General features: G+C 45.6%; 110 protein-coding genes, 2 tRNA genes and 1 pseudogene (1 of these 113 running past the window's edge). 41 read left to right on the forward strand and 72 right to left on the reverse strand.

Annotation, left to right across the window (positions count from 1 at the left end; genetic code table 11):
- The first annotated feature begins 112 nt into the window (after positions 1 to 112).
- On the forward strand, positions 113 to 718 hold the full coding sequence (locus V7051_RS01900; RefSeq protein WP_333873375.1) for a hypothetical protein: 606 nt from the start codon (positions 113 to 115) through the stop codon (positions 716 to 718).
- Here the strand turns inward: V7051_RS01900 and V7051_RS01905 are convergent.
- The 3 genes from V7051_RS01905 to V7051_RS01915 form a co-directional block, all read right to left on the reverse strand.
- The gene (locus tag V7051_RS01905; protein ID WP_333873374.1) at positions 715 to 1,578 is read right to left on the reverse strand and encodes an ATP-binding protein; all 864 of its coding nucleotides are present in this window, start codon (positions 1,576 to 1,578) and stop codon (positions 715 to 717) included. The two genes, V7051_RS01900 and V7051_RS01905, sit on opposite strands and share 4 nt — an antisense overlap.
- Entirely contained in the window at positions 1,568 to 3,847 is a 2,280-nt protein-coding gene (locus tag V7051_RS01910; RefSeq protein WP_333873373.1) for a sigma-70 family RNA polymerase sigma factor, read from the reverse strand. Before V7051_RS01910 ends, V7051_RS01905 begins: the two co-directional genes overlap by 11 nt.
- A 66-nt stretch (positions 3,848 to 3,913) precedes the next feature.
- Positions 3,914 to 4,537, reverse strand: a complete 624-nt coding sequence (locus tag V7051_RS01915; protein WP_333873372.1) for a DUF4007 family protein — start codon at positions 4,535 to 4,537, stop codon at positions 3,914 to 3,916.
- A 245-nt stretch (positions 4,538 to 4,782) separates the two neighbouring features.
- Here V7051_RS01915 and V7051_RS01920 point away from each other — a divergent pair.
- The 13 genes and pseudogenes from V7051_RS01920 (at position 4,783) to V7051_RS01980 (ending at position 16,760) form a co-directional block, all read left to right on the forward strand.
- A pseudogene (locus V7051_RS01920) lies at positions 4,783 to 5,315 on the forward strand (DUF3313 domain-containing protein).
- Between the two features lie 228 nt (positions 5,316 to 5,543).
- Positions 5,544 to 5,981, forward strand: a complete 438-nt coding sequence (locus V7051_RS01925; RefSeq protein ID WP_333873369.1) for a glutaredoxin domain-containing protein — start codon at positions 5,544 to 5,546, stop codon at positions 5,979 to 5,981.
- Positions 5,982 to 5,997: 16 nt separating this feature from the next.
- Positions 5,998 to 6,585, forward strand: a complete 588-nt coding sequence (locus V7051_RS01930; RefSeq protein WP_333873368.1) for a DUF2238 domain-containing protein — start codon at positions 5,998 to 6,000, stop codon at positions 6,583 to 6,585.
- A 601-nt stretch (positions 6,586 to 7,186) separates the two neighbouring features.
- Entirely contained in the window at positions 7,187 to 9,316 is a 2,130-nt protein-coding gene (locus tag V7051_RS01935; RefSeq protein WP_334181113.1) for a S8 family peptidase, read from the forward strand.
- 123 nt (positions 9,317 to 9,439) lie between these two features.
- Positions 9,440 to 10,078: a hypothetical protein gene (locus V7051_RS01940; RefSeq protein WP_333873366.1), complete on the forward strand. Its 639-nt coding sequence runs from the start codon at positions 9,440 to 9,442 to the stop codon at positions 10,076 to 10,078.
- Between the two features lie 249 nt (positions 10,079 to 10,327).
- Positions 10,328 to 10,936, forward strand: coding sequence for a hypothetical protein (locus tag V7051_RS01945; RefSeq protein WP_333873365.1), 609 nt, complete (start codon positions 10,328 to 10,330; stop codon positions 10,934 to 10,936).
- A gap of 259 nt (positions 10,937 to 11,195) precedes the next feature.
- Positions 11,196 to 12,080, forward strand: coding sequence for a carbon-nitrogen hydrolase (locus V7051_RS01950; RefSeq protein WP_333873364.1), 885 nt, complete (start codon positions 11,196 to 11,198; stop codon positions 12,078 to 12,080).
- 56 nt (positions 12,081 to 12,136) lie between these two features.
- Positions 12,137 to 13,072 carry a hypothetical protein gene (locus V7051_RS01955; protein WP_333873363.1) on the forward strand — a complete coding sequence of 312 codons (936 nt, stop codon included), beginning with the start codon at positions 12,137 to 12,139 and terminating at the stop codon, positions 13,070 to 13,072.
- Between the two features lie 3 nt (positions 13,073 to 13,075).
- A complete protein-coding gene (locus V7051_RS01960) occupies positions 13,076 to 13,579 on the forward strand; it encodes a M48 metallopeptidase family protein (RefSeq protein WP_333873362.1) in 504 nt (167 codons plus the stop codon).
- A gap of 9 nt (positions 13,580 to 13,588) precedes the next feature.
- Positions 13,589 to 14,467: a fructosamine kinase family protein gene (locus tag V7051_RS01965; protein ID WP_333873361.1), complete on the forward strand. Its 879-nt coding sequence runs from the start codon at positions 13,589 to 13,591 to the stop codon at positions 14,465 to 14,467.
- Between the two features lie 167 nt (positions 14,468 to 14,634).
- Positions 14,635 to 15,645, forward strand: coding sequence for a GGDEF domain-containing protein (locus V7051_RS01970; RefSeq protein WP_333873360.1), 1,011 nt, complete (start codon positions 14,635 to 14,637; stop codon positions 15,643 to 15,645).
- Between the two features lie 116 nt (positions 15,646 to 15,761).
- On the forward strand, positions 15,762 to 16,451 hold the full coding sequence (locus tag V7051_RS01975) for an O-methyltransferase (RefSeq protein ID WP_333873359.1): 690 nt from the start codon (positions 15,762 to 15,764) through the stop codon (positions 16,449 to 16,451).
- Between the two features lie 72 nt (positions 16,452 to 16,523).
- A complete protein-coding gene (locus tag V7051_RS01980; protein ID WP_333873358.1) occupies positions 16,524 to 16,760 on the forward strand; it encodes a TIGR02647 family protein in 237 nt (78 codons plus the stop codon).
- Between the two features lie 118 nt (positions 16,761 to 16,878).
- On the opposite strand, the gene rpoH is transcribed toward V7051_RS01980, so the two are convergent.
- The 6 genes from rpoH to V7051_RS02010 all read right to left on the reverse strand — a co-directional run bounded on the left by rpoH (position 16,879) and on the right by V7051_RS02010 (position 22,777).
- On the reverse strand, positions 16,879 to 17,736 hold the full coding sequence (gene rpoH, locus V7051_RS01985; RefSeq protein ID WP_333873357.1) for an RNA polymerase sigma factor RpoH: 858 nt from the start codon (positions 17,734 to 17,736) through the stop codon (positions 16,879 to 16,881).
- 67 nt (positions 17,737 to 17,803) lie between these two features.
- Positions 17,804 to 18,802 (reverse strand): permease-like cell division protein FtsX, encoded by a 999-nt coding sequence (ftsX, locus tag V7051_RS01990; protein WP_333873356.1) that lies wholly within the window; start codon positions 18,800 to 18,802, stop codon positions 17,804 to 17,806.
- The gene (gene ftsE, locus V7051_RS01995; protein ID WP_333873355.1) at positions 18,803 to 19,459 is read right to left on the reverse strand and encodes a cell division ATP-binding protein FtsE; all 657 of its coding nucleotides are present in this window, start codon (positions 19,457 to 19,459) and stop codon (positions 18,803 to 18,805) included. It abuts the gene before it with no gap.
- Between the two features lie 8 nt (positions 19,460 to 19,467).
- On the reverse strand, positions 19,468 to 21,465 hold the full coding sequence (gene ftsY / locus V7051_RS02000; protein ID WP_333873354.1) for a signal recognition particle-docking protein FtsY: 1,998 nt from the start codon (positions 21,463 to 21,465) through the stop codon (positions 19,468 to 19,470).
- Positions 21,466 to 21,477: 12 nt separating this feature from the next.
- A complete protein-coding gene (locus V7051_RS02005) occupies positions 21,478 to 22,074 on the reverse strand; it encodes a hypothetical protein (RefSeq protein WP_333873380.1) in 597 nt (198 codons plus the stop codon).
- Entirely contained in the window at positions 22,055 to 22,777 is a 723-nt protein-coding gene (locus V7051_RS02010; protein ID WP_333873353.1) for an SURF1 family protein, read from the reverse strand. The genes V7051_RS02005 and V7051_RS02010 overlap by 20 nt, the downstream gene beginning before the upstream one ends.
- Before the next feature lie 104 nt (positions 22,778 to 22,881).
- Here V7051_RS02010 and V7051_RS02015 point away from each other — a divergent pair, with 104 nt between their 5' ends.
- Positions 22,882 to 23,130 carry a twin transmembrane helix small protein gene (locus tag V7051_RS02015; protein WP_333873352.1) on the forward strand — a complete coding sequence of 83 codons (249 nt, stop codon included), beginning with the start codon at positions 22,882 to 22,884 and terminating at the stop codon, positions 23,128 to 23,130.
- Between the two features lie 71 nt (positions 23,131 to 23,201).
- Here V7051_RS02015 and V7051_RS02020 read toward each other — a convergent pair whose 3' ends face one another.
- From V7051_RS02020 to bioB, 11 genes are all read right to left on the reverse strand, one after another.
- Entirely contained in the window at positions 23,202 to 24,065 is an 864-nt protein-coding gene (locus V7051_RS02020; protein ID WP_333873351.1) for a cytochrome c oxidase subunit 3, read from the reverse strand.
- A 12-nt stretch (positions 24,066 to 24,077) separates the two neighbouring features.
- Positions 24,078 to 24,620 (reverse strand): cytochrome c oxidase assembly protein, encoded by a 543-nt coding sequence (locus V7051_RS02025; RefSeq protein WP_333873350.1) that lies wholly within the window; start codon positions 24,618 to 24,620, stop codon positions 24,078 to 24,080.
- Between the two features lie 155 nt (positions 24,621 to 24,775).
- Positions 24,776 to 26,392, reverse strand: coding sequence for a cytochrome c oxidase subunit I (ctaD, locus tag V7051_RS02030; protein ID WP_333873349.1), 1,617 nt, complete (start codon positions 26,390 to 26,392; stop codon positions 24,776 to 24,778).
- Positions 26,393 to 26,446: 54 nt separating this feature from the next.
- A complete protein-coding gene (coxB, locus tag V7051_RS02035; protein ID WP_333873348.1) occupies positions 26,447 to 27,601 on the reverse strand; it encodes a cytochrome c oxidase subunit II in 1,155 nt (384 codons plus the stop codon).
- 241 nt (positions 27,602 to 27,842) lie between these two features.
- Entirely contained in the window at positions 27,843 to 28,241 is a 399-nt protein-coding gene (locus tag V7051_RS02040; RefSeq protein WP_333873347.1) for a bacteriohemerythrin, read from the reverse strand.
- Positions 28,242 to 28,406: 165 nt separating this feature from the next.
- Positions 28,407 to 30,248, reverse strand: a complete 1,842-nt coding sequence (locus V7051_RS02045) for a hypothetical protein (RefSeq protein ID WP_333873346.1) — start codon at positions 30,246 to 30,248, stop codon at positions 28,407 to 28,409.
- Between the two features lie 210 nt (positions 30,249 to 30,458).
- Positions 30,459 to 31,118 (reverse strand): dethiobiotin synthase, encoded by a 660-nt coding sequence (bioD, locus tag V7051_RS02050; protein WP_333873345.1) that lies wholly within the window; start codon positions 31,116 to 31,118, stop codon positions 30,459 to 30,461.
- Complete coding sequence (bioC, locus tag V7051_RS02055) at positions 31,118 to 31,891, reverse strand: malonyl-ACP O-methyltransferase BioC (protein WP_333873344.1); 774 nt, start codon at positions 31,889 to 31,891, stop codon at positions 31,118 to 31,120. The genes bioD and bioC overlap by 1 nt, the downstream gene beginning before the upstream one ends.
- Positions 31,882 to 32,688, reverse strand: a complete 807-nt coding sequence (bioH, locus tag V7051_RS02060) for a pimeloyl-ACP methyl ester esterase BioH (protein ID WP_333873343.1) — start codon at positions 32,686 to 32,688, stop codon at positions 31,882 to 31,884. The genes bioC and bioH overlap by 10 nt, the downstream gene beginning before the upstream one ends.
- On the reverse strand, positions 32,685 to 33,854 hold the full coding sequence (gene bioF, locus V7051_RS02065; protein WP_333873342.1) for an 8-amino-7-oxononanoate synthase: 1,170 nt from the start codon (positions 33,852 to 33,854) through the stop codon (positions 32,685 to 32,687). Before bioF ends, bioH begins: the two co-directional genes overlap by 4 nt.
- A 217-nt stretch (positions 33,855 to 34,071) precedes the next feature.
- The gene (gene bioB / locus V7051_RS02070) at positions 34,072 to 35,040 is read right to left on the reverse strand and encodes a biotin synthase BioB (RefSeq protein ID WP_333873341.1); all 969 of its coding nucleotides are present in this window, start codon (positions 35,038 to 35,040) and stop codon (positions 34,072 to 34,074) included.
- Positions 35,041 to 35,123: 83 nt separating this feature from the next.
- On the opposite strand from bioB, the gene V7051_RS02075 reads away from it, so the two are divergent.
- Positions 35,124 to 35,825: a ComF family protein gene (locus V7051_RS02075; RefSeq protein ID WP_333873340.1), complete on the forward strand. Its 702-nt coding sequence runs from the start codon at positions 35,124 to 35,126 to the stop codon at positions 35,823 to 35,825.
- 356 nt (positions 35,826 to 36,181) lie between these two features.
- Here the strand turns inward: V7051_RS02075 and V7051_RS02080 are convergent, their stop codons facing one another.
- From V7051_RS02080 to V7051_RS02120, 9 genes are all read right to left on the reverse strand, one after another.
- Positions 36,182 to 36,514 carry a hypothetical protein gene (locus tag V7051_RS02080; protein ID WP_333873339.1) on the reverse strand — a complete coding sequence of 111 codons (333 nt, stop codon included), beginning with the start codon at positions 36,512 to 36,514 and terminating at the stop codon, positions 36,182 to 36,184.
- A gap of 592 nt (positions 36,515 to 37,106) precedes the next feature.
- Positions 37,107 to 37,180 (reverse strand) — tRNA-Cys (locus V7051_RS02085).
- Between the two features lie 52 nt (positions 37,181 to 37,232).
- Positions 37,233 to 37,307, reverse strand: a tRNA-Gly gene (locus tag V7051_RS02090).
- A gap of 49 nt (positions 37,308 to 37,356) precedes the next feature.
- Entirely contained in the window at positions 37,357 to 37,842 is a 486-nt protein-coding gene (locus tag V7051_RS02095) for a hypothetical protein (protein ID WP_333873338.1), read from the reverse strand.
- A 253-nt stretch (positions 37,843 to 38,095) separates the two neighbouring features.
- Positions 38,096 to 39,682 carry a hypothetical protein gene (locus V7051_RS02100; protein ID WP_333873337.1) on the reverse strand — a complete coding sequence of 529 codons (1,587 nt, stop codon included), beginning with the start codon at positions 39,680 to 39,682 and terminating at the stop codon, positions 38,096 to 38,098.
- An 84-nt stretch (positions 39,683 to 39,766) separates the two neighbouring features.
- Positions 39,767 to 40,570, reverse strand: coding sequence for an ABC transporter permease (locus V7051_RS02105; protein WP_333873336.1), 804 nt, complete (start codon positions 40,568 to 40,570; stop codon positions 39,767 to 39,769).
- The gene (locus tag V7051_RS02110; protein ID WP_333873335.1) at positions 40,567 to 41,307 is read right to left on the reverse strand and encodes an ABC transporter ATP-binding protein; all 741 of its coding nucleotides are present in this window, start codon (positions 41,305 to 41,307) and stop codon (positions 40,567 to 40,569) included. Before V7051_RS02110 ends, V7051_RS02105 begins: the two co-directional genes overlap by 4 nt.
- On the reverse strand, positions 41,304 to 42,266 hold the full coding sequence (locus V7051_RS02115) for a PQQ-dependent catabolism-associated beta-propeller protein (protein WP_333873379.1): 963 nt from the start codon (positions 42,264 to 42,266) through the stop codon (positions 41,304 to 41,306). Before V7051_RS02115 ends, V7051_RS02110 begins: the two co-directional genes overlap by 4 nt.
- Positions 42,266 to 43,459, reverse strand: coding sequence for an ABC transporter substrate-binding protein (locus V7051_RS02120; protein WP_333873378.1), 1,194 nt, complete (start codon positions 43,457 to 43,459; stop codon positions 42,266 to 42,268). The genes V7051_RS02115 and V7051_RS02120 overlap by 1 nt, the downstream gene beginning before the upstream one ends.
- 320 nt (positions 43,460 to 43,779) lie before the next feature.
- Between V7051_RS02120 and V7051_RS02125 the strand changes: the two genes are divergently transcribed.
- The 3 genes from V7051_RS02125 to nhaD all read left to right on the forward strand — a co-directional run bounded on the left by V7051_RS02125 (position 43,780) and on the right by nhaD (position 46,888).
- The gene (locus tag V7051_RS02125; protein ID WP_333873334.1) at positions 43,780 to 44,130 is read left to right on the forward strand and encodes a hypothetical protein; all 351 of its coding nucleotides are present in this window, start codon (positions 43,780 to 43,782) and stop codon (positions 44,128 to 44,130) included.
- Between the two features lie 11 nt (positions 44,131 to 44,141).
- Positions 44,142 to 44,966, forward strand: a complete 825-nt coding sequence (locus V7051_RS02130) for an MOSC domain-containing protein (RefSeq protein ID WP_333873333.1) — start codon at positions 44,142 to 44,144, stop codon at positions 44,964 to 44,966.
- A gap of 428 nt (positions 44,967 to 45,394) precedes the next feature.
- Complete coding sequence (gene nhaD, locus V7051_RS02135) at positions 45,395 to 46,888, forward strand: sodium:proton antiporter NhaD (protein ID WP_442919618.1); 1,494 nt, start codon at positions 45,395 to 45,397, stop codon at positions 46,886 to 46,888.
- Positions 46,889 to 46,981: 93 nt separating this feature from the next.
- Here nhaD and V7051_RS02140 read toward each other — a convergent pair whose 3' ends face one another.
- Positions 46,982 to 47,701, reverse strand: coding sequence for a M48 family metallopeptidase (locus tag V7051_RS02140; RefSeq protein ID WP_334168717.1), 720 nt, complete (start codon positions 47,699 to 47,701; stop codon positions 46,982 to 46,984).
- Between the two features lie 44 nt (positions 47,702 to 47,745).
- A complete protein-coding gene (locus V7051_RS02145) occupies positions 47,746 to 48,141 on the reverse strand; it encodes a group II truncated hemoglobin (protein WP_333873331.1) in 396 nt (131 codons plus the stop codon).
- A gap of 138 nt (positions 48,142 to 48,279) precedes the next feature.
- On the opposite strand from V7051_RS02145, the gene V7051_RS02150 reads away from it, so the two are divergent.
- The gene (locus tag V7051_RS02150) at positions 48,280 to 48,948 is read left to right on the forward strand and encodes a Bax inhibitor-1/YccA family protein (protein WP_333873330.1); all 669 of its coding nucleotides are present in this window, start codon (positions 48,280 to 48,282) and stop codon (positions 48,946 to 48,948) included.
- Between the two features lie 75 nt (positions 48,949 to 49,023).
- Here the strand turns inward: V7051_RS02150 and V7051_RS02155 are convergent, their stop codons facing one another.
- The 16 genes from V7051_RS02155 to V7051_RS02230 form a co-directional block, all read right to left on the reverse strand.
- Complete coding sequence (locus V7051_RS02155; protein ID WP_333873329.1) at positions 49,024 to 49,443, reverse strand: DUF2802 domain-containing protein; 420 nt, start codon at positions 49,441 to 49,443, stop codon at positions 49,024 to 49,026.
- Complete coding sequence (locus V7051_RS02160; protein WP_333873328.1) at positions 49,443 to 49,601, reverse strand: hypothetical protein; 159 nt, start codon at positions 49,599 to 49,601, stop codon at positions 49,443 to 49,445. The genes V7051_RS02155 and V7051_RS02160 overlap by 1 nt, the downstream gene beginning before the upstream one ends.
- A gap of 81 nt (positions 49,602 to 49,682) precedes the next feature.
- Positions 49,683 to 50,534, reverse strand: coding sequence for a flagellar motor protein MotD (gene motD / locus V7051_RS02165; protein WP_333873327.1), 852 nt, complete (start codon positions 50,532 to 50,534; stop codon positions 49,683 to 49,685).
- A 2-nt stretch (positions 50,535 to 50,536) separates the two neighbouring features.
- Complete coding sequence (locus tag V7051_RS02170) at positions 50,537 to 51,292, reverse strand: flagellar motor protein (RefSeq protein ID WP_333873326.1); 756 nt, start codon at positions 51,290 to 51,292, stop codon at positions 50,537 to 50,539.
- Between the two features lie 31 nt (positions 51,293 to 51,323).
- A complete protein-coding gene (locus V7051_RS02175; protein WP_333873325.1) occupies positions 51,324 to 52,052 on the reverse strand; it encodes an RNA polymerase sigma factor FliA in 729 nt (242 codons plus the stop codon).
- Positions 52,049 to 52,882, reverse strand: coding sequence for a MinD/ParA family protein (locus V7051_RS02180; protein ID WP_333873324.1), 834 nt, complete (start codon positions 52,880 to 52,882; stop codon positions 52,049 to 52,051). Before V7051_RS02180 ends, V7051_RS02175 begins: the two co-directional genes overlap by 4 nt.
- 31 nt (positions 52,883 to 52,913) lie before the next feature.
- Entirely contained in the window at positions 52,914 to 54,371 is a 1,458-nt protein-coding gene (gene flhF / locus V7051_RS02185) for a flagellar biosynthesis protein FlhF (RefSeq protein WP_333873323.1), read from the reverse strand.
- Between the two features lie 16 nt (positions 54,372 to 54,387).
- Positions 54,388 to 56,487: a flagellar biosynthesis protein FlhA gene (flhA, locus tag V7051_RS02190; protein WP_333873322.1), complete on the reverse strand. Its 2,100-nt coding sequence runs from the start codon at positions 56,485 to 56,487 to the stop codon at positions 54,388 to 54,390.
- 6 nt (positions 56,488 to 56,493) lie between these two features.
- Positions 56,494 to 57,624 carry a flagellar biosynthesis protein FlhB gene (flhB, locus tag V7051_RS02195; RefSeq protein WP_333873321.1) on the reverse strand — a complete coding sequence of 377 codons (1,131 nt, stop codon included), beginning with the start codon at positions 57,622 to 57,624 and terminating at the stop codon, positions 56,494 to 56,496.
- A 3-nt stretch (positions 57,625 to 57,627) separates the two neighbouring features.
- Positions 57,628 to 58,401: a flagellar biosynthetic protein FliR gene (gene fliR / locus V7051_RS02200; protein WP_333873320.1), complete on the reverse strand. Its 774-nt coding sequence runs from the start codon at positions 58,399 to 58,401 to the stop codon at positions 57,628 to 57,630.
- Between the two features lie 3 nt (positions 58,402 to 58,404).
- Positions 58,405 to 58,674 carry a flagellar biosynthesis protein FliQ gene (gene fliQ / locus V7051_RS02205; RefSeq protein ID WP_305270667.1) on the reverse strand — a complete coding sequence of 90 codons (270 nt, stop codon included), beginning with the start codon at positions 58,672 to 58,674 and terminating at the stop codon, positions 58,405 to 58,407.
- Between the two features lie 19 nt (positions 58,675 to 58,693).
- Positions 58,694 to 59,452: a flagellar type III secretion system pore protein FliP gene (fliP, locus tag V7051_RS02210; protein WP_333873319.1), complete on the reverse strand. Its 759-nt coding sequence runs from the start codon at positions 59,450 to 59,452 to the stop codon at positions 58,694 to 58,696.
- Complete coding sequence (gene fliO, locus V7051_RS02215) at positions 59,445 to 59,888, reverse strand: flagellar biosynthetic protein FliO (RefSeq protein WP_333873318.1); 444 nt, start codon at positions 59,886 to 59,888, stop codon at positions 59,445 to 59,447. Before fliO ends, fliP begins: the two co-directional genes overlap by 8 nt.
- A complete protein-coding gene (fliN, locus tag V7051_RS02220) occupies positions 59,888 to 60,268 on the reverse strand; it encodes a flagellar motor switch protein FliN (protein ID WP_333873317.1) in 381 nt (126 codons plus the stop codon). Before fliN ends, fliO begins: the two co-directional genes overlap by 1 nt.
- A gap of 55 nt (positions 60,269 to 60,323) precedes the next feature.
- Positions 60,324 to 61,319: a flagellar motor switch protein FliM gene (gene fliM, locus V7051_RS02225; RefSeq protein ID WP_333873316.1), complete on the reverse strand. Its 996-nt coding sequence runs from the start codon at positions 61,317 to 61,319 to the stop codon at positions 60,324 to 60,326.
- Position 61,320: 1 nt separating this feature from the next.
- Positions 61,321 to 61,821, reverse strand: a complete 501-nt coding sequence (locus tag V7051_RS02230) for a flagellar basal body-associated FliL family protein (RefSeq protein WP_333873315.1) — start codon at positions 61,819 to 61,821, stop codon at positions 61,321 to 61,323.
- Between the two features lie 427 nt (positions 61,822 to 62,248).
- Between V7051_RS02230 and V7051_RS02235 the strand changes: the two genes are divergently transcribed.
- Positions 62,249 to 63,043, forward strand: a complete 795-nt coding sequence (locus V7051_RS02235; protein WP_333873314.1) for an Hpt domain-containing protein — start codon at positions 62,249 to 62,251, stop codon at positions 63,041 to 63,043.
- 52 nt (positions 63,044 to 63,095) lie between these two features.
- On the opposite strand, the gene V7051_RS02240 is transcribed toward V7051_RS02235, so the two are convergent.
- From V7051_RS02240 to adk, 3 genes are all read right to left on the reverse strand, one after another.
- The gene (locus V7051_RS02240) at positions 63,096 to 66,812 is read right to left on the reverse strand and encodes a FimV/HubP family polar landmark protein (protein ID WP_334181115.1); all 3,717 of its coding nucleotides are present in this window, start codon (positions 66,810 to 66,812) and stop codon (positions 63,096 to 63,098) included.
- A 54-nt stretch (positions 66,813 to 66,866) separates the two neighbouring features.
- Positions 66,867 to 67,889, reverse strand: a complete 1,023-nt coding sequence (locus V7051_RS02245; protein WP_333873311.1) for an aspartate-semialdehyde dehydrogenase — start codon at positions 67,887 to 67,889, stop codon at positions 66,867 to 66,869.
- 198 nt (positions 67,890 to 68,087) lie between these two features.
- Complete coding sequence (gene adk, locus V7051_RS02250) at positions 68,088 to 68,726, reverse strand: adenylate kinase (RefSeq protein WP_333873310.1); 639 nt, start codon at positions 68,724 to 68,726, stop codon at positions 68,088 to 68,090.
- A 196-nt stretch (positions 68,727 to 68,922) separates the two neighbouring features.
- Between adk and V7051_RS02255 the strand changes: the two genes are divergently transcribed.
- Both V7051_RS02255 and V7051_RS02260 read left to right on the forward strand, forming a co-directional pair.
- Positions 68,923 to 69,399 carry a CBS domain-containing protein gene (locus V7051_RS02255; protein ID WP_333873309.1) on the forward strand — a complete coding sequence of 159 codons (477 nt, stop codon included), beginning with the start codon at positions 68,923 to 68,925 and terminating at the stop codon, positions 69,397 to 69,399.
- A 69-nt stretch (positions 69,400 to 69,468) separates the two neighbouring features.
- The gene (locus tag V7051_RS02260) at positions 69,469 to 70,035 is read left to right on the forward strand and encodes a DUF1415 domain-containing protein (RefSeq protein ID WP_333873308.1); all 567 of its coding nucleotides are present in this window, start codon (positions 69,469 to 69,471) and stop codon (positions 70,033 to 70,035) included.
- Between the two features lie 20 nt (positions 70,036 to 70,055).
- Here V7051_RS02260 and V7051_RS02265 read toward each other — a convergent pair whose 3' ends face one another.
- A complete protein-coding gene (locus tag V7051_RS02265) occupies positions 70,056 to 70,934 on the reverse strand; it encodes a TPR end-of-group domain-containing protein (RefSeq protein WP_333873307.1) in 879 nt (292 codons plus the stop codon).
- A gap of 120 nt (positions 70,935 to 71,054) precedes the next feature.
- Here V7051_RS02265 and V7051_RS02270 point away from each other — a divergent pair, with 120 nt between their 5' ends.
- Positions 71,055 to 71,354, forward strand: a complete 300-nt coding sequence (locus V7051_RS02270) for a DUF2288 domain-containing protein (protein ID WP_333873306.1) — start codon at positions 71,055 to 71,057, stop codon at positions 71,352 to 71,354.
- A 27-nt stretch (positions 71,355 to 71,381) separates the two neighbouring features.
- Here V7051_RS02270 and V7051_RS02275 read toward each other — a convergent pair whose 3' ends face one another.
- Together V7051_RS02275 and moaA are read right to left on the reverse strand one after the other, a co-directional pair.
- Positions 71,382 to 72,707 carry a DEAD/DEAH box helicase gene (locus tag V7051_RS02275; protein WP_333873305.1) on the reverse strand — a complete coding sequence of 442 codons (1,326 nt, stop codon included), beginning with the start codon at positions 72,705 to 72,707 and terminating at the stop codon, positions 71,382 to 71,384.
- 178 nt (positions 72,708 to 72,885) lie between these two features.
- On the reverse strand, positions 72,886 to 73,890 hold the full coding sequence (moaA, locus tag V7051_RS02280) for a GTP 3',8-cyclase MoaA (protein ID WP_333873304.1): 1,005 nt from the start codon (positions 73,888 to 73,890) through the stop codon (positions 72,886 to 72,888).
- Positions 73,891 to 74,088: 198 nt separating this feature from the next.
- On the opposite strand from moaA, the gene V7051_RS02285 reads away from it, so the two are divergent.
- The 3 genes from V7051_RS02285 (at position 74,089) to V7051_RS02295 (ending at position 75,291) form a co-directional block, all read left to right on the forward strand.
- Complete coding sequence (locus V7051_RS02285; protein ID WP_333873303.1) at positions 74,089 to 74,379, forward strand: nucleotidyltransferase family protein; 291 nt, start codon at positions 74,089 to 74,091, stop codon at positions 74,377 to 74,379.
- Positions 74,372 to 74,731, forward strand: coding sequence for a HepT-like ribonuclease domain-containing protein (locus V7051_RS02290; RefSeq protein WP_333873302.1), 360 nt, complete (start codon positions 74,372 to 74,374; stop codon positions 74,729 to 74,731). The genes V7051_RS02285 and V7051_RS02290 overlap by 8 nt, the downstream gene beginning before the upstream one ends.
- 260 nt (positions 74,732 to 74,991) lie before the next feature.
- Positions 74,992 to 75,291, forward strand: a complete 300-nt coding sequence (locus tag V7051_RS02295) for a hypothetical protein (protein WP_333873301.1) — start codon at positions 74,992 to 74,994, stop codon at positions 75,289 to 75,291.
- Positions 75,292 to 76,097: 806 nt separating this feature from the next.
- Here the strand turns inward: V7051_RS02295 and V7051_RS02300 are convergent.
- Positions 76,098 to 76,493: a DUF1398 domain-containing protein gene (locus tag V7051_RS02300; RefSeq protein ID WP_333873300.1), complete on the reverse strand. Its 396-nt coding sequence runs from the start codon at positions 76,491 to 76,493 to the stop codon at positions 76,098 to 76,100.
- 19 nt (positions 76,494 to 76,512) lie between these two features.
- Positions 76,513 to 76,980 carry a MarR family winged helix-turn-helix transcriptional regulator gene (locus V7051_RS02305; RefSeq protein WP_333873299.1) on the reverse strand — a complete coding sequence of 156 codons (468 nt, stop codon included), beginning with the start codon at positions 76,978 to 76,980 and terminating at the stop codon, positions 76,513 to 76,515.
- Between the two features lie 243 nt (positions 76,981 to 77,223).
- Between V7051_RS02305 and V7051_RS02310 the strand changes: the two genes are divergently transcribed.
- A complete protein-coding gene (locus V7051_RS02310; protein ID WP_333873298.1) occupies positions 77,224 to 78,162 on the forward strand; it encodes an ornithine cyclodeaminase family protein in 939 nt (312 codons plus the stop codon).
- A gap of 111 nt (positions 78,163 to 78,273) precedes the next feature.
- Here V7051_RS02310 and V7051_RS02315 read toward each other — a convergent pair whose 3' ends face one another.
- The 7 genes from V7051_RS02315 to V7051_RS02345 all read right to left on the reverse strand — a co-directional run bounded on the left by V7051_RS02315 (position 78,274) and on the right by V7051_RS02345 (position 84,266).
- Positions 78,274 to 78,723, reverse strand: a complete 450-nt coding sequence (locus tag V7051_RS02315) for an REP-associated tyrosine transposase (RefSeq protein ID WP_333873297.1) — start codon at positions 78,721 to 78,723, stop codon at positions 78,274 to 78,276.
- 2 nt (positions 78,724 to 78,725) lie between these two features.
- Positions 78,726 to 79,700: a Nudix family hydrolase gene (locus V7051_RS02320; protein WP_333873296.1), complete on the reverse strand. Its 975-nt coding sequence runs from the start codon at positions 79,698 to 79,700 to the stop codon at positions 78,726 to 78,728.
- A gap of 126 nt (positions 79,701 to 79,826) precedes the next feature.
- Complete coding sequence (gene argJ / locus V7051_RS02325; protein ID WP_333873295.1) at positions 79,827 to 81,041, reverse strand: bifunctional glutamate N-acetyltransferase/amino-acid acetyltransferase ArgJ; 1,215 nt, start codon at positions 81,039 to 81,041, stop codon at positions 79,827 to 79,829.
- A gap of 3 nt (positions 81,042 to 81,044) precedes the next feature.
- Positions 81,045 to 81,812, reverse strand: a complete 768-nt coding sequence (locus V7051_RS02330; protein ID WP_333873294.1) for a nucleotidyltransferase domain-containing protein — start codon at positions 81,810 to 81,812, stop codon at positions 81,045 to 81,047.
- A gap of 38 nt (positions 81,813 to 81,850) precedes the next feature.
- Entirely contained in the window at positions 81,851 to 82,996 is a 1,146-nt protein-coding gene (locus tag V7051_RS02335; protein WP_333873293.1) for a cation diffusion facilitator family transporter, read from the reverse strand.
- Complete coding sequence (locus V7051_RS02340) at positions 82,996 to 83,223, reverse strand: sulfurtransferase TusA family protein (protein ID WP_333873292.1); 228 nt, start codon at positions 83,221 to 83,223, stop codon at positions 82,996 to 82,998. Before V7051_RS02340 ends, V7051_RS02335 begins: the two co-directional genes overlap by 1 nt.
- Positions 83,220 to 84,266, reverse strand: coding sequence for a tRNA (5-methylaminomethyl-2-thiouridylate)-methyltransferase (locus V7051_RS02345; RefSeq protein ID WP_333873291.1), 1,047 nt, complete (start codon positions 84,264 to 84,266; stop codon positions 83,220 to 83,222). Before V7051_RS02345 ends, V7051_RS02340 begins: the two co-directional genes overlap by 4 nt.
- A 482-nt stretch (positions 84,267 to 84,748) precedes the next feature.
- On the opposite strand from V7051_RS02345, the gene V7051_RS02350 reads away from it, so the two are divergent.
- Together V7051_RS02350 and V7051_RS02355 are read left to right on the forward strand one after the other, a co-directional pair.
- Positions 84,749 to 84,886 carry a hypothetical protein gene (locus V7051_RS02350; protein ID WP_333873290.1) on the forward strand — a complete coding sequence of 46 codons (138 nt, stop codon included), beginning with the start codon at positions 84,749 to 84,751 and terminating at the stop codon, positions 84,884 to 84,886.
- A 289-nt stretch (positions 84,887 to 85,175) separates the two neighbouring features.
- The gene (locus tag V7051_RS02355; protein WP_333873289.1) at positions 85,176 to 86,690 is read left to right on the forward strand and encodes a hypothetical protein; all 1,515 of its coding nucleotides are present in this window, start codon (positions 85,176 to 85,178) and stop codon (positions 86,688 to 86,690) included.
- Between the two features lie 81 nt (positions 86,691 to 86,771).
- Here the strand turns inward: V7051_RS02355 and V7051_RS02360 are convergent, their stop codons facing one another.
- The 3 genes from V7051_RS02360 to V7051_RS02370 all read right to left on the reverse strand — a co-directional run bounded on the left by V7051_RS02360 (position 86,772) and on the right by V7051_RS02370 (position 91,634).
- Entirely contained in the window at positions 86,772 to 88,196 is a 1,425-nt protein-coding gene (locus V7051_RS02360) for a PilT/PilU family type 4a pilus ATPase (RefSeq protein ID WP_333873288.1), read from the reverse strand.
- A 71-nt stretch (positions 88,197 to 88,267) separates the two neighbouring features.
- Positions 88,268 to 89,407 carry a PilT/PilU family type 4a pilus ATPase gene (locus tag V7051_RS02365; protein WP_333873287.1) on the reverse strand — a complete coding sequence of 380 codons (1,140 nt, stop codon included), beginning with the start codon at positions 89,405 to 89,407 and terminating at the stop codon, positions 88,268 to 88,270.
- Between the two features lie 118 nt (positions 89,408 to 89,525).
- Positions 89,526 to 91,634, reverse strand: coding sequence for a hypothetical protein (locus V7051_RS02370; protein WP_333873286.1), 2,109 nt, complete (start codon positions 91,632 to 91,634; stop codon positions 89,526 to 89,528).
- A gap of 268 nt (positions 91,635 to 91,902) precedes the next feature.
- On the opposite strand from V7051_RS02370, the gene V7051_RS02375 reads away from it, so the two are divergent.
- Together V7051_RS02375 and msrA are read left to right on the forward strand one after the other, a co-directional pair.
- A complete protein-coding gene (locus tag V7051_RS02375; RefSeq protein WP_333873285.1) occupies positions 91,903 to 92,853 on the forward strand; it encodes a cyclic nucleotide-binding domain-containing protein in 951 nt (316 codons plus the stop codon).
- 81 nt (positions 92,854 to 92,934) lie between these two features.
- Complete coding sequence (gene msrA / locus V7051_RS02380) at positions 92,935 to 93,558, forward strand: peptide-methionine (S)-S-oxide reductase MsrA (protein WP_333873284.1); 624 nt, start codon at positions 92,935 to 92,937, stop codon at positions 93,556 to 93,558.
- Between the two features lie 75 nt (positions 93,559 to 93,633).
- Here msrA and V7051_RS02385 read toward each other — a convergent pair whose 3' ends face one another.
- The 5 genes from V7051_RS02385 to V7051_RS02405 all read right to left on the reverse strand — a co-directional run bounded on the left by V7051_RS02385 (position 93,634) and on the right by V7051_RS02405 (position 98,665).
- Positions 93,634 to 94,635, reverse strand: a complete 1,002-nt coding sequence (locus V7051_RS02385) for a sterol desaturase family protein (protein ID WP_333873283.1) — start codon at positions 94,633 to 94,635, stop codon at positions 93,634 to 93,636.
- Between the two features lie 323 nt (positions 94,636 to 94,958).
- On the reverse strand, positions 94,959 to 96,479 hold the full coding sequence (gene exaC, locus V7051_RS02390) for an acetaldehyde dehydrogenase ExaC (protein WP_333873282.1): 1,521 nt from the start codon (positions 96,477 to 96,479) through the stop codon (positions 94,959 to 94,961).
- A gap of 103 nt (positions 96,480 to 96,582) precedes the next feature.
- Complete coding sequence (locus V7051_RS02395) at positions 96,583 to 97,008, reverse strand: YqaA family protein (RefSeq protein WP_333873281.1); 426 nt, start codon at positions 97,006 to 97,008, stop codon at positions 96,583 to 96,585.
- Positions 97,005 to 97,688 (reverse strand): gamma-glutamyl-gamma-aminobutyrate hydrolase family protein, encoded by a 684-nt coding sequence (locus V7051_RS02400; RefSeq protein ID WP_333873280.1) that lies wholly within the window; start codon positions 97,686 to 97,688, stop codon positions 97,005 to 97,007. Before V7051_RS02400 ends, V7051_RS02395 begins: the two co-directional genes overlap by 4 nt.
- On the reverse strand, positions 97,661 to 98,665 hold the full coding sequence (locus tag V7051_RS02405; protein WP_333873279.1) for an amidoligase family protein: 1,005 nt from the start codon (positions 98,663 to 98,665) through the stop codon (positions 97,661 to 97,663). Before V7051_RS02405 ends, V7051_RS02400 begins: the two co-directional genes overlap by 28 nt.
- Positions 98,666 to 99,131: 466 nt before the next feature.
- Between V7051_RS02405 and V7051_RS02410 the strand changes: the two genes are divergently transcribed.
- The 4 genes from V7051_RS02410 to V7051_RS02425 all read left to right on the forward strand — a co-directional run bounded on the left by V7051_RS02410 (position 99,132) and on the right by V7051_RS02425 (position 105,481).
- The gene (locus V7051_RS02410; protein ID WP_333873278.1) at positions 99,132 to 101,702 is read left to right on the forward strand and encodes a chemotaxis protein CheW; all 2,571 of its coding nucleotides are present in this window, start codon (positions 99,132 to 99,134) and stop codon (positions 101,700 to 101,702) included.
- Positions 101,703 to 102,222: 520 nt separating this feature from the next.
- Positions 102,223 to 102,669: a hypothetical protein gene (locus V7051_RS02415; protein ID WP_333873277.1), complete on the forward strand. Its 447-nt coding sequence runs from the start codon at positions 102,223 to 102,225 to the stop codon at positions 102,667 to 102,669.
- Complete coding sequence (locus V7051_RS02420; RefSeq protein ID WP_333873276.1) at positions 102,666 to 104,009, forward strand: ParA family protein; 1,344 nt, start codon at positions 102,666 to 102,668, stop codon at positions 104,007 to 104,009. The genes V7051_RS02415 and V7051_RS02420 overlap by 4 nt, the downstream gene beginning before the upstream one ends.
- Complete coding sequence (locus V7051_RS02425) at positions 104,006 to 105,481, forward strand: hypothetical protein (RefSeq protein ID WP_333873275.1); 1,476 nt, start codon at positions 104,006 to 104,008, stop codon at positions 105,479 to 105,481. The genes V7051_RS02420 and V7051_RS02425 overlap by 4 nt, the downstream gene beginning before the upstream one ends.
- 80 nt (positions 105,482 to 105,561) lie before the next feature.
- Here the strand turns inward: V7051_RS02425 and tsaB are convergent, their stop codons facing one another.
- Entirely contained in the window at positions 105,562 to 106,245 is a 684-nt protein-coding gene (tsaB, locus tag V7051_RS02430) for a tRNA (adenosine(37)-N6)-threonylcarbamoyltransferase complex dimerization subunit type 1 TsaB (RefSeq protein ID WP_333873274.1), read from the reverse strand.
- 154 nt (positions 106,246 to 106,399) lie between these two features.
- Entirely contained in the window at positions 106,400 to 108,235 is a 1,836-nt protein-coding gene (locus V7051_RS02435) for an ATP-dependent DNA helicase (protein WP_442919617.1), read from the reverse strand.
- Between the two features lie 567 nt (positions 108,236 to 108,802).
- Here V7051_RS02435 and V7051_RS02440 point away from each other — a divergent pair.
- The 5 genes from V7051_RS02440 to V7051_RS02460 all read left to right on the forward strand — a co-directional run.
- Positions 108,803 to 109,771: a GGDEF domain-containing protein gene (locus V7051_RS02440; RefSeq protein WP_333873272.1), complete on the forward strand. Its 969-nt coding sequence runs from the start codon at positions 108,803 to 108,805 to the stop codon at positions 109,769 to 109,771.
- A 44-nt stretch (positions 109,772 to 109,815) separates the two neighbouring features.
- Complete coding sequence (locus V7051_RS02445; protein WP_333873271.1) at positions 109,816 to 110,250, forward strand: hypothetical protein; 435 nt, start codon at positions 109,816 to 109,818, stop codon at positions 110,248 to 110,250.
- 253 nt (positions 110,251 to 110,503) lie between these two features.
- A complete protein-coding gene (locus tag V7051_RS02450; protein WP_333873270.1) occupies positions 110,504 to 112,150 on the forward strand; it encodes a multicopper oxidase family protein in 1,647 nt (548 codons plus the stop codon).
- 567 nt (positions 112,151 to 112,717) lie between these two features.
- Positions 112,718 to 114,817 (forward strand): eCIS core domain-containing protein, encoded by a 2,100-nt coding sequence (locus V7051_RS02455; protein ID WP_333873269.1) that lies wholly within the window; start codon positions 112,718 to 112,720, stop codon positions 114,815 to 114,817.
- A gap of 302 nt (positions 114,818 to 115,119) precedes the next feature.
- On the forward strand, positions 115,120 to 115,343 hold the start of the coding sequence (locus V7051_RS02460; RefSeq protein ID WP_333873268.1) for an eCIS core domain-containing protein. It continues 2,011 nt past the right edge of the window; the window shows 224 of its 2,235 coding nt (coding positions 1-224); it begins with the start codon at positions 115,120 to 115,122; the stop codon falls past the right edge of the window.

The raw sequence follows: 115,343 nt of genomic DNA on the forward strand, positions 1-115,343 counted from the left end.
CTAAGGATCGATCATTCCGGGCATTTAACATAGGTGGGGAAAGCGGACGCTTACCATTAATGAAGCCCTTCTGTTTATAGAGGACGGGTTAATCTACCGCTTACCCTGGGGCTTGGAGGCAATAAGAGTTCGTGCTCAAGCCAATAAAGATGTAATAGCCGATGGAGCGACGATAGATGATTATGAGGTCGGACTGGTTGTTCCAGCTATTGAAAATGGTACTTTAAATCGAAGTGCGGCACTATTAATGCAGGCGGGATTCAATTCTAGAAAGGCTGCCATACAAGCTGTTAGTTCAACAAATGCTACCTTCACAAATAGTCGTCAATTTAAGAGATGGTTGACTTCTAATGAGGTTTTTAACCTGGCGATTCGATTTGATTGGCCAACACCTGAAACATCCACATTATGGTGGAAATTTGTAGAGGAGTATCAGCCCGCATCTGAATCTACTTGGAATTTAGTTAGCGAATACATTCCTGTAGTTTGGCTTTCAGAATATATTCCACAACCTGGTTCATTTGTAAAAATAATAAACCACGCTACTGGCAGAACCCAAGTATTACGGTCCGACGGGGAGAAAGTTGGGCTGCTACAGTTACGTTATGACCTAATAAAAACAGGTATTTATTATTCAGTAATCGCCGGCAATATTGATTATTTGGATGTTAAGTTTTGGGGGGCAGGAAACGACCCATTTAAAGATTCAAATTCTTAGATTGTAATATCTAAAACATAGAAGCCCTGTTGAGCCGTCCAGCCTTCAGGGCCGGCGGCTGATTGAAATTCCGATTCAGTCAGCTTGTCCTTGTGAGGCAATACATGGCATTCCATCACCACGCCATCAACAGATGGGAAAACAACTTCTGGCGAACTCCATGATTTTGCTGGATGTCCAATAAGAAACGGATTCCATGGGTTCACTGGTTTGTTGTTAATATAAATTTTTAATCTGGAGCTGTTGTTGCCTTCAAGAAGACGGTGAAAAACCATCGCCAAATGTTGTTCAACTCTGTCAATCAAATCCAGAAAATCCTGTTCAGCAAATCCAGGCGTGATTATCCGATCCAGTACCTCCCAAAGAACAAGACTGCCTGTGTCATAACCATTGAGTGGGAATAACAGCTTTTCGGATTCTTCGTGCGCACCTTCCAGAAGGTACCAACCATCATCCTTGCTGGTAGCGATAACATCGAGATCCCAGCGCAAACAATTCATTTCTCCACTTTTCCGGCTGGCGACGGTTAGTCGTCGACATTGGGAAAAAGATGCCGTTTTTAATCCAAGACCAAAACGACCAAGATCATTGTTTTTTCGGGTTTCGAGAGGGTTTATTTCCCCCAAGCGCATTCCCTTGTCCAGCTCTCTTTCGGTCATGCCATTACCATTGTCAAGTATCGAAATGATGCTTCCGGTACCAAGCCAGATAAAGGTTATATCAAGTCTGTCGGCACACGCCGCGATACTGTTATCAATAATGTCGGCAAGGGCTGTTGCCGTTGTATAGCCGAGTCCACGTAGGGATTCAATCATCGCGCAGGCTTTGGGAGGCGCATGCCGAAATACGCTAGAAGCCATTATCCGGCTCCTGTTTTTCTTTTAAACCACTAACTATCATAAAATCTTGAAGTAGTTTTACTCGACTGGGAAGACGCAATTTATCAAGGGCTTTTGCTTCCACCTGTCTAATACGCTCCCGTGTAAGATTATAAATACTCCCAATTTCCTCAAGCGTGAGTTCGTCAGATTTGGCATTCAACCCAAATCTCAACCGAAGTATTTTAGCTTCTTTGGGTTTTAAGGTTTCCAATGCATTATCCAGTGCCTTTCTCATGGATTCCTGTAATAAAATTTCTTCAGGGTTTGACGATGGCTCAATTAACGCGTCGATTATTTCAGCACCGGGCTGTTCGCCATGTTGATCGAATGGCAGGATTTCAGCTGTTGCTTTAAGGGCTTTTTTTACTGAGTCTTCCGACATTTGGGATATAGAGGCAATATCGGCAATCTGCGCAATTCGCCCCGACTTCAATTCCAGTTCATTTCGAATCCGGTCTAATTTGTTGATGGTTTCAACCATATGCACTGGAACTCGGATGAGGCGCAACTGATCCGCAATCGCTCTGGTAATGGATTGCTTTATCCACCAGGTTGCATAAGTGGAAAATCTGTTCCCCAAACGGTAATCGAATTTATCCACTGCTTTTATCAAGCCAATATTCCCTTCCTGAAGGAGGTCAGTGAGCGGTAATCCTGACCGACTGTATTTGATGGCAATGGAATACACCAGCCTCAAATTTGCCCGAATCATCCGCCACCTTGCCTTGTTTATCTTGACCGTAGCCGATGCAAATTTGTTTCTAACCTCCGGATCAATATCTTTAACGGACATTTTTTCCAGCAGGGCATCAAGAAACGACGGCGACAAGGAAAGCTTGTTTAGAACATCAAGAATTGAGTCATGTGTTTCGGAGGATGATCGCTGGAAAGTTTGCCGCAGATTACTGATCCTTTCATGCAAATATGGCGGTAGTTCCGAATTGTTAAATCTTTCTTCATTGCTACTTTCAGTTTCGTACTCGCATATGTCAAACTCCTGATTATCGTCATCTTCATCGTTATTTTTTCCGTAATTCAATACCCCTTCCCTAGTAATTAGTGCGCTTATTGGCAACTCCCCGCTCTCAATCGCATTTGCAGTCAAAAATAATTCATTAAGGGCAAAAGGAGATTGCGCAATGGCCTCGTTGACTTCAATTCGTCCTTCAGCCAGATTCTTTCCAAGAAATTCTTCATCTTCTTTCGACAACAGATTTTCGCTTCCCATTTGTTTCATATATGCCATCAGTGGATTATCATTTTGTCGCAACTTTTGGGATAGAAATAAAACAGCTTCCTCAATCAACGGGTCTTCTGCATCCTCAGAAAGTACATTTGCATTAAAAGACAAGGGGGTATCTTGACGGTTGTCAACTGCAATCCCCATATCTCCAAAAATAGGCAAAAGATGTCTTAGAAATTCCCGGTTCGTTTCAGTACCATTACCCAAAGCAATCTCGTTCAGCTGATCATATGTAATCGAATTTGGTTTGCTGATACGCCGTGATTTTCCAAGATACCGCAAATATGCTGTAAGGTCGTCTTCCTGTGTGTGGAACAAACTGTATTCCGCACAAATATCGAGAAGCCACTCATAAGGAACGAAACCATCACTGTGTCCATAGGAAAATAGGGAATTTATGATTAAACGCAGATCGTCGTTAAATGCCTTCTTGCGACTATGCCATCCTTGAATATCAGGCAAATCAATTTCCACATCCAGCCAGTCATGAGCAGTGTCAATAGGAGCGTGGTTTGAAATTCGCTGCTGGATTTCCGAGAGGGTTAGCAAGCACTTTTCATCTTTCGGGGGTAGAGGCGAATCGGCATCCTCTTCCCAGATGGATAAGTCGATGCTGGAAGAGTCATCATCCAAAGTATTCGATAGTTCTTGAACGCCACTTTTCTGTTGATCATATGAATCAAGCAGCTGATTGGAAAAATATTTCCGTAACAATTCCATTACATTGGAATGCCCATATTCTTTGGCGATATCAATGGCATTTCTATCTTCATCATCTTGAAGCAAAGGATCTGCTCCAGAATTAATAAGTTGTTCGCAGATACCGACATAACCTTTTGAGGCTGCGAGCATCAGCGAAGTTCGCCCCTTTTCATCACGCGCATCCAAATCGTGGCCCCGTTCAATATGTGATTGAACTGCTACCGAAGAACCATGTAAAACTGCAACTTTAAGCAGAGGGTTGATTGGCTTTCGTAAGGATTGAGAAATATTAAGATCATCCAAGGTTTTGGCTCCATATGCCATTTGAGAATATTCAATCCGATCAAAGACGATAAAGTCTAGGAGAAACTACAAACAGCTAACCCAAGAACAACGATACCAGATTGAGATATTAAAAAACCAGAAAGAGATGGCGAAGTTGCTGGGTGTATCAAAATCAGCCAGTGCTTCGGATGCTTCCTCACTGGTAAATTCCGATTTATGAAAACAGTTAAAAAACCAATACCAAGCGCTGGCTAATTCGCAATTGCTTACCAAAAGCCAGTGGATCAACCAAAGGGTCGCTTCGTCTTCAAGATAGGGATCCCAGCCGCCTTCGGAAAAAATGGCTTTGCCTATCGGCGTTGCCTCCAAACCTTCTGATGAATCTTTGAGCATTATGGTGGCTCGTAGCCAATATTTGATGGCATTGACCATGTTTTTGCCAACGCCTAGTTCAATGGTGGATTTATCTGATGAAAAAACAGCCTTGTCGCCATGGAAAGCTTGAAAGCCCTTGGTTAGCCATGAGTAGCGCAAGGCGAAGGTTTCGTGGCGACCGAATGAGGCGTTTTTTTTATTGAAAAATTTGAGCGAACTTTCCATGTTTCGAGTTTTAATAAGTAGGTTGCTAAGCATTTTTGGCATTAAAGTTTTAAATTGGTATATATAGTCATTATAGAAACTACGTATATATGTATAACTATGAAGCAAAAAACGCCCAATGTATGCAAGCCAAAGCTTACACCCCCATATATCTCCAGAATTCCGGAAAAATAATTCTCAAATTAATTTATTAGGTTTATGATATTTTTAATATTTTAGATACTAAAAACAGAATTAAATTTTTTCAAAATTTACTCTAAACATGTAAAGTCGGTTTTTCCCGGTTTTGGAGTTATCCACCATACGAAGTAATTGAAGTTTTTATGAATCTCAAAAATCAGTCCAGCGTCTTCATGCCGACCATTAACCGTATTATCGTGATTGTCTTTGTCCTGCTCAGTATCGGTTGCGCGAGAACCTATCAGGCCAGATATGTTGAAACATCGCACTTTCTGGACGATTATTCTCTGCTTAAAGACGGAGAAGATGGCGATGCTTTATTAAGTTTCTGGAAAGACGGCACTAACTGGGCCGCTTATAAAAAAATCATTTTAGACCCGTCATTACCAGCAAGCTCCCTGATTCCGATCTCAATGACATGACCTACGCCAAGAACCACAGGCTTAAAGAACTGTTTGAATACCGGATGCTGGAAGCCTTGAAGAAGAATTTCAAACTGGTAGCCCATTCCGGCCCCGATACGTTACGCGTTCAATTTGCGATTACCGATGCCGAATCATCGATACTGCTGCTGGATTTATATACGGCAGTCTACCCTTCGGCTCGCGCCTTATCATTACTTAAAATGTTGGCGACAGGGACTGAATCTTATGTCAGCCAAGCCATTGTCGAGGGAAAAATCACCAATTCGCAAACGGGGGAATGACTGATGGCTTTAGCGGACCGCCGGGCAAGCGGGAAAACCTTACTGGATTCTTTCGACAGCTGGGATGATGTTGAGTAAGCCTACCAATACTGGGTGAGTCCATTAAACTAGCAGCTTTTAAACTAGCAGCTTTGTACAAAATAGGGACATACTGATTGCCTGGAACCCGACTAAATTGAGTCGTCAAAACACACCTCGCCCCGTATTTCTAACCGGAACCAACACACCATGATCATTAATCAACCGCTTATTCTCTTGTTTGCACTGATTGTCACATTACCTGCCCAGGCCGAAGTGATATGGGTCGACGCAGACGGAGACTCGCATTTCATTGAATCAGAATCCGATAATAATCCAGCATCTATAGAAAACCGGATAACCCCGGCGCAACCGAATCGAGCTAATAGCAAAAACCAACTCGCGCCCAAAGTCGATCTTTATGTCACCAGCTGGTGTCCTTATTGCAAAAAAGCCATTGCCTTTATGCATAAGAATAATATTGCTTTTCATGAATACGATATTGAACAGGATCTTGATGCCGCCGCGCGTAAAGAATCACTTGATCCGGGTTATAGCGGCATTCCGTTAGCGGTCATTAATGGCACTATTATTCGCGGCTTTAGCGAAGCCAAATATCAAAAAGCGTTAGTAAAAAAATCAAACTAATTGTCAAAGGCTATCAATGAATAAAACCTGGATCGGAATATTTTTTTCGGTGCTGCTTTGGTCGGGCATTTACCCTAAAGACTATCTGACCTGGATACTTGAAACAGCGCCCGCGATGATTGCCTTTGCCGTATTGATAGCGACGCGCCGTAAATTTCGCTTAACCGGTTTAGCTTATAACTTGATCCTGGCCCACAGTCTTATTTTAATGATAGGCGGACATTACACTTACGCGGAAGTCCCGCTTTTCGACTGGCTAAAGGAGATATTTAATTTAGACCGCAATAATTACGATAAAGTCGGCCATTTTGTCCAAGGCTTTGTTCCTGCAATTATCGCCAGGGAAATCCTGATCAGGAATCACGTGCTGAAAAACATCAACTGGCTTAATTTCCTGGTCATCTGCATCTGTCTTGCGATCAGCGCTTGTTATGAGCTGTGCGAATGGGGCGTTGCGCTATTAAGCAAGGAAGCCGCCGACGCATTTCTAGGCACTCAAGGCTACATTTGGGATACGCAATCCGATATGGCTTATGCGCTGGTTGGCGCGATAACGGCACTAGCACTGTTAAGTCGTATTCATGATCGGCAGATTGATAGATAGATTGATTGATGGCGGGATCGGCTCGAACATCGTCTTAGCGTCAGGAGTGCAAGCTTTGCTTGCACAAAAAGCAGGCAAAGCCTGCACTGCAGTTTGGAAACATTTGCCCGGCAAGGCATTCACCTATTTGTAACGTTTTGTTCGCATCATCTGACAAAGTTTGCAATGAATGCCATGTATACACCTACAAACCTTTGGACCACGCCGGTTCGCTCAGAACCATCATTTCCGGGAACAAGCCTCTGAGATAAACCTTAACTCCAGCTACACAATTTAGATCGCTCACGAACTTAGGCTTACAAAAATTTCAGCTTTGGCTGACATACGTCGACATTTTTTTGCTACATAATACTTCTATCGTCAAATCGCCAAGCTAAGATCATCATTCTGTATCATGCAGAGTTTCTAACACAATATGATGATTTAAGCCTTACCTCGCTCTCAAGCTTAGGAATAAAAGCAATAACGGGCAGCGCCGTCCCGCTGCATATCAAAAGTTCCCTTCTTAAATTAGATACATACCTCATCAACTGAGAAGGGACACTATTAGGAGTTAAAATGGTTCCAATTACTTTTCCACCCTGCGTTGAGCCTCTAAATTTTGAAAAAAATCAGAGGCTTCTGCATTATCGAATATTCAACTGCACTGCGCTGTCCATGGCTGTGTGTTTTACTACCCCGATTGCCTTCGGCGCGCAAGTTGAGCCGAACGACTATGGAAGATTGCTCAAAGAAGCCACCTCGACGGGTACCGTCCGTGTCGATTGACGATACGCTCACATTGGAGACTATAAGCAAGAACCCGGCAGCGGTGCGTGCCGCTATGGAACAGCGGGCAAAACCCGTTCTTGCCGAACTCGGCCCGGACGTATTGGAAGCCGGCTATTGGAATAATGGAATGGGACAAATTGGCATTTATGTAACTCCAAATGGCCTGAAGATTTTGACCGATAGCTCCAATGCCAAATCATTCATGCCCGACGCCACCAGCAAATCACGCTTTCGAGTACATGACAGTGACGGCAGTATTGATGCCATCGAAGCCGCCATCAATACCAAGGGCTTTGCCGATGTTGAAGTTTTTCTTAATATCGATAAAGGCGACTACGATATTGGCAAGGATGGCAAAACTACATTCATACCTTCACCGGAACTGTCAAACCAGATCATGACGCGGTTAGCCAGTATCAATGCAACAAGATTTGCACCAGGTTTCAAGAATTTTGACAAAAGCCCATCCGAGGCAGCTATACCCAGCCCCAGCTTTCGGATAAGTATCGACAAGGACGCGTTCTATGGATTACGGGAAAGTGACGACGTAAGGGCAATCAGACCAATTGACTTTGTTGACGCACGTCCAGCTCAATGGCCGAATGACGTACTCGAAAAAGCGCAGGCCAATGGTTCGGTTGAAGTTGGCATCGCGCTTCGCGGAGGGGCGATCTATTCGCCGAAAACAGGCTATATGTCGGCCACCGCATTGAAAGCCCAAGCTGACGCCAACCGGCGTGCTTTTAATGATATTCTATCCAGCGCAGGCGTATCGCTGTCATCTGCGTCCGCTGCAACCCATTTCGGCCTTGGTAGTCTTTATATACGTCTCCCGTACTCGGCCTTGGTACAGCTATACAAAAATGCCGACCCCAGAATCCTGAGTATCGGCCTGAACCGGCCTGCCGCCAAACCGGCGTTGACCAATAGTACGGTGCTATTGAATATGCAGCCTACTTGGAGTCTCGGGTATCGAGCTGCGGGTCAAAACATAGTGATCATCGATACCGGAGTGCGAAAAGACCACGAACTATTCAAGATCAATGGCGCGACCAAGGTCACCTATGAAGCTTGCTTCGGAACCAATGACGGCAACTTTCAGTCAATCTGCCCCAACCAGAATGCCTATGGCGACAGCCCATTAGGACAACCAGACTCCGGACAGCCGTTTAGTAATTTGACAGAATGTGCAAGACTCACCGCAAGATATGGCGATCTTTGCTCGCATGGCACACATGTGGCAGGCATCGCCGCCGGCCATAGTAGCCCCAACGTTTCGCCATCAACTCTTCAAGGGATTGCGCCCGACGCCAATCTAATTTCTGTTCAAGTAGGTTCATATGACGCAATAACTCCTTACATGGATGCATTCGACGAGGACATTTACCAAGCTCTGCTGGCCCTCGATTCGGCCACCATTCCCGGCACGAACAACCCATTCGTGGTCAACATGAGTATTGGCGAAAGTCCGCAGTCTGGCAATTGCAGCAATTATTTTCCGACGATTACACCTGTTATCGAGCACTTGACTTCTCGCGGGATTCCGGTTGTAGCAGCCACCGGGAACGATTATCGCAAAAATCAGATAAGTTGGCCCGCTTGTGTTCCTCATGCTATCAAGGTAAGTTCGGTTTTCAACGATGCAACAGGCATAGGCCTCTCTGGTTTCGCGAACATTGGCGCACCAGCAAGCTTCACCGGACCGATTCTACTGGCTCCGGGTGACGGCATTAACTCCGCAAGCTCTGCGTCAACTACTGCAACCCAGCAGATGATGGGAACATCCATGGCGTCACCGCACGCGGCTGGCGTATATGCCGCGATCAAAGCCGCCGTTCCCGGTATTAGCGTCGCGGACGCAACGGCTTGGATCGTGACGTCGGGCAGTATTCCTGTCACTTATACCTTGCCGGCTCCTGTTAACACCCAGACTTATCGTCGGCTTCGCATGCCATTCTAATTAAGCCTGAGTTGCCATAAGCTGGAATTTTCAATCGCATAGCCGGAAATCTCTGTTCTCCATTTTCGCTTGAACAGGGGTTTCCAATTTAAAACCCAACAACTTCTTTTAAATGGAACCGTTATGAAACCATTTCCCCAACGATCAATGTTACACCATGTGCTTGTCCTGCCCTGCCTATTGAGCGTCGCCGTTGCCCAAGCTGCCGTCACTACCACGGACTTCACGGCGCCAACGGAATACTGTTTTGAGCAAACGGTATTACGAGGAGAATTAAGCAAAACCACGCTTGAGCATAATCTGCTCATAGCCGCAGCCGACTATTACAAAAACGGAAACGTATTTGTCGGCTTTCGCCGGAGAAGTCAGCCTGACGCTCTGTGGTTACTAAACGGTAATTCGTGGTCGGCGTATGATAGCGGCAATCCAATAGATGTTTACCCCGACTCTTACTCTTATCAACTTACCACGCCCGGAGTTCTACAACCGGTAATGCATTTACCCATTATTTACGTACCGCTGGATTTGACTGCGTTCTCAGGAGATGGCGAAATATGGGTCGGTTATGGTTTAAGAAATAGCGCGGAGGCAACGGTAAAAGAGGCCTATCAGGATATGATAACCAATCAACGCTATTCCAGGATTTGGTCAATAGGAGGTGACGCACCAATTAGTGTACGCATTTGTCTGACCACAACCCAAATGAGACTGTTTGGAGTCAAGGGCAGCAATTTTGTGGATTTCCCATCTTCGCAGCAATAGGCGAAACAAAAAATAAAGCGGGCAGCCCCCTGAGGTATCCAATGGGACACCTCGAACAAAGTTAGCAATATCAACGGTGGGCAAAACCGCCGGCCCACCGCCCTACCACTCACAATAAACAACATTGGGCCTGAGTTGCCTTAAAGCGGGAATTTTCAACCATATAGCCGGAAACTTCTGTTCTCCATTTACACTTGAACAGCGGTTTCCGCGATTTAAAACACAACAAGTTCTTTTAATGGAGCCGTTATGAAACCATTTCTCCAACGATTGGCGTTGCACCATGTGCTTGCCCTGTCCTGCCTGTTGACCACCGCCGTTGCTCAAGCTGTCACTACCACGGAATTCACGGCGCCAACGGGATACTGTTTTCAGCAAACGGTATTACGAGGAGCGCCAGACAAAACCACGCTTGAGCATAATCTGATTATAGCCACGGCCGACCATTTCAAAAACGGAAACGTATTTGTCGGCTTTCGCCGGAGAAGTCAGCCTGACGCACTGTGGTTATTAAACAATAATTTGAAATGGTCGGCATATGATAGCGGCAATCCAATAGACTTTGACCCCTATCAACTTACCACGACCGGACTACAACCGGTAATGCCTGTACCCATTATCCCATTACCGCTGGATTTGACCGCGTTCTCAGGGGATGGGGAGCTACTGGTAGGCTATGGCTTGGGGACTAATGCAGCGGATTCATTTCAAGACATGGTAAATAATCAGCGCTATTCGGTGGTTTGGATAATAGGAGGAGGTGACCCGATTAGTAAACTCATCTGCCTGACCGCAACCGAAATGAGAGTGTATGATCCGACTTCTTCTTTTTTGGCTTCTCCATCTTCGCAGCAATAAGTGGAACAGCATTGCCCCCATCGCCAAGGAAACGCCTGTTCCTCGCTTGCGCCTGGACAGGCGTTTCTGATCTGAAAAACAACAACAAGTTCTTTAAATAGAGCCGTTATGAAATTATTTCTCCAACGATTGACGTTGCACCATGTGCTTGCCCTACCCTGCCTGTTGAGCACCGCCGTTGCTCAACAGGCTTCACTACCTTCCCATCCTTAAATCGTTATAAAATAAAGCCTATCAAAAACCACCACACACGATCATAATGAAATCGACATTAACCGTTAGCGCTGTTCAACAACCCTGCGATGAAGACAGACAAACCAATCTTGATTTTTCCATAGCAAAAATCCATGAAGCCGCCGCCGCAGATGCCGACTTGGTCGTATTGCCCGAGCTGCATCTGGGGCCGTATTTTTGCCAAAACGAAGATTATAATAACTTCGATCTTGCCCAACCTATTCCCGGCCCGACCACGGCAATTTTATCGGATGTGGCTAAAGAGCTCGGCATCGTCATCGTCTCGACGATCTTCGAAAAACGGGCGCCGGGGCTTTATCACAACACCGCTGTTGTTTTCGACAAGGATGGCAGTATTGCCGGTAAATACCGGAAAATGCATATCCCCGATGATCCCGGATTTTATGAAAAATATTATTTTACGCCCGGCGATTTAGGTTTTAAGCCTATCGAAACGTCTATCGGCAAACTGGGCGTATTGGTTTGCTGGGATCAATGGTACCCGGAAGCCGCCAGATTAATGGCTTTGGCCGGTGCGGAGCTGTTAATTTACCCGACCGCAATAGGCTGGGACCCGGAAGATACGCCCGCAGAACAACAACGCCAACTGGATGCCTGGATTACTATTCAGCGCTCGCACGCTGTCGCCAACGGCATTCCGGTCATTTCCTGTAACCGTATCGGCTTTGAGCTGGCGCCGAATTCGGCGACGGGCATTAATTTCTGGGGCAATAGCTTTATAGCCGGCCCGCAAGGAGACATCATCACCAGTGCTAACGATTCGGAAACCAAAGTCCTGAGCTGCACGATTGATAGAGCAAAAGCCGAGCGCGTCAGGCGAATATGGCCGTTCCTACGCGACCGTCGTATTGATGAATATGGTAATTTGACCAAACGTTTTATTGATTAAACCCTACTGCCGTAAAACGCTAGTTGACCAAATCTGGATTTAACCGTTGAGGCATTATGAGTATATCAAGCAGTTCGGATGTTTTTAACCAAATACACATTGATGTTGCACGCAATGCAACGGATGATTTCAATTTGTTTCACGATAGGAACCGGTGGCTGCGCATTAATCACAATCCGTTCCAGGGGCCTATTGCACTCGGGTTTCAACTGGAATCGTTGCTTGAACACAAAATTTTTCTTTATCGCCAGCTGCATAATGAACACGCACTGATTAGCGATAACAACCTGCGTTTTAGCAACTACCAGTTTTCGTTTGTTAATGCGGTCAAACCCGGACAAGTGGTATCGGTCGATATAAAAAAATCGCAATTTACCGAAGAGCCCGAGACAGTTCTGAGCAACAGAATTACTGTTAAGTCCGGTGGCGCATTGGCTTTGCTCGGCTACAAGAAAGAATCCAAGTTTGCATTGTTTTTGCCCAACCCTGATATTCCACGGTGCGGGGTGCTTAATCAGCACCCCGACCGGTCTTTCATATTCGGTAGTTGTTTTTTCCTGAAACGAAAATATATTACCACCAGCAATGCAAAGAATTTTTTGTGCGGTTCCCTGGTCGATCAGGATGTTTTTTTCGATCCCTTCAAAAATAAAGCCGTCTTCCCGGAAATATTCCCATGCAGCCTTATATCCAGTGCGTTATTGGAAAAAGCGGTTATAGAAAAGCATGATTTCGAACGTAATCCATTGGTGTATATGTCCCATAAAATCAGCATTGATCGCACTTATCTTGCCAAGCTGAAATCCGGTGATGCACTTTACATACTGATCAAGCAAATACCGCCGGAAGCTAAAAAAGAAGGCATCGGCCACGCCATAAACTCGCCCTATCATTACGAATGCTACGGTCTGATGGAAGATAAAACGATCCTTTACCGAGCCCTGATCTCTCTTGCTCCGTTGGAGCAAATACTGAAATCGCTGAAACAATAAGCCATGCCGGAACTGAAATACTTAATCGGCTACCCGGAACACGTAACCAGCCAAGTGCGCCTGCTGATCAGTAAAGATAAACTCGGCGAAACGCTGTTGAAAAGATACCCGGTTAGCCATGTGATCAGGACGGACAAAACGCTTTATGCTTATACCGTCGACATCAAGAATGCTTTGCTCAAGCAGTCCCAACCGCTTAGCAAGGTGATTTATGATGATAAAATTAAAGATCTTCATCATGCCTTGGGCCTGCATACCTTTATCTCCAGGGTTCAGGGCGGCAAGCACAAGGCAAAAAACGAAATCCGCGTGGCCTCTCTGTTCAAAAATGTGCCGTTGGAATTTTTAAGAATGATCGTCGTGCACGAGTTGGCGCATTTAAAGGAAAAAGACCATAACAAGGCGTTTTACAAGCTCTGTGAGTACATGGAACCGGCTTATCACCAGTTCGAGCTGGATATGAGGCTGTACCTGACGCATCTGGATTTATTCGGCAAGCTCTACTAAAACATGCAGATGAATTGGCAAGCCATTATTGAACATATTGAGTCGGCAACCGGGCAGCCTTTCAAGTTGCTTAAAGCCCAGCCGCTGGTAGGCGGCGATATTAATATGGCCTATCGGTTACAGGGTGAAAATATCAGCTTTTTCGTCAAGCTGAACACGCCTGAACGGATTGCTATGTTCGAGGCGGAATCATTAGGCTTGCAAGCTTTGGCGCAAACCCAGGCTATCCGGGTGCCAAAATGGATTGCTTGCGGCCAAACAACCGACCATGCCTTTTTAGTGCTTGAATATATCGGTTTACATAACCTGAATCGCCATTCCGAGCAGTTGCTGGGACAACAGCTTGCTAAGCTGCATCTGCAAAAACAGGCCTATTTCGGTTGGCACTGCGACAACACCATCGGCAGCACGATACAAGTCAACGGCCGCTATGACGACTGGATTACATTCTGGCAAGAGCAGCGTTTAGGCTGCCAACTGACTTTGGCTGCCGACAAAGGCTATCGCGGCAACTTACAAATGCTGGGTGAAAAACTCTGTAACAATTTAGAGTCGTTTTTTTCCGGCTACCGGCCGCAACCGGCTTTGCTTCATGGCGATTTATGGGGTGGCAATGTCGCGGCGGATGAACAAGGCAATCCGGTTATTTATGATCCGGCCTGCTACTTTGGCGACCGGGAAACGGATATAGCAATGACCGAATTGTTCGGCGGTTTCGGTTCAGTATTTTATCAGGCTTATCAAGCTACTTACCCGTTAGATCCGGGTTATGCACGCAGGAAAACGCTGTATAACTTATACCATATACTCAATCACTTGAACTTGTTCGGACGAAGCTATCTGCATCAGGCAGAAAATATGATTAATCAATTGCTTGCTGATCGATAAAATCAATTCATTCAATAGCACAATAAAAACAACTTACCCTGAAAACTAGCCTAACTCTTTAAATGTTCTATCTTTTTTTAAAGAAACCGTCATAATTTATCGAGCAGGATATCTTGTTTGTCATATAAAAGTCTCATAATTAAATTTTATATTGCGCCTAAATATCGATGAGCCCCAATCTAACAGTACAGCAAATTCTTTCCTGGACTCTACAGTTATCTGCACAGCCGGACTATCAAGCATTAACACATGAGTTTTTAAATATTCTTGCAGGAATTCCGTGGATTGATAATGCAGCGGCTTATGAAATCTATAATCACGAAAGAAAAATATCGGGAGAGTCAGGTACTAGTCGTGAATTATTAATCAGACGGTTTCCTTTGGATTTCACCAGAAATGATGAAGAAAACCATACCCCCCTACTTGCTAAACTTGATCATACGACTGACTTGAATCTAAGTGCTAAAGATGAATCCGATCTATATGCGTGGGCGGTTTATTCGGTAAAGGGAAGCGGCGGCCCTGAGCGCGCCATCCATTTGGAAGGCGCATTTGACTGGGAGATGCTGGATTTACTAGGCAATCTGCGAGGGATTTATCGAAACTTGGTAATATTGCACGATGCCAAAGAACGGGACGTATTAACCAAATTGCCAAACCGGCAGTCTTTGGATATTCGTTTATTGCAAGTTTGTGAGTATTACAACGATTACCAAGTTATTGATGTTACAGAGGAGAAAAGCTCATGGATTGCAATACTGGATATTGACCATTTCAAACGCGTTAATGATAATTTCGGCCATTTATATGGGGATGAAGTGTTGCTGATTTTTAGTCAACTAATGGAAAAATGCTTTCGTTATAATGATTTTCTATTTCGCTTTGGCGGCGAAGAATTTGTTGTCATTCTTAATTTGGTCAATCAAGAAGCGGCTATAGCCGTCTTTAACCGTTTTCGGGAAGAGGTTGCCAATTATAATTTTCCTACAGTTGGTCGAGTCACTGTCAGTATTGGCTTAACGCATGTTGACGGTGTGTCCATGCCAACCACACAATTGGATCATGCCGATAAAGCACTTTATTATGCCAAAGACAACGGTAGAAACAGGGTAGTTTTATATGAAGACATCTCTGTTCTTGATCAAGATAATGATCCAAGTGAAATTGAGTTATTTTAAACCGGTTACCCTATTCAGCCATTATCAAGTTAAAATCTCCCGCAATATTTCATCATCTAATACCAGCGTAACGACGGTCAACTACACACATCACCATCATTCATGAGGAAAAGCTAATGGCTGATATAAAATCCCCAACCGTTGCAAATCCAGGCGTGTTGATTCCTGTCAACCCGGCTATTGAAAATTACATGCATGGTCTGCTGCATAATACTGATCATCCGGTGCTGACAGAAATGGAAGTGCTCGCGCAGAAAAATAACTTTCCTATCATTGGGCGTTTGGTGGGAGCATTTATTGAAGCGCAGGCCAAAATGATCAATGCCGAGCGGGTGTTTGAGTTCGGCAGCGGCTATGGTTATTCTGCCTATTGGTTTGCCAGAGCGGTAAGCCCGAAAGGCCAAGTAATTTGCACTGATGCCGACTTTCTCAATCAGGAAAAAGCCGAGCAATATCTCAATGCCGCAGGCTTATGGGATCGGATCGACTTTCGCTCAGGCATGGCTCAAGATGTTTTTGCCCAGACGGAAGGACTGTTCGACATCTGCTATAACGATGTCGATAAAGGCGATTATCCTGCCATTTGGCTGATGGCTAAAGACAGGATTCGCCCCGGCGGGCTTTATATTGCCGATAATGTGCTTTGGCGCGGCAGGGTGGCTGTGGAAAATCCTACCGATATTTTCCCCGGCTGGACTGAAGCGATTATTGAACATAATCAACTTATTTTTAATGATCCTGAATTTGACACTTTCATCAACCCTACCCGTGACGGCGTGATTGTCGCTAGAAAAAAGACAGCGTAAAAAAAGATACTTCTTCTTTATAAATAGCATTATGCTAGATGTTTTAAATCAATTAGTCATGAGGATCTACTAATGCCCTACACTAAAGATATTGTAGAAGAACTGAACGTTCTTGTTCGCTACAACCTGTCGACCACTCAAGAAGGGATCAAGGTACACAAAACTGCTTCACCGGAAACTATTGCCGCCACTCACCGGCTATTCCAAAAAGGTCTGGTATCGCAAGACGACGGAGGCTACTTGACCAATCTCGGTCTTGAAACTGCAAAACAAGCTCAAATGGTTCTGGATATACTCACGCCGGCTTAAAATCGTTTTGCAAACCTGTTACGGTTATCTCAAAACCGTAAGCAATAAAAAAGGCTTAGCGATGTAATCGCTAAGCCTTTTTTGGTTCTTCAATACGCTCAGAACGAGCAGTCTTTAATCAAGCGGCAAGTTCAACGGCTGCTTTCAGCTTTTTCATTGCGTTTTGTTCTAATTGCCTAATCCTTTCAGCAGACACATTGTAACGTTCGGCAAGCTCATGTAATGTGGCTTTTTTGTCCACCAACCAACGGCTTGAGAGAATATCTTGACTGCGTTCGTCCAATTCCGCCATCGCATCCGCCAATAAATCCTGCTCATGGCCTTCCCAATCTGAATTCTCAAGCAGTACCGCAGGGTCAGTGCCATGCTGATGAAGATAGCTGGCCGGAGCAACATAGCTTTCTTCAGCTGATTCATCGACCGGCATATCAAACGACATGTCCCTGCTGCCCAAACGTTTTTCCATTTCGTAAACGGCCTTCACATCAACGTCCAGATCATTGGCAATCGCCACCGCTTCGTCATTGGACAACCAGCCTAAATCCTGTTTGGATTTACGCAAATTGAAAAAAAGTTTGCGTTGCGCTTTGGTTGTGGCAATTTTTACAATGCCCCAGTTCTTAATCACATACTCGTGAATTTCGGCTTTAATCCAGTGCACGGCGAAAGAAACCAAACGTACGCCTATGTCAGGATCAAAACGTTTAACGGCTTTCATCAAACCGATATTTCCTTCCTGAATGATATCCGGCATAGACAATCCATATCCACTGTAGCCTCTGGCAACATGGACCACAAAGCGCAAATTGGTCATAACCAATTCTCGTGCGGCTTCCAAGTCGCCATTGTCTCGGAACTTTATAGCTAATTCACGTTCCTGTTCTACTGTCAATTTAGGCATTTGCCTAACAACATTTAGATAAGCATCAAATGTTCCGACCGATAAATTAATAGGTAAAGCTAATGCGTTACTCATTTGGACTCCCATGTAAAAAACTTTTTCTGAATTCTAGCACTCTCAAAGAAAGAGTGCTAATAATTTTCTACTCAGGTTTTAATTGCCGCAGTTGGAAATGAAGTACTATCCATGATCCGACTACACCCAGCACAGATGAGATGAACAACAGCGCCAAGGTTTCAGTGAAACCAAAGAACAGTACATGGAAACCGTCATCATAAAGCATGGAAAGATTTTCGACGGGGTGTTTTAAAATCAGCATGATTATGGTGACAATAAACCATGCTGTTACGCCGGAAAAAAAGCCAATCCAAAAACCACTGTATAAAAATGGTCTATGTATAAAGCCGTTGGTCGCACCAACCAGTTTGGCGATAACGACTTCATCACGACGGGTATGCAATTCCAAGCGTATGGTATTTGCAGTAATAAACAGTACGCCGGCCCCCAGCAACAAACTCAATAAGATAACGCCACGCCGTGCCACTTCCATAATAGATTGCAGGCGTTTAACCCATTGCATATCTATCTGGGCAAAATCAACTTCCGCCGAGCGCTTAAAACCATCAAGTAAAACCTCAAGCGCCTGCTCGTTTTCCAATGAATTTTTAGGCAACACCTGAATAACAATCGGCAGCGGGTTTCTTTCCAAAGCTTTTACTGCTTCACCGAATCCGCTGTATGACTGAAACTCTTCCAGCGCCTTCTCCTTGGTTATTAATTTAACTTCCTGAATGTCGGGATTTTGCCTGATGCTACTGGCAAATTTGTTGGCTCTTGCCTCTGAAATTTCATCTTTAAGAAATAAAGAGATTTGGTTGCTGGCTTCCAAATTGCCTGCCAACTGTTGAAGGTTCGCTACCAGAATATAAAATCCACTGGCTAGCGAAATGGCAATCGCCAAAACAATGATCGTCATTGCAGAAGAGAATCGTGACGCGACTAATCGACCAAGACTTGAAAATAACGCATGCGCATGAAGATTCCGATAAGCATGACATTTATCGACAAAATTACCGCCGGAAATTTTGGTTTGCCAACGCGGCTCCTGTTTAAGCGGCTTTTTATTAACGTGTTTCATCATTTAACTTGCAACCAGCTGACCGTGATCCAACTTTAAGATCCGATGGTTCATTTGAGCAATCAGTGAAATATCATGCGAGGCAATCAATATGGTGACGCCAACCTGTTGAAACTGCTCAAACAAATGCATTATTTCGGCGGATAGATCAGGATCGAGATTTCCGGTTGGCTCATCAGCCACAATCAACGGCGGTTTATTAACCACTGCACGGGCAATCCCAACTCGTTGCTGCTCACCGCCGGATAAGACTACCGGGTATTTTTTTTCTTTGCCTAATAAGCCGACTTTATCCAAAGATGCCCTCACCCTCCGGGAAACTTCATGGTGTCCGTAACCCGCTATCACTAACGGCAAGGCCACATTATCGAAAACCGTTCTATCCTGTAATAGCTTGTAATCCTGAAAGATCAACCCTACTTTCCTGCGTATGAAAGGAACTTGCCTATCCTTAGCCTGATTAAGGTCTTGACCATCCAATAAAACCCGGCCACGACTGCAACGTTCAATAACCGCAATCAATTTCAATAATGTGCTTTTTCCTGCCCCTGAATGCCCTGTCAGAAAAGCCATTTCACCACGTTGCAGATGAAAACTGACATTACGCAACACATCGCCCGCTTCAGGGTATCTCATGCTGACATTATCAAACTTTAACATAGGCCTCTTTAGTCTTTAACAAACAACGCATTTACAAAAGCATCTGCATCAAAATCCTGCAGATCATCAATACCTTCGCCAATTCCTATAAAACGAATCGGAATGCCAAACTGTTTGGCCAGCGCAAAAATAATACCGCCTTTTGCCGTACCATCGAGTTTGGTTAGAGCCAAGCCTGTCAATGCAACCGTTTCATTAAACAGTCTTGCTTGCGACAAAGCATTTTGCCCTGTGCCGGCATCCAATACCAGTAACACTTCATGAGGTGCTGTATCATCCAGTTTACTGATAATTCGTTTTACTTTTTTCAATTCGTCCATCAGGTTGGATTTTGTATGCAAACGCCCGGCCGTATCGGCTATCAGAACATCTATGCCTTTGGCTTGCGCAGATTGTACGCCATCATAAATGACGGATGCGGAATCAGCGCCGGTATGCTGGGCGACCACATGGATATTATTACGCTCACCCCAGGTTTGTAATTGCTCAACAGCTGCGGCTCTAAATGTATCCCCGGCCGCTAACATCACGCTATGGCCTTGTGTCTGCAAGCGTTTCGCCAGTTTGCCGATGGTTGTGGTTTTACCCGCGCCATTAACGCCGACAACCAGAATAACAAAAGGTTTATCCTGTTTTGGAATATGTAATTTTTTGCTGCAAGGCAGGAGCATGCTCAGCAGCTCCTGCTTTAATGCGGCTGATAATGCTTCACCATCATTAAGCTGATGGCGTTCAACACTTTCAGTCAAACGCTTGATTATTTCCGTTGTCGCATCAACGCCTATATCAGCCATTAACAAGCTGGCTTCAATTTCTTCCAGTAAATCTTCATCAATTTCTTGCCGACCGAGAGGAATATGCGCCAAAACTCCGCTAAGCCCGGAACGGGTTCGCTTTAATTGTATTTTAAGGCGTAAATATAACGACTCTGGCTCTGCTGCTACCGGATAGGCTTCCTCCACTGAAGGAACAACTATGGCTTCCCGTCCCGGCTCAATTTCTACCGCAGGCTTTAGCTCTTCAACATAAGCATGTCGGCTATAAAAACTGATAGCAATCAACGGCAACATTAACAATGCGGCAAAAGCATTATGAACGACTACAGTCCATAGAGGTTCCCCAAGTTTGACGCCAATAATACCCGAACCGATTTGTATCAACAGCAACACACTCAGCCATAAACCCGCTCTTTTCACCGGCTTTGAATGATGCGCCGATGTTGCACTCAGCATTAACAGCGTGAGCACGACAAAGCAAATCAGAGCTCCAATCCTGTGCAGCCAGTTTGCGGCAACCTGCGCATCGAATGCGATGACACCGGTGTAGCCTGAGTTTAACCCGCTAAATAAATCCAGTGCCGTTTGATAATCGGCTTTGGGCCACCATGAACCATTGCACTGAGGAAAGCCAGAACAGGCTAAGGCGGCATAGTTAGCACTAACCCAGCCGCCTAAAACTATCTCTAAAAATAAGACCAGCATTGCAAGGCAGGCAAACACGACTAAACCATTGCTGCGCACAGCTAATGCCGACACTTTTGGATCAATCCGTAGATACAGCCAGTACAGCAGCCAAAAAGTCATCATTCCCAGCAACAAATGCCCTGCTACAACAATTGGCATAACATGAAATTTTACGGCCCACATGCCTAAAAATGCTTGCAAGCCTACCAGTGCCACCAGAACTAATGCAGCCGTAATGATCGCCAGACGGTTCTGTTTTTGGCACCACGAAAGCAATGCCAACAACAAGACTGACACGCCTAAGATTGCCGCCAGATAACGGTGACTCATTTCCTTCAAAGCTTTTGCAATATCAGGCGTCTGGCCTGGAAATACTTCCGCCGCATGCGCTTTAAAATCGGCTTGGTCGCTAACAATGGCTTGCCCATAGCATCCGGGCCAATCAGGACAGCCCAACCCTGCCCCAGATAATCGAACGTATGAACCTACTACGATAACTATTAAAGCTAAAACAACGCTAAAGAGAGTTATTTTTCTAAACATTTTATTTTTCCACTATCCGATTTGTGAGATTCGCAAAAGGTGCATAAGATCGCTTTTTACATTGTAAGGATCGAAGCCCGGCTCGTACTGCATCATTAAATTACCCAACGGATCCATTAACAAAAGCATTCCATCAGGTATATTATCTCGCCTTAGCGTAGAAATTTTCTTAGCAAGCGCATCATTGAGCTTAACTCTTAATAAAGTCCCGTCATCTTGCCACCATTTACTCGCGGTTTCCGGAGCAACATCTTTTAAGACCATAACGATTCGGCGTGTACGGGTCAGTTCTTTATTCAACATTAACCGCAACTGCTTGGTTTTATGAATGGCTTCAATACATGACTCATTACAATCGCCATTTGGAATAATATTTACCAACAGCCAATGCCCGGAAAGCTCAGACATATTGTCCGCTGAAAACCGGTCGAAGCCACTCAGGTCGGTGCGTTCGGTTGTCAGTGGCGGCGCTATCAGCTGTCCATGATTGGTTTGCCCATTTAATAGCTGCGGATGCTCTTTTAAACCCCAAGCGATTAAAAAAGGAATAACCGACATCCCAAAGATAACCAGAATTAATATATGATTTTTATTCTTTTGATTTTGCATCATTCTTTTTAAAGCTGTACCAAATAAATAGTATCGTTAGTGTCAATGCCAATGCAAACCACTGAACTGCATAGGCTGTATGTTGTTCGGGCTGCATGATCGTTGATGCGTGCCATTCCCGCTTATAGCCATCAGGTAAATCTTTTGCCAGCTCAATCTGGAATTGAAATAATGAATAGCCTAACTTTTTGGCTAAAACATCACTGTCAACCACCTGTACTACCGATGGCCAACCCTCTGTTGGAATTTCCGCTCCGGCTAATTTTATACCAACGCTTGGAAAATTATTAATCCGCCCGACAATCATTGCTTCCGGCCGTTTAATCTGTAAATCAGGAAGAAGCGATCGATCCCGATTTGAAGGAATCCAGCCTCTGTTTACCAAAACAGCCTTCGCTTCTCCGGCCAATATAAAGGGTGTCAAAACAAAGTAACCTACCTTCCCCTCACTGATTTGATTATCTATTAAAAACTGATGCTTTACGTCGTAACGACCTGTAACCTCGACATTTCTATATCTCAGTGTTTCTGTATTATTTTCAATAGCCATCGACAAATGCAGCGTTTCAGATGAGGCTGCTTGTTCTTGCTCTTTAAGAAATACCCGTTTCTGTTCTGAGCGGTCTAATTGCCACATTCCCAGCCCAATCAAGACCGGTAACAAGCACAAATAAACTAATGTTGGAATGAGTTTAAACTTCATTGATATATCCTTGAAATCATGCTTTTTTCTTTATCCTATTGGCACAGGTCGCTAAATAACCGAGAATACAAAAACCTTATTCATTAACGAACATAACTAGACTCATGATTATAAAAAGCATCGTTATTATCGCCTTTATCCTGATAATTATCAGCTTGGGTTCAGCACTATTCCATCTGGTTAAACACAAGACTCAGGAACAATCCGAGAAAACAGTCAAAGCACTGACTTTTCGCATTACACTTTCAATTGTATTATTTATTTTCATTTTCATAGCTTTTGCAACAGGTATGTTCACACCTCACGGTCTGGGTGCCCGGATGCACCAAGCGCCCGTCGCTCCTGTTAAATAAAGCGACTCAACCATTCCGACAAAAAAAAAGCGCTGCCTAACGACAGCGCTTTTTTGGTAGGGCTGTTTAAACTAAATTACATAAACGAATATAAACAATCCTAACCATACCACGTCAACAAAATGCCAGTACCAAGCTGCGGCCTCAAAAGCGAAATGATTTTCCGGTTTGAAGTGACCTTTCCAGCTACGGAACAAGACAACGCTCAGAATAATAGCCCCTATGCAAACATGAAAACCGTGAAAACCGGTCAGCATGAAAAAGGTAGACCCATAAATACCCGAACCCAACGTTAAGCCCATTTCTGTATACGCTTCGTGATATTCGAACGCTTGGAATGACACGAACAATAGCCCTAAACCTACAGTAGCCGCCAACCCTTTAATTAGCTGATCGCGGTTTTTTGCCAACAAACCGTGATGTGCCCATGTGCAGGTCACACCGCTCGTCAACAGCATCAAGGTATTCAAAAAAGGTAAACCCCATGCTCCCATTGGCTCAAATTCGCCGCCGACTTTACCGGGTCCATTGGTGGGCCAAACTGCTTCAAAAGAAGGCCACAATAGCTCTTTGGTTGCAGCCCTAGCGCCTTCACCGCCCAGCCATGGCACCGATAAATTACGCGTATACCAAAGTGTACCGAAGAAAACGGCAAAAAACATGATTTCCGAAAAGATAAACCACATCATGCCCATACGATAGGAAATGCCTACCTGCGTACTATACATGCCTGATTCACTTTCTCCCGACTGCAATGTAAACCACCCGGCAAGCATAACAATAAATACTGTTAGCCCCAACAACATCCAGGTCGAACCGGCTGCCGAACCATTTAAATAATTTGCAAATCCAGCCAGCATCATTACCAAACCGGCAGTTCCAATGACCGGCCAGGTAGCTTTATGCGGAATGTAATACTCGTTACTTGTAGACATGACCTTCCTCTCTCATTTCACTGATGTTTCAGTATTATCAAAAAATGTATATGCAAGTGTAATCGTTTTATATTTCTCGGGTAATTCAGGGTTAACAACAAAACGCACCGGCATAGTCCTGCCTTCTCGCGCTTTGAATGTCTGTTCTGAAAAACAAAAACACTCTGTTTTTTTAAAAAATTCAGCAACCGCTCCGGGTGAAATACTTGGAATCGCCCGAGCAATCATTACCTTATCGGTCTTATTTTCCGCATAAAAGTTCACCGTATAATATTCTCCGGGATGAACTTTTAATTTTTTCGTCTCTGAACGAAACAACATCGGTGTTGCCTCATTCAGCGCAGTCATAAATTCTACGGTGATCTCTCTGTTTTTATCAACTTCGTAGCTAACTTCCTTGATAGCAGACGATTCAACTTTTCCATTGAGTCCTGTTACTTCACACAAAACATCATAAAGCGGAACCAGAGCATAACCAAAACCAAACATTCCCAATACAACAAACACCAATGTCCGAACCAACTTGATATTTTTTTGAGAAACGCTTTCCTTCATTGAGAAACTGCTCTTATCACTGCAAAAACATAAATAATGACTGCAACTGTGACCAAAACCACTGCTGTCAAAATATTTTTTTGTTTGGTATTCATTATTTCACCTGATACGTTATCTAAGCAGGTTGCTTTTAAAAGCAACCTGAATGCAATGCCCTAGATATGCTCAGTCGGTATAACTGTAGGTGGCGTAGTAAATGAATGATACGGCGGCGGTGACGGCAAGGTCCACTCCAAGCTATGCTTGGCAGCGTCTTCCCACACTTCATCCGTTACTTTTTCGCCGGTTCCGCCTTTGATTGTATCGATAACAATGTACAGGAACAGCAGTTGGCTGGCACCGAATATAAAACCGCCAATACTGGAAATCATATTCCAATCCGCAAATTGCACGGCATAATCAGGAATTCTCCGCGGCATCCCGGCAAGCCCCAAGAAATGCTGAGGGAAAAACAGGATATTTACTGATACTACGGACAACCAAAAGTGTAACCGGCCAATTCTTTCGTCATACATATGGCCGGTCCATTTAGGCAACCAAAAATAGCCGGCAGCCATCAATATGAAGACGGAAGCAGGAACCAGTGTGTAATGGAAATGCGCGACAATAAAATAAGTGTCATGGTATTGAAAATCGGAGGGCGCAATAGACATCATCAAGCCGGTGAATCCACCCATCGTAAACAAAACGACGAAAGCAATCGAAAACAACATAGGTGTTTCAAAAGTCATCGAACCTTTCCACATGGTCGCAGTCCAGTTAAAAACTTTAACTCCGGTAGGAATTGCAATTAACATCGTTGCATACATGAAATACAACTCGCCTGCTATTGGCATACCGACCGTAAACATATGGTGAGCCCAGACGATAAATGACAAAAATGCAATGGAAGCGGTCGCATAAACCATTGAGCTATAGCCAAACAAAGGCTTGCGAGCAAATACCGGTATGATCGTAGAAGCCACACCGAAAGTAGGCAGAATCATTACATATACTTCAGGATGCCCAAAGAACCAGAAAATGTGTTGATAAAGAACCGGGTCACCACCACCAGCAGCGTCAAAAAAACTGGTATTAAAGAATTTGTCTGTTAACAGCATGGTCACCGCGCCCGCAAAAACCGGCATGATAGCGATTAACAGGAAAGCAGTAATCAACCAAGTCCAAACAAACATCGGCATTTTCATCAATGTCATGCCGGGGGCACGCATATTGAAAATAGTTGCAATGATGTTAATTGCCCCCATGATTGACGAGATACCCAGCAAATGCACCGAGAAAATCGCGAAAGGCAATGCCTTACCGGTTTGCAATACTAACGGTGGATACAAAGTCCAACCGCTGGCAGGCGCGCCGCCTTCCATAAACAAGGTGCTTGCCAGCAGTAAAACACCGGCAACCAACAACCAGAAGCTCATGTTATTCATACGCGGCAATGCCATATCCGGAGCGCCAATCATCATTGGAATCATCCAGTTGGCCAAACCCACGAATGCAGGCATAACTGCACCGAATACCATGACCAAGGCGTGCATAGTGGTCATCGAATTAAAGAACTGGGGATTGACAAACTGCATACCCGGTTCAAATAATTCGGCGCGAATAATCATTGCCATTGTGCCGCCGACAAAAAACATCGCCAGCGCAAACAACAAATATAATGTACCGATATCTTTATGATTGGTGGTAATAACCCATCTTAATAGCCCCTTGGCAGGACCATGCTCGTGATGCTCGTGATGATCATCATGTTCAGCGACTACAGCAGACATATTTCATACCTCTTGAATATATAAAAAAGATTAGATCGATAAGAACGCAATGACTTATTCATTTTTACCTGCTGCCGGTGTAGCCGATTGCAGAGTCTGGATAGCAGAGGGCTGAATAGAATCACCCACTGAGTTACCCAAACCATTACGGGTATATGTTACGACTGCCGCGAAATCAACTGGGCTTAATATTTTTCCGAAGGCAGGCATCATGCCTTTTCCATCCAACATCAGCTTAACTTGAGCATTAATATCGCCGGTTACCACTTTACTTGCCGTTATAGCGGGAAAAGTGCCTGGTAAACCTGCGCCATCGGCCATATGACAGGATGAACAGTTCGTGTCGTAAACGGATTTACCTTTAGCGATCAATTCTTCATTAGTCCACTGCTTGCTTGCCGATCCGGCTTCAGCGGCTATCGCCACTTTTTGCTGCTCTACCCAGGCATTGTAGTCAGGTTCGTTCATCGCGATTACAACAATCGGCATAAACCCATGATCCTTACCGCAAAGCTCGGTACATTGACCACGATAAGTACCCGGCTCGTCTACAGAAGTCCATGATTCGTTGATAAAACCAGGATTCGTATCTTTTTTCCACCCCAGGTCCGGCACCCACCATGAATGGATTACATCTGCCGAGGTAAACACAAAACGAATTTTTTTCTTAGTTGGAATCACTAAGGGTTTATCGACATTCAACAAATAATTAGGAACCGACCGAGGATCTAGCCCCGAACCTACCTGACGTACTTTATTACTGGCTTCATCCAGGCTGCTGAAAAAGTGAATCCCATTATCAAGATATTCATATTCCCACTTCCATTGATGCCCGGTTACCTTAATAGACATTTCGGATTCTTGCACATCATCCAGCTCTATCATGGCTTTCGTGGCTGGAATAGCCATGCCGATCAAAATCAAGGTCGGGATAATAGTCCAAATAACTTCAACCGTCGTATTTTCATGAAACTGCTCCGCTTTATGTCCTCTTGATTTACGATGATGGTAAATCGAATAGAACATAGTTCCGAACACACCGATACCTATGAATACACAAATCCATAGAATCAGCATGTGCAGGTCATAAATGTCATTACTGACCTTTGTAACCCCTTTCATTAAATTGAGCGTATATTCCGCCTGCGCTGTCCCTAGGCCAAAAGCCATTAAGATCAGACCTGCGAACAGTTGCTTTGTTTTCTTCACGGAGCAGCCTCCTCGTTAGTAGTTATAAACTCTTGTATGCGTTATATCGTTTCGTAATTTCAGACATAGCAACGCTATCTCTTCTCCCCTTTACGAAAGAATTATCACAAATATTATCTTTTGATTTTAACCTATGAAGGCAATCTACACCAGCTGTCCTTTCCTTGATGTTATTTGACGCAATAAAAAGGCTTGTGAATCAATGCAACTCACAAGCCTTGTTTTTAAATCTGAAACAGGATTAGCTATTTAATGCATCCGCATAAGCCATATCAAAGTTAGGTATATGGCTATCTAGCCAGCCCTTAACCAGTTGACCGACACCTTCGTCAACTTCCGCCTCACCTGCATGAAATTTTGCTTGCAGCCCGCCACAAATACCTACCAAAGCATCATGCTCTTCCTTATGACGATCGTAGCCGGCATAACCTTTTGCCTGCATTTCTCTTTCTTCATGAGCAAAATGGTCAACGACATATGAAATCAAGTCATCCAATTGCGCACCTATTGCAGAGCGCTCCGCTCCACCTGTTGCCAAGTCATACAGCTTATTCAATTTACCAAACAAGATTTGATGCTCTTCGTCTGCAAAGCCAACATTTGTGCCGTATTGACCAGCTGTCCAAGTAATTAAAGCCATAACGTCTCTCCTGATATTTTTTATATTATTGATTATTTACCGCATAAATATTATGGATTATATCTACCTATAAATCCATATTTAATTTATGGTATAAATCAACTTATTCCCGCTCTGTTTTGTTAGTTTCCAGGACGCGAGAGCTATATCAGAACAATATTCAAATTAGTGTATTTTTGCCAGAAAAGAAGGGTCAATTCGGCACCCTCCAATTTCGGGGCGATCCAACAGATCCTGCTCAAAATCCCGATAGGTGGATAACTGAAAAGCAATGCGTGTAATCTTGCCGCCGGAAAATTCAAACTCCATCGCGCCGCCTTTAACACGAGGACCACCCTCTTTAGTGGAGAACAATAAAAGCCCTGCATTGCCCACCGATTTTCCCAATCCGTCAGGAACCGGGCGCGCACAACTCAACTCATTTATCGACAGCCCTGAAAAAACTTGTGCCAATTGACGCGCACTAACAATAACTCCCTCGCCGGGAATGGACACCAATGCAGGAGGAGCAATCTGGGCAGCTGAAGCATCCGCAGGAGCCAGCACTACGGGAGGATTCAGCAATGATTCCAATCCAAAGTCGCCTAAATGATTTTGCAGTAATACGCTGCCGTCGCCATTTTTTGACGTATTTAGCAAAGGAAACAGCTGTCGCTCCATCTCCACCTTGTTTGGGTTTTTCAGCACTGCAACTAACTGCCTCTCAATCGACTTCAGCGGCGTAAAAAATTGCTCTTTTTTGTGGCTCGCCTCGCCCATCTGATCCCAGTCTGACTGCGTATTAACAGACAAACCCATCGATTTCATAACCGTATAATCATCAGATGCCAAACAATTAGCAAAATCTTTGCTACGGTAATTTTCCAGTACTTTAGGCCGCATTTCTTCACTCAGAGTTCTTTGCCGAGTGATATTGTAGTTATTCCAATCTCCATTTTTAGCCAGGAAATAGTAGATGACTGCATTGCGGTCAAACTTATTGAAACCCAAATCCTTCATCACCAACTTCAATTTCCGACAATTACTCTCCACTTCCTGGTAATTATTCCAGTCAGGCTTTAAATTCGGTTTTGCCGGATGCTTCGATTGCTCAATCAATTGCTGAAGATTGATTTCCCCAGTCGCTGACTTTATTGGTGAATAGCCTATTTCTTCGAACGACAAATCGCGCGCATCGGGAATACCGTCAACCGTCGTTTTTAATAATAATGAAGGTAGAATTTCCGGAAAAATCTTTAGCTCACCTAACTGATTAGTGTCCGAACTAAACAGATTAAATCCACCTTCCGCCACATCATAAACCTTAAACGTCGTCTGATTAAGCGTTCCTGTCTTACCGGAAAAAGTCGTGACCGCTGGTAATGAATGCGACTCCGAACTATGCTTGGCTGATTGATGAGCAGCAGGAGTTGTTACAACCGCTTGCTGATTACCCTTTACCCATTGGCCTGCAACCTGCCCTATGATGGCAACCCCCATACCGACACCTGTTAACGACAGCAAATTGCCGGCCGTATTCACATCACCGACCAAACTTGATACGTCCACATCGCTATTCGCGTTAGTGTAAAAATTATAATCGACCATGGTTTCCTTACCTGAATCCAGCCTTATCCACGGCGTCAGATAGAGTTTTTTAGCATCGAAAGTAAAATTGCACTTGCCTGTCGTCGCCTGATATAAAAAACCAGTGGCTTCACGGCTGAATTTAAGCGCCTCGTTACGCACACTGTAAATAAGAGCTGCCGATAAATCGCCTTTTTCATAAGACGGCGCCATATTTGTACAGCCGCTTTTTAAGACATTGTCCCCTTTAAAATCAAACTCCGAAATCAACCGCACATAATAATCATCGCCATCAATGGATTGAAAACCTTGTAAAGGTTGAAACTGGTTCGCCTGCGTTGATGGGTGATCAACTACAATTTGCCGGGTCGTTGTACATCCGGATAATAACGTACCGGCTATTAAAATTAATTTTACTGATGAGATAGTTCGAATCGACATGCATTAACCTTGTGCCGTAAGTTAAACGGCGAATCTAACTGGATGAAAATGAAAATAATAGGGCTTTCTCGGAGACTTTGTCATATTTTATTTTACCAAGCTATCCTTAAAAGGCATTCGGCAACTGCTCCATACGCCATTCTACCGCCCTAGCTTTGGCATCTTACTTCACGAATCCATACCATCGTAAAGATACCGTATTAATGACGGTTATATCTTCACTTGTTCAGAGAAAAAATCGAAATCAGCGACTTTCCTATAGGGCAATACACCCAGCAAAGGCATATCCAAAGCTTGTTTTATGGTTTGTATATTCTCGTCCCTGCTTAACAATTCCGGGTCTGTACAGACCGCGACCCAACCGGCACAACTTATGCCTGACTGCTTTATCGCCTGATAAGTCAATCTTGCGTGATTAATACAGCCCAGCCTGATAGCGACGACCATAATGACCGGCAACGCCAGCAACTTCGCCAAATCGTCGATCGCTTCACGCTCGTTTAAAGGAGTATACCAACCTCCCGCACCCTCGACGACAACGATGTCAGCCAAGGTTTTCAACTGCTCGAACCTAGACTCCAGTAGATCCAGCCTGACTGGATTTCTTACTCCCGCAATATGAGGTGAAACCGGCTGCTCATAGGCGTAAGGATTGATCAAGTCATAATCAAGTTGCACTGAAGCATTCTCTTGTATCAGCAACGCATCTTCATTTTTCAATTGCCCGTCTTGTGTTAAACAACCGGATGCAACGGGCTTCATACCGACAACTGATTTTCCCCGGCTTTTAAAGTAACGCATCAGCGCAACCGTCGCCCAGGTCTTGCCGACGTTAGTATCCGTGCCTGTAATAAAGTAGCCCTTTTCCATTAACTTGCCTTAACCGTAATAACCTCGAAAGTGGCAGGAATCCGGTTACCGGTCCGATGCTGCTCATAAGCCGCAATCATGCGCTGCATCTGGGCTCTGGTCGTAATATTCATGTTACGCCCGGTAATCACGTTATGAGCGCCGATGTACTTTAACTCTTTCATCAGCGCCAAAACCGAGTCGTAATCCGATATATAGCGTTTAGTTTCAATCACTATCTCGCTAAAACCTGCCAGCTGAAGAAAATGCATCAGCTGCTGCTCGCTGTAAAAGTCGTTAACGTGGCTGTAATCATCAACTTCCATCCACGCAGCCTTTAATTCCTGTAATGTTTGCGGACCGAATGTTGAAAAAACCAGCCGCGCACCCGGTTTCATTACCCGTTTAATATCAGTAAAAACAGCATTAATATTAACGCACCATTGCAATGCGAGATTGGAAAATACGCCATCAATGATTTTTTCAGCAAGCGGAAGCTGTTCGGCATCGGCGCAGATATAGCTGACATTAGTCGCGCCAGCCAGTTTCTTTCGCGTTACCTGCAACATCGGCAATGCAATATCCAACGCAATAATAGGCTGCGCATGCCTCAACAGTTCGGAAGTTAAAAAACCGGTACCGCAACCCAAATCCAACAAAGTTCCAGCCAGGCTTTCGGTACCGATAATACTCAGCAGTGCTTTACCGACAGTGCGCTGTAATTCGGCAACACCATCATAAGTAACCGAAGCCGCCGCAAACGACTGCTTGATTTTGGCTTTATCTAAATACATTGCTTATCCATAAATCGGGAAATAATCGCCAGCGTTTCCCGGCTGTGCGATAAAAACGGCACATGCCCTGCTCTGTCGATTACATTTAATTCCAGATTAGGCAATAACTGCTGCATTTTCTGACCTACAGCCACAGGAACCAAAGTGTCCAAGCCACCCAAAATGGCCGAGACGGGAAGATCCAATCCCGATAGCACCGGCCTCAAGTCTGCCTGTTTTAATATATCCAAACCGCCTTGCAAGGTGTTTTTATCCGGCGCATCGCATTCAAACACGGCTGCTTTAAGTTTTTTAAGAAGGTTTTTTGGGTCGGGCAAAGCGTTTACCTGCAAGGATAGAAATCGCAGCAAAGTCGCCTGACAATTTTTATTCAAGTGCTCGGCAAAGTCATCCAGCAAACGGACATCCATGCCGGGCCATTTTTGCGTTCCCAAGCCGGAACATGTGAACGATGGATTTCCCGCAAGCAATATCAGTGAAGATACCCGCTCAGGATAACGGCTGGCTATATCAAGCACTACATTAGCGCCCAAAGACCAACCCAACCAGCAAATCCCCTCCCCCTTTGAAAAACAGGGGAGAGAGGTTATTTTAATCAACTCAGCGCTAATCCGTTCCATCGTAAACGGATCGATTTTTTCGCTATGTCCGTGCCCCGGTAAATCGATACAAGTGACCTGATAGTTGAGCGCCAACTGCTGGGCAAATTCACGCCAGATACCGGAATGCATTGCCCAGCCATGAACCAGCACAATAGATTTGCCTTTGCCGAATGTTTCCAGGTGAATTTTTGTCACTGCTGGCCTACGATAATTTTAGCCAGCGTATCCAATAACCGATCGACATGTTGCTCCTGATGCAGCGCTGAAAAAGTCACTCGCAGCCGCGCACTGCCTTGAGGTACTGTCGGCGGCCGAATCGCGCTAACCAGGAACCCGGCATTCAATAAAGCCTTGCTGATGTCTACGGCTGTTTGACTGTCGCCGACCAGGATGGGCTGAATAGCTGACGATGACGGCATCACCTGCAACCCGACTTGCTCGGCGCCCACGCTGAAACGCTCCGACAGTTGCCTAAGCTTGTTCCTGCGCCAGCCTTCACTAATAGCAATTTTTAAACTTGCCCGCGTCGCCTCGGCAACCGTCGCAGGGAACGCAGTGGTATATATATAAGTACGGGCTTTCTGCAGCAAGGTTTCAATCAATACTTCGGAACCGGCAATGAAAGCGCCAAATGTACCCAAACCTTTACCCAAAGTTCCCATTAATATCGGCACATCATCTTGATTCAAACCATAATGCTCCAAGATACCGCCTCCGTGTTCGCCGATTACAGCCAAGCCGTGCGCATCGTCAACCATCAGCCAGGCATCATGTTTTTTTGCCGCAACCGCCAATTTATCCAATGGTGCAAAATCGCCATCCATGCTGAATACACCATCGGTAACAATTAGCTTGTTGCCTGCGACATTGACCAGCTTCGCTCCAAGATCAGCCGCATCGGCATGGATATAGCGCTTAAACTTTGCGCTCGACAACAGGCCGCCGTCCAATAAAGACGCATGATTCAACCGGTCTTCAAACACCGCATCACCGCGCCCCAGCAAAGCCGAGATCACACCGATGTTTGCCATGTAACCCGTAGAAAACAATAACGCCCGATCCCGACCGGTGAACGCCGCAAGTTCTTCTTCCAACGCATGGTGAGCCGAACTATGCCCGCAAATCAAATGCGCCGAACCACTACCGACGCCGTATTGATCCGCACCGTTTTTAAATGCCTTGACTACTTCCGGATGATTAGCCAGCCCCAAATAATCATTACTGCAAAAATTGACGATATTTCTGCCGTCAATTTTCAGGTTAATGCCTTGCGGAGACTCTATGACTCGCCTTGCTCGGTATAAGCCTTGCCGGGCAATATCATCGAGGTCAGTTGCTAAGTTCGAGAATGGAAGCGTCATAAAAGTCAGTAATATTTACCACGAAGGACACGAAGTTTTATATAGTTGTCTGGAAAAATTTTGTTCTCTCGCAGCTGTTCCCATCATAAGAATATTCGCTGCAGGGCCGGCTGAACGCGCTTTCGCGCCTTATATTTTAAGCATCGACCACAAAAAGCACGAAATGAATCATTTTGAATATTGTCGTGTTTTTGTGGACTAATTGATCTATTAAGCATCAAGCGTAACTTGAACCGCCTGAATGCACACCCAACCGCTCGAACAAAGCCAAATCATGGTTAGTCATCGGATTATCGGTAGTCAATAACTTATCGCCGTAAAAAATCGAGTTAGCTCCGGCCAGAAAACACAATGCCTGCATTTCGTCGCTCATATTGTTACGGCCTGCGGATAAACGCACCCGCGATTTGGGCATCATGATTCTGGCAACCGCTATAGTCCTGATAAAGATAATCGGGTCCAGCGCTTCGGTACCCATCAGCGGCGTACCCTCGACCTGTACCAACATATTGACCGGCACACTTTCAGGATGCTTTGGCAGGTTTGCCAGTTCGATTAACAGCTTGGCGCGATCGACATCGCTCTCGCCCATACCGACGATACCACCGCAACACACGTTAATCCCGGCATCCCTGACCCGAGCCAGCGTATCCAGACGATCCTGATAAGTCCGCGTGGTGATGACTTCGGAATAATAATCCTCCGAAGTATCCAGATTGTGGTTGTAATAATCCAGGCCGCCTTCTTTTAGCCTGATGGTTTGGGCATCGGTCAGCATGCCTAACGTTACGCAAGTTTCCATGCCCAACGCCTTAACGCCCTGAACCATTTCGACCACCCGTTCAACATCCCGGTCTTTAGGTTGACGCCAAGCCGCCCCCATACAAAAACGCGATGCACCTTGATCTTTAGCAAGTTGCGCCGCCTGCAAAACCTTATCAACCGGCATTAACGCCTCGGGCGTCAAATCGGAATCATAGCGTGCGCTTTGCGGGCAATAGCCGCAATCTTCAGAACAGGAGCCTGTTTTAATACTCAGCAGACTACTTATCTGCACTTCATTGGGATCGAAATTCTCCCGATGCACGGTTTGCGCCTTAAAAATCAGGTCATTAAAAGGCAACGCGTAAAGCGCTTGCACTTCGTCCAACTGCCAGTCATGGCGAATTGCAGGGTTTGCAGACATTCTGTTAAGCTCCAGTGTAGGGCTGAGGTACAAAGCCCATCAATCATAAACGACGATAAACTTGTCAACCTGTTTAAATAAAAATGGTATACAACTGGATCAATATTATACAGGATTACCTGCTGCCGCCTACCTGCATCTTGTGTGGTAATCCCGGATATCATTCCCGCGATATTTGCCTCTCATGCTATAAGCAACTGCCGCGAAATAATCTATGCTGCTATCGATGCGCCGAAATATTGGAAACGCCTACCACCGCCCCAGTACTGTGCGGCCGCTGCCTGAGCCGCCAGCCTGCTTTTGACGAGACTTATGCACCGTTCACTTATCAAGGAGCCATCCGGCATCTGATCAGTACCTTAAAATTCGGCGCTGATTACAAAAATGCCCGCTTACTTGGCATATTGTTGGCTGAACACCTTAAACAAACCGCTGAACAGCCCGACTTGATTTTACCTGTGCCGCTACATAAAGCCCGTTACCGCCAACGCGGCTTCAACCAAGCCATAGAAATTGCCAAAACGGTAGCCAAAGAATTACAGATTCCGTTAGATATATCCAGCTGTCGACGTCATCGCGATACGCCCCACCAAACCCAATTATCCGCCAAAAAACGCCGTAAAAACCTGAATAACGCTTTTTCGCTTATCAAACCCATCCACGCCCGACACATCGCAATACTTGACGATGTAATGACCACGGGTTCAACAGCTCACGAATTGGCTTATGTATTGAAAAAAGCCGGGGCTGACCGGGTTGATGTTTGGGTATGTGCCAGGGCTTGATTCCAACCAATCATGGGCTTTTTTGAAGGGGAACATAATGGCTAAAGTGTTTTGGTCGGGTTTGTCAAAAGTAAAAGCGTACTAATCAATAGATTTTTTATATTCCCCAAGGCTATTAGTTCGTGCTTCTGATTTGCTTACCAGACAGAAGTCATAGCTGCAGCGCTAATTATTTATTGGAGACCCGTTAAAATTGATGCAACGTGTCAAATGCCAAGCTCTTTTAAAACATTCTCATGTGAAGCAGCACTTTATTTTTATACCTAATGCTTACATTGCCAAATAACCGACTGCCTTTACCTGCTTAATCCTAAGTCCTTTATTAGCTTATAATTTTATACTTTGAGGCAACTAAATTACTGTTCATCATTAGATAACTCCTTTGCCTTATCTTGAGTTTCTTGCCCAATACCGCTAACTACGCGCCTCGTGCCATGACCAATTTCCTTGGCGGCATCCCTAGTACCATGACCCACTTCCCTGGTGACATTGCGCACCGTATGACCTATTGTTCTCCCTGCCTCTTTAAACTCGGCACAGGACGATAATAACTCTGTAGAACACATAAAGAGCAAGATAAGTAATTTTCTCTTCTTAATCATCGAAATTAAGCTGTTGACTATCACAAAAAACCCGTAAAAGCTTTTTATGATTTTTAATTTATGGGCTGTCGCATAAGCACTTAACAACTCTACTTCCCTACAAAAACCAATATCCTATAAATAATTTCAGTAACTTATCCGTCACGCAAACAAGCAGCCAGTCGCCGCTTATATCTTTTATAGGCTCGATTCGATAAACGATGCAATCTGGTTTCCCGCTTAATATTGCGTCGCCCTGAATATCCAGTTTTAAGATCAGAATCTTGACGAGGACGACGAGTACGCTCAAGATCAAGATCGATTAATTTTTCATATAGGTTCCATGCTTGTATTGCTAACTCTCTCGGGGTCATTAAAAAAGGCCTCACCACAAGCAGATTCTTTCAATGACCTCATCCTAAGATAAATGACAAGGCATTGATATATCGTAAAATACCTAAGGCAACGATTTACTGTGGCTTAGCAGGCACTAGAGATTATCTTGAAACATAAAAATCAGTGTTACCCAGCCCAATTATCACATCTGGCTTTGATGCCTCAAGCAAAAGAATAAATTTCGCTGGCGTATAACTCTGTTTGTGCATTCGTAGCAAATTCATTTTTCTGGACAATAAAAAACCCGCTAAGCCTTACGACTTGCAGGTTTATGTACTTCTTTGAGTCTCATTGCATTCACTAATGGAGGCTGCGGGCGGAATCGAACCGCCGTAGATGGCTTTGCAGGCCACTGCATAACCATTTTGCTACGCAGCCCTAAAAGGGAAATAAAAAAGCCGCGATAGTTCGCGGCTTTTTTTAAATTAATTGGAGCGGGAAACGAGATTCGAACTCGCGACCCCAACCTTGGCAAGGTTGTGCTCTACCACTGAGCTATTCCCGCGCTTCAATTTATTTGATCATTATAAGCTGTTTTTTAGTCTTGTCAACTTTTATTGAACATCAATTGCCAAAACCCAACCTGAACTACCTTTACAATCACCATCTTCAACCTGAACTTTAACAAATGCATTTTTCTTTCCCGCAAAATCCTGGAAATCTACGACAGTTATTGCAGTTCCTTGCGCTATGCGTCTGCAAGATTCAACTTTGCCTTTATCCTCATCTTCACTATCATCAAATGCCGCTATAGCCCCAGGCACGGCAAGCAACTGAATAGGAGATTCAACTTCGTAAGTATTGGGGTTTTTCAAAACATAGCGCTGACCAGTCACAAGATTCTTAGGTCCAGCAGTGGAAATAGTTTCTGAATCACCACCGCTCACCATCATGACAATCAACAGGAAGACGACGCCTCCAACAGCACCAAAAAAAACTTTTGGATTTTTTTCTTTTAAGCTCATCATTGATGAAAACAGCTTTCCAGCCGTTTCTTTTGCTGCATCTACCGATTTTTTAGCGTTTTCTTCATTACTCATTTCGTATCCTCACAATTGTAATTTTTTATTATTTTCAGGTCATTGCTCGAAGCATATTACCTGATTGCCTCGGTAACTCATATACATCAACAATCTAACTACGAGCTGGTACCCTGAGCTTTATTTAACTGTCCGCTTTGAAAAAGCCGACAATTCATCACCAATAATCAACTTGACATGTCAACTTACCACGATAAAAAAACTTTTCAAGTGCTATATGCCTATAGCATTATATTTCAATGATATACATTATTTAAATGAAATCGTAACCTTTTTTAGCCTGTAACAATATCGGTTTATCCTTTTCAGCTACCCGTCGACATTCAAACTGCCAGTAACCTAATCCGACATTCTTCCTGTTACTCAATACAACCGGAAAGTCTTCGCTATTCATAAACATTCGAATAACATCATCATCTTTCAACATAAAACTATCGGTCACAATATAATTCTTTTCATACTCCAGTTCCTTCGCACTATAAAACAGCCCTTTTTGCGGAATATCTTTCCCCGACTCATCAAGCTGAACATAGGTGACAGCAATAGATTGATGAGCCAATAATTGCATACCAAAATTTATTCTGCCGCTTTGCTTATCGACAATGACTTTGTTGACAATCCCTAATGAGCGCTTGTGCTCAGGACCGTCTGTTTTTCTAAAACTGACCAAACTTCCCACTGACAAAACACCCGTTTTTTTAAAAACACCGGACAATAATCTGTCGGACGCCGATTGAACCAGAAACTCCAGATCTTTTTCACCGACAGATTCCAGCGCATTTTGCAGCTCATGAGTTGACTCCAAGCCTACGGCGATATATCGATCCATCCTATCGCTAAAAAATGGCACTCCCTGCAAATTAATTCCCAACCATCTTTGTTCAAGATACTCAAGTAATTCCGCCGAGGGTTTTCCGATATCGTTTTTTAATACATGCATCGAACTGAACCTTGCCTCCGCAGCATTAATCAATTTTTCTTTCTGCTTAAGGGCCTTAAACAATTTGGTAAAGTCCAGATACAGCATCGCCGAATCATTTTTAGCGCTTGCTTCAAATTGATAGTGAGGCGCCTTATCTTCGTCTGTTAAAACGATGCACTGTATTGGCTGACCATTCACCGGCTCTTTTTTTAGACCGACCAAAGAACTTATCGTTTCTATAAAACTATAAACCAAAACAACTTCCTTTTGCATCAAGCCGACAGGATCAGCAAGGCTGAGTAAAAGAATCTGTTTATAACATTCTTCAGGGCTGCTGGCTTTAGTGGATTGGCTTATATCGTTGACGACTTTGGTCGTATTGTTTTTTATTGTTACGCTCAGGTTGTAAAGCGAATGCAAATCTATCCAAACCCAGTCGGGAATCGGCATCCCCATAATAAAATGAACGGCAATGATGCTGCCCAGCCCTTTAATGCAGCGTTGGATCGCTAGTGCCGCATTCTTTCCTTGAAACCAGCCGACACCACGTTTGGTTAATTCCTTAAGCACCATCCAGTAACCGATAGTGAATTCCTTTTCAATCGAAATCAATACGGTCAAAATTTTCTTGTCATTCTCTTCCTTCGGGAAGCCTGCTTTAATCAGCCTGGAACGAAGATAATCTTCAATGACGTGGACACTTGGACGCAAGATCTCCAGCGCATCCAGCCTTAACTGGGTACTCATTTCAACTGCATTAAAATCTATAAGAAAATCATGAAGCAGGCGTGTGGCCAAACCAGGATTAGCCGTAGGTAATTCAGCCACCCAATGTTGTAGCGCCTTTGCCTCAAACTCTTTCAGGCGCAGGGAATTTTTTTGTTGCGTTGGAATAACCAGAAAAAAAGAGTTCTTCACATATACACCGAATTAATTTTAATGCTTTACATTGCCTAACAAAAACTTGCGATGGTGTTGTCTATCCAACTCATTACAGAGACATCAAGCTCCGCCTTTTCTCATCATCATGCCTTTTGATGGGTTATAGCCAATGATTGCAGCCACCATAAACAGGATAAAGGCAGAAAACGTATAAATAAATGCCGGGCTGTTAAACTGACCATACAGGGCAAAGCGGATCAATTCGACCGCCTGGGAAAATGGATTAAATTGCGCCAGATTATAAAGCAGCGCACTGGACTCTTTGATTTTCCATAAAGGATAGAGTGCGGTTGACATAAAAAACATCGGGAAAATCACAAAGTTCATCACGCCGGCAAAATTTTCCAATTGCTTTATGAAAGACGATAACAATAAGCCTAAAGCACCCAGCATTAGTCCCGATAATAACAATGCCGGCAATATCCACAAATAGCCCTGCCAAGGCGCCTGAATATCATAAAACCACGCAATCGCTAAAAACACATACGCTTGCAAAACCGATACACCGGTACCGGCCAGTAATTTACTGAGCAATAAAAACCAGCGCGGCAACGGGCAAACCATCAATATACGCATACTGCCCATCTCACGGTCGTAGACCATCGATAATGAACTCTGCATACCGTTAAACAACTGAATCATGCCGATCAGGCCGGGAGTAATATAAACCTCATAAAGAATATAAGTCTCATAAGGTGGAGTGATCGCAAGCCCTAATGCGGCCCTGAACCCCGCTGCAAATACAAATAACCAGACTAAAGGCCTGACCAATGCAGAAATAAACCGCTCTCTCTGGGTAACAAAACGCCATAGTTCGCGCCAGATGATGCCCCACATGGCGCGCCAATAATGTAGTAACTTCAAGCCGTTTCTCCCTGGGTCAAACTATAAAAAGCATCTTTAATCGTTGGGGCGTTGGTTGTTTCAAGAACATCATCAACCGTTCCGTTAGCTTTGACTTGTCCTTTATGCAATACGATTAGATGGTCGTCAGGATATATTTCATCAATCAAATGACTCGCCCATAAAACTGCCAAGTTTTCTTCGGCAGCTAAACGATGCACATATTCGACAATGGACAACCGACTGGGCACATCCAAACCGACGGTGGGCTCATCCAGTAACAACACCGACGGCTTGTGCAATAACGCCCGGGCAATTTCCACGCGTCGTCTATGCCCGCCATTGAGCTGGCGTACTTTTTCAAAACGCCGATCATACATATTTAAACGTTCCAGCTCCTGCTGAATCCTTTGCTCCGCTTGTTTTCGCCCCATACCATGCAAAGAGGTGTGATAGCGCAGGTTTTGCATGACCGACAAATCCATATCTAAGGTGGTTTGCTGAAAAACCACACCCAGTTTTGACAATGCCGACAGGGTTTGCCGCTTAATATCGAAACCGCATAATTCGATACGCCCTTCTCGCGTGTCATACAAGCGCGTAATCAAGGAAAATAAAGTACTTTTCCCTGCCCCGTTAGGCCCTAACAAAACCGTGCATTCACCTGGTCGAATCTTGAAATTGACCTGAGACAATGCTTTTTTGCCGCCATAGGAAAAACTTAAATCTTCGACGGATAACGCTATCGACGAGTTCATGGCTTTACTGCAACTCCCCACGGATAAGTACCCACGCCGATCGATTTAGTCACGGTTTGACTCTCAAGATCGACAAGCGAAATATCGTTACTGGTACCGTTAGTGGTATACAACCTTTTTTGATCCGGTGAAAACGCCAGATTCCAAACCCGCTGACCGACCAGCAAGTATTTTTCCACTTCAAAAGTCTGGGCATTAACTACTGCGACACGATTTGCAGGCCCTAATGCCACATAGCCGCGCTTTCTGTCCTTATCGATAACCACGCCTACCGGCTGAATTTTATCGGACGTAACGCCTTGCACATCAAACTTGATCGTTTTGACGATCTGCTTGGTTTTAACATCCAGAATCATCAAGGTGCCGGCCATTTCCGAGGTGACCCACAATTGTTGACTGTCGGCTGTAAAGCCAAGCGCCCGGGGACGAGGATCAACCAGAGTATTTTCTACAATAGTATTGGTTTTGGTATCGATCCAATGCACCATATTGGTCGTTTCGGAAGCGCTGGCAACCCAGAGATTATCAGGGCTCACAATGATGCCTTCAGGCTCCACGCCCACCTTAATTTGCTTGATGGCTTTTTTATGCTTAATGTCAATGACAGTTACCTGACTATCATCTTCATTGGATACATAAAGCCGGTCGCCCGCAGGATTTAACGCAAAGGTCTCCGGGTCTTCACCGGACGGCAGCTTTCCGGTTTCTTTGAGCGTCTCGGCATCAATGATCCTGATAGTGTTGTCGTCACTGGTTGCGATATACAAAAACTTATTATCGGGACTGATGGCGATGCCTCTTGGGCGCTGGCCGATTTCGACTGTTTTGATCAATTTACCGGCGATAGGGTCGACAACCGCCAGCGCATTATCTTTTTCAAGTGTAACGAAAACGGTTTCAGCCTGCGCTGTTCCCATCAGTGCGGCCGTCAAAAACAGCCCTAGAACATTTTTCATCATCATTTACTCCATTTACAGGTCGATTCAGGTTGATCATAACCCAAAGTATCGAGTTCGGTTTGGGGATGTAAAAATCCTTCAATCGGCGCGACAGCAACCAATGATCTGGGTGCCGCCAACAAAACGGGCTGCCGCAACTGACCATCCCAAGAGCGGAACGACAAAGGATTGCCTTTGTATCCCTGCAACGCAAACGCATCACTCAACATATAATCCTTTAGCTGGCTTATGTCGTTGGATTTGGTACGGGTGGCTGCCTCGCCGATGGCCCTGACCGCCAGATAAGCGGCATAATCCTGTTCTTCCATCCAGCGCCCCGCCAACTCTTTAAAGCGATTTTGAATCTGCACCGCGCCCCATTGTTCATGGGTTGGATGCCATGCCGTAGCTACCAGTCCCTGTGTACCGATTACCGGCCTTGCATTCCAGGTTCTGTATTCCAGATATTCGCCAAACTGCCCTTGCTCATCGGCAACGACCAGCACGTCATAGTCATCCACCTGGGTAAATACCGCCACATCCGATTGCACCGTGCGCCGCGCATCGTAGGTGTGCTCCCAGGTTTTCTCCTCGACTATTTTCATGCCGAAACGTTTAGCCGCACGTCTAAGCGCATCAGCAAATAAGCGATCTTCCGCCGCAGCGCCAACGACTAAGAACCACTTATTCCAGCGTTTTTTCATCATGTATTGCGCCAACGCATCGGCACGCATTGCCCTACTCGGCAAAATATGCAAAACGTTATTGCGGCATTGCTCATTGCGTAATGCATCATCAATTGTTGCCGCATCAAAGAACAGTTTTTGTTTTGTGGCAGGTAAATCGGCGATTTTGCTTAAAGCATCGGCGGGCAAATTAACAACGACATACGAATATTGATCGCCAACATCTTTGTTAAACGTATCGATAACATTACCATCTAACGGCACAATGAATTTTTTCAGCACAAACTGCTGTTTGGTAAACTGCCCGGTTGTATTATTATCATCAATCGCCAACTGCGCGCCAAAAACCCCCTTGTCTTTGATAAAAACATCCAGGTTAGACAATGGAGGCGGGACTTTCTGTTCTTGCGTGAAATAAGCAATGTTAACCGTCTGTTTAGCCTCCGCATAAACAAGATTTGCACTAAGCAAATGAATAATAAATAGAAACTTAAGAGTTACCCTGAGAAACAAATTAATTGATCGCATCATTTCCTAACAATAATAAATTGCACAGACGCTAATTTTAACGGATTCATTAACTTTGTTTTGTTTTTCGATAAAGCCCATTAGAATCGACCGCTGAAACATCCAAATAATTTACCGCCTTTATTTGTAAAATCAGTCTGTTTGGCTTTGGAAAAATGAGTTTTATTGAGCTAATCAGCTCAGCTGTAAATAGGGATTGACTTCGATCAACAAAGGGTTCAGCATCAATAAAAACATTCCTGATTTCAAGGTTGAATTTAAAGTCAGGGCAAAACCGCCGCCGTTTTTACGGCTTCAATTAAAACTAAAGGGAGATAGAAATGGACGCCAGTACTATACAAACACGACCCGACACCCTCATTAACACCGCCTCATCCCAACGGACAAAAAGCGTGGAAAATAATGAGCCTGCTATCGAAACCCGGCCAGATAACGATCAGGACGATAGCCTACAAGTTCCGAAGGAAACAGTAAACCTTTCCGATACGTCATTAAAACTGTCGACATCGTCACCGGTAAAAAGCACTGATCAACCTGCTGCAATCGAAAATAAAGATCAAGCTCAACAAGCGCTCAGTCAGCTTATCGCCGACTTTCAAAGTAATCCATCTCAAGCGCAAGCCGCTCACAGCAACATATTCGACGGCGCCGTAAAATCATTGTTAGGTTAATACTATTGCCAATGACAATCCCTATATTAAATGGCATATTCATCTATCCGGTAAAGTCATTAACAGGCATTAGCGCAAACAGCTGGCCAGTCACTGAAAAAGGCTTTCAGCACGACAGAAAATGGATGATTATCGACAACGACCGGCAATTCCTCAGCCAGCGGAAATTGCCGAAAATGGCTTTAATTAAAACCGCACTGACCGATAAAAACCTGATTCTGTCCGCACCGGGCATGGAAAATCTATCCCTACCTCTTGAACCTGTTGACGGACACATCATTAACAGCACCATCTGGCATGACCAGTGCGATGCCCGTAGCGTTTCAGCAGACGCTGACCAATGGCTCAGCGATTTTTTAAAATTGGATTGCCGACTGGTTTACCAGCCCGATGAAGTTATTCGACCGGTTGATCCCGACTATGCCAAGCCAACCGACAAAGTGGCGTTTTCTGACGGCTTTCCTTTCCTGATTATTTCTGAAAACTCGCTGGTTGCATTAAATCATCAAATGCAGCTGAATTTACCGATGAACCGTTTCAGGCCCAATCTGGTTATTTCCGGCTGCTCAGCTTATGAAGAAGACAGTTGGCGCGAAATCAGCATTGGCGCCATAAATTTCAGGCTGCCCAAACCCTGCTCCCGCTGTTCTGTTCCGTCCATCGACCAAGAAACCGCGCAAACCGGTAGGGAACCGCTGACCACACTCAATCGCACCCGGAAATGGCAAAATAAAGTTTATTTTGGACAAAACGCTCTGCATGATCAATGCGGACAATTGACCGTCGGTGACGCGGTGCACATCAAATTAACCGGCACAAGACAACCGCCCATTTAGTCAATTTGAGCGAACAGTCAGTTACCTTCCGTTTACAATAACTGATCTCCAAGTTTTGCAACAACTTAAAGAACGTAAAAAAAAATTGAACCCTGATCCGTAAGTCCTCATACTTTTTATCTCAATACCTAAACGCCCTCAACCACTGTTGATCAACCAACACACCCGGCATTTATTGCACATCCCTCTGCTGATTCAAATATAATATCCCTATTAAATTAGTCTAGATTTTCCACTTTTCCGCTAAACTTTTGTATTCTTGTGAGTCGCATATGCAATTTGAAGTGTTTTTAGCTGTTTTCACTGTTTTTACCTTAATAAGGCTTGCATTAAGTTGTGCATTATTCAAAAAGTATCACTCTTTAAATATCCTGGATAAAAACAGCTTCATTATGGATAAAACTTTCCAGCCTCTTAAGTCGTTAAAAATGTTGCTTTGCTCAAAATATAATTCGTTTTTACTCCTTCTTTCTTTTCCATCCCTATCAATGGCGGCTGATGACGCAGGGATTGTTAGCCAGGTGCAATCGTTGGATTTAACTCAGCATTGGTCTGGTTATCTGGCTTTAACTGTTTTTGCTGTTGCCTACATCCTGGCCATGACAGAGGAAGTGACCGAGTTAAAAAAATCCAAGCCTATGGTATTTGCAGCAAGCCTTATCTGGATTTTTATTGCAGTTTTTTATACCAAGGCCGGAATGAACGAACAAGCCGGGGTTGCGTTTCGCGCTACGCTTGAAAGTTATGGCGAACTGTTTTTATTCATCATGGTTTCGATGACTTACTTGAACGCCATGGAAGATCGAGGCGTATTTGACAGTCTGCGAATCTGGCTATTAAGTAAGAATTTCAGCTATCGACAATTATTCTGGATTACCGGCTTTCAGGCATTTTTTATTTCTTCCGGCTGCAACAATCTCACTACCGCCTTACTGATGGGCTCGGTTATTTTGGCTATGGGTAAAGGGTGCCCGCGCTTTGTTACCTTATCCTGCATCAATGTTGTGGTTGCCTCCAATGCTGGCGGCTCATTCAGCCCCTTTGGCGACATCACTACATTGTTAGTATGGCAAAAAGGCGTAGTCCCATTTGGCGATTTCTTTTCTCTGTTGATTCCGGCTATCGTCAATTTCACAATACCTGCAGCCATCATGCATTTCTTTATTCCGAAAGAAAGACCCGCGGCCGTAATGGAAGCCCAGGATATGAAACGGGGCGGCTGGATAATCATCTTCTTGTTCGTATTGACCATCATCACATCGGCTTGCTTCGAAAACTTACTGAGCCTCCCCCCTGCTGCCGGGATGATGATGGGCTTGACCTATTTAAAATTTTTCAGTTATTACCTGCAAAAAACGCGAGACTCCCATTCAATATTAATACCAGTGGATTTGACCGATACCAAAGTCGATCATTTTGCGCCGATGAAATATATGAACAATCCGCAAGCAGAAGCAAATCAACAACTGGCCAAGGAACTGCCTTTCGATATTTTCCAGAAAGTGGCTAATCTGGAATGGGATACCCTGCTGTTTTTTTACGGTGTAATGGTGGGTGTCGGAGGTTTGAGCTTCATCGGCTATATGCAAGTCGCATCCCACCATCTATACGGCAGCATCGATCCCACTGTAGCCAACATTCTGGTAGGTATCGCATCAGCGTTCGTGGATAACGGCACTATCATGTTATCTGTACTGACCATGGCGCCCGATATATCTGAAGGCCAGTGGTTGCTGGTCACATTAACCGCAGGTGTGGGCGGTAGCATGCTAGCGGTCGGTTCCGCTGCGGGCGTGGGCTTAATGGGACAGGCTAAAGGAATTTACACTTTCACCAGTCATTTGAAATGGACGCCGGTCATCGTGCTGGGTTATTTCGGCAGTATCGCCGCACATTTTCTTATCAATGGCCGCTATTTTTAAGACGACAGTAAATAGCTATCGCTAATGAATTGCCTAGATATGGGATCATGATTTTATCGTTTATCTAGGCAGTGATAGCTGCTCTTAGATGAGCTATAAACCCATCATCAAACTGCTTCCATGCTTTTTCAGCCAATGCCGCCTACTTTGATAATCAGGCAAATGTTCAGCGACCAAAGCCCAAAAATGAGCGGAGTGGTTCCTGATCTTGATATGGCAAAGCTCATGCACCACCACGTATTCCAGAACTTCGGGAGGCGCTATGATTAACAGCCAATTGATATTAATGTCATTATGAATGCCGCAACTGCCCCATCGGCTTTTTTGTGTTTTGATTTTAATGGTCTGGGGAAATAGCTGTTTTTTTTCCGCATGCTGTCTGACAAATTGTTCTACCTGACCCTTTGATGCCTTTTTCATCCAACGTATTAACGCTTCTTTTATATCCTCACTATGCTCCTTAGTCATTAATGTGTCGGGAACATGGGCAATAAATTCATGGCTGAATTCTATTTTTATCCTTTTTAATTTTGAAGGCCTTACTGCCAATTTATATGATGCACCCTGATAAGGAATTTCAGAGCCATGACCATAAACAGCCGGAGCTAGTTTTTTATGCTGCTGACTATTAGCTTCAATCTTAGCCAACGTTTGAATTATCCATTGTTGTTTGGTCTGGACAAATTGATGAACTTTATGCTCGGCAACTCTTAACGGCGCAACAACTTCAACTTTACCGAGCGTTACGATAATTCTCGTCTGCGTGGCCCGTTGACTGCGCCGAATCTGGTAGGAAAATGCTTGATTAGAAATGACGGCTCTCTATTTTATGGTGGAACAACATTCGTTACTTAAACCTAATCCGCCTGATTAATCATATGGGTTGCCAGTTGCTGCAAAGCCTGACTCAAATTTTCCCTGAAATTTACGTCCATAGCCACTTCACTCAGTGCTTTATTCATGCATAACATCCACTGATCTCTTGCCGCCTCATCAATTACAAACGGAAAATGCCGCTGCCGTAACCGTGGATGCCCATACTCCTGAATAAACAAATCGGGACCACCCAACCAGCCCGATAAAAATTTGAATAACTTGGTGCGCGCTCCCGACAAATCCGCCGCATGCATAGCCCGAATGCCGGCGGCTTCAGGCAAAGTGTCCATAAAAAAATAAAATCGCTCTACCAAACTTAATATTGCCGTCTCTCCGCCTGCCAGCTCATAAGGTGTTACCTGTATATTTTCTGTCATAATCCAACGCTGTGAAAAAACCATTCGCTCAATAATCTGATATTCTACTAAATATTCTTACCAAGAAGCCCAAACTCTTGTAAGATTTAAAGGTCTATCTTTTCTGTTAACCATTTATTTTTAAGGAATTCAAATAAAATGAGATTAAATACAGCTATTTCACGCCCGGAAGCCGATATTCTGGCAACCAATAAAGTACTGAGAAACACCTATTTATTATTGTCGATGACGTTGATATTCAGCGCTATGACAGCAGGTGCGGCGATGATTCTGGACCTGCCGCATTTCAGCCCGGTCATTACCCTGATTGGGTATTTCGGCCTGCTGTTTTTAACCACAAAATTCAGCAACAGCGGCTTAGGCTTGGTTTTTGTTTTTGCATTAACCGGCTTTATGGGACTAACTCTCGGCCCTATCTTAACCATGTACATTAAGGCCTTCAGCAATGGTCACGAACTGATCATGACGGCATTAGGCGGCACAGGCGTTATATTCCTGGGTCTTTCAGGCTATGCATTAACAACGCGCAAAGATTTCAGCTTTATGGGCGGCTTCCTGATGGTGGGCGTACTGGTCGCATTTCTGGCGGGTCTTGGAGCCATGTTTTTCTCTATACCGGCTTTATCGCTAGCGGTGTCGGCCATGTTTATTCTGCTGATGTCCGGCATGATTTTATTCCAAACCAGTGAAATAATTCACGGCGGTGAAACCAATTATATTTTGGCGACCGTTTCTTTATATGTTTCTATTTACAACCTGTTCTTGAGCTTGCTGCAATTGTTAGGCGTATTCAGTGGCGATGACTAAATAATATTTTACGTTCCCACCCAATAAAAAAGCCCGGCTTACTTGGTAAGCCGGGCTTTTTTATGTATCACTATTTTACGGTTGTGTTTTAGAACCATGTAAACGAATCAATAAAGCAGCCTCATCGTGGCTTAATCCTGAGTTTTGCATTAATTCATTAACACTAGCCCCGCTTCTTACTTTTCGGATGTCTCCACTGTATGGATGAGACGACTGGTCATTTTGCTCAACATCGGCAATCTTTGCCGCTAGATCATCAATTTGTCCGTCTGTAACCGCTATTCGACTATCTACTGCGGCTATCCTGCTATCGATTGTTAAAGCGGCCGAACATAAGCCGGCAATGTCATTGGTATTACTGTGAACAATATCATTAAGAACCTGATAGTCGTGTTTAAGTTTCAGCAGAACACGCACCAGCCAAAACAGTACCGCGAACATAACAACAATAATTATGCCCTCAATGATAAGAGCGGCTACCAAAGGATTATTCATCAAGCAATTTCATCAATATGTTGAATGGGTTCAGCATCTTGTTCTTCCACTTCTTGTTTTTTTCTACGCGGTTGTTTCTCTGGGTGATGATCATCCCGGTCAATTCTTTTTGGCTTTACGACTGGAAAAGAGGGTGATACAGGATGTATTTCTAACATACCGGCCTCCTAATAATTTTGGCGCGAATAATCTTTTTTAATATTAGCAGCTATTTTACTTTATTGTTAATTAAATCAGCATCATGGTTGACTACCAGCGGCGGCTGCCGGAGCCAAATTTAATAATTTGGCACGTTCTTCATCATTAGCGCCATAACGGGCAAAAGCTTGCGACATTAAAACCAACACCACTCGTCTATTCTTAAACCGACCCGCTTCTGCCTTGTTATCGCCAATAGGATGGAATTCTCCATAACCAATTGCTGACAACCGGAGAGGATTAATGCCTTCCTTAACAAACTCGTGTACAACGCTGGTTGCCCGAGCGGATGACAAATCCCAATTCGACCTGAATTTTATGTTATCGATAGGAATATTGTCGGTATGCCCTTCAATATTAATCATATTGGGTAATGGATTAATGACTTCAACAACCTTTTTCAAGACAGGAAGCGCTTTTTTGGATAATTCCGCTTCACCACTAAAAAACAACATTTCGCTATTCATTTCCAGCTCTATCCAATAGTCGTTTTTTTTCACTGACACCAGATTCTCATCAATAAAAGGCGCTAAAACCTGTTCTAATTGCTCTGACACCTGACTTAACTGCTTTCTTTCTTTTAATATTGCTTCACTCAACTCGCGTCTTTCTTCAACATCCTGCGTCGCTGGATTTTCTAAAGGAATGGGTTGAATAGTTGTCGGCAAAGTGCCTATTTGAATGGGGTCAATCTGATCGAGCTGCTGCTCTTTATTTGAAAAAGCTTCGCCTAATGCATTGGACAGTGCCTTATACTTCCCTTCATTGACCGAAGAGATTGCATACATGACCACAAAAAATGCAAATAGCAAGGTTATGAAATCCGCGTATGACACCATCCATCGGTCATGATTATTAGTATTTGCTATACGTCTTTTCCTACGTCTAGCCATACCTAGTTTTTATAAGAATCATACAAATAGCCGCCCAATTTCAACTTGATATTCCTTGGGTTTTCGCCCTCTGCAATAGAGATGATGCCCTCAACCAGCATTTCTCGGGCCTGGGTCAATGCAAGCACATGAGCTTTTAGTTTATTGGCAACCGGCAAAAAAAATAAGTTGGCGGAACCTACGCCATAGATTGTCGCGACAAAAGCGGTTGCTATGCCTTGACCTAAAAGCTCCGGATTAGTCAGATTCTGCATAACATGAATTAGGCCCATGACAGCGCCGAGAATGCCTATCGTCGGCGCATAGCCGCCCATCGCCTCATATAGCCCTGCAGCCTGTAAGCCCATACTTTCTTTGGAGTCTATATCCATATCCAAGATGTCGCGGATGGCGGCAGAATCATTTCCGTCAGCTAACAACTGCAATCCTTTTTTTATAAACGGATCTTTTTCATCAGGTATCGCATTTTCAAGACCCAGTAAACCTTCCTTTCGCGCCAAATGGCTCCAAAAAATCACCTTGTCAATTTGCGCCGAAAGATCCATTTCCTTCGGTAATAACACCCACGAAAACATTTTCATGCTTCTGACAAAAGTGGCTTGCGGAAATTGCAAAAAAGTTGCCCCGAATGTACCGCCAAACACAATAATAAGCGCAGGAATGTTGAGCAACGAATTGACATCACCGCCATCCAGCATGATTCCCAACAGAATCGCACCGACACCGACAATAACACCCGCGATACTTAAAATATCCATTTTTAGTTTCTAGATTGACCGCTATGAACTATCAATCGTTTGTCCATTCAGACATTCTTGAACGCAATCTCAACACGGCCTGAGTGCTGATTTGGCTGACTCTGGATTCACTGATGTTTAGAACTTCACCGATTTCGCGCAGATTAAGTTCTTCATCATAATAAAGCGAAATAACCAAACGCTCACGTTCGGGCAAGCCCATGATGGCGTTTGCCAGCGCCTGCTCAAAACCTTCGCGACTTAAAATGTCTGACAGGCTTTCCTCCTGATCCATGGCTTCGTCAAGATAATGATCGCCATCTTGCGCCAATTCTTCGACACTGAAGACACGGCAGCTGCTTGAATCCTGGAGAATGCGATTATATTCATCTATGGCTATACCTAAATGCTCAGCCACATCGATGTCTCTTGCCTCGCGCCCGGTTCTATTCTCGATGGTCCGTATAGCGTCGGAAACCATGCGCGATTTTTTATGCACGGAACGAGGCGTCCAGTCACTGCGCCTGACCTCATCCAGCATAGAACCACGAATACGAATTCCGGCATAAGTATCAAAGCTGGCCCCTTGCGAGGCATCATAATTCTTGATAGCTTCCAATAAGCCGAGCATCCCTGCCTGAATTAAATCATCTACTTGAACAGAATCAGGTAATCTGCCCAATAAGTGGTAGGCAATGCGCTTAACTAGCGGTGCATGCTGCATGACACGTTCATCCGTGCCTCCAGCCTGTACCGCAGTGTACATTGCCACGCCGCTCATGCGACATCCTTTTGGGATCCGTATTGAATCATTCTTTCAATAAAAAACTCGATATAACCGCCCGCTTGAGATTTCAGCGGCCAACTATCAATTCTTGCGGCTATGGTTTTCAGCGCAAGAGAAGCCTTGCTTCTGGGAAAGCCCACAACAACCGGGCTTTGTTTTTGAACTGATTTGCGCAAATATTCGTCGTACGGCACCGCACCTGCAAACTTCAGCGTAACATCCAGATAGCGATCCGTTACTTTACTTAGCTTCAGAAATAACGCTTGACCTTGCTGAACCGTTTGAACCATATTGGTTATCACATGAAAATGGGACAAACCATAATCTCTGTTAAGCAATTTAATAAATGCATAAGCATCGGTTAACGATGTTGGCTCATCGCAAACAACCACGATAATTTCCTGACAGGCGCGGGCAAAATTTACCACACTTGCCGATATGCCGGCCGCTGTATCCACAATTAATACATCGATATCCTGATCGATCTCGCTAAAAGCATGGATAACTGAAGCTTGCTCAACCGTAGTGAGTTCAGACATCTTCTGAATACCGGATGCCCCTGGAATTATTCTTAAACCGGCAGGTCCATCCATCATGATTTCATCTAACGTTTTTTCCCCCGACAGCACATGAGAAAGGTTGAACTTGGGATATACGCCCAACAAAATGTCGACATTCGCCAGTCCCATGTCGGCATCCATTAACACCACTCGCTGCCCCATCTGTGCCAAGGCTATGCCGACGTTAACCGACAAGTTTGTTTTGCCTACGCCACCTTTGCCGCTGGTGACCGCAATAACGCGGACAGGTTTCATCTTATTCATTTTTCTTATCCCGGCTGCTTGATCAGGTTGCTTATGCATAGCCTTGCGCCGCCCAAGCTTCATTATTTACATCGTTATAGTCGCTTTCTTGTTCCAACTCGGCCACACATTGTGCGATTAAAGTCCGGGCACAAGGGTTATGCATATCTTCAGGCACTTGCTGTCCGTCGGCAATAAAGGACAACGGCAGGTTATTCTCTATTATTGAAGACACTGCCGAACCAATCGTGGCAGCTTCGTCAAGTTTAGTCAAAATACTCGCATGAGGTTCAAAAACCTGAAAAGCTTTGATAATTTCATTCATGGCTTTATATTCGGTCGCAGCCGACATCACCAGATAGGATTTAATCGCTATGCCACTTTGTTGCAGCGTATTAATCTGTTCAACTAGCTTCATGTCGCGTTGGCTCATGCCGGCAGTATCGATCAAAATAAGGCGCTTGTCTGCAAAACCATTGATCAGATTGCGTAATTCAGCGGCACTCGATGCCACCCGAACAGGAACGTCAAGTATCCGTCCGTAGGTATTAAGTTGCTCATGTGCGCCAATACGATAATTATCGGTGGTAATCAAGGCGACCTGTCTTGGTCCGTGTTTTAAAATAAATTTGGCAGCCAGCTTGGCAATCGTTGTAGTTTTTCCAACGCCGGTAGGTCCTACTAGAGCAGCGATGCCGCCATTCTGTAATAAATCCTCGTTAGCTACAGGCAATACTTTAGCCAACAGCTCTTGGGCCTGGGCAAAAACAAGCTCAGGGTCAGTATGATTAGTAAAGCGATTGGCAATTTTAACACTCAATTTTCTTGAAATACTCATCCCTGCCAACCGTTGTAGCAGATCAGCACGAACCGGATTGGTTTGAGACATTGCCCCCCAACTAACGCTGGACAGCTTAGAGTCCATCGCAGATCTTAAGGACTTAAGCTCCTTGCTCATTTCCATTAGCAGATTATCAGATGGACTGCTCTGCTTTTCGGCTGGAATAGCTATTTGCATAGGTCGTTCCGCTTGCTTAGGCCTTTGTGTTACAGCAGGTGCAACCGGTTTAGCGACTTTTGCCGCTACTGTTTCCATATTTCCGCGTAGATGTACTTTTTCTGCATAGCCGACATATTGGTCAATATTCCGGCGCACTGGAGGACGCTCAGGCACGAAACCATCCGCACTTTGTTTTCTCTGGCTGCTCAATACATGCAAACGATTTTTTTCGGCTTCAAAATCAGGCAAATCAATTTTTCTAGTTTCCCGACTGCCATGAGTGTCACTGTCGGTAGGATAGCGTTGCGACCGTGCCGAGGACTGTTGTTCTGCTGCCTGTTTTTGCAGCTTACTCTGAATCAGCTGTTCATCAAAATCCCGTGCTGCAACAATCTCAACACCTCCATCAACAGATCTGTTTGACATGATGACTGCATCTGCGCCTAATTCTTCCTTAACCATTCGCATGGCTTGGCGTATATCCTCAGCAAAAAAACGTTTAATTTTCATAACTTAGCCTCATGTACTATGTTCTTCGTCCGACAGTTGAAACTACTTTGATCTGGCGATCAGCAGGTATTTCATTGTATGCCAAGACATGTAATCCGGGAATGGAATGGCGAACGAATCGGGATAACCAGGGGCGGATATAAGAAGAAACCAGCAACACCGCCGTTTGTCCTTCCATTTCCATCTTCTGCATACTTTCTTGCAATGATGTGTGCATTTGTTCTGCTAACCCTGGTTCGATCCCGACACCACTTTCACCTGCCGTTTGCAAAGACTTATGCAACAATTGTTCCAATTCATGCTCCAACGTAATAACCGGCAGCTCATCCTGCATCCCACTGATTTCATGGATAATTAATCGGCCTAATGAGGCACGTACCGCCGACGTCAGGATGTCAGGATCTTGACTCCTGAGCCCATACTCCGCCAAAGTTTCGACTATGCTGCGCATATCCCGAATAGGCACATGTTCTTGCAACAGGTTTTGCAACACTTTGACCACCACACCTAGCGGCAATGTTTTCGGAACCAGGTCCTCAACCAGTTTAGGAGCCGACTTAGACAAATTATCAAGAATCTTATGCGCCTCTTCATACCCGAACAATTCATGGGCATGCGACTGCAAAAGATGACTTAGGTGAGTCGCCACCACAGTTCCCGGGTCAACTACAGTATATCCCAAGGTCTGCGCATGATCTTTCTGGTTCGGCTCTATCCATACCGCATCCAGGCCAAAAGCAGGATCCTTACATTCTTTGCCCCTCAATGTACCGAAAACGCGGCCCGGATTAATCGCCATCTCCATATCCGGCATAATTTCAGACTCACCTACCGTCACTCCCATCAGCGAAATCCGGTAGGCTGTAGGACTTAAATCAAGGTTATCGCGAATATGCACCGATGGAATTAAAAAACCCAATTCTTGAGACAGTTTCTTTCGTACGCCTTTGATACGAACCATCAGCTGTCCGCCCTGATTTTTGTCCACCAATGGAATCAGTCGATAACCGACTTCCAGGCCGACGACATCAACCGGCATCACATCATCCCAGCCCAACTCTTTGGCTTCAGGAGCGGGGGCGTTAAGAGCCAGCTCCTGCGGACGATCAATAGTAACCAGTTCGGCTTCTTTATGTTTCTTTTCAATTAAATAAGCGGAACCGCCTAGAATTGCAGCCAACAAGATAAAGACCATATTCGGCATGCCGGGAATGATACCCAGCGCGCCTACCACCGCTGCGGTAACCGTCAACGCTTTGGGATTGGCAAATAGCTGCGCGGTGACCTGTTGGCCGATATTTTCACCCGTGCTGCCAACCTTGGTGACAACCAGTGCAGACGCCACCGACAATAACAACGAAGGAATTTGAGCGACTAAGCCATCGCCAATGGACAATAATACATATATCTTACCTGCCTCGGCGAAACTCAGATCATGCTGCAGAACGCCAATCGCCAAGCCGCCAATCATGTTGACAAATAAAATGATAATCCCGGCAATCGCATCGCCCCTGACAAACTTGCTGGCACCATCCATAGAACCGTAAAAATCGGCTTCGGTAGCGACTTCGGCACGCCGCTCACGTGCCTCATCCTGAGTAAGCAAGCCTGCATTCAGATCCGCGTCGATCGCCATTTGCTTGCCCGGCATCGCATCCAGCGTAAACCTGGCCCCAACTTCGGCAATCCGTCCGGCGCCTTTGGTAACGACCATGAAATTGATAATAACCAGGATGGAAAAAACCACCAGACCAACGGCAAAGTTACCGCCGATAACGAAAGCGCCAAAGGCTTCAATCACCTTTCCGGCCGCATCGCCGCCTTTATGTCCTTCAATCAATACGACACGCGTCGAAGCCACGTTCAGCGCCAAACGCAATATGGTCGCAAGCAGAATGACGGTGGGAAATGAGGCAAATTCCAATGGTTTAAGCGTATAAACAACAACCAGCAGAATGATTAACGAAAAAGCGATATTAAAGGTAAAAAACAGGTCAAGTACGAATGCCGGCAACGGCAATATCAGCATCGACAATACCATGACGATGACTAATGGCGCTCCCAGCTCAGCTTTGCTCAGTACCGATAACGCTGCCTTTAATTTAGTAAAATCCATACCCGGCTAATCCCGTTTAAATTCATCAGGCACTTTAATATCTTCCGGCGGCAATGGCGCTCTCCAGTCATTTTTCTGTGCCGATTTTAGCTGATAGACATAGGCAAGTATTTGCGCCACCGCTAAATAAAGCCCCTGCGGTATCTCTCTATCCAACTCAGTCGAATAATACAAAGCCCGGGCTAAAGGCGGCGACGCCACCAGCGGCACATCTGCGCCTATCGCTACGTTGCGAATCTGTGCGGCTATCAAATCGACACCTTTAGCAACCAGTGTCGGCGCGCTGTTTGAGTTTTGATCATATCTTAAAGCCACTGCATAATGGCTGGGATTAGTAACAATAACATCGGCTTTCGGCACTTCCGCCATCATACGATTTTGCGCCATATCCATTTGCATCCTGCGCTGCCGTCCCTTCACTTCGGGACTACCCTCGGAATCTTTATGCTCGTCCTTGATTTCCTGCAAAGTCATTTTCAGCTTCTTGCTGTGATCCCACAACTGATAGGGCACGTCAATCATCGCAATTAATATCAATGAGGCGCTAAGCAGCAAAAAGCACATGCCGATGATGTTTAGCGCATGGGCGACCGATTGCTCCATGTGCTCAGTGCCCAGGCCGAGCAATTCATTTATATAGGATCGGTACAAAGCCACTGCGACAGCAAAAACCAATAAAATCTTCAATAACGCTTTGAGCATCTCCACCAATCCCCGAACGGCAAACAGCCGGGGTATGCCCTTGATGGGATCTAATTTTTCCAGTTTCGGAGAAATAGCCTCCCAGCTAAATATCCAGCCGCCCAATGATATGGGGGCGATAATGGCGATAACGACGGTCAGCGCGAAGAACGGCGCAATCAGCATCAGACCATCCATCATTACCTGCTTAAGGTGCAGCATGAGGCTCAGCGGGTCAAAAATGGTTGCACGGCTTAATTGAAACTCAGTCCGCATCATCTCCAATAATCCCTTACCGATTTTCTCTCCCTGCATAAGCAACAATGTTGCGCTAGCTATCAGGATAGCAAACGTATTAAGCTCTCTGGAGCGGGCGATCTGACCTTTTTTCCTGGCGTCTTCTAAACGCTTACCGGTAGGTTCTTCTGTTTTTTCTTGATCTGAATCTTCAGCCATAATCTATAGTCGCAGCAACTGCCCGATCAAGTCGTAGGCATCCGTCAACATGCCGGAAAACTGATCCAGCACATCAGGCAAGGTTCGCCAAACCAACAATAATCCCAACATCAAGGTTACCGGGAATCCCACTGAAAAAATTTGCAACTGCGGTGCCGCTCTGGCCGCCACGCCAAAAATAACATTGACCAACAACAAACTGGCAATAACAGGCATCGATAACAATAAGCCGCCCGCAAACATCCGGCTGCTCCACAAGAGAATCGACCATATACCCGCCGTATCGATACTGTTAAGACCAATAGGCAAAGTTCTAAAACTATCCAGCAGCATTTGTATCAACAACAAGTGTCCATCTAAACTGATAAAAATTAATGTAGTGGTCACTGTATAGATCTGCGCGACCACAGGCACCTGCTCCCCGCTTTGCGGATCGACCATCATCGAAAAACCCAAGCCCATGCTTAAAGCGACGCCTTGCCCAGCAAAAACGATCGCGGCAAAAACCAACTGTAGAATAAAACCGCTCGTTAAACCGATCATAATCTGCGCAATAGCCATCATAAATCCGGTGTAGCTAAACATCTCAACAGCCGGCAAAGGGGGAAGCAAAGGCATGACAACCAGCGTTATTGCGACCGAAAGAATCAGCCGGACCCGGGCCGGTACGGCTCGAATGCTAAACAACGGCACGGATACAAACATGGCACTAATACGCATTAACGGCCATATAAATAATGCCGCCTGGTTGAGAATCTGCGCTTCGGTAAAATTCAAAGTTCAACCAATTAAATGAGGAATATCCCTGATCAAACCCTGGAAATAATCAAGAAACATTTGCAGCATTCCCGGCCCCATAATCATCAAAACCAGGCCGATGACGATTACCTTGGGTACAAATGTCAACGTCGCCTCATTAATTTGGGTGGCCGCCTGAAACATCGCGATAATCAAGCCTACTGCCAAAGACGGCAATAACACCGGCGCAGTCAGCTTGATCGCAACAATCATCGCTTCCTGTCCAACCATATAAACAGTTTCCGGTACCATAACTTACCTTGAGTCGCTATCAGCTAACATAAAAACTTGCCGCCAACATTTCCATGATCAAAGACCAGCCGTCAGCAAGAACAAACAACATTATTTTAAATGGGAGGGAAATAATCATTGGCGACAACATCATCATGCCCATTGACATCAGTACACTGGCAACGACCAAATCGATAATCAAAAAAGGTAAGAAAATCAGAAAGCCTATTTGAAATGCTGTTTTTAACTCACTGGTTACAAATGCCGGCAGCAATAATGAAAACGGCACATTTTCGGCTGACTCCAGCTCTGCATTGCCGGAAATCCTGATAAATAATGCCAGGTCAGCCTCTCTAGTCTGTTTTAGCATAAATTGCCTGAATGGCTCCGAAGCCTTTTCGATCGCGACACTCACATCGATCTTGTCTTCCAGATAAGGCTGGACAGCTTCGGCATTCACCTTGTCAAAAACCGGCATCATAATGAAAATAGTCAAAAACATGGATAAACCTAACAACACCTGATTACTCGGCGCCTGTCCGGTACCTAAAGCCGTTCGTAACAAACTTAGCACAATCATGATTCGGGTAAATGAAGTCATGGTCAACAACAGTGCCGGCAACACGGTTAACAACGTCATTAACGCCAAAATCTGGATTGTTACCGAATAAGTCTGCGCACCTTGCTTGCCCGCAGTAACAGTAACGGCTTCAATCCCCGCTGCGGCATAAGCGGGTGTTTCGATCAACAAAAAGGCAGTGGTAATAATCAGCAACTGAAACAAAATGCTTTTATGCATCAGAGCGTCCTTTCATTACTTGTTTCACAATTGCACTAAATCCGCTGTCTTTAGCGATAGACGACGGCTCGCTGCTGCTCAAGCAATCGTCGCCCTCCAACACATGCAAAGCGTCTATACGTCCCGGCGTTACACCCAAAATAAGCTGTTTTTTTCCGACTTGGAGCAAAATGATTTTTTCCCGCATACCTAACGACAAGCCACCCACAATGCGCATTTTTTCCGCACCGCTGACAGAGACTCCACTTAACTTACGCATTCCCCATACACAGAGAAAAAACATGCCTAAGACTATCAGCAGTCCAACACTCCAATGGAGCATATCACCGGAAGAAATCGTTCTGACTGTCTGTTTTGGAACGTCGGCTCCCGTCACAGCAAAACAGGCAGGGAACCACCAGAACATCAACCACGCGACGATCATTTTTTTAGGCATTAGGCTAATCTTTTAACACGTTCCGATGGACTTATCACGTCGGTTAAGCGAATACCGAATTTATCATTGATCACCACCACTTCACCATGCGCGATCAGTGTGCCGTTTACCAGTACATCAAGAGGCTCTCCGGCAAAACGCTCCAACTCAACAACCGAGCCCTGATTTAACTGCAAAAGATTTCTGATATTAATCTGTGTCCGACCTATTTCCATAGAAATAGTAACGGGAACATCCAAAATAACATCAAGATTGATCTCATCACTTGCGGCTGAAGACGATCTTTTATCTTCAAACTGATTATTAAATTCCTGAAATGCAGCAGCCTCGAAATCATCAATCGTTTCCCCATCTTCAGGTGCATTTGGATATTCACTCATCTTCTTTCCCAACTTAATATTGTTATAATCAAAGCCTAAAGCGCGTCAGGTTGGTTCAAGACCTTACTTTATCGATAATTTGTATTGCATAATTACCGTCCGATATGCCGACTTTACCTTCAAACACAGGAATTCCTTCCGCTTTAAGAATCACTGTTTCCGGCATATCAATAGGTATTACGTCGCCTTTTTTTAACCGCATAACGTCCCTTATAGTCATGCTTTTTTCGACCAGAAGACTATTTATACTCACCTCCGCTCTCAGCACTTCTCCACGCAAGGCAGCCTGCCAACCACCATCAACCTCGCCACTATCGCTACTGATTGCATCCAACAATTCCCGGATTGGTTCAAGCATTGCATAGGGCATAGCGATGTTGACGTCGCCGCCACCGCCTTCCAGCTCAACATGAATGGTAGAGATTACAATAATCTCTCCAGGCCCGATAATGTTCGCAAACCGTGGATTAATTTCTGCACCGACATATTCAAAGTCAAGTTCCATAACCGGCTTCCAGGCTTCCTTCAAATCCTTGAAAATCATATCAATGATTATCCGAACTACGCGCATCTCAGTCGGTGTAAATTCCCGTCCTTCGGTCTGATTGTAAAATTGTCCTGCACCACCGAAAAAATTGTCGACCACTGTGAACACCAGACGCGGATCGATAACTATCAATGCTTTACCGCGCAACGGATTAAATCGAACAATTGTTAAATTGGTCGGGACCAGCAGACCTTGTATATACTCAGAAAATTTTTGGACCTGAATGCCCGATATAAAAATTTCTGCCGAACGACGTAGAAAGTTGAATAAGGAAATACGGATAAACCTGGCAAACCGTTCATTAACCATTTCCAGGGTCGGCATACGACCACGAACAATTCTTTCCTGACTGGCAAAGTCATACTCTCTAACAACGCCTTTTTCATAAAATTCTTCAGTGCCCGTCTCAGAAAAAAACTCGGAATCATCCTCTGTTTCAATATCTCCGTCGCTAACACCGTTTAGCAGTGCATCGATTTCTGCCTGCGAGAGTAAATCACTCATGTTATTGCATTACAAATGAAGTAAAAAATATCTCTTTAACCTGCCCCTTGCCTGCCATTTTTACTAAAACGGCAGTTACATCATCTAACATGGCCTTACCTAACATCTCCTTTCCTTCACGAGTATTCAAATTAGCCGGATCCTGCGCACCAATCAGCATCAACAGATTATTGCGTATCATAGGTTCATTTTTTTTCAGAATCTCAATAGTTTCAGCGCCTTCAACCAATATAGATACTGTAATCCGTCCGTGTTGGACTGTCGCTCCCTTCGGAAAATCGACAACAATAGGCTTGCTCATATCAAAATAGAGATTTTCTGCATGAGCTGCTTCGGCTTCATCAACATGCTCAGCTTTTTCGCTTTTAGATGAATCCCCTTTCATAAGGAAGAAAGTGACACCGCCACCCGCTGCTAATAAAATTACTGCCGCGACAATCATGATGATCAGTTTTTTAGGAGACGATTTTCCTTCACCGCTTTCTTGCTCAAGCTCAGCCATGTTACAAACCCTTTAATTTTTAATCATTAATTAAGCAATTTAAAGACCATAGAATAATAATACGTGTAGAAACAAACTATTAAAAAATCCACTTACATCTGTAAATAATACTAACAAACAGCTGAATGCTATCATTGATCAACATCCTAAAATCAAATCATACAAGAAAAAAGATCCTTTTAAAAGAATAAGATAGGAATGCTTATAAATGTTAATAATTAACTACGCCAAGTATCAATTACTTGACCTCAAATAGTGAAGTAAAGACATACGAAGAATTGCAGCCTTAGGAAATGAAGCCGCCAAAAAACCGACACTCATTACATACATAACTTTTTACCATAACCATTAAATCACTCCGCGACAATGCTCTTGATGGCTATATGCAACTTCGAATCAAAGCAACAACTCCTTAGGGGAAAATAAAATGCCATCGAAACCAAAGCAACCTAAACAGTTTATTGTATTAATGACCGGCAATATCGATGTTAATCATTCATCATTGAAACACCGACGCCAGAATATTATTGTAGCTACCCAACACGATGATATTTTAATGCGCATTGAAACGACTCAATTCGACCTGATACTCATTGACTCCACTGTAGACTGCTCGGACGAATCAGTTTCTTCGGCAGCGACCCTCCCCACATCTGAAATCGTATTTCCGTCATCAATGCAGTCGGAGCTTATCGGCCAGATCAAAGACCCTGCCGGTAGAAACAGTAAAACACCGGTCATTATTATTAATCCGATAAAAGATTCCTGGAATAATCAACAAGGTCCAACTGCATTTGATGATAGCCTGACTGGACCTATAACAGAGCAACAGCTCAACGAGATTATAGACCTTTGGCAAACAAAGGCTTTAGCTCTGGATTATATCCAAATAATCCAGAGTAAAACCAAAAATAACCAGCGCCTTACGTTGACCCTTTTTGAAAAACTGTTCGAAGAACTTCCTTTGCAAGTCATTGACATTAAAAATGCACTGGGAAACAAGCAGTACGACCTTGCCCAAGAAATTACGCATAAATTGAATGGCTCGGTGAGTTTTTGCGGCCTAATGGATATCCAACAACCGGCAAATGCACTGGAAAGCTGTCTGTTATTCACCAATAATTATGCCGATGCGTATCAACACTTTCTGACGCTTCAGCAATGCACCTTAAATTTTACACGCCACCAAAAATTCATCCTGGCAAATCTCGGCAAATGCTAAACCCATAAAAAAAGCCCTTAAAGGGCTTTTTTTATGGGTGCAAAAACCGATTTTAGTCCAACTCGTCAAGCAATGCCTGGGCAGTCTTTTTTTGCTCCATTGTACCTTGCTCAAGTACTTCTTTAGCAATATCTTTGGCCGCAACTGCATCGCCCATATCGACATAGGCTTTTGCCAAATCCAGCTTCGTTTCCAACTCGTCCATATCGGTGAGATCAGAAACACCAAATTCATCATATTGCCCGCTTGTTGTTAGTGGCAGGTCCAAATCAAAATCAAAGTCAAAATCGCTGCCAAAATCATCATTAAAATCTAATGTCTTATCCGCAGAAAAATCAATATTCCCGGTTTCTTTTGTATCTGTATTATTGGAACTAATATTAAATTCATACGATTCGAATTCCTGAGATTTGGCGTTCAGCGGCGTCTCCGATGGCATCTCTAATAAGATACTGGGAGCAGTAAAATTTTGCTCCGCCTCATCTGATGTTTTGCTATCCATTGAGAACGAACTTAAGTCGAAATCAATTTCTTCTATCTGGATTCCTGACGACTTATCCGTCACAATGCTCGACGCTATAACTCCTTGCTCCGCCTCATCGGATGCTTTGCTATCCATTGAGAACGAGCTTAAGTCGAAATCAATTTCTTCTATCTGGATTCCTGACGACTTATCCGTCACAATGCTCGACGCTATAACTCCTTGCTCCGCCTCATCGGATGCTTTGCTATCCATTGAGAACGAGCTTAAGTCGAAATCAATTTCTTCTATCTGGATTCCTGACGACTTATCTGCAACAGTACTGGACGCTATAACATCTTGCTCTACCTCATCGGATGCTTTGTTATCCAGTGAGAACGAGCTTAAGTCAAAATCAATTTCTTCTATCTGAATTCCTGGCGACTTATCCGTCACAATGCTCGACGCTATAATACCTTGCTCCGCCTCATCGGACTCCTTACTATCCATTGAGAACGAACTTAAGTCGAAATCAATTTCTTCTATCTGGATTCCTGACGACTTATCCGTCACAATGCTCGACGCTATAACTCCTTGCTCCGCCTCATCGGATGCTTTGCTATCCATTGAGAACGAGCTTAAGTCGAAATCAATTTCTTCTATCTGGATTCCTGACGACTTATCCGTCACAATGCTCGACGCTATAACTCCTTGCTCCGCCTCATCGGATGCTTTGCTATCCATTGAGAACGAGCTTAAGTCGAAATCAATTTCTTCTATCTGGATTCCTGACGACTTATCTGCAACAGTACTGGACGCTATAACATCTTGCTCTACCTCATCGGATGCTTTGTTATCCAGTGAGAACGAGCTTAAGTCAAAATCAATTTCTTCTATCTGAATTCCTGGCGACTTATCCGTCACAATGCTCGACGCTATAATACCTTGCTCCGCCTCATCGGACTCCTTACTATCCATTGAGAACGAACTTAAGTCGAAATCAATTTCTTCTATCTGGATTCCTGACGACTTATCCGTCACAATGCTCGACGCTATAACTCCTTGCTCCGCCTCATCGGATGCTTTGCTATCCATTGAGAACGAGCTTAAGTCGAAATCAATTTCTTCTATCTGGATTCCTGACGACTTATCCGTCACAATGCTCGACGCTATAACTCCTTGCTCCGCCTCATCGGATTCTTTGCTATCCATTGAGAACGAACTTAAGTCGAAATCAATTTCCTCTATCTGGATTCCTGGCGACTTATCCGCAACAGTACTGGACGCTATAACACCTTGCTCCGCCTCAAAGGATTCCTTAACTTCATCATTACTTTCAACGTATGTCTTGTCAGCTACTGCAAACAGATCATTCCCAAAAGAAAATAATGGCGAATCAGGACAAATTTCACGCCCCATCTCGGACGCTTTTTCCCAAAAATCAACCTCATTCCGTTTACCTACCGCTACCAATTCATTGGCATAAGCTTCAAAAGCCGCTTTGCTTTCGTTAGCATAAAAAATTTCCAGCAACTTCAGTTTACATTCATCGCGATTCGGCTGGTCTTTAATAGCCTGCCGTATTAATTCTTCGGCCTGCTGATAACGACCATAAGCAAGATACACATCAGCCTCGGATATAGGATCAATTTCCCCTTGATCTGTATCAAATGAATCAAAATCACTCGGTGTAAATTCACTTAAGAAAGAACTTTCGCCTATTGTACCGACATCATGAGTTGTACTATCTTCGACCAGCGGCACCGAAAGACTTTCATCGGCTTCAGGCACTTTAATTATAATAGAAGAGGCGAACATACTCTCTGTATTCGTTTCCTCCTCAACTTTGCGTTTTCGCCACCAAAGCCATCCAATCAATGCAAAAATTGCCGACCCGACACCGCCTACCCCCAGATAGTAAGGATCGAATAAGCTGCCGGCTTCAGGTTCCGGTTGAACTGCCGGCTTTATTGGCTGTACCGGCGGCTGAGCAGCTGTTTGCTGCGGAACAGGGGATAATTGATTCGCGGGGTTGGCTGCCACAACCTCGTTTGGTATTGGCTCGGCTGGTTGAGGGGTTGGTGCTACTTGGGCTTCAAGTTTGACTGTCGTAACTTCGCCGGGCCTTGACTCAGTTGGTTGAGGAGTTGGCGTTACTTGGGCCGCAGGTTTGGCCGGTACGACCTCTTCCGGCGCTGCTTGCTCTTGGACAACGGGATTTGTCCGAGGCTGATTTTGCAAAGCCGCCAGCTGTTGATCCTTTAGAGCAATCAATTCCTGCATCATCGCCAACTGTTTTTCCAGTTCCGCTATTTTGCTCTGTATTGCGCTATCCGTCGGCACAGCCTCACTTGCACTCGCCTCAGCTTTACCTGTCACGACCTCCGATGTATTAGCCGCTTTCTTTTTAACACTTGTCTGTTCATTCACCGATGCTACAACGGCACGATCAGCGACCGCTGCTTTAGTCGGGGCCAGCAGAGTTAACTGATTATCGACCGGCTTTTCACTTGCTGCGTCAATGTGAACACTAGGAGCCGAGTGATTTTTCCAGGCTTGTGTATGCCGGTTAAATTCTGCTAATGCCTGATTTCGTGATAATTTTACAACGGCTTCTCTTTCAGGGATCCTCAGCATCTTTCCAGACATTAAGGCATGGACATTTCCTTTATAGAATGCATGAGGATTTGCTTCATAAATCGCAATCATCATTTGCTCTATGGAAACATCACTCTGCCCTCGTGCCCGTTCAGCCACGCTCCAAAGCGTATCATTGCCAAGTGTAGGTCCATATTCGTCTTCACTGTCTTGTCCATTTGCATGCGATTGACGTTGAGGCGTAGCGGCTGTCGGCTGTACATAACTTTCAGTGCCGGTTGAAACGGGAGCCGTTGCTTGGTTATAAACTGAAGGAGGATCTACCAATACGGTAAATTCGCGATATAAATTACCTTTGGGCCAGCTTACTTCGAGCAAAAAATCCAAAAAAGGTTCTTTTAACGCTTCCTTCGAAGTCAGCTTAATGACTGTCGTTCCATTAGATTGGGCAATGGTTTCAAATTTAATTTTCGACAGAAAATAGTTCCAGGCCACGCCGGCCTGATCGAATTTTTCAACTGGAGCCAAGTTTACCTTGATATCCGATACACTCTCACCCGACAATGTTAACGCAATCTCGGCATCCAAATTTTGATTAAGAGCCGAACGCAATTTAATCTCACCAATGCCTAAAGTGTGACCACTAACCGGTGCCAGTAACGATACAACCGCTAAAGTTTTAGTTAAATTACGCACCTTGCCCTTCTTCACAATAGTTACCACAGCCTCTTACCGCATCCCGTCAAATATGTAGACAAGCTTAGTCTAGATGTATTTTTTTACCAGAACTTCCGCTATTTGCACACTGTTTAGCGCTGCGCCTTTGCGAACGTTATCACCCACCACCCAAAGATCAATTCCTTGAGGATGCGATATGTCTTCCCGTATACGCCCTACAAATACATCGTCATTCCCTGATGAATCGGTTACCGCTGTCGGATAACCGCCGTCTTTACGTTCGTCCATAACCGTTACACCGGGAGCCTGCTCAAGCAGAGCTCTTACTGTAGCCACATCGATTTTTTTGCGAGTCTCAATATGCACGGCCTCGGAATGTCCGTAAAAAACCGGAACCCGCACTGCGGTTGCGTTAACCAAGACACTGTGATCACCCAGGATTTTTTGGGTTTCCCAAACCATCTTCATTTCTTCCTTGGTGTAGCCGTTGTCCATGAATACATCGATCTGAGGCAACACGTTAAACGCAATCTGTTTAGGATAGACACTCGTTTTAATGGGCTGCATATTAAGCAGGCTAGTCGTTTGCTTAACCAGCTCTTCTATGGCTTCTTTACCGGTACCGGAAACGGCCTGATAGGTACACACATTAATCCGCTCAATCCCAACCGCATCGTAAATCGGCTTTAATGCCACCAACATCTGAATGGTTGAACAATTAGGATTAGCAATAATGCCGCGATTTTTATAATCGGCTATTTTTTCCGGATTGACCTCGGGTACCACCAGAGGAATATCATCGTCATAGCGAAACTGCGAGGTGTTATCGATAACAATACAGCCGGCTGCCGCGGCCTTTGGTGCATATTCCGCCGAAACGGATGCCCCAGGAGAAAACAAACCGATTTGCGCCTTTGAAAAATCGAAGGTAGCCAAATCCTGCACGGCCAAAGACCTGCCTTTAAAAGGAATTCTTTTACCCACGGAATTACTGCTGGCCAAGGCATAAACCTCGCCGACAGGGAAATTGCGCTCTTCCAGAATGGACAGCATGGCTTCACCCACCGCACCGGTAGCGCCAACCACAGCAACGTTATATAACTTGGTCATCTTATCTACTCTTCTGTATAGCTGAAACAGGTGTACGCACCGATAGCATGTCAATGTAACCTGATATGCCGATCGATAAAACTACAACTTTCTTTATCATTAACTTTAAAACCTTTTATTCTGAAATTTAAATAACAATGATCACGAAATATTTTTGACTGTCATGTCCGGTAGGCACTTCTCCGAGGTACAAAACGCTTACCCTAAAACCGCAAAAACTTTTTTGGTGATTTCATCGACACTGCCGACTCCGGCTATCGAACTGAATTTGACCTGCTGCCCTGGCGCTGAATAATAACCGACCAAAGGTTTAGTCTGTTCATGATAAACACTGAGTCGTTTACGTACGGTTTCTTCTTTATCATCATCGCGCTGAATCAAAGTCTCCCCGGTCACATCATCAAGTCCGTCAACTTTAGGCGGATTAAACTCAATATGATAAGTGCGTCCGGATTGTAAATGCACCCTTCTGCCCGCCATGCGTTTTACAATTTCCTCATCTTCGACCACGATTTCAATAACCGTATCAATGCTAATGCCCATTTCGTTCAGACCTTCAGCCTGCGCAATAGTGCGAGGAAAACCATCCAGCAAAAAGCCGTTAGCACAATCGGCTTGAATAATACGCTCTTTAATCAACCCTAAAATAATGTCATCGGAGACCAGGCCACCGGCATCCATCACTTTTTTTGCTTCAACGCCCAATGGCGTCCCTTCCCGCACCGCGGCGCGCAACATATCACCCGTTGAAATTTGTGGAATGGCGTATTTTTCAGTAATAAACTGAGCTTGAGTTCCTTTACCGGAACCAGGACTCCCTAACAGGATAATGCGCATAACTAACTCCATTGTGTCGCTAGGACAGATTTAGACTCTAACATAACAGCTCGCGTAGGTCGGTTAACTTAAGCCGACCGGCAAAACCAAACAAAAGCATGACTGATTATTTTATAACACATCAAATTTTATCTCTTGTAAAAATACGTTTATTTCCTTATTCTTAGTCGGTTTATTTATATAGAGGGGAATAATAATGCGTGTTGAAGATTTAATGACGTCAAAAGTATTTACAGTCGAGCAACACGATTTGATTGATCGTGTGTTTTTCTTGATCCATTACGAAAGAATTCGTCACTTACCCGTCGTTGAAAAAGGCAAAGTTATTGGCATTGTATCCGACCGAGACCTGTACAAAGCGCTGGGCCCCAAAAGTAACTCTAATGCAATTGAAGCAGCAACCGGCACAGGCACGTCAGAACTTCATGTGGTCCCGAAAAAAGTGCAGCATATCATGCACCGGGGCGTCATAACCGTCAGCCCTGACACTTATGCATCGGAAGCGGCCGCAAAAATGGCCGAAAATAAAGTCGGGGCATTGCCCGTCGTTGATAAAGACAACAAACTGGTCGGCATCCTGTCCTCGACCGATATACTCCGGGTCTTTTCAAAAATCGAAAAAGCCAGCGAAGAAAGAGAAAAAAGAATCGCGGCCGGCATCAGTCATAAATAATGATGTAACTTGCGTCACCCGAAAAGCCCCTGTATAACGGGGCTTTTTTGTTTCAACCGGTCAAAAACCATGATTTCTAAAACCCTTCCAGACCACGAAGTTAAAGCAGCAACACAGGCATGGTTGAAATCCGTCATCATTGAATACGGCATCTGTCCGTTCGCAAAGCGAGAACTGGAACGAGGCAGCATTTATTTCAGCGTCAATCACGACAGAGAACTTGAACAATGCCTGCTGCACCTGATGGATGAATGCGAGCGGCTGAATACCGAAACCGATATTGAAACCACACTATTGATTTATGCCGAAGCATTTTCAGAATTCGATGACTACCTGGATTTTGTTGAAATCGCCGAATCACTGTTAACTGAACAAGGTTATGAGGGCACTTACCAATTGGCAAGTTTCCATCCCGATTATTGCTTCCAAGGCAGCGATCAATACGATGCGAGCAATTATACCAACCGCTCCCCCTACCCCATGCTGCACCTGTTGCGGGAAACCAGCATAGAACAGGCCGTAGCCGAATATCCTGATCCGGAAAACATTCCGCAACATAATATTGAACTCACCCGAAAACTGGGATTAGCTAAAATGCAAACTTTATTAGCGGCATGCTATCCGATTAATCCATAACCTTATCGGTACAGAACCAGTTAACTTTTTTCCATTGTTTCGCCCGCATCAACTTTCTTATTCTCCGGCGCATCTTCATCGACTACAGCCGTATAATCAGCGGCCGCTTTGAATGGGGTAACATCCGCGTCATCCACCACAACGTCCGTTTCTTCATTTGTAATTGCATCCTCTGCGGCAGTGTCTTCAACTTCAGCTTTCTCCTTTACCAACTCATCAGCAATAACCTCGACTTTTTCATTCGCGGCCGTATTTTCAACAACGGCTTCGCTAATCTTGGCAACCACTTCCGGCTTTTTATTTAAAGATTCCATAAAATCGATAAACCAATCCTGATTTTTAACGCGATCAAGATCCGGATCAGCAAAAATATCGGCGGAGACCGGCAAATAGCCCTTGTTTTTAGAGATTTCCAACGCGTTCAAGCAGCCCTCTTTCTCGCCCCGCAAACCATAGATGCAAGCCACATTATATGAAGCCGCTCCGGCCTGAATCGCATTGGCTTTTTCAAAATAGCTTTTGGCCTTTCCATATAAACTATCATCAGGATTAACCGCTTTAACCCGAGCCAATTCCATATAAGCAACGCCGCCATCCAATGCTGCGCCAAGATAGGCGGGCTCCAGAGTCAGGCAAAAGGAGAACTTAGCAATGGCATCCTGGTAAAGATCGGCTGCCGCCCCGCCCGACTTGGTTCTCGCCTGATGCAATAAAGCGAGCCCCCAATTATATAAAGCCTCAGCAATCAACGGCTCGTTAGCGACGACTTCGGCATAATCCTGATAGACCTTTTTAAACAGTTGATCGGCGGTATGGCCTTCGCTGCTACGAGCGTCGGCTGTTTGCTTGATAGCGGCTTTCAACTTGGATTTCTTTGTTATTGACTCAAAAAACGACATGATTTATCTCTCTTGATTTAGTAATTTATAATCGCTCGCTATAGAATAACAGCTGACCTGATAACCACGCCATGCAAATGTGCAAATAACACATGACCGGCATACAACAAAGAGAAAACAATGAATGAATCAAACGGTTGCGACATTACCAAAGAAAAAGTAAATCTGGAAACATCGCAAATTGCCTGGAAAGAACTGCAACGTTTTTTTGCCAATGGCTCTGCGGTATTTGTTGCATCAGGCCTGGATCTCGTCGATGTCGCCTACCAGTTTTCCATCGACAATAAAGACCAAGTTGCGTCATGGATGCAAAACAACCAAGTTGCGCTGGTATCCGATCAGCAGGCCATCGACTGGCTTGAGGCGGATGCCGAAGTATGGGCCGTTGTCGTCAAACCCTGGATATTGGTTCAGGAATAACCTTCGACATTTAAGCCATTATTTATTTTAAGCTTTTCCTCTTGAGCCTGATCTTCCCTTGCCTCTGGATTCGATCCGTTTACTGTCAGGTTGTTTAGCGCCACGAACCGTTGGTTTAGCACTGCGAGCCGCCGGCTTCTTGGTATGTCGCATATCTTTTTTACCGGTCGTTTTATTGGGTGCGTTCTTGTTTGGCGCATCCATCACCTTCAACGAGACAGGTTCATAACCGGTATCAGCCACACGCGGAATTTGCCGCTTGAGCAGCTTCTCAATTTCCACCAGCATCCAGGCTTCTTCGGGACACACCAAAGACAAAGCTTCACCACTTAAACCGGCACGTCCGGTACGGCCGATCCGGTGAATGTAATCTTCCGGGACTTGCGGCAAATCGAAATTGACCACATGCGGCAAGTCGTCAATATCCAGCCCGCGCGCAGCAATATCGGTCGCAACCAATACTGAAACCTTACCGTTTTTAAAATATTCCAGCGCTTTGTTACGCGCGCCTTGAGTCTTATCGCCATGCAGCGCCGCCGTACGAATGCCGTCCTCGATCAACTGTTTTTCCAGACGATCGGCACCGTGTTTGGTGCGTACAAAAACCAGCACCTGCTTCCAGTTATTGCTGCCGATCAAATAGGACAATAATGCACGTTTGTACTCGCGGTCGATGCCGTAAACCCGCTCAGAAACATTCTCAGCCGTGGCATTTTGCTTGGCGACTTCGACTTCAACGGGATTGTTCAACAACTGCGCGGCCAGCGATTTGATCGCATTAGGCACTGTCGCGGAAAACAGCAAGCTCTGCCGCTTCTTGGGTATCAGCGCCATAATTTGCTTAATATCAGGCAAAAAGCCCATATCGAGCATCCGGTCCGCTTCGTCCAGCACCAGCACTTCGACGTTGGACAGATTGATATTGCGCTGCTGCACATGGTCTATCAAGCGCCCCGGCGTCGCCACGACGATGTCGCAACCCCGGCGTAATTGGCGGGTCTGTATGCCGATACTCGCACCGCCGACCACCGCTTCCGCATGGAACGGCAAATGTGCGCCGTAAGTTTTTACGCTTTCATAGACCTGCGCAGCCAACTCACGGGTCGGCACTAAAATCAGAGCGCGAACACGGCGCGGCTTTTGATGCGGATCATGATTTTCGGCCAATCGTTGCAATAGCGGCAAAGTAAAACTGGCGGTTTTTCCGGTACCGGTTTGCGCACCGGCCAACACATCCTTGCCTTCAAGGATTAATGGAATAGCTTTTTGTTGCACCGGAGTCGGCGTGACATAGCCTTGATCGGCTACGGCTTTAAGGAGTTCGTCGGCTAAACCGAGCTGGGCGAAAGACATTTGGAACCTCTGGTAAAAAATTCGATCAAGATCGAAAGATCATGATGCTGAAATGGGGAACGGCAGGCCGTTAAAACTAAAAACATATCACCACGAAGACACGAAGAGCACGAAGTTCTATTTCTTCGTGTTCTTCGTGTCTTCGTGGTGAGTTAAGAAGCGCATGGGCCGCAGACCTTCAGCCCCCCGTCATACTCATATAACGCAATATAACCGGCTGCTCGTGGATATTGAATTCGTGTTTTTCCGGCTTGATCGACATCGCGTCAACAATGGCCTGTTTCAGCGCTGTCATATCGCCCGGATTGCTCCTGATGACTTGCTTTAAATCGACCGAATGCTCATTGCCCAAACATAACAACAAGCGCCCTTCAACCGTTAAGCGCACCCGGTTACATGTGCTGCAAAAATTCTCGCTGTGCGGAGAAATAAAACCGACGCGGGTTTGTGTGCCTGCCACATTAAAATAATTCGACGGCCCGCCGGTTTTTTCAGGCGTGGCGATTAACGTAAAATTCTCCGCCAAATCGTCCTTGATCAAATCGCTCGAATAATAGGCATCGGCCCGGTCATGCTGACTGACGACACCCAGCGGCATTTCCTCGATAAAACTGATGTCGATGCTGTTATCGACCGCGAACCGAACCAAGTCGTTGACTTCCTGATGGTTCCTGTCTTTAAGGATAACCGCATTGATCTTTATCCGCTCAAACCCTGCTTGCTTGGCGGCCTGAATGCCTCTAAGCACCTGGTGCAAATCGCCGGTCCGGGTTATCGCTTTAAACTTGTCGGCATCCAACGTATCCAGGCTGATATTGATGCGTTTGACACCCGCCTCTTTTAAAGACGCCGCCATCGTTTCAAGCTGGGAGCCATTGGTCGTTATCACCAGCTCATTCAAGCTTTCAATGCGCCCGATATCTTGCATCAGTCCCAACGCGCCTTTCCTGACCAAAGGCTCGCCGCCGGTGATCCTGATTTTCTTCACGCCCAATTCGGCGAATGCTCGCGCCAGCGTATAAATCTCTTCCAGCGTTAAAACCTGCGCGCGCGGCAAGAACGTCATGTCCTCAGCCATGCAATACAGGCAACGGAAGTCACAACGGTCGGTAATCGAGATTCTCAGGTAATCGACAATTCTGCCGAAGCGGTCGATTAATTGGGCGGGGGGAAGCTTAGTCATTGGCGCGGCGATAAAAAATCCAAGACGCCAATATTAACATAGTATTGGGCTTTTATAGAGCGCTTCTGCCAACCTGACTTACAACACGTATCGGCGTACTTCAGGGCATCTTTCATATTTCCCTGCCGGCCACGTATTTTTTGGTACACTGGCTATAACTGTTTTTCGATAGCCGGCATCCTTCACAGAAAAATCACCATGAAACGCAACAATGTCTTAGCCATACTCAGAAAAATAAAACCCGTATTGGCCCAGCAGTTTGGTGTTACCCAAATGGCCTTATTCGGTTCAACCGCACGTGATGAAGCCAGTGAAAATAGCGATGTGGATATTTTGGTTGGATTTGACGGACCCGCCACCTCGGCGCGTTATTTTGGCGTGCAGTTCTACCTCGAAGACCAGTTAGGCTGTCCGGTCGATCTGGTCACAGAAAAGGCATTGCGCCCTGAATTGCGTCCATTTGTCGAACGGGAAGCCATCAATGTCTGAACCGGTAGCGCGCGAATGGCGTTTTTATCTGGACGACATGATAATTTTCGCCGAAAAGGTACTCAGTTATACCGATGGCTTTGACCAACAGCGATTTATCGTTAGCGGCTTAAACTACGATGCCACCGTGCGCAACCTGGAATTAATCGGTGAAGCCGCCACGCATATTCCCGATGAAGTCCGCCAAAATAACCCGCAAATTCCCTGGCGGATGATTATCGCCACCCGAAACCGGTTAATTCACGGTTATCTCGGCATTGATAATGACACTTTATGGAGCATTATCCAGACGGATATTCCAGCGTTATTGCCGCTGTTACATCAGCTCGAAAAACAAGAATATGAGCAATAATACAGGGAACACCTGTTTTCGCCGACACCAAAAATCGAGAAATTAAATCACCCAAATGTCGTCATAGCCGGCACGCTATAAAACAGATTACAATTCCGCTTCCCCGACATGTCGTGTTTGCCACCTTATCCTGCCTGCCTGAGCAAAATAAAATTAAGACAATAAAATAGAAAAAATTATGAAAAATATACGACAACACGATTTTTTTATACGACAACTGATGTTGTATATATTACGTTGGCAACTATAAGGATCCGCGTATGGAATATCTGATCTCATATTTCACCGTAGGTTTTCTCCTTGCAGGTGCAGCACTCATGCACGGCACCTTCTCGTGTTCCGGCCCAATGCTTCCATTCGTGTTCACCGTGCTTCTTTGGCCGCTTATTGTATTCTTTGCCCCTGAATGCTTTTTGAGCCCTGACCACATTGATGGTCACGACACATTGAATGAGCGTGATGCGCTAAAAAGCAAGCTCTTTGGGCTTGCTCAAACGTCATCAGCGGTTCTCACGAAAGAAGAGATACGGCGCCTAGGATCTAGTAGTAAAATTCGGTGAAGAGCACATTACTACTTTCGGAAATCGATCTGATATTGGCGAAATCCTCTCAGAGTTTTGGGAACGAAACATCCCCCCAGCGATTTTCTACGCTTTCAAGCAAGCTCAACTCAACTTAGACGAAAGCTACGCCCCGGAATCGCATCTATTATTTAGTCACGCTCAGCCAGACTGGTATATCGGTTTTTCTCATGAATTCGTGAAGTCAATCGCCAAGGTCGACCGTAAGAAACAAGGGCGTATTCTTGAGGCGATAGGAAAAATTTCAGCTTCACCAATCGAAGTATGTGGAGATTCGATAAAGCCGCTTACCGGTAATCTCGGCGGCCTTTGGCGATGTCGAATGGGTGATGATCGACTGGTGTACTTCCCCGACGTTCGATCGAAAAAAATCGTTCTAATTTCCTTTGGCTCTCGCGGAGATGCTTACCAAAGCTCTCCCGATGTATCCGCTATCGCTAACAGCATGAACAACTAAATGGAGCTCAGCCTTGTAGGATGGGCAACGCTTTTCTGCCCATCAGCCCGCGTAGCTCCGATTAGCGTAGCGTAATCGGAGGCATTATTGATCAAATGCATTCATACGATTACGCTGCGCTAATCATATCTACGTAATCGTCAGCATAGGCTCCAACGCCTAGAATTCTAGCAAGCAGCCCGGAGCAGCGTAGTGGAATCCGGGTAGTTAGCAGCCCTAGAATCTTGGCTCACGCCTAATTTCATTCGCACACCCACAAATGACAACATCGAACAACAGATAAGAACTGGGCCTGATAAACATGGTCAAAATCCGACGTCAGCTCAAATCAACTAGGAAATTGCTCAATATGAGTTTCGCCATTTCGACCGTAATAGCTCACATGGCGGCCGGAAATCCACACGGTGTAACCAATACACCCCGCTGCCTGCGATAACTTCTTGAATTCCGGATACATGACCTCTCCGCTCTGGGCTCCGAGAATCGCCTGCTTAATTGCGGTTGCCGAAAAATCCATGGCAATGTCGATCTCCGGCGCCTCCAAATCTAGGGTAAGCGTTTCGCCGCAAGGCATGTAATAAGTCGCGCGACATGCGCGATAGTCGACGTTGTATGACTCGACTCCGGCGCCGATCAAGTTTCCGACGACTTGTCCGAAATGAATCCGGCCTCCGTTGGACGCGCTAAGTGTTTCTCGGATAACCGACTCGATTGCTTGTTCCATGATTTTTTTCCTATTGGGGTTACTCGGTTGGTATTTGTTTAAGTTGGTGATGACTGACCAAATCTTTCATTAGATTGATTAATCCTTGTCGCTGATTCTCGGATAGATGCCCAAAAAAATGGGCGTCGTTTTCATCGGCGACGGCCGCCAATATCGGCACCAATTCATTTCCTGCTTTGGTAAGGCAAAGCTCCTGTTCGCGTGCGCTGTCCTTGGCTGGGCTCCGTTCAGCCAATCCCTTGCTTTCAAGCTTTGTAATGACCTTGGAGGCGGCTCCTTTGGTCATCCCGAGAGCATCAATCAACTCGGCGTGGGTCGTATGTTTGCGTTGGTAAAGTACGCGCAATGCCACCCATTCAGTGACTTTGACGTCGTGTGCGGCCAACAAGTTTTCAAAGCGGCCGGAAACTTGATTCGATACGAAACGTAACCAGAAACCAATATGGTTTTCGAGCGCGCTGGCGTCAGTGGGAATTGTCTTTTTCATTGCATAAGTCTCTTTGGAAACGGCTTAACTATAGTTTCCTTGGAAACTAATGTCAATTATTTCATCTGCCGGCTGGGTTGGAATTTAAAACAGATATTCATTCGACATGAGCGAAGGTCCCAAAAATGCGCGGGAAACGCAGCACATTTGCGCCATTTATCCGCAATACTTTCCGACAACTACTATAATCCCCGGCTTTAACACTACCGAATAGCCAAAGGCCGGGCAGCAAGAACGCCCGCCATGAAGACTTCCGGCAACCAGAGGATACAAATGCGTTTTATAGATGAAGCAACGATAACCAAGGTTCTAAGCATGCGGGACCTGATTCCGGCGATGCGCCAGACTATGATTGATTTCTCGCGCGGCCGAATCGAGCAACCGCCCCGCCGAATGTCGACTGTTCAGCCGCACCGCGGTTTTTTCGGAAGCATGCCGGCTGCAAGCGCGCATGCTTTGGGCGCCAAGCTCGTCACCTTCTACCCGAACAATGCCAAGAAAAATCTCCCGACGGTTATGGCGGCGATTGTATTGTTCAGACCCGAAACCGGGGAACCGTTGGTGACGCTGGATGGCCGCTTGATCACCGAGATGCGAACCGCAGCCGTCACTGCGGCCTATATCGATGCCGTTGCCGCACCGGACGTAAAGGTTCTCGCGGTCCTGGGTGCAGGCGCACAAGGCAGGCGGCATATTGAAGCCTTATCCCACGTCCGTAAGTTCGAGGAAATCCGCATTTGGAGTCGCACGCCGCAGCGAGCCGAGCAGCTTGCCGCCGAGGTAGGCGGCAAGGCGATGTCGCGCGAGCAAGCGGTGCGTGGTGCGGATGTAGTTGTGGTGGCGACATCCGCCACCGAGCCGGTGTTGGAAGGTCAATGGCTGCGCCCGGGCGCGAAAGTTGCATCCGTCGGTTGGGCTGGCGCAGACAGTGCGGAGGTCGATGCGGCGACGATATCACACGTCGTTATTGTCGATTCTCGCGAAGGGACGTTGGCGGAGTCCGGCAACATACGACAATTCAATGCCCAGATTTATGCCGAACTTGGCGAAGTCCTCGACGGCACACGGCCGGTGAATCCGGATGCTACCGTGATCTTCGATTCGATCGGCATGGCTTGCGAGGACATAGCGGCAGCTATGCTGGTCTACGAGAAATTGCAGGCTGCGTCTAAATCCGCTTAAAGCTCACCGTTCGAGGTTGATGCGAGCGGCCTGTAGGGGCGAATTTATTCGCCCCGTGACACCGTATAAATTGATTCGGATGACACTGACAATAGGCGAATGAATTCGCCCCTACAGCCAGATTGCATCCCATAACGGGTAATCTGCAATTTGTTCCACCAACCCGGCACGTAACGGATTGGCGACGATATAACGGGCAATCTTTTTAATATCCTCATCTTTACGTAGCCCATGATCGTAAAAACCGCGTTGCCATATTGTGCCTTTACGCTGTAAATATGCGTTGAGTTCAATGGCGGTTCTACCTTTTAAATCTTTGATTACATTTGATAACGATTTGGCCTCGCCTAATTGGAACAGCCAATGCAAATGATCCGGCATCACAACCCAGGCTATTGAATCCAGCTTTCTTTCTTCATGCAAACGGCGCATTTGACGCACGACTATGCGCCCGCAATGTATATCCCTGAACCAAGCGAGACGATTATCTGTGCGTAACGTTACATGATAGGACTGGTGTGCTTGAGAAAAACGGCCTTTTAACAGATCGTCGCGTGGCATAATTATTCCGATTCGGGGGCGAATGAATTCGCCCCTACAATATTTGCCGTCGGTTCCTCCAAAAAAGCCCTGATTGCGGCTATCCCCTGAGCTCCGCTTTGCCGTGCTTTAGTGAGGCTGGACTCGGTCATGCCGCCCAAGGCATAAACAGGCATATTGACCTTGGCGACCAAGTCGGTGAATTGTTCCCAACCCAGCGAGGGAGCGCCCGGATGGGTTTGGGTTGCCAGCACCGGGGCCAGCACGACAAAATCCACGCCTATTTTTTGTGCCTGTTGCAGTTGTTCAAGATTGTGACATGACGCGGCCAGCCATTCGCTGTTTCCGGGGCGCTTGGTCAAAGCCATTAAATGGTTGCTGGTCAGGTGGATGCCGTCGACATCAATTGAGCAGTCAACGGCTGAATTCATCAACAGCACCGCCTGTTGCTGTTGGCATAACGGGTAAGCCTGTTCGATGAATTGTGCCACGGCAGCGGGCGGCAGGTTCTTCAATCTGGCCTGGATCAGCTTGACGCCCCGGTTCAATATTTTTTGCAGGTTCGGCAGCAATAAGGCTTCATCCGCGTCATCCAGAATTGCGTAATGAGGCGGCAATAGGGCGGCGGTGATGATGGGCTGGTTGGCGGTCGGAAATGCATAATGTTCCAGCTCATCCGGCGTTACCCATTTAAACGGCTGGCCTTCCAAGCTTTTGGCCTCGCCTGAAAACTGTTCAACCAAGAAAACGTTGAGTTGTACGAACCGGTCGGGATACTGGTGGTTGACGGTAATCAGCGGGGTTGCCGTTGTCACGGTGATGTTGAGTTCTTCCTTGAGTTCACGGGCCAGCGCAATTTCCGCTGTTTCTAACGGTTCAATCTTGCCGCCGGGGAATTCCCATAAACCGCCTTGGTGCAAATCGGCATGGCGCAGGGAAATCAGGATTTTTCCTTCCGGGTTTTTGACTACGCCTACGGCGACTTGGAGTGGATTCATTTTAAGTGTTTGCCGGAAACGCCAGTTCTCGCTATTGCTCGGACCGGCTTATTCCGGCCTACTTCGAGATATGTCTAAAGGCGAGTACTGGAGTAACGAGGGCGACTGAAGTCGCCCCTACAGTGCTTAAGTCCTATATTCCGCATTGATCTTCACGTAATCATACGAAAAATCACAGGTTAAGACTTCCTGTACTGCATCGCCACGGCCCAGTTTGACGGTCACAGTGATTTCTTCCTGATTCATCACCCGCTGCCCGGCTTCTTCGGTGTAGTCGTCGGCTCTGCCGCCGTTTTTGACGATGCAAACGTCGTCCAGATACAGCTGCACGTCTTCCAACACCATGTTTTCGACGCCGGCGCGGCCGACTGCCGCCAGTATCCGTCCCCAATTCGGGTCGCTGGCGAAAAAAGCGGTTTTCACCAACGGCGAATGGGCGATAGTTTTACCGACGCGCACCGCTTCTTCATCGGTCAAGGCTTGCTCGACGACGATGCGCATCAGCTTGGTTGCTCCCTCGCCGTCCCTGATGATGGCTTCGGCCAGTTGTTTGCAAACAGTCATTACGGCATTGGCAAAAATCTTATAATTTTCGCTGTCCGGCTTAATTTCAGGAACTAACGAGCAACCGCTGGCCATCAATACGCAGGCGTCGTTAGTCGAGGTGTCGCCGTCGACGGTGATGCGGTTGAACGATTGCTCGACAGCCGCCGCCAAGCATTCCTGCAACAGCGCCTGATCGATTTTCGCGTCGGTCGCCATAAAACCCAGCATCGTCGCCATGTTCGGCTGAATCATGCCCGCGCCTTTGGAAATGCCGTTGATGGTAATAGTTTGACCGTCGATCTCGATGACTTTGGATACGCCTTTCGGGAAGGTATCGGTAGTCATGATCGCTTGGGCGGCCTTGTCCCAGTTGCCTGTATCCAGGTTGCCGACGGCTTCCCGCAACGCGGCTTTGATTTTGCCCACCGGCAACGATTGGCCGATGACGCCGGTAGAAAAAGGCAGCACTTGTGTCGCAAGCCCATCGACAACCTCGGCCAAATCGGAACAGGTCGCCAACGCATCTTTCATGCCCTGTTCGCCGGTACCGGCATTGGCATTGCCGGAATTAATCAGCAACCAGCGCGGGCTATGCGCCAGATTGGCTTTTGCAACATGCACGGGCGCGGCGCAAAAAGCGTTTTGGGTAAAAACCGCCGCACAGGTTGAATGCTCGGCCATTTGAAGCACCAGGATGTCATCCCTGACGGTTTGCTTGATGCCCGCATTCGCTGTACCCAGCGTTATTCCCGGTACTTCGTGCATGGTCGGAAAACTGCACTGCCCTACTGCCATAAGTTAAGCCTCGTTAGACTGAGTGGTTGGATAACACTTGGCTTTTATCGCTAAATAAATGCCTTCAATAACTTCTTTTTTTGCATAAATCAGATTGATGCTATTGGCCATTTCAATAGCATCGTCTTCATATTCATGCGACAACTGATTTCTTATATTCCTCAAATCCTGCCATTCATTGACAATATCCATATCGATATATTTTTCCATTCTTTTAATAATATCCAAAAAGGGTAACTTATCGGCATTCTGTTCAAACTTGCCCACCAACACCTTAAACAGTTTCTCCCCCATGCTGTCTTGCAGCTTTGCAAACCTGAATAAATACTGGTCTATCGCCTGCACTTGATCTTTGGATAAGTTTTCATATTTAGTCGCAGTCAGCGGCATAAAGGCCGACATATCGCTATGGGCTTCGTTTATCCTTTGCAGATGCTTGGCGCATTCCTTGAAAATCTTCTCGATTTTTAAGTTATCTAGATTCAATTCTATTCCTGTTTCAATCGCTTCTTTTTCTATGGGCCGGGTTTTGTCTTTGGCGATAACAACATCTATTTTTTGCTCGCCTAAAGCTATGTCCAATGCGCTTAAAAATTTGATCTTTTTCTCATACAAATTGTCTTTATTCTCAGGCACAAGATACAAATCTATATCCCCGCCTTTTTTATTATCATCTACCCTGCTGCCAAAAAGATATACCTTTACTGTATCGCCGAATATGCCGTGGGCACTGCGTTGTATAGCACTTATCTCAAATAGGGTTAATCGCATTATTTATAACCTATCCTGCAAAACTGGCTTTTAACGGATCAAACTTTAAAAAACACAAACACATTATCAATCTTTTTAACTTTCATACACATCAGCTTGCATTGTGTCCTGATCTTTTGTAACTGCTGCGGCTGCTGACTGAGCGCAAAAGGCAAGATCACCTCCACTTCAATCTGGCCGTCCAGATAATGAATCCTGAAATCTTCTATGGCCGACTTAAAATCAGCCAGATAACGATCCAGTAATTTTTTCACATCGCCGCGAGACAACGGCCTGGAACAGTCCAACAAACCTTGGTCATCTTCTGGATCGACATGCACCAGCACGTCCATTACGTCGTCAAAACGCCTGATCAAATCGTCCCTGACTATATCGCCGATCATATGGCCTTCCGAAACGGTAATGCGGGGATCGACGACGATATGTGCATCAATCAATGCATCCTCGCCCATTTGCCGGGTGCGTAATAAATGGATGCCTTCAACGCCGTCAATCGCATGAATAGCCGTCCTGATGTCAGCGACCAGTGCTGGCGGCAACGAGGTATCGACCAGTTCCTTGATGCTCTCGAACACCAGGTTCAAACCGATTTTAGCCACCATCAACGCAACCACAACGGCGGCAATACCATCGGCCAACGGATAGCCCATCATCACCGCGCCTATGCCGAATAAAACCACCAGAGATGAGATCGCATCGCTGCGCTGATGCCAGGCATTGGCTAGCAGCAATTTGGACCGGGTCTTTTTGGCGATGCGCTTGGTGTATTGGTACAGCCACTCATTAATCAGGATTGAAAGCGTCGCAACGCCCAATGACAACATGTTCGGCACCGGCAGATGCTCAGTATCCGCCATGCGCTGCATGACCGACCAGACGATAGCGCCGCCGATCCCGATTAAGCTAAAACCCAAAATGACTGTCGCTATGGTTTCATAACGACGGTGACCGTAGGGATGATCAAGATCGGCTTCGCGGCTGCCCAACCTGACCGCAATAATAACCAGCAGATCGCTGAGCAGGTCCGATAATGAATGAATGCCGTCGGCAATCAAAGCCGCAGACTGCCCGAGGATGCCGAAGCCGATTTTGATCAGCGTCTGGAGAACGTTAATCGCCGCGCCGACATAGCTGGCCCTAGCTTTTAACTTATCCATTGTTACGGCATCGACAGCCTCAGCCATTACCCGCCCACTTCCAGGATAATAATGTATTCATGATCGCCTGAAACGGTTTCCAATACCTTATGTCCATTAATTCGGCACCAGGCCGGAATGTCCTGCATCACGCCGGGATCGGTGCAAATAACCTCCAGCTGGTCGCCCGTTTTGAGCTGTTTGACTTTATCCTGGGTGCGAATGACCGGCAACGGACACAGCAGGCGACGAGCATTTAAAATTTCTCTGTTCATATAAACCATTCTTGCGGAATTTCGTCCGCAGCAAACGGCTTAACCTGAATAATCATTTCAGAACCGTCTTTACCGGCAACGCTCACATCGACTTGTTCGGCATCTCGCCCTTGGCCGTACCGGGCGGTAATTCTCGCCGCCAGAAATAAATCCTCCGCGGAAGGCGTACCGTCCACCAACACCAAGGGACCGGCATGACTGGCGCAATGCAGGGTGATAAACTCTTTTTTGTAGCCCTGCATAAAACGGCCTTCGCCTTCTTCCCTGGCGACAATCACTTTAAAGTTACGCTCCGGCCTGATGTGCCTGCCGACTTTCAGCAGCATCACATCATCCAGGTCGTATTGCTTATCGCCGTCGCGCGCTTTCCATAGATCGACCAATTTTGACGAATAACTGGCGTCGGTCAAAAAACAACAGCCGCCCGCAGGCTGGGCATATTCATCAAAGCCGAAACCTTCGGCCATCGCCATCTGCGGTTTGCGCGAACGTCCGCTAAAATCATGCAGTTTTTCCCGATCGACCCAGCCTTCGCGTTCCGGCAGGGTTGCAGGCAGGTTCTTGGCGCACAAAGGCCGCAATAATAAATCATCGGCCCCAGATTCTTTGGAGATTATCGGCATCGTCGCTTTGCGTTGCGACATCGGCCGTTGGCCGATCACTTCTCCGGTGATGATGAAGTCGAAATCGTTTTCGACCAGCCATTGCTTGGCCTTGTTGACCATGAAAATCTTGCAATCGAGGCAAGGATTCATGTTTGCGCCGTAGCCGTGTTTAGGGTTGATCAGCACATCTTTGTATTCTTCGATCACATCGACGATATGCAGCTTCATGCCCAGCTGTTCGGCGACCCATAAGGAATTGTTGCGTTTAGGCTTGGCCTTGTCGCTGGCCCTGATCGCATGGGTGTGGCCTTCCACGCAAAAACCGGTAAAGAAGTTGATGCCTTCGACATGAACGCCCTGCTCCATGATGGTTTTAGCCGCCAGCATTGAATCCAGTCCGCCGGAAATTAATGCCACTGCTTTTCTTTGTTTACTCATATCACTCAAAAATTGGGAAAATTTGCTTATTATACCGGCTTATCTTCCACTTTGGTTTTCAATCCGCCATATGGGGCTAGGGAACGATAAATAATAACTTGGCGATAGCGCCTGATTCCAGATGGAGCTGAACGCATGACGCGTTTGATGATACAAAACAAGCTGCTTAATCCGGCGCGTAGGATGCTCTGCACGAGAAGTGCATCGATCGAGATTGATGCGTTTATTTCGTCGGCACATTCTACAAGGACTTGAAATTGCATCACAACGAAGCCTAACTCAACGCTCCAACGGAGCTTCGCGTTAGGTTATTCCGCTAAAACGGCGGGCAGGTATTAAATAGTTGTCGTTTAGTTTTTTATCTCTTAAGCTGCTCATCAGCCTTTGACTAACAGCGTCTATCACAATCAGCAACCCGACGATTTGCCGCGCATGTCAAGCGTGGTAAACTGAATACCAAATTTAAAGCAGAAGGCCATCTCATGACCACGATTACATTTGATACTTTGAAATTCGCCAATACTCTCAAAGCCGCCGGTGTCCCGTCCGCACAGGCGGAAGCTGAGGCCGTTGCGCTGTCCGAGGTACTGGAAGTCAATCTCAAAGATCTGGTTACTTAAAGAAAATATGCACCATGAAATGCGCGATCTTGAACAACGTCTTATCATCAAGCTAGGCACTCTCATAGCTGTAGCTATTGGCATTGTTGCCGTGTTAGTCAAGCTGCTTTGAGCTTCAAATGTCGGGCAACGGAAAGCTGTTGTCCGGCCTACCCGGCTTATTGATACGCTGTAAATACCCTTGTATCTTAATCCATATCATTTGTGAAAATCTCGTGGGACTTTTCTGTCGTTTGTTTAAACATACAAAAAGCAGGGCAATTAAAACTTAAAAAAATAAGAGAAAATAATGATAGATAATGGTTATATGAAAAGAGACTTAACAAAAGAATCTCAACTCATCGGTTCTTTTGAAAAAAATGATAAGTTACGGAAGTCAGAAAAAAATTATGAATACCAAGAAATTAAGAAAGAAAATTTTCCAGAGTCAAATGAGTTAAGATTTTACAATATTAATGAGAGCGATATTTATATTAATGAAGAAAATATAAAAATTATTAAATCTCGCGTGACAAAAGCTAGCCCTTTTGATGAAACCATTTATTTATCTATTAGTGAATGGAAAACTGAAAATTTTAAAGAGGATAATTCTTTATTTAAACTTTTAATTCCAATAATTCCAAATACAAAAAATATAATGTTTCATAACTACTTTAGCAACTTAGTAGGAATGAATGACAATAAAAAAACATATTTTATGAATGGAATCAGCTTTGGTTTTAAAAAAAAAAACTTTCAACTCTATCAGTTGAATGATTTTTTTATTTTAGAAATTCTAAATTCGATAGGTTATGAAGAGTTTAATCAGTTAAGCAGAGTTATTCTAGCGGCATTTGGATTTATAACGGGTTATGTGCCTTTGGATTATGGATACTTCTTTTCATACGAAAATGAAAGTGATGCTTTTACAGGAATCAGATTTAATTCTTCATTTTTAGGTACTTACAAAACAAATTATGCTCTCTTTAGTTTAAATGCTTATGAATATTTTACAGGTGAGCCATTTACTTTCGAAGATGGGGAGTTTAAGAAAAATGATGAAATTAGAGAAATTGAAAGTAAATTAAAAGCAATTACAAAAAAAATGTTTTCTGATTTTTGTTACATGATGAATGATGATCGTAATTTTGCAAATGTTATTTTTTCTATTTTAGAGGTTAATAATACCAAAAATAGCCTATCTCTTCTTTCAACAGGCGCATTATATTCTGTAGCATTGGAAAGAATAACAAACATAATATCTCAAGACAATGAAGATAATATTGCTCCTATTAAAGACAAAGGAAATGCAAAAGAATTGGTAAAAGCGTTAGTTGATTTAGCTAAGGATTTTTTTAAATCCAAAAAATTAGGGATAATTCCACACGCTATAGAAGCTAGATTAAAAAACATTAATAGCCTAACAAATCAAGATAAATTATATAAGCCTTATGAAATATTAAATATTCCTCTTAGTCCTGAAGATAAAAAAATTATAAAATATAGAAATGATTTTCTTCATGGCAATAATATGGAGGAGTTAGAATTTGATGAATTATTTCGTATAAATTTAGAGCTAAATTTTTTAGTCAATACTTTAGTTTTTAAAAAAATTGGGTGGACAGGGATAGTTAAAAACCTATCAAAAACATACCTTGAACATAAAGAGTTAGAAATTCTTAAGGATGCAAAATCTTATAAAGAGCTGGGTACGATTAATAAAACGATAGGGCCGTACGATGTGCTGAAGCACGAAAGCTGTAAGGCGGATTCGCGCCAGCAATCCGCCGTGATCGGGATGATCTTGTCTGACCCTGACCACTAATTTGGCTAGCGGTGTTTTTTAATCGCTTATTTTGGATATTGCGCATCAGTTGGCGGTTTGCTTGCGCGAAACCGCCCTTTATCAACCAAAATTAATCCTGGCTTCCAGATCATTACTGGAATCGGCATTTTTCAATGCTTCTTCCAGACTGATCCGTCCGTCTTTGTACAGACCGAACAACGCGTCGTCAAATGTCTTCATGCCTTTGCTGCCGCTTGAGGTCATCGCCGATTTAATTTCGCTCAAGTCGCCTTTTAAAATCAGGTTTGCTATATGAGGGGTGTTGATCATCACTTCAATCGCCGCACAGCGCTTTCCGGCCGTATCCGGAATCAGGCGTTGGGAAATAACCGCATTTAAATTGGTAGCCAGGTCCATGAACAATTGCGCATGATGATCGTGCGGGTACATGTTGATGACCCGCTCCATGGCTTGGTTGGCGTTGTTTGCGTGCATGGTCGAGATGCATAAGTGGCCGGTATTGGCCAGCTCCAACACGGCCGACATGGTTTCACGGTCGCGAATCTCGCCGATTAAGATAACGTCCGGCGCTTCCCGCAGACAGGCTTTTAGCGCTCGGGCATAGGATTCGGTATCGACGCCGACTTCGCGCTGATTGACGATGGATTTCAGGTTCGGGTGCGAGAATTCGACCGGGTCTTCAATGGTCAGGATATGACCGGCCGAATTCGCGTTACGGTGGTTGATCATCGCCGCCAGCGTGGTCGATTTGCCCGAACCGGTGCCGCCTACCATCAGCAACAGGCCGCGCTTGGCCATGATCAATTCCATTAAAATATCCGGCGTGCCTAAATCCTTGCCGGTAGGAATGACCGAAGGAATCAGGCGCATCACCAAACCGACGGTTTTACGCTGATAAAAGGCATTGGCGCGAAAACGCGCACTGCCGTCCGGCAGGCTGATCGCAAAATCCAAGTCCTTAGTCACTAAAAACTCGTCGATTTGCTGCTGGGTCATAATCCCGAAAGCGCCCGATTTGGTTAACTCGGGCGTCAGCAGGAAATCATCCAGCGCCACGGCCCGGCCGAAAATTTTGGCTTTAACCGGCGAGCCGACCGTTAAAAACAAGTCCGAGGCATTTAACCGGCTCATCTCCTGCAAATACGGCAGGATGTTTAAATCGTCTTCCGGCATTGCACCCAAAATCCGGTAGCCGGCAGGATCAGGTTCGGCTTTTGCCAGCGCTGACTCGGGGACAATGAACAGCACCAAGCCGTTATCTTCGACCTTGGCGCTAGCGGTAAATTTCTCGCCGTCAGGCGCGTTGCAATGAAAAGTTAGCGCCTTATTCTGGACTAACTCCTGCTTTTGGGCGTCATTAATCAGGCTAAAGGTGATTTCTTTGATGATATTCGAGCTTAGCTCATTCTTACCGAGAGGATATTCTTCTCCGGATAATCTCAAAAGTGCTGGAGATCCCGCTTTTAAAGACAAGCTGTCCGCATTTTTTTCCAGCATTAATTTCAAATAGGGCGTCAGAGTCATATCAGTATCTGGGTTTTAGAGTGGAAGAGAGTTTTAAATCGGCGCGAATAAGTTAGCACGTAGCTGATTCATTACTCGTCGCCGCCGTCCTCTTTCGATTGCAACGAAAGCCCGCCGACAGTTCTATCTTCACCGGAGGCTAATTTGATCTGCAAGCGCAGCTCATTTTGGGAGTCGGCATTTCTTAAGGCTTCTTCGTAACCTATTTTGCCTGATTGATAAAGCTCCAATAAGGCTTGATCGAAGGTTTGCATGCCCAGCTCGCGGGATTTGGCCATCAATGGCTTGATGCTGGAAGCTTCGCCTTTGGCAATATAATCTGAAATTAACGGTGTATTTAATAAAATCTCAATAGCCGCGCAACGGCCGCCGTCAACGGTTTTAACCAGACGCTGGGAAATAATCGCGCGCAAATTGACCGAAATGTCCTGCATCAATTTCGCCTGTTTCGCTATCGGAAAGAAACCCAAAATCCGGTCGATGGCCTGATTGGCATTATTCGCATGCAGGGTGGCCAAAGCCAAATGCCCGGTCTGGGAAAATTCCAGCCCGTAATTCATAATCTCTTCATCGCGAATTTCGCCGAGCACAATCACATCGGGAGCCTGACGCAAGGTATTGTGCAGCCCGGCCTCCCAACTCTTGGTATCGACGCCGACTTCTCTTTGCATGATGACGCAATTTTTATGGGTATGAACGTATTCGATCGGATCTTCCAGGGTAATGATATGACCGTAACTGTTCGCATTGCGATGGTCGATCATTGCCGCCATCGACGTCGATTTACCGGAGCCGGTACCGCCGACCATGATGACCAGGCCGTTTTTGTTCATCATCACGTCTTTTAAAATAGGCGGCAAACCCAATTTGTCGAAATTGGGTATTTCCGCGGCAATAACCCGGATAACCAATCCTTGGCAGCCTTGCTGAACATAGGCATTGACCCGGAACCGGGAGAGTCCGGCAGGCGCGATAGCAAAATTGCATTCTTGGGTTTCTTCGAACTCCTTGAGCTGCTTGTCATTCATGATGCACTGCGTCAGCGCTTTGGAGTCATTAGCCGATAAAGCTTGCTGCGAGACCGGCGTCATCTTGCCTTTAACTTTTATTGCAGGTGGAAATCCGGCGGTAATAAATAAATCAGATCCTTCTTTATGTAACATAAGTTTGAGCAACTTAATCATAAAGTCCATCGCTTCTTTTCTTTCCATTGACTTCCCCCTGTGTTGATTGGCTATATTTGTTTTACCCGAAACGGGGTAAAACTCGGTTGATTATAATTTTAATTTTTAAACATAAAAAATACACAAAGCATTTTTATCCTTGATTTTATTTAGCAAGCAATCCGCCAATACCCTTAATCTGGTTAATATCGTTATTAACCGAAGATTTAACGGTTGCTGATTGAATAAAAATTGTCAAATTATCAGCCGTATCAAATTGCAGCGCCTGTGCAAAATTTTTGACGATGATAGCGACGACATCATCTTTTGTGCTGGATGCGGGCAAACTGCTGAATTGCTGCTCTACCGCTTTGAGTAATTCCGAGGCCTTTTGAGTATTGCCCATTCGAGCGTAATGTCTTGCCAGGCGACTGGCAACAATGGCTTTATCGGTCGGCAGATTAATAGCTTGCAGCTGCTTCTCGGCTGAATCCAAAGCAGCACCGGCCGCATCGGGTTGGTAACTGGCAATCAAATCGGCGGCTAACGCATTATAAATCGGATCCTGAATGTCGTTGCCAATGCTTGCGGCTTTATCAATCGCATTGCTTTTAAGCGATACTTGAACGGCACGATAAAGCAGTTCGCCTTGTTTTTCTTTAGCAATGTTTTGCAATGTCGTTGTTTGCAATTGATTAATATAAGCAAAGCTTCCAATCAGTTCTTTAAGGCTTGCAGCAGTCGCTTCGGGCATAAGCGGCTCGGTGCTGGCAAGCCATTTAGAAGCATTGGCGCTGTCATTAACATCATAGTAAGCCCGCGCCATAGCCGCACGCGCACTAACTTGTTTGTCGGCCGATGCAGTTTTCGCCAGCAGGCTATCGGCTTGGCTGAAATAATTATTAGCGGTGTCAATGTTGCCTGCCTTAGAGTTGTAAACGGCAATTTTTAACGCCGCCTCCAGCTGCTCATCCGGATTTTGGATTTGTTTCCACGTTGCTTCCGCACGGCTCAGCCAATCATTCTTTTTAGTAATACGCAGTTGGTACAGCCCTGCCTGTGCCAAGTACTCGGCTTGCTTAGCCGCAGGCAGCATGTTAATTCGGGTTTCTATGGCAGCCGTAATATCATTAATCAGCTTGTCTTGATTGCTTAGCTGCGCCTGTGCCAAGAGTTTACCCATGGCGTTGATGTAGTCTTCCGTATCGACAAGGTACTGGGTCAACTTATAGGCATCGGCTACGTTATTGTTCGCGATTAACTGGGTGATACGTTGATTTAAAAATAAATCCCACTCTTGATTGTTTTCGCCATCATGCAGCAGCGTAACTGTCGGTGCAGGAGCATTGTTGTCTCCAGGTTGAGCCGCTTTTTTCGCGTCGCTCGTATTGGTAGAAACAGCACTCGGAGGTGTGGAGACCAACTTTGTCGTTCCTGACGATGCAGTTGCCTTACCTGCGTTCTTGCCAAGATTATCGGCATCCAAGCCGAATGCGCCAAGTACGTTATTGGCTTTATCATGCACATCCTGCAATGCCATTTGCGCATCGACAGGCGGCTCCGTCCCTGATGGTGCCGCTGCACCCTCACCGGCAGCTTCCCCGGCTGGAGCGGAAGGAGCAGCGACATTCGTTACCTCACTGGCGCCGCCTAAGAAATAACTCGCCCCTGATGCGACAACAATGGCGACGCCTCCTGCAATCAGCAAGGTTTTACTGGGTTTTTTACTTTTTTTACCGAAAATTTCCTGGGCGATTTCTTCTTCAATTTCTTTCTTACGCTTTTTCTCTGCCTCTTCTCTACTTGCCTTCATTTCACGTTTTTCTATGGCCATTTTCGAATTTAACAGCCTGTCTCTTATCTCTTTTCTTTCTTTTGCTTCTGCGTACTTAGCAATAATACCGGAACACTCGGGGCATTTGACGGGGTCTGGTTCACCTTGATCCAAGGTTATTTTTATTTCGCAATATGGGCAAGTAAAGTCGCGCTTTGTCAGCGCTTTTTCCTCGGTCTTTTCTACCAAAGAAATATTTAAGCCCGATCCTCCGGGGCGATAAAGACAAACAAGCCCTGCTTTCGATAGCGTGATTTGAACTTGCTCAGCCTCTTCTCCACTGATATTACGGCGAATGCACAGCCCACTGGGCGTACTCCATAATGCTTCGAGTTGCTGCTCTTCAATTTTGAAAACCTGACTAGCCTTCTTTTTGATTTGCTCCGCCTCATCCATTCTTTCAGGGCGAATTCCTTTTATGAAAACATCGTAAGAAGCCATGGTTTTTTCTCCACAAAATATCAGTTGGTGGTTATTATCGTGCTTATTTAAACAAGCAAAGCGCAGGACATACGGCAAAAAAATGCAAATCTTAACAGACGGGGGTTAATAATGGTACATTCCAAAGCTACCATCAAGCTGAGTTGATTAGTCGCATCCCATACTATTAATCATACCGCCAACTGCTTAATCTCTGCGTCCTGTATTAAAACGGCTAACGGAAAGACATACGCGACGCGCTCGATTTAACCCAAAGGACAACAATTAAATGTTTATAGAAGAGTCTCAAGACGATCCAGACGACTGGATGACAGCATTATTAAGATCGCCTATTTTTCAACGCCTCCCGCCTACCAATTTACAAAAAATATTAATGAGCCTGGAAGCCGTCCATTTTAATAAAGGCGAAGTTATTGTCGATCAAGGAGGCATCGGGGATTATTACTACCTGATTAAAAACGGGCAATGCGAATTAACACGCAGACCGTCGCCCAACGCAAAAGAAATTAGATTGGCCCAACTGGCAACCGGCGATACTTTCGGCGAGGACTCACTGCTTTCCGATGCACCCAGAAACGTAACGATTACGGCACTGACAGACATATCTTTATTACGGCTCAATAAACAACAATTCGTATCCTTAATAAAAGAGCCTTCTTTATCGTTTGTTACTTACCTGGAGATGCGGGCAGCGTTAAAGCAAGGAGCTATATTGCTGGATGTACGTTCGCCGGACGATTATGAAAACTACCATCTTGACGGCAGTATCAATGAGCCTTTTTTCTCGTTAAGAATGCAACTTAAAACATTAAATCGTCAAAAACCGATCATTGTGGTTTGCGGTGATGGCAAAACCAGCGAGGCCGCGGTATTTTTGCTGCTCCGCAATAAAATCAACGCCATGATTTTGCGAGGAGGCATCGCGGGAATTAAGCCCGAACCGGCGGATAAAATTGAGGTTGTCGCGGGCCGCCACTCCGAAACGATCCATCGGGAACGCGAACTAAAACAGCCTGCCGGCATTTCCAGCGATGTCCAGGATAATCCCGTAAGATTGCTTCAATCGGAAGTCGAAGCGCTCAAAGCGACGAACCAACAACTCACCGATAAATGCTTGAAGCTGGAGTTCGACAAGCAACATGCAGAAAGACAAATCCGGGCCTTGCACAAACAGTTGGAAAAACTAACCCAGGTTTTGGATAAGCTTAAAGAAGGCTGACTGACGGCTTGTAATCAAGCCTAAGATTAAGATAACATCAGCCACCCTAAAGCATTTGATTTAGAAGGCGAAAGATAAACCATGAAACATTCCATCCTTTTACTCAGATTAATGCTACTTGGTATCTTTGGACTTGGGTCGGGAGCTACCGTTGCCGCTACGGCTGGAACGGATATAAACAAGGCGACCTTCGCCGGAGGATGTTTCTGGTGCATGGTAGCGGCTTTCGATAATCTGCCGGGGGTAGTCGAGGTCATTGCCGGATATACCGGTGGACATAGCCAAAATCCGACTTATGAAGAAGTCTCGGCAGGTGGAACCGGCCATGTCGAAGCCATACAGGTACTCTACGATCCCGCTAAAATTAGTTATACCAAACTACTGGAGGTCTTTTGGCACAATGTTGACCCTACCGTCACGAATCGCCAATTCTGTGACATCGGCCCCGAATACCGCGCGGAAATTTTTTACCAGGACGCGGAACAGCGACGGCAGGCCGAGCAATCCAAAGCTGAACTGACGCAGTCCAAGCCTTTCAAAGACCCTATTGTCACCCGGATCGTTGCCGCCTCTGCATTCTATCCCGCCGAGGAATACCATCAATATTACTATCGCAAAAATCCGGTGCGTTATAAGTATTACCGCTACACCTGTGGCAGAGATCAACGTTTAAAGGAGTTATGGGGAAGCGAACCCGAACACTAAAGTCCCTTCCCCATTATTTCCCAGTTAATCCGACTCAGAGACAACGGATACGATTTGCCGTGACACTTCACCCGCTCAACCATCGCATGTCTCGATTAGCTTATCTTCAGCCTGTTTCTCATCGTAAACCGACCTGATAATTTCACGTTTTGCTTCCAGCCAATCTTTAAGTTCATTGCCCGGATGAAAGCCGCGTTTTTCAGCTTTGTAATAAGCCGCTTCAGCGATCATTACATCCAAGTTAACAGTCTGAGCGGATGAGCGGTGCTTCATTGTAAAACCGTACTTTATCAGATTGACCAGATTTTGCGGCGAGCTTCCCTTAATACCTATTTGGGCCGGCTTCAATTCTGCCAGAGTACCGAATAAGCAATCCCATATTGACAATACCGAGCCGTAATTACGATCATGCTCGTCACGTTGGGTTGAATGGTGAACACGATGCAAATACGGCGTAATAATTACCCGTCCCAAAAACCGCTCTCCCCAGAATGTAATATTGGTGTGATGCAGCATGGTAAAAAACGTAATGATCGCCTCATTCACCAGCATCACTCCGCCTTGTATCCCTAAAATAACAATCAACATCGCCTTCATCAGGTTGATGATGATAATTTCTATAACATGCGCCCGAAATGCGGTCGAAACGTTCAGGCAAGGATCATTGTGATGCACCTTGTGAAATACCCACAAATAATCGAAGCTGTGACTGGCTTTATGCAAGAGATACAGCGCTAAGTCCATCGCTAAAAACGAAAGAATCGCTTTCCATGCCGAATTCGAGATGTGGCTGAGCAGTCCCTTGTCAGCGTATTGCTCAGCCAAAATCCATAACGATGGAATCGCCAATAGCGACATGACAATACTGTTAAAGGCAAACAGCTCGATGTTCGTCCGATAAGACTGCTGCAATTGTTTGATGAACAGCTCTTCTCTAGGGAAGTAAAACTCAAGCAACACAAACAGCGCAAAAAACAGGCACAGGAGAAATGTTACTATCCCGCCTGAATATATCTCGACAATCCACGTTAGATAAGATTGAAGCAGGGTAATTGAAGATTTAAGTTCGTTTAACATCGTGGCCTCCTCATTACAAAACTGATGTAAATGATTAGAACAAAGTTATCTTAACTGGAAATTATATAAAGAATAATAGTGCCGCCGCTTGACCTTTATTGTGCCTAAAATGCTCCAATATTCAGAACGTTCAGCTCTTACCGCTATCGGGAAAAGCAGCGAGACTTGATTATTATTCTAAAAAACACGCAATGCATGTTCAAGTTTCAACCGGGCCACATAAAAAGATTTTTTATCCCGTTTGACGCTCGATTTCGCCAAGACGGACAAGGGGCATTGGCATTGCCGGAGACGATTCCGGCAATGCCGACCAACAATCGAGTCTAGAAAAAACCCAAGGGGCTAATATCGTAACTGACCAGCATGTTCTTGGTTTGCTGATAATGATTCAGCATCATCTTGTGGTTTTCACGGCCCACACCCGATTTTTTATAACCGCCGAAAGCCGCATGAGCCGGATAATGGTGATAACAGTTAACCCATACCCGACCGGCCTGAATGCCACGCCCCATACGGTAGGCGCGATTCATATCGTGAGTCCAGACACCCGCGCCCAAACCAAACTGAGTGTCGTTGGCAATCTCTAACGCTTCAGCTTCATCCTTAAACGTGGTAACCGATATCACAGGACCAAAAATCTCTTCCTGGAAAATTCGCATCTTGTTGCCGCCTTTCATAATTGTCGGCTCAATATAATAGCCTTCCGAGAACCCGCCTTCTAAAGACTCGGCCTTACCGCCGATTAAAACTTCCGCACCTTCATCTTTGCCGATTTGCAGATAGCCCAGAATCTTGTCGAACTGTTGCTTGGAGGCTTGCGCGCCGACCATCGTTTCGGTATCCAGCGGATTGCCGCGTTTAATCTGTTTGGCCCGCGCAATGACTTTAGCGATAAATTCATCATAAATAGATTCCTGTACCAACAAACGCGATGGACAGGTGCACACTTCACCCTGATTGAAAAAAGCCAGCACCGCACCTTCTATGCATTTGCTGATAAACGCTTCTTCCTGGTTCAACACATCTTCAAAAAAAATGTTCGGCGACTTTCCGCCCAACTCAACGGTTGACGGGATAATGTTTTCCGCCGCGCATTTAAGAATATGCGAACCGACAGGCGTCGAGCCGGTAAAGGCTATTTTTGCAATCCGGGTGCTGGTCGCTAATGCCTGCCCTGCTTCCGCGCCATAGCCGTTGACAATATTCACCACGCCTGCGGGCAATAAATCGCCAATTAATTCCATCATCACCAATATAGACGCCGGAGTTTGTTCAGCCGGTTTCATGATCACACAGTTGCCTGCGGCCAAGGCCGGCGCTAATTTCCAGCAGGCCATCAGCAACGGAAAATTCCACGGAATAATCTGTCCGACCACACCCAGCGGCTCATGAAAATGGTAAGCAACGGTATTTTTGTCGATTTCTCCGATTGAACCTTCCTGGGCGCGAATGCATCCGGCAAAATAGCGGAAGTGATCGACGCACAGCGGAATGTCTGCGGCCAGCGTTTCGCGTACCGCTTTGCCGTTATCCCAGGTTTCCGCAACCGCCAGTGTTTCAAGGTTTTCTTCAATGCGGTCGGCTATTTTTAATAAAATATTCGATCGTTCCGTGACCGACGTTTCTCCCCAGGTTGCGCTGACCGCATGCGCCGCATCCAGCGCCAGTTCAATATCTTCGGCGCCGGATCTGGGTATTTCGCAGAAAACCTTGCCGTTAACCGGACTTGAATTGTCAAAATACTGGCCCTTGACCGGACCGACCCAACTGCCGCCGATAAAGTTTTGATAACGGGATTTAAAGTTAACTTTACTGCCTGGCTGATTCGGTTCGATATAAAGCATGGCTTTTGCCTGGAAAATAAGGATGATGGAAGTTTGATTCTATCATCGTTGAGTGGCTTGGATTACGACAATCAATAAAATCCGATATTGCTATTACAGGCCATCAAAAAATTTGGCCTGATAATAAGATGATGACCGCATAACGCAGGCTTTTGCCGAAGCCGACCAGAATTAGGAAAATACCAAGATGCACCCTCATGATGCCGGCGATAAAAGTTAAGGCGTCTCCACCCACCGGCAACCAAGCTAATAATAGCGACCAAACGCCGAAATGCTGGTACCAGCGCTGGTAGCGATGCAATTTCGAGGATGGGAATGGAAACCAGCGGCGGTGTTCGAAATATAACAGATAACGGCCTAAAACCCAGTTGACGACAGCGCCTAAGGTATTGCCTGCCGATGCAAACAACCAAAGTAGCCAAGGATCATAACCGGCTGCCAGCAAACCCACCAACGCCACTTCCGAATAAAACGGAATCAGCGTGGCGGCCAGAAAACTGACGCCGAATAAACCCAAATAAGCGGTCATATCAGCTGACGCGCGGATTGAACCAGCGCACGAAAAAGATTACGTTGACGCGATATGTAGAATAAATATTCCGGATGCCATTGAACCCCGATCAAAAATGGTCGCGACGGGTCTTCTACCGCCTGCACAATATCATCCAAATCACGACCTACAATTCTTAACCCTCTGCCCAACTGATCAATGGCTTGGCTATGCAGACTGTTAATCCGGCAGCGGGTAGTCCCCAGCAGCTCCTTCAGTTGGCTGTCCGGCTCCACTAATAGCGTTTTTAACGGCAATACCGTCCAGCGGTTTCGGGTAAAGTGCCGCAGTTTACGTAAATCCTGATGCAAATTGCCGCCCAGATAGGTGTTAAGTAATTGCTCGCCACGGCAGATAGCCAGCATCGGTATATTCTGCTTCAAAGCTTTTTCGATATGAATTAATTCGAACATATCCCGCCCCTTGTCATAACGTGTATTAGGCAATACCTCTGATTCGTAAAGCGTAGGATAAATATCATCGCCGCCGCCGATTACGATGCCATCTAAGACCTCATTCAAATGCGAGTTTTTGGGTGTGAGCCGTAGAGGCTTGCCCCCGGCCCGGACAATGGCACAGCGGGTAAAATACCAGGCATGATCCCCGCCTTGGTCAGGCCCCGTTACGCCAATTACAGGACGCAATAACGTTTCAGGCATACCTCAACCGTCTCTCTCCAATCCTGAAACAGTTCGGCTAAAGGCCTGTCCAGAAATTTCATGTACGCCTGGCATATTACATTCAAACACTCGGTATTGCAGGCCAGCTTTTCAACCATTAACCAATTATGCCAATCCACATCGATATTCCAGCCGGGCTTATCGATTTGGCAGTTGGGCAGCCGGTAATGCAAAGTTGGGCGGGCGTGAACACGCTTATCGTCAATGATCGACAGCGTTCGGGTTTTATCGAGATAGGTAAATAACGGCAACATATCCAAGGCCCGGTTACGGGTAGGATTGGCTATCAGATAATCATCGATTAACCTGTCCTGCTCGGGATGGTAATCCAAATCAATCACTTGACGGATATAATCATCCGGAAACGGGGAAATATAGCCGGTCATCGAGCGGGTCAAGTCGATCTCGCTATAGTGAACCAGCCAGTCATGAAGACAAAGAAAAGCTTTGAGATAAGAAACAATGGTTTCATGGTCCAAGCTCGGCAATTCCGGATTGAAATGCAAGCCAAAAGCATTCAATGTGCCACTGTCTGTACCTTGGGCGCCCGATTCCCGCAAGCGCTGGATCAATAGTTCCAGTTCACCGAGCCTATCCATCCGAATCGGCGGCGAAACGATTTCAAACGGTACGATCTGTTCGGCTGCGATGCGCACAATAAACTCAGACCATTCATCAAGCTGAGCCCAAAAAGCCTCTGCATCCTGCTTGTAGCGGCCTTTTTTCTTCAAATATTGAAAATCAAGTTCAACTTTAAAATCGCCCAAGCTCGTGTCCGTAATCGTGCTTTCATAAGCACTCTCCGTTATAACAGTGCCGCCGAACTGTTCGTTAATCAGCCGGGCAATGTGTTCAAGAGTCAGTCCGGAAAACTCAAGTTCTACACCTACACGTCTCATTTCCCCGGATACTTTGGCACTGATCGGTGGAAGAAGGAAATGACACGTCTGATTCATAGCTGCCTTTTTTAATAGCTATTGATGGAACCGAAAACCGGAATCAAATTAAAAGCGCTAATCTTAATTGCCGAGTCGGTAACTTGAACGGTTTCTGAAAGGGCTACTCATTATCTCGCCGGATCAACAAAGATCAATAAGTCTAAGTACTTAGAATGAACAACCGGTAAAGCGCGTAATTTTCGAATAGCACAGGACTGACGAAGCAATCCTATCGTTCGCCATAGATGGACGATCAAGTTTCATTAACAAATCGAGATATCGCGCACAACAATAGCAATTCATACTCATTTTTTGCCCCATTTTTGTGCTTTCCTAAGAGACCAGTATTGAACAGCATCCGTTCAGACCTCATCTACATAAGGTAATATATGCCATGGCGTAATTATTGCTTATCACAACGTGCATCTTGGCTTTTATAATTACGTCTTGTCTCATTTTTAACGCACAACCAAGGATAAATTACATGCTGTCAGAAGCTGAACGTTTCGAAACCTTTTCCCCCTATATTCGTAGCGTTACCCAATGCAAGGAAATTCTTCGCGACTTGAACGGAACCTGGGGACTGATTTCCGCCATTGCGGAAATCAGTTGCCCCACAGAAGCCGCAACCATATTGCCGGCCATGGAAGCCACAAAAAAAGGCTTTGGCGATCTTGAAAGCAAACTAACCAGCCAGCTGGTTTCCGAAGAAATTAAAAAAACCTGTCTTGAACTTGAATCCAAAGCGCAGGTTTCGATAGATATCCTGGTGCGCAACCTGTATGAGCGCACTGCCGACATAGGCTTTCTGGCTACCAATGCCGATATCTGCAATTTTGTCCAGGCCTCGATAAAAGGCGAAACGACAGATATAGATTCAATTAACCAACTCCTTGACGAGTACGGTTCAAAATATACCGTCTACGACGACATTATCATTCTGGATACCGACAGCCGCATTCTGACCCGGCTTGACCGCAACACATCAACAACAGCTCAAGGTATTTCCGATCCGATCATCCGCCGGACCTTAAACTCATTGGACGACTATGTTGAAACCTTCGGTAAAACCAGTCTCCGGCCCGGTACAGACCGAAGCCTGATTTATTCAAAACGTATCGTCGATCCGGTGGATGACTCGGTCATTGGCGTTTTGTGCCTATCGTTCCGCTTCGATAACGAGATGGAAGGCATATTTCGCAGCCTGCAAAAGAAAGGCGACAAAGCCGTCATGTTGCTGCTGAATGCCGATTCGGTGGTCATTGCCACCAGCGACCAGGATCATGTACCGATTGGCCGGTATATTGAAGCGGTTCCTGAAGGCCATCACTACGGCGTGATCGACTTTGCCGGACGCGAATATCTGTCGGTAACGCACAGAGGCCGGCCCTATCAAGGTTATGCCGGCCAAGAATGGTACGGACACACCATGATTCCATTGCATAGCGCATTCCACGCGTCTGCATCCGACAAGGAGATCAATGCCGAAATTCTCCGCCATGGCGACTCGCTGTCGCCCGAACTCTCCGGCATCATTGCCGGTGCAGCGGAAGGCATCAATATGTTCCTGCACCGGGTCATCTGGAATGGCCAAGTCATGGCGACTAACGAGCACGGCAATCTTTTATCGCTGAAAGCAATCCTAAAACAGCTTCGCTCGATGGGAGCACGTACAGCTCAGGCACTTGCCGATTCCAGCAGTAAGTTGCACACCACAATGATTACCTCCGAGCTTCGCAATGCCGAATCCATCGCGCGGCTGATGATCGACATTATGGATCGCAACCTGTACGAGCGCAGCAATGATTGCCGATGGTGGGCCCTGACTTCGGAAATCCGTCGCATTTTATCCGAAGGCCGCCTGAGCCCTGACGATAAAGAAAAAATCACCGATATCCTGATCTACATCAACAAGCTTTACACCGTCTATACGCGCCTGTTTATTTATGACATCAAAGGCACTATCGTAGCCGAGTCCAATCTGCATAACGACCCGGTCGATGCGGTAGGCAGACAAGTGAACGCTTCCTACGCACAAGAGACTTTTTCGTTGCGTTCGCCGCAGGAATACCGCGTATCGATGTTTGAAAACTCCTGGCTGTACGAGAGCAATCCAACTTATATTTACAATGCCGCGATCCGTCATATTGATGACATGAATAAAGTGGTTGGCGGTATCGGCATCGTTTTTGACTCCACGATCGAATTCAAACACATGCTTGAAGATTGCCTGCCTGATAAACCGGGCGCTTTCGGCCTGTTTGTCGAACGGCCCAGCGGCCGCATCATTGCGTCAACCGAAGGCTCCAATTACAAAAATGGTGAAGTTCTTTGGATAGACCCTGAGTTTTTTGAATTGCAGGAAGGCACAGGAAAATCCAAAATCGTGCTTTATAACAAGAAGTACTATGCTGTCGGCTGCTACTCGTCACGCGGATACCGCGAGTTTAAAACCACTGGCGACTACCATAATGACGTGGCGGCCTTCGTGTTTATCCCGATCGGAGAAAAAGCCGAGAACACAGGCTCCGAACAACGCGTAGCGATCACTTATCCGCAAGAGCCGATAACCGGTGATGTCGTCGATCTGGCAACGTTCTATATCGGCTCGGAAGTCTATGCCTTTCTTGCCTGCGACGTACTCGAAGCCATGGACGTTACAATGATCAACGCCCTGCCCGGCGTGAAATCCTATATTGTCGGCAGCGTTATGTATTGCGATAACAGTCCCGAAGGCATCAATGAAAAAATCCCGATTATTGTGATTGACGGCAGAATTCTGACCCAAAAGCCCGTTGATCAGGATAGGCAGGAGATAACGACCGGTGCAATCGTCGTCGTTCGAACCCAAGTAGGCCCTATCGGCCTGTTGGTTGACGGGCTTGATGCCATTCCCAGCTTTGAAAAATCGCAAATCCAGCAGATTAATGAATTATTGCGCGGCGATGGCGGCTATGTAAAATCACTGGTCAACATCCCTGAAAGCAACACGACCGGGAAAATGCTTATTGTATTAAATCAGGACTTGATTCTGGCTTCGGTTCGTAAGCAATAATCAAGACCGATTCGCAGCTGGTTTTTTAATATTTGGGACAAAGTAGACAGGCTCCATCCCCTCCAATACATAACTAAAATCAAGTTTCTAGTTCCCATAGGTTTCCCGTGGGAACTAGGTAGCTTGCACTACGAGCCACAATCCACCTCAGTAGCATTCCTATACGACATATGTGAACGAAGAATCTATCATTGTCGACAGACGTTGAATAACGTTTCTTTTTATTGATTCTTGATAACATATTAAAAGTGGAGAATATTCTTAATCAATTTGCAAAGAAGCAATTATTATACAACCCATCACGTATAATAATCGTCAAACACATTAACCGAGGGCTTAAAGTCTTTACCTACGTATCGATCAATCAGCATCGGATAACTCTGAAAATGATCATTACAAAAAAGAAGTTATTTCGCTCGATATCGGCAGTGATAATGAAATTAGTCAAACACGATTCAAATTCGCTACACTTAAGTGCAACCAGATGAAATCTAGCAATTAATTCTTAGGAACATAACTAATGCCAGTAATTGATTTTCCAGCTTCAGCAAAACGCCATTATCAAGATGCCTGCTTGTTGGAAAATAATAGCCGCCTAGCTAACGCGGGTCAGTTATATGGATTTTGTGCGGAATGCGGAATCAAAGCATTGCTGATTTCACATGGCTATCCCACTGATGCTGAAGGTTCGCCAATCAGAAATCCACCAACTGGTGAGACAAGTATTCGGAAACACATTGACCAACTCGTAACGATAAAAACGCAAATCGATGTTAGTACTTCGGGACGTAGCGGAGCAAAGTACCTTGCGCTGATCCCTAATATTGGTTCTTTTGTGGATTGGTCTGTTGATCATAGATACTATGATCAACACCAGATCCCCTCATCTTTGCCAGCATGGAAAGGAGCGGCGACAGAGATGATGCAAATGATGGATATAGCCATCAGCGATGGAGTTTTGATATGAGCCGCAACAAGATTTTTTTCAATGATGTTTTGCCCAAAGTAGCCAACATCTTGTCTGCGCAAACCTTGCCGCCAGATGTAGAGCCTCTGGTGATACGCGATATTCACGGCCGCATCAGAATTGCGTTGGACATGCCGCGAAGCAGCGATACCGATGAAATAATTGCCAAGCTGGATCAAAGTTTATTGGCTTTAGGCGTCTATAACAACGGCGAAGGAAAAAACGTCCTTTCTCGTGATGACTTTTTTGATCCCGACAGCATTTTTAAAAGTCCCGAAATCCTACAATGGGTACAGCCTAATGGAGATAAAACTGTTCGAATATTGAATCGACAGGTCACAGGACAGGATTGGGACTCGCATGAAGAATCCCATAAAACAAAAAAACCACGCCTTGTATTTTTTGGAATTAAAGGCGGTGTGGGGCGTTCAACGGCGCTGGCAATGCTGGCCTATAAATTGGCAAATTCAGGTAAAAAAGTTTTACTGATCGACCTTGATCTTGAGTCTCCTGGTTTGTCGGGTTTGCTGTTACCGCAGGATCGTTTGGCCGATTTCGGCGTTGTCGATTGGCTGATTGAAGATGCTTTAGGCCAAGGTGATGAAGTATTGCGCCGAATGATTTCAGTGAGTCCTTTGTCTGAATATACCCAAAGTGAGATTCGCATTGCTGCGGCAATGGGAATTGACGATACCAGCTATCTGGATAAATTGTCGCGGGCATACGGGGACGTAGCTATAAACGGCAAAGCCGAGGCTTTCACCCAGCGCATCCGCCACTTAGTCGATAAACTCGAAGAAACAGAACAACCTGATGTAGTGTTAATCGATAGTCGAGCTGGATTACATGATCTTGCTGCCGTCAGCATCGTGGGTTTAGCAACCACGGCATTCTTATTTGCAACAGATACCGAACAATCCTGGCAGGGTTATCGTTTGCTGTTTTCACATTGGCAATCTTTCCCTGAAATTGCGCGTAATGTGAGGGAACGTTTAGCTATCGTTCAGGCACTATTTCCCGAAGCCGATCAATCAAAACGTGCCAGACACTTTTTGGAACAGTCATACCAATTGTTTTCAGAAACGCTGTATGAAGAAATTCCGCCTTCTCCAGCAGATCATCCATCAAATACTTTAGGTTTCAGAGACTTGTTCAATTTCGACATCGAAATCGAAAATGCGCCGCATTATCCACTTCGTATTAACTGGAACAATCGTTTTCAAGAGTTTGATCCCAAGCTGCTTGGCCAACAAGGACTTTTTTCAGAAGCAGAAATAGAAGCCAGTTTCGGAAATTTCATGGATAAAGCCATTCAATTGATTGGGGACCGTGCATCGTGAGTCAAGACTATTTTCCGCAACAGGTAATGCGAAAAGCATTGCGCGAAGCCTTACCAGCCAATGATCAACCTGCTGCTAAACCGACTAGAACCCCTCAGTTTACGTATGTGCCTCCTAGCCATGCGCGGGCTCTCGACCCTGAAAATATCATTGTTGAAGGGATACGTGGAGTTGGGAAAAGCCATTGGTGGGCAGTACTAAATTCCAAGCAGCATCGTGATTACTTAGCCTCAGTTTTTCCTGAAACGAGAATCACCAGTAATCTAAAAATTTCCCAAGGGCTCGGCGTTGGTTTGGGGCCTAAAGATGCTCCTGGTAAAGATACAATGGCAAACCTGATTAAAGAGCATGATCCCCGTCATATTTGGCAAGCAGTCATTGCCGTTCATGCTGGGTTTCCTGAACCTTTTCCGAATGCACCGGGAAAGTGGACGACAATGGTAAATTGGGTGAAGGAAAACCCTGAGGATTACGACAATCTATTGGATGATGTTGACTTTCAATTAGCCCATCAAAATCAAACCTGCTTGATTTTGTTTGATGGCCTTGACCGTCTGGCCAACGATTGGCCATCTATTCGACCGCTTGCGCGATCACTATTCCAACTTGCTTTGGATTTTCGCGCCAGTCGCGCAATCCGGTTAAAGCTGTTTGTGCGCTCGGACATGTTGGAGGACCGAGGTATATTGGCTTTTCCTGACTCATCAAAATTGTTAGCAAAAAAAGTTCTTCTTAACTGGCGACGTGTTGATCTTTATGCATTGCTTTTTCAATGTTTGGGTAATGCCGATACTCAGGGAAAGATGTTTCGATTTCAGTGTAAAAAACTTTTTTCACAAACTTGGAAACAAGACAAAAATACCCAAGCATGGCAGTTACCCCAAAACATGCGTACCGATGAAGACTTGCAACGTGAGATATTTCATGCCATTACGGGACCATGGATGGGAAGTGGTCCAAAACGAGGGGCTCCTTATACTTGGTTGCCGAATCATCTAATTGATGGCCGGGATCAAGTCAGTCCTCGTAGTTTTGCAGCCGCATTACGTTTTGCGGTCGAAAATGACGAACCACATATAGACTGGCCATTCGCCTTGCACTACAGCGCAATTAACGCTGGTGTTCAGGAAGCTTCCAGAATTCGAGTCGATGAAATCACCCGAGAAGACTATCCGTGGGTTGAAACGCTTATGCAGCCGCTACGCAGCAAAATCACGGTGCCATGCGAACCTAAAGAGATAATTCAACTTTGGAAAAAGGACAAGACTATTAGCAAGTTACAAACAGCATGCGAGGAAAATGAAGTAAGGCTTCCCCCTCCACATATTGAAGAAGGCGAACAGGGCATATTAAAAGACTTAGCTGATTTGGGGGTAATTCAGCAACTCTCTGACCGGCGTATTCAAATGCCCGACGTATACCGCATTGCTTTTGGGTTCGGTCGGCGAGGCGGCGTTAAACCACTTAAGTAAAATAATGCCATAATGGGTAAACGATGAAGTCGTTTGAACGCTTGCTGCCGAAGAATTCATGAATTTTCGACTAAACTCAATCACCGCTCCGATTCTTTCTTGGCAACCTTATCCCGCAAATAAACCGGCATGGCCTGTTCGACCGCAACAGCCAAGCCCTGCTCGAAGCCTTTCGCGCCTAAACGGGCAATCGCACCGGCTCTGGGCAGCATATCGGCTTTATAGCGACTGACTTGACCGGCCAAGAGGGCCATTAATTCCTGATGGTAAACGCCCCAGCCTGAACCGATACCTACTCCGGTCAGGTCGGGAAACTCTATCTGCTTAGCCGGAGTCACGGCTTCGTCGCCAATCAGCTCGGCATAGCCTTGATCGTCGCGCCGGTAAACACCCCAGAATATTTCATCCATCCGTGCATCCATAGCGACAAAGGCGACATTTTCATCATTGTGATCGAAAAAATCTTGGGCAATGGCCGCCAGGGTAGACACAGGGACTACCGGCAAATCGGCGCCCAAAGCGATACCCTGAATCACGCCGGTGGCAATGCGCACACCGGTAAACGAACCGGGGCCGCGGCTGAACGCCAGCGCATCAAGCTGTTGCGGCCTTAAGCCCGCCTCTGTCATTAACGAATCGATCATCGGTAAAATCAGTTTAGTGTGTCCTTTGGGCGCCAACTCAAAACGCTCCGCCACTTCGCCGTCAATAAACAGCGCTGCCGAGCAGGCTTCGGTCGATGTTTCTACTGCCAGTAATTTCATTGTTCGATCTCTAATTAGTGGATGCTGACTTTATGAGAACTCAAAAGACACTGATATGTAGGGCGTGCCATGCGCGCCTTAGCTCCGATGGCGCGCATGGCACGCCCTACTGGGAACAACTCGCGTTTATCAGCTAAATCCGCGCCATCCGGTTCTATTTCTCTAACGACTCTTCCTGAAAAAACGCCCGTACCTCTTCTATGTCACGGGTACGCTTCATAGCCGGTACGCTGTCTAAAAATATCTGCCCATAGGATTTCTTTAGCAATCTGGGATCACACACCATCAATACGCCCCGGTCGGTTACGTCGCGAATCAACCGGCCTATGCCCTGCCTTAACGCAATCACGGCAGTGGGCAGTTGGTATTCGAAAAACGAGTTCCGTCCCTGTTTGGTCATCGCATCCAAGCGCGCTTTTAACACCGGGTCGCCGGGCGATGCGAACGGCAATTTGTCGATAATGACGCAAGATAAGGCCTCGCCCCTGACATCCACGCCTTCCCAAAAACTCGATGTGCCGAGCAGCACGGCATTGCCCGCATCTTTAAACTGCTCCAGCAACAAGGCCTTGGGACGACTACCCTGAATCAGCAATGGAAAATCGATTTTTTTCTCCAGCAATTCGGCCGCCTCTTTAAGCGCTCGATGGCTGGTAAACAGGAAAAACGCCCTGCCCTTACTGGCCTGCAACACCGGAACCGCAAACTCGACGATCCGCGGGATGAATTCGGGATCATTGGGCTGAGGCAAACCTTTCGGGTGATAGAACAGCGATTGATGGGCATAATCGAAAGGGCTGCCCCAACTTTCGCTGGTTGCATTGCTCAGTCCCAGGTTATTGGCGAAATGATCGAACTTGTTCGCCACGCTTAAAGTCGCCGAGGTAAAAATCCACGCTGCCTGATGTTGCTGCATGAAGGAGCGGAACTCCGCCGCAATATCCAGCGGCGTCCGGCTTAGGGTAAAGGTGTTTTTATAGGTTTCATACCAGCGAATCCATTTGCCGCTGCTGTCTTCGAGGATAATTTTCAACTGCTGCACCAGTTCGTCGGCGCGCTTGAAACACGAGTCCAGGCCTTTGGTTTTAACCGAGGCCAGCTCCAGTTGATCGGCCAGGCGCTGTAACTGGTCTTTAACCGCCGTCAAGTTCGCCGCTATTTTCGGATTGTTTTCGATGTCCTGCCAATCGCCGCGTTTAAGCTCGATACCGAATGCCAGCCTCAAATCCTTGACTTCATGTTCAAGGTCTTCGCAGGCGGTACGTAAGGCGGGCATGTCGGTGGCGTCTTTGAAATATTCCATCAACGCGTCTTTTGCCAGATCATTCAGCTGCTTAGCGCTGACGGTAATGCCCAAAAAATTGGAAGCGGTATCGGCCAGTTGGTGCGCCTCGTCGATAATAACCACTTCGGCATCGGGCAATAGCTCGCCGAAACCGCTGTCGCGTATCGACCAGTCCGCGCACAGCAAATGATGATTAACCACCAGTATTTCGCTTTCCTGCGCCTTTTTCCTGGCCTTAACCAAAAAACACTCGGCGTAATCCGCGCAATCTTGTCCCAGGCAATTATCCAGTGACGAAGTCGCCTGATACCAGACCGGGTCGGCTTCGGCCACTTCGGACATTTCCGAAGTATCGCCGGTTTTTGTGCGCTTCGACCAGGAGCTTATTTTTGCCAGAGCGGCGGCATCTTCTTTGCTGAAACCCAGCGTGGAAGTCAAGGCGTTTTTTAACCGATAAGTGCATAAATAGTTGCTGCGGCCTTTCAGCAGCGCAGCGATAAACGGCGTTTTCATCGCCTTGCGAATCACCGGCAAATCTTTGTTAAACAGTTGATCCTGAAGATTTTTGGTGCCGGTCGAAATAATGACTTTTTTACCGGATAAAATGGCGGGAACCAGATAGGCAAAAGTCTTGCCGGTTCCGGTTCCGGCTTCGGCGATTAAATGCTGGTTTGCTTCAATGGCGTGGGCAATCGCCTCAGCCATTTCCAGCTGGGCCGCCCGCGGTTGATAACCTGGAATTACCTTTGCTAATTCTCCGTCACTGCTGAAAAAATGTTTGGTGTCTGTCAATTGAGTCTCTTGCACTATTTCCACTTACTACTTTAAATTCAACCAACAAGTGCAGTTCATTTTTAACTGGATTGAAAAAAGCCGACCAAGCAACAAAGATACCAGATTGAAATTTTAAAGATAGTGTCTCGGGTATCTAAATCTATACCGATAATATACCCGAAAAAGATAACCATAGGATATGCTGATGACTACAAGGCTACATCGGAATATTTACCGCCTATATGCGTCTGGCCGGATCTTGACCATCAACATTTAGCTAAGCTTGCTTCGTGGCCCGGTTGATATTTATGGAGTCCGGACACATTTTAAATTTTAAACTAATATTTATTTGCGTACGTATTAAACTAGACGATACTAGCACTTAGAAACATAGGTAACTGACTAAATCATATGATAATTAACGGCTTTACATTTCTTCCTAAGTACAATGACACACTGGAACAAAATGCAGAATATCTCCGGCAAATACTTCCGCTCATGTCAAAGAATAAAATCGCTGCCGACCCTCTTAATTTTGCAATTTTCTATGAATATATTATCGGCAGAAACGTTCAATTAAACAATGAGTTGACTGATCTACTGAAAAATCAGGATGCTTTTACGCCCGAATTAAGCCTGAAATTGTTCAAAAAATATATCTGCGATACTTCGTTTGACTCTCTGGAAAACATAAGCCAAATCCTGTTGCAGCTTATTAATAAAACAGGCGAAGCCTTGGACTCTACTGGCGAAAAAGCCAGTGCGGCAACAATAGGCTTCGAAAACCAGTTTAAAAAGCTGGAAAACAACCAGGACCTACCTGAAATCAAAATAGTTTTAACCGAAATCATCGCCGGAACTAAAGAACTTGCCGAAACCAGCATAACGCTGCAAGCGCAACTGGACGAAAGTAAAACGGAAATGCAATCGCTGCGGCAAGAACTTGCTCATGCGCGCGAAACCGCCAAAACCGATGCATTGACCGGACTCTTAAACCGCCGCGCTTTTGATCAAAAGCTGGATGAATATATTGAAATTCATAAACAAAACGATATTGAACTTTGCTTGCTTATTTTAGACATCGACCATTTCAAACTGATCAATGATACCTTTGGTCACCAGACGGGCGATAATGTACTGCGCTATACCGCTAATCTGATGAAAAAACATATTATCAAACATCATTGTGCGGCGCGCTATGGCGGTGAAGAAATGGCCATTATCATGCCCAATACGCCGTTTGACAAAGCGATGGAAATTGCTGAAAAAATAAGAGTTTCATTAGCCCAGCATCCTTTAAAACTTAAAGGTAGTAAAAAATCGATAGGTACAGTCACCATATCTATCGGTGTCTCAAGTTTTAAAATAGACGACTCTGTCGAAAGCTTGATCGAACGCGCGGACAAGGCAATGTACCGCGCTAAAGATAACGGCAGAAATCAAATAATGCCTGAAGATTTCATCTAAAACGCTGATAACAATATTATCCTTCTGAATTGGATGTAAAAATTATGAAAAAAATCCTGCTTTCGCTTTTGGCTATCTTCCTGATTATTGAAGAATGGCTTTGGGATTTATTAACGGCATTCGGGCGTTCATTATCACAATGGCTGAATCTGCAACGATTCGAACAATGGCTGAGTCAGACGAGTCCGCCCATGGCGCTGGTGGCGTTTAGTATTCCGGTACTGATTGTTACGCCGATCAATCTCGCTGCATTTGGATTGCTGGCAAAAGGAATGGTTCTACAAGGCATTCTGGTGGAAGTATTGGCAAAGCTACTCGGCACTTTACTGGTAGCCCGAGTGTTTGCGCTGACCAAACCGCAGTTATTAACCTTTACCTTCCTAAGAATCACCTACACCACTATCACTCGCTGGCTGCAATGGGCGCACGCAAAAATCACGGAAACAGCCGTCTATCGCTGGGTGAAACAATTCCGGTAGATTATCGCTAAAATTACTCTGACGGTTCAACAATACCGTGGAACCGATGCTAAGTATTTATTTTCTGTACCTTTCCGCAGTTACCGCCGTTACAATCCGCATTTTCTTTAGGGTATAAAGCCCGCCCGCCGCATTGATCCGTCATTACCCCAACAAACAACGTAACTCCGATTAGCGCACATTGTAAAAACTATGGTACAAAGCAAGCCGCATATTATCAGATGCTAATATCAATTGAATCGAGGAAGTCCAGATGAAAACGACGACTAATTTGCAACGCCGCAAACTATTAAAATATGCCGCAATGGGTATTGCCGGAGCGGCGACTTATCCGGCCTGGGCGCAGACTGCCGGCTTTACCAGGGTCAACACGCCATCTGCCGACTTTCTTCCTGACGTTGAAATTGAACTGACCATGAACACGGCTGATGTAGCTATTTTAAATGGCGAAAAAACTCATGTATGGAAAGTTACCGGCAAGGTCATAACAGGTCCTTCAGGCGTGCTTGATAATAATGAAGGCACTTATCTGGCGCCCACCCTGCGTTTCAAAAAAGGCCAGAGAGTCAGGCTGATTCTTAATAATAATTTACCGGCACAATCGATTCTGCACTGGCATGGGCTGCATGTTCCCGCCAACATGGATGGCAATCCCATGTATGCCATCAATCGGGGCGAAACCTATATTTATGAATTCGAAATACTCAACCGGGCCGGTACCTATTTTTATCACTCCCATGCTCACGGCGTCACCGCCAGGCAAGTCTATTCCGGCTTGGCTGGACTACTGATCGTCAGCGATGATCAAGAGCAGGCGCTGAATTTACCGAGTGGCAACCTGGATGTCCCGCTGGTGATTCAGGATCGCAGTTTCGACGGCCAAAACCAGCTGGTTTATTCAGGGCACATGATGCAACGCATGCAGGGTTTTCTGGGCGACCAGATCCTGGTTAATGGCCGGCCTGATTTTGTGTTGCCGGTCGCAACCCGCGCTTATCGGCTCCGGCTGGTCAACGGCTCCAACTCCCGGATTTATAAATTGGCCTGGAATGACGGTACCCCGATCACCGTAATCGGTGTAGACGGCGGCTTACTGGCAGCTCCCGAGCAACATCCTTATGTCATGCTCGCGCCGGGCGAAAGAGTGGATGCATGGATGGACTTTAGCGGACGAGCGCTAGGTACCGAGCTGACCTTACGCAGCATACCGTTTGATGCGGCTACGCATGGCGGCATGGGCATGATGGGAGGCGGGATGATGGGCGGCCGTGGAGGAATGATGGGGCATGGCATGGGCGGTATGATGCGTGGTGGCATGATGGGCGGAGGAATGATGTCCGTCAGCACCTTGCCTTCAGGCTCGGATTATCCGATCTTAAAAATTCGCGTCACCAAAAAAGAACAAGGCGACAACACGTTGCCAAAGACGCTAACTCCGATCACTACATTTCAAGTCAAGAATGCGGCAAATGCGTCCAATCCCAGAACCATCGCCTTATCCATGGAGCACATGTCAGCCCTGCTGAATGGCCGTTCTTATAAAATGGACGACGTCCAACCGGATGAAATTATCCCGGTTAACAGCCTGCAATTAATCGAGTTCGATAATGGTTTTGACGGCGGCATGCATGGCATGATGAACATGCCGCACCCGATGCATCTGCATGGCGAACAGTTTCAGATCGTCAAGCGGGAGGTGAGCCCGCGTTCACAAGACAGTTACACCACCGTTGCATCAGGATTTATAAACGGCGGCTGGAAAGATACGGTTTTGGTGATGCCGGGCGAGAAAGTCACGATATTAAAACCGTTTAATGATTTTAAAGGCCTGTTCATGTATCACTGCCACAACCTGGAACACGAAGATTTGGGCATGATGCGGGATTTCCTTATTAAATAAAATCCAAACGTGCTATGGACGGCGTGTTTCTTTGAGCAAGCAGAGCCTTCGTAGATATCGTTGACGTAGGCTTGGTAGTTCTCCGTCAACATTAAGTGTTATCAAATTTTGCTCTCGGTCCGTGACGGTCAAGCCAAGGCTTGACCGTCACGGAGTTCGCTTTTCACAAGACACACTACGTTCCGGTGTTACATATTCTTCGCCGATATAGCAAAGCGACAGATATGAATCACCTTTAATGGCTTGTTATTAATCATTCATATTACAAAGTTTAATGAATGGTGAAGACTATCGCCTTATCCCCTACTGTTCTTTCAGAAAGTCGAAAAGCAATTACCGAAATGGTTTTGGTCGATCTACATGATAGAAACAATCTTACGCTTAACAAAGGATAAAAATTTTCTGGATAACTCTACTGGTAGTATTATTACCAAAAATCGGCATTACTTATATCGATAGCTATTTGGCACCCGCTATTGCTGAATAGAATGACTGCTTAACAGGCCTGTTCCTATGTGTTACAGCAACATAAACAGTTGGACTCAGAATAAAAATAAAAGGTTAATAATGAAAGCGGCCCCCAAACAAACCAATAACGATTCCAGTCGCTCAGCGACCGAGGCCACTCAAACTAGCTGGCAGAACCAATTGGCTCAATTCGCCAACAACAGTAAGGAAGCCGTAGCACAACGCGCCTTTATAGCCGGCATCAATGACAGTCCGCACATGGCCGCACAACGTCGGCAAATTGAAAATTACATCGGTACCGACAGCCAACAAGCCCCTGCGACTCCGCAGCAGATAAACCAGCAGCCCGTTCAACGCTTAGAAAAACCGGATGACGAAGAAAAGGAACTCTTACAGCGCAAACCCACCGTAGAATCTCCAACGCAACTGAAAGAATCCATCCCGAAAAACAACACAGGCCTGCCTGACAATCTCAAGTCCGGTATCGAATCGCTTTCCGGCCTATCCATGGATAATGTCAAAGTCCATTACAACTCCTCCCAACCCGCGCAACTGAATGCCCTCGCCTATGCGCAAGGAACCGACATTCATATTGCGCCGGGACAGGAACAACATCTGCCGCATGAAGCCTGGCATGTAGTACAGCAGGCGCAGGGACGTGTGCAGCCGACGATGCAGATGAAGAATGGCGTTCCGGTTAACGATGATCAAGGTCTGGAACATGAAGCGGATGTGATGGGAGTAAAGGCGGAGGGCCTACCTGTTACGCAAGAGTCTGCAGCCAAACCGACAAGCTTCCCTCTGGCGTCGGGAACATTCCAATACAAACCGGTCATTCAGGGATTATTCGGCAGTTTAACGGACTTGTTTCATAACCAACGCAAAGTGGGAGTGGAGATTACCGAGGGCAAGGCTGGTGGAAATGGCCTAAGCAAAGCGCAGCCCGGAGCAACTTGGGCTGGCGTTGCCGACAAGGCTGGAAGCTGGACTAGTACCGTTCAATTTCCTGATGATACTGGTGCAGACCAAGCTTGGCACATAGCAACGGCCGCTTCCATCGGAACTCACTTCGTTACAAGAGGATCAAAAAGCAAGTGGATGAAATGGGATAATGTCACGTTAACCGAGGATTATGGTGAATATGAATGGATCGTAAAACATCCCGATGCCCCGCAAGGGGTCAGCGAATACCGCACACGACTCAATGCAGTCAATACCAGTCGCCAGGCCCTGCGAACCGGATTGTCTGGAAAGGGCGGCAATCAGCTGATAGTGTCCAAGAACATTGATCCGGGGCCGAACGATGCTTTTTATATTAATCTTGGCGCAACTGAAGCAGTCTCTTCCCAAGTGACGTTTGAAACGACTGATCGAGACACGACAGTTAATGCCTTGGTCGGTGGTCTCACTTATGGATTGGACAGACCCCGGAACCAGTCACGAACTGCGGTTCCAGTGGTTGACCCGGTGATTACCGATTACCTCAATCGCGCAGTCGACCGGGTGCCCGTGGCAGATACGTCTATGAGCTTGGTGGTGGCCTATCTGATGGCGGATCTGTCACAAAAAATGGCTACCATGATTTCAGGACCGGCCTGGGGCGGCGACATCGCCGCTAATTTTAAGGATTGGCGCATTTTATTTCCGAAATCCCATCCATTCTACATCACTCAAATGGCAATGGACGGCGCGGCCACAGTGCCAAAAATCACAGCTGTTCGTACAGCATTAACCGGTCAAAAAGTACAAATTCTGCGCGACCTTACCGAGATGTTCACAAAAATGATCATGAAAAAAGGCCCGCGACTGATGTGGACACGTAGCGGCCCAAATTTTGCCGTGGATCATAATGACATTAGGTATCAGGTAGATAATACATTGCCCGCCTATAATCGAATCATGAATGATTATGTCATGGGCGGGGTAAAAGCACAGCACGCCGCACGAACCAACGATCTGGAAACCTTGATGGCAAGCGGCGCCAGTGCAACTTTTCTGGGAGATGAGTTCGATAATACTGTCGCTGCAATGACTGATAATACCAAGACAGCGGTGAATGTCGTCCGCAGCAGCAGTTTTTCGCAACATGGGGCCGATGATAAGGCTTTCACCTTTGAAGATCGGGCAGAAGTAACGGACACATTCCCTGATCTGAATGAAACCTATAATCGCGTTGTCGCTATAGTGGATCGGTATTAAGCCAGATAGATACATTATGCATAACCTTTCTTGGGCCTTAAATTCGGTTTACTGCACAAAAATCTAACATTTTTATTACATAAAGAGAAGACTTTACTTTCTTAACCACTTCTGTCTGTTTCCACATATCCTTGCGAATACATTGCAAGCATTCTTCCTGTGTAATAGCTCGTCAGATAGGATGTGTACGTCTTTTCAGAATGAACCGAATACGCAGATTTTAGCGTACCTTAAAACGCTCTATTCCAGACGTGTTGAAATTGCATAGTGACAATCAAGTTAAGCCAAAAACTAAAGGACGCATGATGAAAGTTACACAAAAACAAGCCGATAACAGTTCTAATCACTCATCTGCTGAAGGCGCTCAAAGTAGCTGGCAGAACCAATTAGCTCAAGTTGTCAACAACAGCAAGAAAGCCGTAGCGCAACGCGCCTTTATAGCTGGTATCAATGACAGTCCCCGTATGCTGATACAGCGTCGGCAAATTGAAAGCTACATAGGCATCGACCGGCAACGGCCCGTTCA

The organism is Methylobacter sp. (assembly GCF_036845245.1).
GTDB lineage: Bacteria > Pseudomonadota > Gammaproteobacteria > Methylococcales > Methylomonadaceae > Methylobacter_A.

Excerpts from the sequence above, each read along its gene's own strand:
- V7051_RS01905 (WP_333873374.1), bottom strand. The coding sequence starts at position 1,578 with ATGGCTTCTAGCGTATTTCGGCATGCGCCTCCCAAAGCCTGCGCGATG.
- V7051_RS01925 (WP_333873369.1), top strand. The coding sequence starts at position 5,544 with ATGATCATTAATCAACCGCTTATTCTCTTGTTTGCACTGATTGTCACA.
- V7051_RS01930 (WP_333873368.1), top strand. The coding sequence starts at position 5,998 with ATGAATAAAACCTGGATCGGAATATTTTTTTCGGTGCTGCTTTGGTCG.
- V7051_RS01940 (WP_333873366.1), top strand. The coding sequence starts at position 9,440 with ATGAAACCATTTCCCCAACGATCAATGTTACACCATGTGCTTGTCCTG.
- V7051_RS01945 (WP_333873365.1), top strand. The coding sequence starts at position 10,328 with ATGAAACCATTTCTCCAACGATTGGCGTTGCACCATGTGCTTGCCCTG.
- V7051_RS01950 (WP_333873364.1), top strand. The coding sequence starts at position 11,196 with ATGAAATCGACATTAACCGTTAGCGCTGTTCAACAACCCTGCGATGAA.
- V7051_RS01955 (WP_333873363.1), top strand. The coding sequence starts at position 12,137 with ATGAGTATATCAAGCAGTTCGGATGTTTTTAACCAAATACACATTGAT.
- V7051_RS01960 (WP_333873362.1), top strand. The coding sequence starts at position 13,076 with ATGCCGGAACTGAAATACTTAATCGGCTACCCGGAACACGTAACCAGC.
- V7051_RS01965 (WP_333873361.1), top strand. The coding sequence starts at position 13,589 with ATGAATTGGCAAGCCATTATTGAACATATTGAGTCGGCAACCGGGCAG.
- V7051_RS01970 (WP_333873360.1), top strand. The coding sequence starts at position 14,635 with ATGAGCCCCAATCTAACAGTACAGCAAATTCTTTCCTGGACTCTACAG.
- V7051_RS01975 (WP_333873359.1), top strand. The coding sequence starts at position 15,762 with ATGGCTGATATAAAATCCCCAACCGTTGCAAATCCAGGCGTGTTGATT.
- V7051_RS01980 (WP_333873358.1), top strand. The coding sequence starts at position 16,524 with ATGCCCTACACTAAAGATATTGTAGAAGAACTGAACGTTCTTGTTCGC.
- rpoH (WP_333873357.1), bottom strand. The coding sequence starts at position 17,736 with ATGAGTAACGCATTAGCTTTACCTATTAATTTATCGGTCGGAACATTT.
- ftsX (WP_333873356.1), bottom strand. The coding sequence starts at position 18,802 with ATGATGAAACACGTTAATAAAAAGCCGCTTAAACAGGAGCCGCGTTGG.
- ftsE (WP_333873355.1), bottom strand. The coding sequence starts at position 19,459 with ATGTTAAAGTTTGATAATGTCAGCATGAGATACCCTGAAGCGGGCGAT.
- ftsY (WP_333873354.1), bottom strand. The coding sequence starts at position 21,465 with ATGTTTAGAAAAATAACTCTCTTTAGCGTTGTTTTAGCTTTAATAGTT.
- V7051_RS02005 (WP_333873380.1), bottom strand. The coding sequence starts at position 22,074 with ATGCAAAATCAAAAGAATAAAAATCATATATTAATTCTGGTTATCTTT.
- V7051_RS02010 (WP_333873353.1), bottom strand. The coding sequence starts at position 22,777 with ATGAAGTTTAAACTCATTCCAACATTAGTTTATTTGTGCTTGTTACCG.
- V7051_RS02015 (WP_333873352.1), top strand. The coding sequence starts at position 22,882 with ATGATTATAAAAAGCATCGTTATTATCGCCTTTATCCTGATAATTATC.
- V7051_RS02020 (WP_333873351.1), bottom strand. The coding sequence starts at position 24,065 with ATGTCTACAAGTAACGAGTATTACATTCCGCATAAAGCTACCTGGCCG.
- V7051_RS02025 (WP_333873350.1), bottom strand. The coding sequence starts at position 24,620 with ATGAAGGAAAGCGTTTCTCAAAAAAATATCAAGTTGGTTCGGACATTG.
- ctaD (WP_333873349.1), bottom strand. The coding sequence starts at position 26,392 with ATGTCTGCTGTAGTCGCTGAACATGATGATCATCACGAGCATCACGAG.
- V7051_RS02040 (WP_333873347.1), bottom strand. The coding sequence starts at position 28,241 with ATGGCTTTAATTACTTGGACAGCTGGTCAATACGGCACAAATGTTGGC.
- V7051_RS02045 (WP_333873346.1), bottom strand. The coding sequence starts at position 30,248 with ATGTCGATTCGAACTATCTCATCAGTAAAATTAATTTTAATAGCCGGT.
- bioD (WP_333873345.1), bottom strand. The coding sequence starts at position 31,118 with ATGGAAAAGGGCTACTTTATTACAGGCACGGATACTAACGTCGGCAAG.
- bioC (WP_333873344.1), bottom strand. The coding sequence starts at position 31,891 with ATGTATTTAGATAAAGCCAAAATCAAGCAGTCGTTTGCGGCGGCTTCG.
- bioF (WP_333873342.1), bottom strand. The coding sequence starts at position 33,854 with ATGACGCTTCCATTCTCGAACTTAGCAACTGACCTCGATGATATTGCC.
- bioB (WP_333873341.1), bottom strand. The coding sequence starts at position 35,040 with ATGTCTGCAAACCCTGCAATTCGCCATGACTGGCAGTTGGACGAAGTG.
- V7051_RS02075 (WP_333873340.1), top strand. The coding sequence starts at position 35,124 with ATGGTATACAACTGGATCAATATTATACAGGATTACCTGCTGCCGCCT.
- V7051_RS02095 (WP_333873338.1), bottom strand. The coding sequence starts at position 37,842 with ATGAGTAATGAAGAAAACGCTAAAAAATCGGTAGATGCAGCAAAAGAA.
- V7051_RS02110 (WP_333873335.1), bottom strand. The coding sequence starts at position 41,307 with ATGAACTCGTCGATAGCGTTATCCGTCGAAGATTTAAGTTTTTCCTAT.
- V7051_RS02115 (WP_333873379.1), bottom strand. The coding sequence starts at position 42,266 with ATGATGAAAAATGTTCTAGGGCTGTTTTTGACGGCCGCACTGATGGGA.
- V7051_RS02120 (WP_333873378.1), bottom strand. The coding sequence starts at position 43,459 with ATGCGATCAATTAATTTGTTTCTCAGGGTAACTCTTAAGTTTCTATTT.
- V7051_RS02125 (WP_333873334.1), top strand. The coding sequence starts at position 43,780 with ATGGACGCCAGTACTATACAAACACGACCCGACACCCTCATTAACACC.
- V7051_RS02130 (WP_333873333.1), top strand. The coding sequence starts at position 44,142 with ATGACAATCCCTATATTAAATGGCATATTCATCTATCCGGTAAAGTCA.
- nhaD (WP_442919618.1), top strand. The coding sequence starts at position 45,395 with ATGTTGCTTTGCTCAAAATATAATTCGTTTTTACTCCTTCTTTCTTTT.
- V7051_RS02145 (WP_333873331.1), bottom strand. The coding sequence starts at position 48,141 with ATGACAGAAAATATACAGGTAACACCTTATGAGCTGGCAGGCGGAGAG.
- V7051_RS02150 (WP_333873330.1), top strand. The coding sequence starts at position 48,280 with ATGAGATTAAATACAGCTATTTCACGCCCGGAAGCCGATATTCTGGCA.
- V7051_RS02155 (WP_333873329.1), bottom strand. The coding sequence starts at position 49,443 with ATGAATAATCCTTTGGTAGCCGCTCTTATCATTGAGGGCATAATTATT.
- V7051_RS02160 (WP_333873328.1), bottom strand. The coding sequence starts at position 49,601 with ATGTTAGAAATACATCCTGTATCACCCTCTTTTCCAGTCGTAAAGCCA.
- motD (WP_333873327.1), bottom strand. The coding sequence starts at position 50,534 with ATGGCTAGACGTAGGAAAAGACGTATAGCAAATACTAATAATCATGAC.
- V7051_RS02170 (WP_333873326.1), bottom strand. The coding sequence starts at position 51,292 with ATGGATATTTTAAGTATCGCGGGTGTTATTGTCGGTGTCGGTGCGATT.
- V7051_RS02175 (WP_333873325.1), bottom strand. The coding sequence starts at position 52,052 with ATGAGCGGCGTGGCAATGTACACTGCGGTACAGGCTGGAGGCACGGAT.
- V7051_RS02180 (WP_333873324.1), bottom strand. The coding sequence starts at position 52,882 with ATGAATAAGATGAAACCTGTCCGCGTTATTGCGGTCACCAGCGGCAAA.
- flhF (WP_333873323.1), bottom strand. The coding sequence starts at position 54,371 with ATGAAAATTAAACGTTTTTTTGCTGAGGATATACGCCAAGCCATGCGA.
- flhA (WP_333873322.1), bottom strand. The coding sequence starts at position 56,487 with ATGGATTTTACTAAATTAAAGGCAGCGTTATCGGTACTGAGCAAAGCT.
- flhB (WP_333873321.1), bottom strand. The coding sequence starts at position 57,624 with ATGGCTGAAGATTCAGATCAAGAAAAAACAGAAGAACCTACCGGTAAG.
- fliQ (WP_305270667.1), bottom strand. The coding sequence starts at position 58,674 with ATGGTACCGGAAACTGTTTATATGGTTGGACAGGAAGCGATGATTGTT.
- fliP (WP_333873319.1), bottom strand. The coding sequence starts at position 59,452 with ATGCATAAAAGCATTTTGTTTCAGTTGCTGATTATTACCACTGCCTTT.
- fliO (WP_333873318.1), bottom strand. The coding sequence starts at position 59,888 with ATGCCTAAAAAAATGATCGTCGCGTGGTTGATGTTCTGGTGGTTCCCT.
- fliN (WP_333873317.1), bottom strand. The coding sequence starts at position 60,268 with ATGAGTGAATATCCAAATGCACCTGAAGATGGGGAAACGATTGATGAT.
- fliM (WP_333873316.1), bottom strand. The coding sequence starts at position 61,319 with ATGAGTGATTTACTCTCGCAGGCAGAAATCGATGCACTGCTAAACGGT.
- V7051_RS02230 (WP_333873315.1), bottom strand. The coding sequence starts at position 61,821 with ATGGCTGAGCTTGAGCAAGAAAGCGGTGAAGGAAAATCGTCTCCTAAA.
- V7051_RS02235 (WP_333873314.1), top strand. The coding sequence starts at position 62,249 with ATGCCATCGAAACCAAAGCAACCTAAACAGTTTATTGTATTAATGACC.
- V7051_RS02245 (WP_333873311.1), bottom strand. The coding sequence starts at position 67,889 with ATGACCAAGTTATATAACGTTGCTGTGGTTGGCGCTACCGGTGCGGTG.
- adk (WP_333873310.1), bottom strand. The coding sequence starts at position 68,726 with ATGCGCATTATCCTGTTAGGGAGTCCTGGTTCCGGTAAAGGAACTCAA.
- V7051_RS02255 (WP_333873309.1), top strand. The coding sequence starts at position 68,923 with ATGCGTGTTGAAGATTTAATGACGTCAAAAGTATTTACAGTCGAGCAA.
- V7051_RS02260 (WP_333873308.1), top strand. The coding sequence starts at position 69,469 with ATGATTTCTAAAACCCTTCCAGACCACGAAGTTAAAGCAGCAACACAG.
- V7051_RS02265 (WP_333873307.1), bottom strand. The coding sequence starts at position 70,934 with ATGTCGTTTTTTGAGTCAATAACAAAGAAATCCAAGTTGAAAGCCGCT.
- V7051_RS02270 (WP_333873306.1), top strand. The coding sequence starts at position 71,055 with ATGAATGAATCAAACGGTTGCGACATTACCAAAGAAAAAGTAAATCTG.
- V7051_RS02275 (WP_333873305.1), bottom strand. The coding sequence starts at position 72,707 with ATGTCTTTCGCCCAGCTCGGTTTAGCCGACGAACTCCTTAAAGCCGTA.
- moaA (WP_333873304.1), bottom strand. The coding sequence starts at position 73,890 with ATGACTAAGCTTCCCCCCGCCCAATTAATCGACCGCTTCGGCAGAATT.
- V7051_RS02285 (WP_333873303.1), top strand. The coding sequence starts at position 74,089 with ATGAAACGCAACAATGTCTTAGCCATACTCAGAAAAATAAAACCCGTA.
- V7051_RS02290 (WP_333873302.1), top strand. The coding sequence starts at position 74,372 with ATGTCTGAACCGGTAGCGCGCGAATGGCGTTTTTATCTGGACGACATG.
- V7051_RS02295 (WP_333873301.1), top strand. The coding sequence starts at position 74,992 with ATGGAATATCTGATCTCATATTTCACCGTAGGTTTTCTCCTTGCAGGT.
- V7051_RS02300 (WP_333873300.1), bottom strand. The coding sequence starts at position 76,493 with ATGGAACAAGCAATCGAGTCGGTTATCCGAGAAACACTTAGCGCGTCC.
- V7051_RS02305 (WP_333873299.1), bottom strand. The coding sequence starts at position 76,980 with ATGAAAAAGACAATTCCCACTGACGCCAGCGCGCTCGAAAACCATATT.
- V7051_RS02310 (WP_333873298.1), top strand. The coding sequence starts at position 77,224 with ATGAAGACTTCCGGCAACCAGAGGATACAAATGCGTTTTATAGATGAA.
- V7051_RS02315 (WP_333873297.1), bottom strand. The coding sequence starts at position 78,723 with ATGCCACGCGACGATCTGTTAAAAGGCCGTTTTTCTCAAGCACACCAG.
- V7051_RS02320 (WP_333873296.1), bottom strand. The coding sequence starts at position 79,700 with ATGAATCCACTCCAAGTCGCCGTAGGCGTAGTCAAAAACCCGGAAGGA.
- argJ (WP_333873295.1), bottom strand. The coding sequence starts at position 81,041 with ATGGCAGTAGGGCAGTGCAGTTTTCCGACCATGCACGAAGTACCGGGA.
- V7051_RS02330 (WP_333873294.1), bottom strand. The coding sequence starts at position 81,812 with ATGCGATTAACCCTATTTGAGATAAGTGCTATACAACGCAGTGCCCAC.
- V7051_RS02335 (WP_333873293.1), bottom strand. The coding sequence starts at position 82,996 with ATGGCTGAGGCTGTCGATGCCGTAACAATGGATAAGTTAAAAGCTAGG.
- V7051_RS02340 (WP_333873292.1), bottom strand. The coding sequence starts at position 83,223 with ATGAACAGAGAAATTTTAAATGCTCGTCGCCTGCTGTGTCCGTTGCCG.
- V7051_RS02345 (WP_333873291.1), bottom strand. The coding sequence starts at position 84,266 with ATGAGTAAACAAAGAAAAGCAGTGGCATTAATTTCCGGCGGACTGGAT.
- V7051_RS02350 (WP_333873290.1), top strand. The coding sequence starts at position 84,749 with ATGACCACGATTACATTTGATACTTTGAAATTCGCCAATACTCTCAAA.
- V7051_RS02355 (WP_333873289.1), top strand. The coding sequence starts at position 85,176 with ATGATAGATAATGGTTATATGAAAAGAGACTTAACAAAAGAATCTCAA.
- V7051_RS02360 (WP_333873288.1), bottom strand. The coding sequence starts at position 88,196 with ATGACTCTGACGCCCTATTTGAAATTAATGCTGGAAAAAAATGCGGAC.
- V7051_RS02365 (WP_333873287.1), bottom strand. The coding sequence starts at position 89,407 with ATGGAAAGAAAAGAAGCGATGGACTTTATGATTAAGTTGCTCAAACTT.
- V7051_RS02370 (WP_333873286.1), bottom strand. The coding sequence starts at position 91,634 with ATGGCTTCTTACGATGTTTTCATAAAAGGAATTCGCCCTGAAAGAATG.
- V7051_RS02375 (WP_333873285.1), top strand. The coding sequence starts at position 91,903 with ATGTTTATAGAAGAGTCTCAAGACGATCCAGACGACTGGATGACAGCA.
- msrA (WP_333873284.1), top strand. The coding sequence starts at position 92,935 with ATGAAACATTCCATCCTTTTACTCAGATTAATGCTACTTGGTATCTTT.
- V7051_RS02385 (WP_333873283.1), bottom strand. The coding sequence starts at position 94,635 with ATGTTAAACGAACTTAAATCTTCAATTACCCTGCTTCAATCTTATCTA.
- exaC (WP_333873282.1), bottom strand. The coding sequence starts at position 96,479 with ATGCTTTATATCGAACCGAATCAGCCAGGCAGTAAAGTTAACTTTAAA.
- V7051_RS02395 (WP_333873281.1), bottom strand. The coding sequence starts at position 97,008 with ATGACCGCTTATTTGGGTTTATTCGGCGTCAGTTTTCTGGCCGCCACG.
- V7051_RS02400 (WP_333873280.1), bottom strand. The coding sequence starts at position 97,688 with ATGCCTGAAACGTTATTGCGTCCTGTAATTGGCGTAACGGGGCCTGAC.
- V7051_RS02405 (WP_333873279.1), bottom strand. The coding sequence starts at position 98,665 with ATGAATCAGACGTGTCATTTCCTTCTTCCACCGATCAGTGCCAAAGTA.
- V7051_RS02410 (WP_333873278.1), top strand. The coding sequence starts at position 99,132 with ATGCTGTCAGAAGCTGAACGTTTCGAAACCTTTTCCCCCTATATTCGT.
- V7051_RS02415 (WP_333873277.1), top strand. The coding sequence starts at position 102,223 with ATGCCAGTAATTGATTTTCCAGCTTCAGCAAAACGCCATTATCAAGAT.
- V7051_RS02420 (WP_333873276.1), top strand. The coding sequence starts at position 102,666 with ATGAGCCGCAACAAGATTTTTTTCAATGATGTTTTGCCCAAAGTAGCC.
- tsaB (WP_333873274.1), bottom strand. The coding sequence starts at position 106,245 with ATGAAATTACTGGCAGTAGAAACATCGACCGAAGCCTGCTCGGCAGCG.
- V7051_RS02435 (WP_442919617.1), bottom strand. The coding sequence starts at position 108,235 with ATGGCTGAGGCGATTGCCCACGCCATTGAAGCAAACCAGCATTTAATC.
- V7051_RS02440 (WP_333873272.1), top strand. The coding sequence starts at position 108,803 with ATGTCAAAGAATAAAATCGCTGCCGACCCTCTTAATTTTGCAATTTTC.
- V7051_RS02445 (WP_333873271.1), top strand. The coding sequence starts at position 109,816 with ATGAAAAAAATCCTGCTTTCGCTTTTGGCTATCTTCCTGATTATTGAA.
- V7051_RS02450 (WP_333873270.1), top strand. The coding sequence starts at position 110,504 with ATGAAAACGACGACTAATTTGCAACGCCGCAAACTATTAAAATATGCC.
- V7051_RS02455 (WP_333873269.1), top strand. The coding sequence starts at position 112,718 with ATGAAAGCGGCCCCCAAACAAACCAATAACGATTCCAGTCGCTCAGCG.